General features: G+C 44.9%; 95 protein-coding genes, 3 tRNA genes and 1 rRNA gene (2 of these 99 running past the window's edge). 50 read left to right on the forward strand and 49 right to left on the reverse strand.

Translation table 11 applies throughout. From position 1 onward, the window contains the following. The 4 genes from VC82_RS04205 to VC82_RS04225 form a co-directional block, all read right to left on the reverse strand. Positions 1-42: transfer RNA gene (locus VC82_RS04205), tRNA-Ala, on the reverse strand; it reaches 32 nt to the left of the window's first position. A 301-nt stretch (positions 43-343) separates the two neighbouring features. Beyond that, a tRNA-Ile gene (locus tag VC82_RS04215) sits at positions 344-420 on the reverse strand. Between the two features lie 89 nt (positions 421-509). After that, positions 510-2,035: ribosomal RNA gene (locus tag VC82_RS04220) — 16S ribosomal RNA — on the reverse strand. A gap of 314 nt (positions 2,036-2,349) precedes the next feature. Beyond that, complete coding sequence (locus tag VC82_RS04225; RefSeq protein ID WP_084598157.1) at positions 2,350-4,347, reverse strand: putative porin; 1,998 nt, start codon at positions 4,345-4,347, stop codon at positions 2,350-2,352. A gap of 179 nt (positions 4,348-4,526) precedes the next feature. Here VC82_RS04225 and VC82_RS04230 point away from each other — a divergent pair, with 179 nt between their 5' ends. From VC82_RS04230 to VC82_RS04300, 15 genes are all read left to right on the forward strand, one after another. Next, the gene (locus VC82_RS04230) at positions 4,527-8,831 is read left to right on the forward strand and encodes a thrombospondin type 3 repeat-containing protein (protein ID WP_045801266.1); all 4,305 of its coding nucleotides are present in this window, start codon (positions 4,527-4,529) and stop codon (positions 8,829-8,831) included. After that, positions 8,828-9,574: a hypothetical protein gene (locus VC82_RS04235; protein ID WP_045801267.1), complete on the forward strand. Its 747-nt coding sequence runs from the start codon at positions 8,828-8,830 to the stop codon at positions 9,572-9,574. Before VC82_RS04230 ends, VC82_RS04235 begins: the two co-directional genes overlap by 4 nt. A gap of 5 nt (positions 9,575-9,579) precedes the next feature. After that, positions 9,580-10,182 (forward strand): ribonuclease HII, encoded by a 603-nt coding sequence (locus VC82_RS04240; protein WP_045801268.1) that lies wholly within the window; start codon positions 9,580-9,582, stop codon positions 10,180-10,182. A 25-nt stretch (positions 10,183-10,207) separates the two neighbouring features. Next, a complete protein-coding gene (locus tag VC82_RS04245) occupies positions 10,208-12,673 on the forward strand; it encodes a ribonuclease HII (RefSeq protein ID WP_245615975.1) in 2,466 nt (821 codons plus the stop codon). A 124-nt stretch (positions 12,674-12,797) separates the two neighbouring features. Next, positions 12,798-14,135 (forward strand): OmpA family protein, encoded by a 1,338-nt coding sequence (locus VC82_RS04250; RefSeq protein WP_045801270.1) that lies wholly within the window; start codon positions 12,798-12,800, stop codon positions 14,133-14,135. A 9-nt stretch (positions 14,136-14,144) separates the two neighbouring features. After that, a complete protein-coding gene (locus VC82_RS04255) occupies positions 14,145-14,834 on the forward strand; it encodes a TapB family protein (protein WP_045801271.1) in 690 nt (229 codons plus the stop codon). Between the two features lie 57 nt (positions 14,835-14,891). Then, a complete protein-coding gene (locus tag VC82_RS15205; RefSeq protein ID WP_084598158.1) occupies positions 14,892-17,855 on the forward strand; it encodes a tetratricopeptide repeat protein in 2,964 nt (987 codons plus the stop codon). 310 nt (positions 17,856-18,165) lie between these two features. Continuing rightward, positions 18,166-18,699, forward strand: a complete 534-nt coding sequence (locus VC82_RS04265) for a hypothetical protein (protein ID WP_045801272.1) — start codon at positions 18,166-18,168, stop codon at positions 18,697-18,699. 11 nt (positions 18,700-18,710) lie between these two features. Next, positions 18,711-20,045 (forward strand): OmpA family protein, encoded by a 1,335-nt coding sequence (locus VC82_RS04270; protein ID WP_052698904.1) that lies wholly within the window; start codon positions 18,711-18,713, stop codon positions 20,043-20,045. 22 nt (positions 20,046-20,067) lie between these two features. After that, positions 20,068-21,255, forward strand: coding sequence for a C39 family peptidase (locus VC82_RS04275; protein ID WP_084598159.1), 1,188 nt, complete (start codon positions 20,068-20,070; stop codon positions 21,253-21,255). A 94-nt stretch (positions 21,256-21,349) separates the two neighbouring features. Next, a complete protein-coding gene (locus tag VC82_RS04280) occupies positions 21,350-21,781 on the forward strand; it encodes a hypothetical protein (RefSeq protein WP_052698905.1) in 432 nt (143 codons plus the stop codon). Positions 21,782-21,792: 11 nt separating this feature from the next. Beyond that, the gene (locus VC82_RS04285; protein WP_045801274.1) at positions 21,793-22,455 is read left to right on the forward strand and encodes a hypothetical protein; all 663 of its coding nucleotides are present in this window, start codon (positions 21,793-21,795) and stop codon (positions 22,453-22,455) included. 47 nt (positions 22,456-22,502) lie between these two features. Then, positions 22,503-22,700, forward strand: a complete 198-nt coding sequence (locus VC82_RS04290; RefSeq protein WP_045801275.1) for a hypothetical protein — start codon at positions 22,503-22,505, stop codon at positions 22,698-22,700. A gap of 159 nt (positions 22,701-22,859) precedes the next feature. Next, positions 22,860-23,450, forward strand: coding sequence for a DUF11 domain-containing protein (locus VC82_RS04295; RefSeq protein ID WP_045801276.1), 591 nt, complete (start codon positions 22,860-22,862; stop codon positions 23,448-23,450). Further along, positions 23,419-24,381 (forward strand): hypothetical protein, encoded by a 963-nt coding sequence (locus tag VC82_RS04300; protein ID WP_157517979.1) that lies wholly within the window; start codon positions 23,419-23,421, stop codon positions 24,379-24,381. Before VC82_RS04295 ends, VC82_RS04300 begins: the two co-directional genes overlap by 32 nt. A gap of 145 nt (positions 24,382-24,526) precedes the next feature. On the opposite strand, the gene lipB is transcribed toward VC82_RS04300, so the two are convergent. Genes lipB through VC82_RS15395 form a run of 3 tightly spaced genes read right to left on the reverse strand, consistent with a single transcriptional unit; the run spans position 24,527 to position 26,203 of the window. Next, positions 24,527-25,246: a lipoyl(octanoyl) transferase LipB gene (gene lipB, locus VC82_RS04305; RefSeq protein ID WP_045801278.1), complete on the reverse strand. Its 720-nt coding sequence runs from the start codon at positions 25,244-25,246 to the stop codon at positions 24,527-24,529. 23 nt (positions 25,247-25,269) lie between these two features. Then, positions 25,270-26,019: a hypothetical protein gene (locus VC82_RS04310; RefSeq protein ID WP_045801279.1), complete on the reverse strand. Its 750-nt coding sequence runs from the start codon at positions 26,017-26,019 to the stop codon at positions 25,270-25,272. A 28-nt stretch (positions 26,020-26,047) separates the two neighbouring features. Beyond that, positions 26,048-26,203 carry a YqaE/Pmp3 family membrane protein gene (locus VC82_RS15395; protein WP_084598160.1) on the reverse strand — a complete coding sequence of 52 codons (156 nt, stop codon included), beginning with the start codon at positions 26,201-26,203 and terminating at the stop codon, positions 26,048-26,050. Positions 26,204-26,347: 144 nt separating this feature from the next. Here VC82_RS15395 and lysS point away from each other — a divergent pair, with 144 nt between their 5' ends. The 4 genes from lysS (at position 26,348) to VC82_RS04330 (ending at position 30,627) form a co-directional block, all read left to right on the forward strand. Continuing rightward, positions 26,348-28,042, forward strand: coding sequence for a lysine--tRNA ligase (gene lysS / locus VC82_RS04315; protein WP_045801280.1), 1,695 nt, complete (start codon positions 26,348-26,350; stop codon positions 28,040-28,042). A gap of 36 nt (positions 28,043-28,078) precedes the next feature. After that, on the forward strand, positions 28,079-28,456 hold the full coding sequence (locus VC82_RS04320) for a VOC family protein (RefSeq protein ID WP_045801281.1): 378 nt from the start codon (positions 28,079-28,081) through the stop codon (positions 28,454-28,456). Between the two features lie 121 nt (positions 28,457-28,577). Then, the gene (locus tag VC82_RS04325; protein ID WP_045801282.1) at positions 28,578-29,192 is read left to right on the forward strand and encodes a HEPN domain-containing protein; all 615 of its coding nucleotides are present in this window, start codon (positions 28,578-28,580) and stop codon (positions 29,190-29,192) included. Positions 29,193-29,196: 4 nt separating this feature from the next. Further along, a complete protein-coding gene (locus VC82_RS04330) occupies positions 29,197-30,627 on the forward strand; it encodes an SLC13 family permease (RefSeq protein ID WP_045801283.1) in 1,431 nt (476 codons plus the stop codon). A 66-nt stretch (positions 30,628-30,693) separates the two neighbouring features. Here the strand turns inward: VC82_RS04330 and VC82_RS04335 are convergent, their stop codons facing one another. The 3 genes from VC82_RS04335 to VC82_RS04345 form a co-directional block, all read right to left on the reverse strand. Next, entirely contained in the window at positions 30,694-31,281 is a 588-nt protein-coding gene (locus tag VC82_RS04335) for a leucine-rich repeat domain-containing protein (protein ID WP_170218307.1), read from the reverse strand. Positions 31,282-31,454: 173 nt separating this feature from the next. Beyond that, positions 31,455-31,760 carry a hypothetical protein gene (locus tag VC82_RS04340; RefSeq protein ID WP_045801284.1) on the reverse strand — a complete coding sequence of 102 codons (306 nt, stop codon included), beginning with the start codon at positions 31,758-31,760 and terminating at the stop codon, positions 31,455-31,457. Between the two features lie 315 nt (positions 31,761-32,075). After that, the gene (locus tag VC82_RS04345) at positions 32,076-32,708 is read right to left on the reverse strand and encodes a hypothetical protein (RefSeq protein WP_157517981.1); all 633 of its coding nucleotides are present in this window, start codon (positions 32,706-32,708) and stop codon (positions 32,076-32,078) included. Between the two features lie 268 nt (positions 32,709-32,976). On the opposite strand from VC82_RS04345, the gene VC82_RS04350 reads away from it, so the two are divergent. From VC82_RS04350 to VC82_RS04375, 6 genes are all read left to right on the forward strand, one after another. Then, on the forward strand, positions 32,977-35,484 hold the full coding sequence (locus tag VC82_RS04350; RefSeq protein WP_045801286.1) for a zinc-dependent metalloprotease: 2,508 nt from the start codon (positions 32,977-32,979) through the stop codon (positions 35,482-35,484). Between the two features lie 179 nt (positions 35,485-35,663). Beyond that, on the forward strand, positions 35,664-35,858 hold the full coding sequence (locus tag VC82_RS04355) for a hypothetical protein (protein ID WP_045801287.1): 195 nt from the start codon (positions 35,664-35,666) through the stop codon (positions 35,856-35,858). A gap of 115 nt (positions 35,859-35,973) precedes the next feature. After that, complete coding sequence (locus tag VC82_RS04360; RefSeq protein WP_045801288.1) at positions 35,974-36,417, forward strand: hypothetical protein; 444 nt, start codon at positions 35,974-35,976, stop codon at positions 36,415-36,417. Between the two features lie 367 nt (positions 36,418-36,784). Beyond that, positions 36,785-37,609 (forward strand): SH3 domain-containing protein, encoded by an 825-nt coding sequence (locus VC82_RS15210; protein WP_052698909.1) that lies wholly within the window; start codon positions 36,785-36,787, stop codon positions 37,607-37,609. A 335-nt stretch (positions 37,610-37,944) separates the two neighbouring features. After that, positions 37,945-39,216 carry a DNA cytosine methyltransferase gene (locus tag VC82_RS04370; RefSeq protein ID WP_045801289.1) on the forward strand — a complete coding sequence of 424 codons (1,272 nt, stop codon included), beginning with the start codon at positions 37,945-37,947 and terminating at the stop codon, positions 39,214-39,216. Continuing rightward, the gene (locus VC82_RS04375; protein ID WP_052698911.1) at positions 39,209-39,832 is read left to right on the forward strand and encodes a hypothetical protein; all 624 of its coding nucleotides are present in this window, start codon (positions 39,209-39,211) and stop codon (positions 39,830-39,832) included. The genes VC82_RS04370 and VC82_RS04375 overlap by 8 nt, the downstream gene beginning before the upstream one ends. Positions 39,833-40,242: 410 nt before the next feature. Here the strand turns inward: VC82_RS04375 and VC82_RS04380 are convergent, their stop codons facing one another. Then, positions 40,243-41,169 (reverse strand): DUF6607 family protein, encoded by a 927-nt coding sequence (locus VC82_RS04380; protein WP_417935062.1) that lies wholly within the window; start codon positions 41,167-41,169, stop codon positions 40,243-40,245. A gap of 148 nt (positions 41,170-41,317) precedes the next feature. Here VC82_RS04380 and VC82_RS04385 point away from each other — a divergent pair, with 148 nt between their 5' ends. Genes VC82_RS04385 through VC82_RS04395 form a run of 3 tightly spaced genes read left to right on the forward strand, consistent with a single transcriptional unit; the run spans position 41,318 to position 44,465 of the window. Then, positions 41,318-43,360, forward strand: coding sequence for a TonB-dependent receptor plug domain-containing protein (locus tag VC82_RS04385; protein WP_170218308.1), 2,043 nt, complete (start codon positions 41,318-41,320; stop codon positions 43,358-43,360). A gap of 12 nt (positions 43,361-43,372) precedes the next feature. Continuing rightward, positions 43,373-44,017 (forward strand): HmuY family protein, encoded by a 645-nt coding sequence (locus VC82_RS04390; RefSeq protein ID WP_045801291.1) that lies wholly within the window; start codon positions 43,373-43,375, stop codon positions 44,015-44,017. A 1-nt stretch (position 44,018) separates the two neighbouring features. Then, complete coding sequence (locus tag VC82_RS04395; protein WP_045801292.1) at positions 44,019-44,465, forward strand: DoxX family membrane protein; 447 nt, start codon at positions 44,019-44,021, stop codon at positions 44,463-44,465. Positions 44,466-44,684: 219 nt separating this feature from the next. Here VC82_RS04395 and hemL read toward each other — a convergent pair whose 3' ends face one another. From hemL to VC82_RS04415, 4 genes are all read right to left on the reverse strand, one after another. Then, positions 44,685-45,962, reverse strand: a complete 1,278-nt coding sequence (hemL, locus tag VC82_RS04400) for a glutamate-1-semialdehyde 2,1-aminomutase (protein WP_045801293.1) — start codon at positions 45,960-45,962, stop codon at positions 44,685-44,687. 98 nt (positions 45,963-46,060) lie between these two features. Continuing rightward, complete coding sequence (locus tag VC82_RS04405) at positions 46,061-46,909, reverse strand: glucosaminidase domain-containing protein (RefSeq protein WP_045801294.1); 849 nt, start codon at positions 46,907-46,909, stop codon at positions 46,061-46,063. Further along, positions 46,906-47,811, reverse strand: a complete 906-nt coding sequence (locus VC82_RS04410) for a 1-aminocyclopropane-1-carboxylate deaminase/D-cysteine desulfhydrase (RefSeq protein WP_045801295.1) — start codon at positions 47,809-47,811, stop codon at positions 46,906-46,908. Before VC82_RS04410 ends, VC82_RS04405 begins: the two co-directional genes overlap by 4 nt. Before the next feature lie 12 nt (positions 47,812-47,823). Next, the gene (locus VC82_RS04415) at positions 47,824-48,153 is read right to left on the reverse strand and encodes a hypothetical protein (RefSeq protein ID WP_045801296.1); all 330 of its coding nucleotides are present in this window, start codon (positions 48,151-48,153) and stop codon (positions 47,824-47,826) included. 146 nt (positions 48,154-48,299) lie between these two features. On the opposite strand from VC82_RS04415, the gene VC82_RS15640 reads away from it, so the two are divergent. The 4 genes from VC82_RS15640 to VC82_RS04435 all read left to right on the forward strand — a co-directional run bounded on the left by VC82_RS15640 (position 48,300) and on the right by VC82_RS04435 (position 51,608). Continuing rightward, on the forward strand, positions 48,300-48,464 hold the full coding sequence (locus tag VC82_RS15640; RefSeq protein WP_170218309.1) for a DUF5522 domain-containing protein: 165 nt from the start codon (positions 48,300-48,302) through the stop codon (positions 48,462-48,464). A gap of 68 nt (positions 48,465-48,532) precedes the next feature. Continuing rightward, entirely contained in the window at positions 48,533-49,120 is a 588-nt protein-coding gene (locus tag VC82_RS04425) for a DUF4136 domain-containing protein (RefSeq protein ID WP_045801298.1), read from the forward strand. Between the two features lie 210 nt (positions 49,121-49,330). After that, positions 49,331-49,798: a DUF3291 domain-containing protein gene (locus VC82_RS04430; RefSeq protein ID WP_045801299.1), complete on the forward strand. Its 468-nt coding sequence runs from the start codon at positions 49,331-49,333 to the stop codon at positions 49,796-49,798. 46 nt (positions 49,799-49,844) lie between these two features. Continuing rightward, positions 49,845-51,608, forward strand: a complete 1,764-nt coding sequence (locus VC82_RS04435; RefSeq protein WP_045801300.1) for an aromatic amino acid hydroxylase — start codon at positions 49,845-49,847, stop codon at positions 51,606-51,608. Here the strand turns inward: VC82_RS04435 and VC82_RS04440 are convergent. From VC82_RS04440 to alaS, 3 genes are all read right to left on the reverse strand, one after another. After that, complete coding sequence (locus VC82_RS04440) at positions 51,598-53,265, reverse strand: M1 family aminopeptidase (RefSeq protein ID WP_157517983.1); 1,668 nt, start codon at positions 53,263-53,265, stop codon at positions 51,598-51,600. The two genes, VC82_RS04435 and VC82_RS04440, sit on opposite strands and share 11 nt — an antisense overlap. A gap of 62 nt (positions 53,266-53,327) precedes the next feature. Next, positions 53,328-53,942 carry a DUF4230 domain-containing protein gene (locus VC82_RS04445; RefSeq protein ID WP_045801302.1) on the reverse strand — a complete coding sequence of 205 codons (615 nt, stop codon included), beginning with the start codon at positions 53,940-53,942 and terminating at the stop codon, positions 53,328-53,330. 46 nt (positions 53,943-53,988) lie between these two features. Then, on the reverse strand, positions 53,989-56,604 hold the full coding sequence (alaS, locus tag VC82_RS04450) for an alanine--tRNA ligase (protein ID WP_045801303.1): 2,616 nt from the start codon (positions 56,602-56,604) through the stop codon (positions 53,989-53,991). Positions 56,605-56,709: 105 nt separating this feature from the next. Here alaS and VC82_RS04455 point away from each other — a divergent pair, with 105 nt between their 5' ends. The 5 genes from VC82_RS04455 (at position 56,710) to VC82_RS04475 (ending at position 59,966) form a co-directional block, all read left to right on the forward strand. Then, positions 56,710-57,687 carry a M23 family metallopeptidase gene (locus VC82_RS04455; RefSeq protein ID WP_045803247.1) on the forward strand — a complete coding sequence of 326 codons (978 nt, stop codon included), beginning with the start codon at positions 56,710-56,712 and terminating at the stop codon, positions 57,685-57,687. Continuing rightward, a complete protein-coding gene (locus tag VC82_RS04460) occupies positions 57,687-58,016 on the forward strand; it encodes a MerR family transcriptional regulator (protein ID WP_045801304.1) in 330 nt (109 codons plus the stop codon). Before VC82_RS04455 ends, VC82_RS04460 begins: the two co-directional genes overlap by 1 nt. 69 nt (positions 58,017-58,085) lie before the next feature. Next, on the forward strand, positions 58,086-58,682 hold the full coding sequence (locus VC82_RS04465; protein WP_045801305.1) for a LemA family protein: 597 nt from the start codon (positions 58,086-58,088) through the stop codon (positions 58,680-58,682). A gap of 2 nt (positions 58,683-58,684) precedes the next feature. Further along, entirely contained in the window at positions 58,685-59,122 is a 438-nt protein-coding gene (locus VC82_RS04470) for a TPM domain-containing protein (protein ID WP_045801306.1), read from the forward strand. Positions 59,123-59,207: 85 nt separating this feature from the next. Beyond that, entirely contained in the window at positions 59,208-59,966 is a 759-nt protein-coding gene (locus VC82_RS04475; protein ID WP_045801307.1) for a TPM domain-containing protein, read from the forward strand. Between the two features lie 221 nt (positions 59,967-60,187). Here VC82_RS04475 and VC82_RS04480 read toward each other — a convergent pair whose 3' ends face one another. The 3 genes from VC82_RS04480 to der form a co-directional block, all read right to left on the reverse strand. After that, positions 60,188-60,670, reverse strand: coding sequence for a hypothetical protein (locus tag VC82_RS04480; RefSeq protein WP_045801308.1), 483 nt, complete (start codon positions 60,668-60,670; stop codon positions 60,188-60,190). Positions 60,671-60,751: 81 nt separating this feature from the next. Continuing rightward, positions 60,752-62,326: a hypothetical protein gene (locus tag VC82_RS04485; RefSeq protein WP_045801309.1), complete on the reverse strand. Its 1,575-nt coding sequence runs from the start codon at positions 62,324-62,326 to the stop codon at positions 60,752-60,754. Positions 62,327-62,833: 507 nt separating this feature from the next. After that, positions 62,834-64,135 (reverse strand): ribosome biogenesis GTPase Der, encoded by a 1,302-nt coding sequence (gene der, locus VC82_RS04495; protein ID WP_045801311.1) that lies wholly within the window; start codon positions 64,133-64,135, stop codon positions 62,834-62,836. 179 nt (positions 64,136-64,314) lie between these two features. Between der and VC82_RS04500 the strand changes: the two genes are divergently transcribed. Continuing rightward, positions 64,315-64,827: a hypothetical protein gene (locus VC82_RS04500; RefSeq protein ID WP_045801312.1), complete on the forward strand. Its 513-nt coding sequence runs from the start codon at positions 64,315-64,317 to the stop codon at positions 64,825-64,827. Here the strand turns inward: VC82_RS04500 and era are convergent. Together era and VC82_RS04510 are read right to left on the reverse strand one after the other, a co-directional pair. Then, entirely contained in the window at positions 64,815-65,699 is an 885-nt protein-coding gene (era, locus tag VC82_RS04505) for a GTPase Era (RefSeq protein ID WP_045801313.1), read from the reverse strand. The two genes, VC82_RS04500 and era, sit on opposite strands and share 13 nt — an antisense overlap. Beyond that, complete coding sequence (locus VC82_RS04510; protein WP_045801314.1) at positions 65,686-67,053, reverse strand: alanine/glycine:cation symporter family protein; 1,368 nt, start codon at positions 67,051-67,053, stop codon at positions 65,686-65,688. Before VC82_RS04510 ends, era begins: the two co-directional genes overlap by 14 nt. A gap of 337 nt (positions 67,054-67,390) precedes the next feature. Here VC82_RS04510 and VC82_RS15215 point away from each other — a divergent pair, with 337 nt between their 5' ends. The 7 genes from VC82_RS15215 to VC82_RS04545 all read left to right on the forward strand — a co-directional run bounded on the left by VC82_RS15215 (position 67,391) and on the right by VC82_RS04545 (position 75,388). Next, a complete protein-coding gene (locus VC82_RS15215; RefSeq protein ID WP_052698913.1) occupies positions 67,391-67,873 on the forward strand; it encodes a thioredoxin family protein in 483 nt (160 codons plus the stop codon). 112 nt (positions 67,874-67,985) lie between these two features. After that, positions 67,986-69,530, forward strand: coding sequence for an IS21 family transposase (istA, locus tag VC82_RS04520; protein WP_045801074.1), 1,545 nt, complete (start codon positions 67,986-67,988; stop codon positions 69,528-69,530). A 20-nt stretch (positions 69,531-69,550) separates the two neighbouring features. Further along, entirely contained in the window at positions 69,551-70,282 is a 732-nt protein-coding gene (gene istB, locus VC82_RS04525; protein ID WP_045803220.1) for an IS21-like element helper ATPase IstB, read from the forward strand. A 219-nt stretch (positions 70,283-70,501) separates the two neighbouring features. After that, positions 70,502-70,711, forward strand: coding sequence for a hypothetical protein (locus tag VC82_RS15520; RefSeq protein WP_157517985.1), 210 nt, complete (start codon positions 70,502-70,504; stop codon positions 70,709-70,711). A 115-nt stretch (positions 70,712-70,826) separates the two neighbouring features. Continuing rightward, positions 70,827-71,516 (forward strand): GLPGLI family protein, encoded by a 690-nt coding sequence (locus VC82_RS04530; RefSeq protein ID WP_170218310.1) that lies wholly within the window; start codon positions 70,827-70,829, stop codon positions 71,514-71,516. Positions 71,517-71,543: 27 nt separating this feature from the next. Then, complete coding sequence (locus VC82_RS04535) at positions 71,544-74,192, forward strand: TonB-dependent receptor (protein ID WP_045801316.1); 2,649 nt, start codon at positions 71,544-71,546, stop codon at positions 74,190-74,192. A gap of 102 nt (positions 74,193-74,294) precedes the next feature. Continuing rightward, positions 74,295-75,388, forward strand: a protein-coding gene (locus VC82_RS04545; RefSeq protein WP_157517987.1) for an IS3 family transposase whose coding sequence is annotated in 2 segments (ribosomal slippage) — positions 74,295-74,556 and positions 74,556-75,388 — 1,095 coding nt in all. Because the reading frame shifts where the segments join, the coding sequence is not laid out codon by codon here. 285 nt (positions 75,389-75,673) lie between these two features. On the opposite strand, the gene istB (VC82_RS04550) is transcribed toward VC82_RS04545, so the two are convergent. The 19 genes from istB (VC82_RS04550) to VC82_RS04640 all read right to left on the reverse strand — a co-directional run bounded on the left by istB (VC82_RS04550) (position 75,674) and on the right by VC82_RS04640 (position 95,547). Beyond that, positions 75,674-76,411 (reverse strand): IS21-like element helper ATPase IstB, encoded by a 738-nt coding sequence (gene istB / locus VC82_RS04550; RefSeq protein ID WP_045800686.1) that lies wholly within the window; start codon positions 76,409-76,411, stop codon positions 75,674-75,676. A gap of 24 nt (positions 76,412-76,435) precedes the next feature. Next, a complete protein-coding gene (istA, locus tag VC82_RS04555) occupies positions 76,436-77,980 on the reverse strand; it encodes an IS21 family transposase (RefSeq protein WP_045800687.1) in 1,545 nt (514 codons plus the stop codon). A 136-nt stretch (positions 77,981-78,116) separates the two neighbouring features. Next, complete coding sequence (locus tag VC82_RS04560; RefSeq protein ID WP_052698915.1) at positions 78,117-78,827, reverse strand: hypothetical protein; 711 nt, start codon at positions 78,825-78,827, stop codon at positions 78,117-78,119. A gap of 43 nt (positions 78,828-78,870) precedes the next feature. Beyond that, positions 78,871-78,943: transfer RNA gene (locus VC82_RS04565), tRNA-Met, on the reverse strand. 94 nt (positions 78,944-79,037) lie between these two features. Beyond that, positions 79,038-79,874, reverse strand: coding sequence for a sugar phosphate isomerase/epimerase family protein (locus VC82_RS04570; RefSeq protein ID WP_045801318.1), 837 nt, complete (start codon positions 79,872-79,874; stop codon positions 79,038-79,040). A gap of 42 nt (positions 79,875-79,916) precedes the next feature. Next, the gene (locus VC82_RS04575) at positions 79,917-81,092 is read right to left on the reverse strand and encodes a Gfo/Idh/MocA family protein (RefSeq protein ID WP_045801319.1); all 1,176 of its coding nucleotides are present in this window, start codon (positions 81,090-81,092) and stop codon (positions 79,917-79,919) included. Between the two features lie 3 nt (positions 81,093-81,095). Next, entirely contained in the window at positions 81,096-82,427 is a 1,332-nt protein-coding gene (locus VC82_RS04580; RefSeq protein ID WP_045801320.1) for a Gfo/Idh/MocA family oxidoreductase, read from the reverse strand. 2 nt (positions 82,428-82,429) lie between these two features. Continuing rightward, a complete protein-coding gene (locus VC82_RS04585) occupies positions 82,430-83,812 on the reverse strand; it encodes a 3-keto-disaccharide hydrolase (RefSeq protein ID WP_045801321.1) in 1,383 nt (460 codons plus the stop codon). 22 nt (positions 83,813-83,834) lie between these two features. Beyond that, positions 83,835-85,130 carry a TRAP transporter large permease gene (locus VC82_RS04590; protein ID WP_045801322.1) on the reverse strand — a complete coding sequence of 432 codons (1,296 nt, stop codon included), beginning with the start codon at positions 85,128-85,130 and terminating at the stop codon, positions 83,835-83,837. Between the two features lie 4 nt (positions 85,131-85,134). Continuing rightward, positions 85,135-85,599 carry a TRAP transporter small permease gene (locus tag VC82_RS04595; RefSeq protein ID WP_045801323.1) on the reverse strand — a complete coding sequence of 155 codons (465 nt, stop codon included), beginning with the start codon at positions 85,597-85,599 and terminating at the stop codon, positions 85,135-85,137. Then, complete coding sequence (locus VC82_RS04600) at positions 85,596-86,582, reverse strand: TRAP transporter substrate-binding protein (RefSeq protein ID WP_045801324.1); 987 nt, start codon at positions 86,580-86,582, stop codon at positions 85,596-85,598. Before VC82_RS04600 ends, VC82_RS04595 begins: the two co-directional genes overlap by 4 nt. A gap of 2 nt (positions 86,583-86,584) precedes the next feature. Next, the gene (gene uxaC / locus VC82_RS04605) at positions 86,585-87,982 is read right to left on the reverse strand and encodes a glucuronate isomerase (protein ID WP_045801325.1); all 1,398 of its coding nucleotides are present in this window, start codon (positions 87,980-87,982) and stop codon (positions 86,585-86,587) included. After that, positions 87,979-89,160 carry a mannonate dehydratase gene (gene uxuA / locus VC82_RS04610; RefSeq protein ID WP_218917643.1) on the reverse strand — a complete coding sequence of 394 codons (1,182 nt, stop codon included), beginning with the start codon at positions 89,158-89,160 and terminating at the stop codon, positions 87,979-87,981. The genes uxaC and uxuA overlap by 4 nt, the downstream gene beginning before the upstream one ends. Positions 89,161-89,174: 14 nt before the next feature. Next, positions 89,175-89,993: an SDR family oxidoreductase gene (locus tag VC82_RS04615; protein WP_045801327.1), complete on the reverse strand. Its 819-nt coding sequence runs from the start codon at positions 89,991-89,993 to the stop codon at positions 89,175-89,177. A gap of 125 nt (positions 89,994-90,118) precedes the next feature. Continuing rightward, complete coding sequence (locus VC82_RS04620; protein WP_245615976.1) at positions 90,119-91,111, reverse strand: formylglycine-generating enzyme family protein; 993 nt, start codon at positions 91,109-91,111, stop codon at positions 90,119-90,121. 420 nt (positions 91,112-91,531) lie between these two features. Further along, the gene (locus VC82_RS04625; protein ID WP_045801329.1) at positions 91,532-92,254 is read right to left on the reverse strand and encodes a gluconate 2-dehydrogenase subunit 3 family protein; all 723 of its coding nucleotides are present in this window, start codon (positions 92,252-92,254) and stop codon (positions 91,532-91,534) included. 3 nt (positions 92,255-92,257) lie between these two features. Further along, positions 92,258-93,982: a GMC family oxidoreductase gene (locus VC82_RS04630; protein ID WP_045801330.1), complete on the reverse strand. Its 1,725-nt coding sequence runs from the start codon at positions 93,980-93,982 to the stop codon at positions 92,258-92,260. A 22-nt stretch (positions 93,983-94,004) separates the two neighbouring features. Further along, complete coding sequence (locus VC82_RS04635) at positions 94,005-94,481, reverse strand: hypothetical protein (RefSeq protein ID WP_045801331.1); 477 nt, start codon at positions 94,479-94,481, stop codon at positions 94,005-94,007. A gap of 52 nt (positions 94,482-94,533) precedes the next feature. Then, positions 94,534-95,547, reverse strand: a complete 1,014-nt coding sequence (locus tag VC82_RS04640; protein WP_045803250.1) for a carbohydrate-binding family 9-like protein — start codon at positions 95,545-95,547, stop codon at positions 94,534-94,536. A 209-nt stretch (positions 95,548-95,756) separates the two neighbouring features. Between VC82_RS04640 and VC82_RS04645 the strand changes: the two genes are divergently transcribed. Beyond that, positions 95,757-96,848 carry a sensor histidine kinase gene (locus VC82_RS04645; RefSeq protein ID WP_045801332.1) on the forward strand — a complete coding sequence of 364 codons (1,092 nt, stop codon included), beginning with the start codon at positions 95,757-95,759 and terminating at the stop codon, positions 96,846-96,848. Further along, positions 96,848-97,549, forward strand: coding sequence for a LytR/AlgR family response regulator transcription factor (locus tag VC82_RS04650; RefSeq protein WP_045801333.1), 702 nt, complete (start codon positions 96,848-96,850; stop codon positions 97,547-97,549). Before VC82_RS04645 ends, VC82_RS04650 begins: the two co-directional genes overlap by 1 nt. A gap of 27 nt (positions 97,550-97,576) precedes the next feature. Here the strand turns inward: VC82_RS04650 and VC82_RS04655 are convergent, their stop codons facing one another. Then, positions 97,577-98,386 carry an AraC family transcriptional regulator gene (locus VC82_RS04655; protein WP_084598261.1) on the reverse strand — a complete coding sequence of 270 codons (810 nt, stop codon included), beginning with the start codon at positions 98,384-98,386 and terminating at the stop codon, positions 97,577-97,579. 457 nt (positions 98,387-98,843) lie between these two features. Between VC82_RS04655 and VC82_RS04660 the strand changes: the two genes are divergently transcribed. From VC82_RS04660 to VC82_RS04670, 3 genes are all read left to right on the forward strand, one after another. Then, positions 98,844-102,005 (forward strand): SusC/RagA family TonB-linked outer membrane protein, encoded by a 3,162-nt coding sequence (locus VC82_RS04660; protein WP_084598162.1) that lies wholly within the window; start codon positions 98,844-98,846, stop codon positions 102,003-102,005. 4 nt (positions 102,006-102,009) lie between these two features. Then, the gene (locus VC82_RS04665; RefSeq protein WP_045803252.1) at positions 102,010-103,701 is read left to right on the forward strand and encodes a RagB/SusD family nutrient uptake outer membrane protein; all 1,692 of its coding nucleotides are present in this window, start codon (positions 102,010-102,012) and stop codon (positions 103,699-103,701) included. A gap of 202 nt (positions 103,702-103,903) precedes the next feature. After that, entirely contained in the window at positions 103,904-107,215 is a 3,312-nt protein-coding gene (locus VC82_RS04670) for a VCBS repeat-containing protein (protein ID WP_084598163.1), read from the forward strand. Positions 107,216-107,230: 15 nt separating this feature from the next. On the opposite strand, the gene VC82_RS15400 is transcribed toward VC82_RS04670, so the two are convergent. From VC82_RS15400 to VC82_RS04695, 6 genes are all read right to left on the reverse strand, one after another. Further along, a complete protein-coding gene (locus VC82_RS15400) occupies positions 107,231-107,413 on the reverse strand; it encodes a CPXCG motif-containing cysteine-rich protein (RefSeq protein ID WP_084598164.1) in 183 nt (60 codons plus the stop codon). A gap of 4 nt (positions 107,414-107,417) precedes the next feature. Then, complete coding sequence (locus VC82_RS04675; RefSeq protein WP_045801335.1) at positions 107,418-108,737, reverse strand: TolC family protein; 1,320 nt, start codon at positions 108,735-108,737, stop codon at positions 107,418-107,420. After that, the gene (locus VC82_RS04680; RefSeq protein WP_045801336.1) at positions 108,734-112,024 is read right to left on the reverse strand and encodes an efflux RND transporter permease subunit; all 3,291 of its coding nucleotides are present in this window, start codon (positions 112,022-112,024) and stop codon (positions 108,734-108,736) included. Before VC82_RS04680 ends, VC82_RS04675 begins: the two co-directional genes overlap by 4 nt. Then, positions 112,021-113,154, reverse strand: a complete 1,134-nt coding sequence (locus VC82_RS04685) for an efflux RND transporter periplasmic adaptor subunit (protein ID WP_045801337.1) — start codon at positions 113,152-113,154, stop codon at positions 112,021-112,023. Before VC82_RS04685 ends, VC82_RS04680 begins: the two co-directional genes overlap by 4 nt. 169 nt (positions 113,155-113,323) lie before the next feature. After that, positions 113,324-114,211, reverse strand: a complete 888-nt coding sequence (locus tag VC82_RS04690; RefSeq protein WP_045803254.1) for a leucine-rich repeat domain-containing protein — start codon at positions 114,209-114,211, stop codon at positions 113,324-113,326. Positions 114,212-114,361: 150 nt separating this feature from the next. Next, positions 114,362-115,343, reverse strand: the 3' portion of a protein-coding gene (locus tag VC82_RS04695) for an ABC-F family ATP-binding cassette domain-containing protein (protein WP_045801338.1). Its footprint extends 926 nt past the window's final position; only the last 982 of its 1,908 coding nucleotides appear in the window; its start codon lies beyond the right edge, outside the window — the gene reads right to left on this strand; its stop codon occupies positions 114,362-114,364.

Here is a 115,343-nt window from a genome sequence, read left to right on the forward strand (position 1 = left end):
TGCGTGCAAGGCAGGCGCTCTAGCCAGCTGAGCTAATTCCCCGTTTCCCAGTTGTCAGTTGTCAGTGAACAGTTGACAGTTCCTTAAAAAACGGCGCACCGTTACCGATGACCCAACCTCTAGAATTTCCCTATCCAATATTTCTTTAAGAACTTCAAAAACCATAGGCGGACCTTTGACTTTCCACCTTTAACCTTCAACTCGCAGCCGCGCCGCGCCGTAGTCCCTGACAGGCTCACCTCGACCGCGCTCGGCACAAACTTCTCGCCCTTCCTCGACCTGGTAGTCCCGGGCAGGCTCACTTCGGCTACGCTCAGCATGAACTTCTCGCCCTTCCTCGACCTGGTAGTCTCGGGCAGGCTCGAACTGCCGACCTCTACATTATCAGTGTAGCGCTCTAACCAGCTGAGCTACGAGACTGCTATATCAAAAAAAACATATGGGTGACAGCGCACAGGGAAAGAACCCCGTCGCGGGCAACGGCCCCCGAAAAGGGGACGTCTCTCTAGAAAGGAGGTGTTCCAGCCGCACCTTCCGGTACGGCTACCTTGTTACGACTTAGCCCTAGTTACCGGTCTTGCCCTAGGCCGCTCCTTGCGGCGACGGACTTCAGGCACTCCCGGCTTCCATGGCTTGACGGGCGGTGTGTACAAGGCCCGGGAACGTATTCACCGCGCCATGGCTGATGCGCGATTACTAGCGATTCCAGCTTCACGGGGCCGAGTTGCAGGCCCCGATCCGAACTGTGACCGGTTTTCAAGATCCGCGCCCCCTCACGGGGTGGCTTCCCTCTGTGCCGGCCATTGTAGCACGTGTGTGGCCCAGGACGTAAGGGCCGTGATGATTTGACGTCATCCCCACCTTCCTCGCGGTTTGCACCGGCAGTCCCGTTAGAGTCCCCATCTTTACATGCTGGCAACTAACGGCAGGGGTTGCGCTCGTTATAGGACTTAACCTGACACCTCACGGCACGAGCTGACGACAACCATGCAGCACCTTGCAATCGGTCCGAAGAAAAAGCTATCTCTAGCTTATGCAGACTGCATTTAAGCCCTGGTAAGGTTCCTCGCGTATCATCGAATTAAACCACATGCTCCACCGCTTGTGCGGGCCCCCGTCAATTCCTTTGAGTTTCATTCTTGCGAACGTACTCCCCAGGTGGGACACTTATCACTTTCGCTTGGCCACGGAGCCCTAAGGCCCCACAGCTAGTGTCCATCGTTTACGGCGTGGACTACCGGGGTATCTAATCCCGTTCGCTACCCACGCTTTCGTCCATCAGCGTCAGTACATGGTTGGCCACCTGCCTTCGCGATCGGTGTTCTATGTGATATCTATGCATTTCACCGCTACACCACATGTTCCGGCAACCCCACCATGACTCAAGACCTGCAGTATCAAGGGCAGTCCCACGGTTGAGCCGTGGCCTTTCACCCCTGACTTACAGGCCCGCCTACGGACCCTTTAAACCCAATGATTCCGGATAACGCTCGGACCCTCCGTATTACCGCGGCTGCTGGCACGGAGTTAGCCGGTCCTTATTCGTACGGTACCGTCAGCCACCTACACGTAGGTGGGTTTCTTCCCGTAAAAAAGCAGTTTACAACCCATAGGGCCGTCATCCTGCACGCGGCATGGCTGGATCAACCTTCCGGCCATTGTCCAATATTCCTCACTGCTGCCTCCCGTAGGAGTCTGGTCCGTGTCTCAGTACCAGTGTGGGGGATCCCCCTCTCAGGGCCCCTAACCATCGCTGCCTTGGTGGGCCGTTACCCCACCAACAAGCTAATGGTACGCATGGCCATCCCTGTCCGATAAATCTTTAATCCCGACACCATGCGGTGACGGGATGCCATGGGGCATTAATCCGGGTTTCCCCGGGCTATTCCCCTGACAGGGGCAGGTTCCATACGCGTTCCGCACCCGTGCGCCGGTCGTCAGCGGAAAAGCAAGCTTCTCCCTGTTACCCCTCGACTTGCATGTGTTAGGCCTGCCGCTAGCGTTCATCCTGAGCCAGGATCAAACTCTTCATCGTGGAAATCTTAAACTGATCCCCCAACAAAGGCCGCACCCGGCGATCAAAATGGTTCTCTCTCTGTTTACGCTGTCATTATTCCCAATATGTATATGAACTTCACAAAACAAAAGACCCGGCCCTCTCAAAAAAAAACGCCCGAAAAACGGACAACTGACCGGAAAAAAATGCCCTGCCATCAAGCAAAGCGGGTGCAAATATAATCACGTTATTTTAATCCCACAAATACTTGCGCAATAAAACAGCACAATTTTTTCACCTTTTTTATTAAGGATTTATTTTCCAAACGATTACAAAAATCCTTTGGGAAAAAATTAGGAAAAGAAGTTCCAGACCAACCCAAAACGGATAACGAAATCACGGTATGGATAATCAGGGGCGGCGTAATAATTATACTCACTGCCCCAAACAGTATTCAAGTGCTCTGCCTTTAGATAAATACGGGTCTGGCGCACCTTGGCGTTGATAAAGAAATCGAGCATGGGATAACCGCCAAATTCTTCGCGTTCCTGAACATAGAACTCACCCAATAGAGGATGGTACGCATCCATGGTATATGAAGTGAAATATTTAAACGTAACCCCGGTCTGAAGAAACATGGCCTTTTTGAACACGTCTTTCGAAAAATAAAGCGTATTTCTGGTTACCAACTGGGGCAGGTTCAGCACGTTCATATCTTGAGAGACCTCTTGATACATGACGGTATTCATCAACGCCCAGCGCCTCCATTTAAACTCTTTGGAATACCTAACCTTTAAATAATTAATCGTTTGATTGTTCTGGGCCGGTTTCACCAGTGCCCGTTCAAGGCCGTTCGCAATATCTTCTGCGTTGGCCTCTGACCTGAAATAAGTATAATTGTCAATCGCATCATAACTCGCTGTTAGCGACCCTAAAAATTTCGAGTCCCATCCAAAGGTGACTCCCTTTATTTCTTGCTTCTCGAAACTAGTTGTATTCTGCCAGTTGAAATTTCTATAATTGCTCTGATACAGCAGCAAATTGAAATTGGGCATTCTGGAGGAGGCGTGGATGGCTGCATAGACCCTATTGTTTTCATTTATCTGGTAGGCTGCTCGCCCATTGATCACATTGCCCGACAACTTGCCCGAGACATTCAACGAAAAATCTCCGCTCAACGAAAAACCACCCAACGTGTTCTTGTAGCTTCCACCAAAATTGAGCTCTTCACCATGTAAGCGATTATCAATGCGGCCTTCATCATCAATAAGTATACTTCTGAAAAAGTAGTCATAGTTAAAAAGGCGAACATTCGCCGATATGGTACCCAGCGTTTTGTTTGAAAAGGTGCCGGACACCTGGTTGAACATAGTCTTCAGCGAGGCCTTATCATCTATGGGCACAACAAAGGGCTCTGAACCGAAGACACCGCTCTGCCCGTCTTGCAAGAATTGGTAAAACTTGGTCTCGTAGCTGAACGTATGGCCGAACGAAAGAGAGCTTTTGGGGTTCAACGAATCTTTTTTGGCGCCTAGCAGTTTATATTGATGGTCTAGAAAATATCGCTTGCCCAGCACGCGGTTGTTGGCCAAGGTATTGTTGGCTCTTGAAAACTGCACATCAATTCGGGAGCGATCGGTAAACTCTTCTGCTCCCGATTCAAATTGCTCCCTATCTTCTATACCGCCATTTTCTTCGGTCTCCAAATTCTGTGCTGCAATGTGCCCCCTTGCCCAATATCTTCCATTTTTAGATCTGTAGTTGGCCGTTGCCACAAAATTACTCGATTGGGCTTGTTCGAACTGATATTTTCCAAGCGACCTAAAGCCCCTATGGAATACCGAAAGGTTAAACCGCTCCGATGTGTTCAAAGTCAGCAAGGCATCAAGAAGCTGGCCCTGCTCCAAAGTGGTCTTAAAGAAAAGCTCGGTCATGGGCGTTGGCACATGATAGTACTGCACATCTTCAGCCTCCATATAGTTGAAATGCTTGGCAGTTGCTCCAATTCTAGGGTATATGTACGCACTTCTTGCATTATGGCCCAGTTTGTTGTAGGGTTGCCCCAGGTTTGCAAAGGGCATCAACTCGAAATCATCACTTCTCAGAAAGTTGTACTTATACTCTTTTTGTATGGTAAGGGTGGTATCTACATAGGTAGTATCACTGTCATGCGAAATGATAAGGTAATCTTTTATGGTAATTGCCCTACCCTTTTTCTTCGCCTGCTTCTTTTTTTTGCCAAAAACCGTTGCCGAGTCTTTCCTTTTTTGAAGGGGTGGCAGAGAATCTACCTGCGAATAGAGCGATGGCAATCCGAAGAAAAACAAAAGAATGATGAATGGTCTTATCATGCGCCCAACTTGCAAGGCAAAGTTAGTTTTTTTTGTTGCTAAACAAATGTGAAAGTTTTGGCATCGACAAAAGATGCCGGACGAAATGGCTCCGCTGGCCGAAAAAATGTTAAAAACTGTTAAGCGTACTAAAAAAAATCCATATTTTGAGCCGTTGATAGCTAATGCGATTAATTGTTATGAAAAGAAAATTACCCCTCCTCTTCTTGGTGGCCGTGTCTTGTTCGTACGCCCAGTTCAATAAGAACGCTCCCTGGATGAAAGAACTGAAAAGAACCAACCCAAACACCTCTCTTTCAAAAGGCGCAACTGACAATAGCGGTGACACCTATACCTTCTATGAGATTACGGAGGTCTTTGACACGTATTGGAAAGCTAAAGACAAAAATGCCAAGGGCAGTGGTTACAAACCTTTTATGCGGTGGCGCAATTATTGGCAGCACTTCGTAAAGGCCGACGGTACTTTGCCCACTTCAAAAGAGCTTTGGCAAGCCTACAAAAACAAACAAACCGCAAAGGGCCCTGTGAACCCCACGAGCAACTGGACCCCTCTGGGACCAGTGGTCAGCAATGAGTTGGGGGGCTCACTGCCCGGTATTGGACGAATAAATGCCATCGCGGTAGATCCCAACAACGCCGACATTTGGTATGCCGGTGCCCCAGCAGGCGGCATTTGGAAATCTACGGACGCCGGTGATACGTGGACAAATATTTTTGACCAGTTTCCACAAATAGGGGTTTCCGGTATAGCCATTGACCCGAACGACTCAAACATCATCTACATTGCAACGGGCGATGATGACGCCTCAGACTCATACAGCGCGGGGGTCTTTAAATCTATCGATGGCGGGTTAACTTGGAACGAAACGGGCCTTAGTCCCGATACCCAAGATGAGTTTGACACTATGAACGAAATTGTAATCGACCCAACCGATTCAAACGTTGTTTGGGTAGGCACTACCGATGGTCTTCAAAAATCAGAAGATGCGGGGGCTACTTGGGAAGTGAAGTTGACCGGCAATATCACCGATTTTAAATTGAAACCGGGAGACCCAAATACTATCTACGCGGTTGATTCCAATTCTTATTTTAGGTCTACCGATGGAGGCAACACCTTCGAAGAAATAACAAGTGTTTTGCCCACCAATGGGGGGCGAATGGTTTTGGGAGTTTCACCCGACGACCCTGCCGTGGTGTATGTGTTGGTAGCTGACGTTACGGCAAGAAGCTCAGCTTTCTTGGGACTGTTCAAATCTACCGATAGTGGGGCTACCTTTACCCAAACGGGAAATACAGAAGACATTTTTGAATCGAACCAAGCTTGGTTCGATTTGGCAATAGAGGTCTCACCCACAAATGCAGATGAAGTATACACTGGATGCCTAAATATTTGGAAAAGTACAGACGGGGGCGATTCGTTCTCCAAAGTAAACAATTGGAGCACAAACAACAGTGCCTATACCCATGCCGACATTCACACTTTGAAGTTTTTTGATGGCAAGCTTTTCTGTGGCAGCGATGGGGGCCTCTTCGTATCGGAAGATGGCGGCGGCAGCTTTACCGATAAGTCCGATGGTTTGGCCGTTACCCAATTTTACCGTATTGGTATCGCCAAGAACGATGCCAGCAAAATTGTTGGGGGCACACAAGACAACTCAGGGTTTGTCTACAACAATAACGAATGGAATGTGTATACCGGAGGGGATGGCATGGACTACGAAATAGACCCATCTAATAGTAATATTGCTTACGGATTCCTTCAATTTGGCAACCCCTTGTACATAACTACCGACCTTGGCCAGACGGTTGGCACAATCGCTTCCCCTGACACTGGGTCTGGCCCGATTTCCGGCAATTGGATCACCCCCTTGGCCGTTGATGGCGAGGGCACCGTTTATGCAGCGTACACCGCTGTTTTCAGATTAACGGGAAGTGAATGGGAAAGGGTATCAGATTTTTTCAATGGCAACAATATTGATGACCTTGAAATTGACCCCAATGACCCCAACATCATGTACGCCGCAGAAAATGACGTGCTGTACCGCAGTGGTGACCGTGGTGAAAACTTTGTGGCCATTGACACCTTGGGTACACAGATTTCAGATATAGCCATTAACAACAACAATAGTAACATCGTCTATGTGACCACCTCGGCCAGAGTTGGCCGATCACAAAGTCAACAGCCCCAAAATAGAGCGGTTTACCGTATTACAGTAGATGGCAACACATTGGTCTCTACCGAGAATATTACGTTTGACCTACCAACAGACCAAGCCTATTTTGCCATTGTACATCAGCCAAGAAATGACAACAATCCCATTTTTGTGGGCACAAGTCTTGGCGTTTATCGGCTTGATGATTCCTTGACAGAATGGGAACAATACTCTACCAATCTGCCCAATACGGCCATCAGCGATCTTGAAATCAGCCCAGACGATGAGATGTTGGTGGCGAGCACCTACGGCCGAGGGGCATGGCAAACACCTATACCAGTGCAGCTGCCGGCAGATGATATAAAACTGGTTTCTATAGAGGCCGTTTCGGGCACAGTAACCTGCGCTGAAATAACCCCACAGATTACGGTGGAAAACAAAGGTTTAAATGCCATTTCACAGGTCGATGTCACCTACAGGCTAAACGAGGGAGGTAATCAAACATTCACATTCAATGGCACCATTGATAGTGGAGCTACCGAGACCTTTAGTTTGCCCACCCTCACACCGGCAGTGGGTCAAAGTTCTATTCTAACTGTAACTGTCTCTATTGCCAATGATGCCTTTGATGACAACAACACAAAAAAAACCACATTGTTCATTGCCAATTCGTTTGCAAATGGTGACCAAGTGTTCGACTTTGAGACTGAAGCCACTTCTCTCTTTACGTATGACCTGGTGGGTGGCTCACCCGCCGTTTCTGGAGGTGTTTGGGAAAGAGGGGTGCCCACTGGCACACTATTGAATACCGCTAGTTCCGGCACCCAAGTACTGGGCACTAACCTTGATGGCAACCACCCAGACCAAACAGTAGGTGTAATCTACAGTGGATGCTACGACCTTTCTACCATATTGGCCCCCAAACTGAGTTTTCAAATGGCATTCGACCTAGAACAAGACTGGGACATCGTGTATGTGGTCTACTCTACCGATAATTTTGAGACCTCCGAGGTGCTTGGGGAGTTGGGAAGCCAACCAAATTGGTACAATAGCAACCGAACCAGAGAGTCATCGGGCAATACGGACTGTTTCAATTGTCCAGGCGCTCAATGGACCGGCACCAATGCAACCATGACCAAATACACCTATGATTTCTTGGCAAATGCGGCAAGGGGCGAAACCGATCTCACCGGCGAGACCAACATCCAATTCGCCATTGTTTTTGTTGCCGACCAATCAGTAAACCAAGAAGGAGTCATCATCGACGATTTTGTGGTTGAGGGCTTTCAAGACGACGACGACGATGACAATGACGGGGTGTTGGATGTTGATGACAACTGCCCCTTGGTGGCCAATGCAGATCAGGCCGATGCCGATAACGATGGCATTGGTGATGTTTGTGATGAAGACGATGACAACGATGGGGTGTTGGATGCGTTGGATAATTGTCCATTTGTTGCCAATGCAGACCAAGCTGATGGCGATGGAGACGGCATTGGTGATGTTTGCGACGATGACCTGGACAACGATGGGGTTCCAAACGCCAACGACCTTTGCCCAGACACACCTGATGGCGCCGTGGTCGATGTCGATGGCTGCGAAACGTTCTCGTTGCCGAGTGACTTCTTTACAGTTTTGGTCACGGCCGAATCATGTATTTCGAACAACAACGGTAGTGTAACCCTAACCGCTTCGGAAGAGGGCAGCTATTCTGCCGAACTTTATGATAGCGAGGGGCTTGTTGAAATGATTCCGTTTAACATTGCGCATACCTTTGAAAACCTCGCGGCTGGCGACTATCAAGTTTGCGCTGTTTTGGACAATCCGCAAGGATACCATCGCTGCTTTGACATTTCGGTTTCAGAACCAGAAGCGCTTAATGTAGGTTCCAAGGTCAGTTCGCTAAAGAATGAAGTGACCCTAAATCTATCGGGAGGCAAAGAGTACTTTATCGAGCTCAACAATGAACTGTTCTCCACCTCACAAAGTGAGATTACCTTGCCGCTGAAGAAGGTCGAAAATGTATTGACCGTGAGAACCGACAAAGATTGCCAAGGCACCTATGAAGAGACCATAATTTTAAGCTCGAAAGTGTTTATTTATCCCAATCCGGTTCAAAACGGAACCCTTAATGTCTATCTGGGATCAAACGAATTCAACAACGTGGAGACAGCGCTGTACAACCTCAATGGAAAAAGTGTTTTCAAAAAGAAGATGCAGCCCGACAGTGGCTACATAAACATGAATGTGTCAGGTTTGGCAAAAGGTGTTTATTTATTGAACATCAAAACGGAAAGGTCGTTGTTGAACTTTAAAATTTTAAAGAAATGAGACTAAATAGATTTTCAGTATTGACCCTTTTTTATCTTTTATTTTTAGCAGCCTGCAGCAGTGGCGGCTCTGGCGACGACGCGCCCCCTATTTCGGGCGGCGATGACGACCCGCCTCCGATTCCTGCACCATCATCGGCATCATTGGTATTTCCTGAAGATGATACGGAATGCAATACGGGCGTTATTGACCCGAACGACGATACAAAGAGCACCGTAACTTTTGAGTGGAATGCCGCCCAGAACACTGATAGTTATTCGGTTACCGTAACCAATTTAAATAGCGGCTCTTCGTTCTTCGCCAATTCGACCACTACCGAGACAGATATCAAAATTGACCGTGGCGTACCCTACGAGTGGTTTGTTATTTCCAGGGCACAGGGAACCACCGAGACAGCCACCAGCGCTACCTTCCGGTTTTACAATGAGGGGGCGGGCATTGAAAACTATGCTCCCTTTCCGGCCGAAGCGGTAAATCCTGAAAGGGGTGCCAATATTGACGCCGCAAGTTCGGTAACCTTGGAGTGGAGTGCCAGTGATGTGGACGATGATATTGCCGAGTATGAAATCTTCCTCAACGGAGGTATTGAGCAAGATCCCACCACCTCATTGGGCACAACGGCAGAAACCAATTTGCCCGATGTGCCAGTGACTTCAGGAACCACTTATTATTGGAAGGTAAAGACAACCGATAGCAAGGGCAACTCTTCCACTTCTGAGGTTTTTGAGTTTAAGGTCAATTAACAGAGTTGGGTGGATTAAAGCGTTTTTATCGATTTTTGGAAGAAGCCGGCACCGACGAGGCCGGCCGTGGTTGCTTGGCAGGGCCGGTAACCGCCGCGGCCATTGTATTGCCTCCCGACTTTAAAAATTCTTTCCTTACAGATTCAAAACAGTTGACCGAACACAAACGTGAGTTGTTGCGCCCAATTTTGGAAGAACAGGCCCCGTCTTTTGGGGTAAGCCACGTTTTTCCTGATGAGATTGACGAAATCAACATCTTGAACGCCTCCATCAGGGCCATGCACCGGGCATTGGACCAATTGGATTGCCCCGTCAAGTTTATTATCGTGGATGGCAACCGGTTCAAGCCCTATGGCAATATCCCGTTCGAATGTATCATAAAGGGCGATGGAAAATACCTGAGTATCGCCGGTGCCTCTGTTTTGGCGAAAACCTATCGGGACGCCTACATGCGACAATTGCATGAAGAGTACCCCATGTACAATTGGGCCCAAAACAAAGGCTACCCTACAAAAGAACATCGTGAGGCCATTAAAAAATATGGGTTGACAAAATATCACCGAAAAAGTTTCAAACAGCTACCCACCCAATTGAAACTTGATGTCTAAACCGCTACATTTGTGCTAAACTTTTATGATGAGGCTGAGAGCACTTCTTATCACCATTTTAATCGTAGTAGGATCATGTTCTCCAGAAAAAAAAGCGTCTGATCCATTACTCGGGCATCTACCGCCAAATGCAGCGTTGCTGATTAAAATCAACGACTTTACAGGATTTAAAAGCCAGCTGAAAAACCAAACTTTCCTATCGGCAATCAAATCCACGGGGCTGTACAACGCCATCTCGAATACCTGCGGCGGTCTCGACTACCTCAACATTGGCCCTGAAGCCTTGCTATCTTTTTATGAAGTGGGCAAAGAGCGTTTCGAATTTATTTTGGCTACAAACCAGGGAGCCATCAATTTCAATCTAGATGATATTGGCGATAAAACCATAGAAACCCTGCAATATGAAGGGGCCACAATTAAGCATTACGCTGTAGGCGATAGCAATTTCTTTATGCTGGAACAAGATGGTAAAACCATTGTAAGTTCCTCACAACTTTTAATTGAGAACATCGTCAGGTTAAAGGGCAAAAGCCAGTTGCCCAAGCAGTTGGTAAAGCTTTACACGAATGCCGACAAGAACAAAACAGCCAATTTCTTTTTCAATCTTTCCGAAGTAGCCCCTTTGATCGTTTCGCAGCTCAAGAACAAAGATGTTGAGAACGTACAACGTTTTGCCGATCACGCCTATCTTGACCTGGAGGCCAGCCAAGATTTCTTGGGGCTCAGGGGAGTCACCATGGCCAGCGATAGCCTGCCAAATTGGGTGAATTTGTTTCAGGGCACCACGCCACTGTCAAACCGGACAGCGGCCATTGCACCATTGACTGCAAATGCCATTCTTTCTTTTACCTTCAATGATTATGCCCGGTTTGCCACGAACCAGAATGACTATTTGGACAGAACACATTCGCTCGACACCCTGTTCAATGCTGTTGAAGAGATAGGGGTAGTCTTCATGCCCTCAAAAAAAGCCGTGGTGCTCAATACCTTTGGTACAGAAAACCTTTCTGGCTTTATCAATTCGAACAAGGTAGGAACCGCTGATTACCAAGGAAGGGAAATCATACAGCTTGGCAGTACAAATTGGCTCTCCGAGGCCTTCAATCCCTTGGTCAACAATTTCGAGGCCCAATTTTGCACGGTCATTGAAAACGCCTTCGTTTTCGGACAAGATATTGAAACCATCCAAACCCTTATCAGCAATTATGCCAGTGGCGCGTCTTTTGACAAGAGCACTACGTACAAAACTGCCCTTCAATACCTTGCAAACGAATCGAGTATGCTTTTTGTTTCTACCGGTACGGGCATTGAGGAATTTCTAACCGAAGAATTTGAGGCTGCCTTGGCCAAGGATTTAAAAAATGCCAAACTTGACGAATATAGTTTTGCCGCACAGTTGGTTGCTGATGACGATTTCTTCCATACGAATTTCTTTATCGCAAAAATTGAAAAGGCCAAAACCGCCAATAGTGTATCACCGCTCTTTACCCTTCAGTTAGATACTGATTTGGCCACCGACCCACAGTTCGTAAAAAACCATCGCACCAACAAGCAAGAAATAGTGGTACAAGACCAAGACAACTTCCTTTATCTTATATCGACCGATGGAAAGGTATTGTGGAAAAAACAGCTTGAAGGAAGGGTGCAAGGCCGCATTCACCAGGTAGATCTATACAGGAACGGAAAGCTGCAATTGGCCTTTACCACCAATAACCAGTTTTTGATTTTGGATAGAAACGGTGAAATAGTGGAGCCATTCAACAAAACCTACGAGGGTGGTAATTTGAACGGTCTGGCTGTTTTTGATTATGATGGGCGAAAAGACTATCGCTTTGTGGTGACGCAAGGCACCAAGGTGTATATGTACAATCGAAAGGGTGATATTGTAAACGGGTTCAAGTATACCGAAACCGAGAGTCCTGTAATTGCTCCGCCAAAGCACTTTAGAATTGGCAAAAAAGACTATCTCGTATTCCAGTTGGAAAACGGACAATTGAAGATCCGGCACCGCGCCGGTCAAGACAGAATCAAGGTGTCGCAAAAAATCGACTTTTCAAACAACAAGGTATTTCTATACAAGAATAAGTTTTCGGTAACCGACAAAAAGGGTATCCTGTACCAAGTGGCAAGCAACGGCAAGCTGACCACTACCAACTTTAACTTGAGCGCAGATCACGGCATGTTCGCCACAAGCAAGACATTGGCATTGATGAACGACAACGAATTGAGCATCAAGGGAAAAAAAGTAGCGCTCGAGCTTGGGGTCTACACCGCCCCCAAGATTTTCTATATCTATGACAAAATATACGTCAGCATTACCGACCTTCAGAGCCAGAAAATCTATCTTTTTGATAGTCAGGCAAGGCCAATGGCAAATTTCCCGGTGTTTGGCAGCTCGCCTATTGATTTGGCCGATATCGACAACGACCGGAAGCTCGAATTGGTTGCAAAAAATCAAGAAAATTCGCTTATCGTCTACAATCTGAATTAAGTGCGCTTCACACATCTTTTTAGTCCAACCATACAAGTCTAGGTGTGTTAATACAGCTGTTTGCTTATTTTTCGAAAGATACTTTTTCGTAACTTAAGAAACTCATATCCAAACACTAAAGAAGATGAAATCACTATTTAAGGGCAGTCTTGGGCTGGGGCTGCTCATGCTATTCGTTTTTCCTGCCAATGGCAACGCCCAATTTTTGAAAAAACTTGGCAAACGTGCCGAGAAGGCCGCGGAACGCACCATTGAACGCAGGGTTGAAAAAGAGACCTCTGAAAAGACCGACCAAGCTCTTGACAGCATATTGGAGCCGGGCAAAAAGGGGAAGCAAGCTCCACCGAACACACCCACCCCGCCCAATCAGACAGGTGGGCAACAGGGCAATATGGGAAACAACCCCAGTAACCAAGGTGGCCCTGGCGGAGCAAATACAAGTGGCCCAAAAACAATCCAGGTCTATAGCAAATTTGACTTTGTGCCCGGCGATAAACAAATATTCTTTGATGATTTCGGAAATGACTTTATAGGTGATTTCCCCTCGAAGTGGAATACCAATGCAGGGGGTGAAGTAGTTACCTTGGGTGATTCTCCCCAAAAATGGTTGGAGTTGAAATCGGGTTACAATATTTATTACATACCAGACGTACCCGAACTACCGGAAGAATATACTATAGAATTCGATGTCACGGGCCTAGGTCTTGAAAGAGCTTCTTCAACAGCACACGTAAGGGTGGATTTAAGTGATGACGGCAACTTTAAGGAAGGTGCAAACTTCGTACAGGCCCATATTCCTTTGTGCCAATACACCCCTGTAGGTATTACCATCGAAAATAGAATAAACAATAAAAGACTTGTTAGAAGTACGGTTAAAGCCGATATACGCAATGAAATCCTTGACAAAGCACACATATCGATTGCAGTCAACAAACAACGGTTCAGGCTTTGGGTGAACGAAACTAAATATATTGATGTGCCCAGATTAGTTCCAACCGGTACTGTTTTGCACACATTAAAATTTCATGCCAATAATTTTAGAGATGGAAAAGAAAAAGTCTTTATAACCAATCTGAAAGTAGCCGAAGGTGGGGTTGATCTGCGTCGCAAATTGATTTCTGAAGGTAAGGTGTCGACCAATGCCATCTTATTCGATTCAGGCTCTGCCAACCTACAGCCCCAATCGATGGGGGTCATTCGCCAAATTTCACAGGTACTGCAACAAGAAAGTGGTATGAATCTAAAGATTGTGGGGCACACCGATGCCGATGGCTCCGATGAAAACAATTTGGCCCTTTCCCAAAAACGGGCCGAGGCTGTCAAAAATGCCCTGGTCTCAGTTTATGGTATTTCGGCCGATAGGCTCACAACCGAAGGTAAAGGCGAAAGCGAACCCATTGCCGATAATAACAGCCCCGACGGAAAGGCACAGAACAGAAGAGTTGAATTTATAAAACAATAATTTATACCAATGAAAAAACTGATTACTTCCATTCTGCTTTCACTTCTTATTTCGCCACTTGTAATTGGGCAATCTGTATGTAGTCAATACTACCCAATGGTAGAAGGGGCAACCATGCAATACACCAGTTTTAACAAAAAAGGCAAAGAAGATGGCACATTTACCTACACCGTAAAGGATGTAGAGGGAAATGACAGTGTTGTCTCGGCGACCATGACCATGCAAATGACCGATAAGAAAGGGAATACCTATGATTCGGAATACGGAATTAAATGCGAAGGTGACGTCGTCAAAATCGATTTTAAATCACTGATGAACGAGCAGATGATGAGCCAATTCGGTGATGTAGAGGTCGATATGTCTGGCACTGATATCGTACTGCCCAACAATCTTTCGGTAGGGCAAGAGTTGCCCGATGCCAACATAGAAATGAAGATGAAAATGGGCGGCATGAATATGAACATGAATGTGGAGACCGTAAATAGAAAAGTAGAAAAAGAGGAAACGATAACTACCCCGGCTGGAACGTTTCCATGCGTGGTTATCTATAGTGAAACAAAATCAAAAATGATGATGGCCAACCAAACATTTCCATCCCGAACATGGTTCTCCAAAGGTGTAGGAATGGTAAAACAAGAAACATATAACAAAAAAGGGAAGCTGATAAGTAGAAGTGAGTTGACCGCTTTATCAAATTGAGATAACACTATAGTACCTTAAGGTTTTACGCCTGTCGTACACTTTTTATCAGACGATATGAGGCAGTGCTTAATAGTTGTTTTACTATCTTTCTTGCCCTTTTCAATCTTAGGGCAAGACACTTACAATATAGACTCCTTACAATCCGTATATTCTCAAACGGACAATGATACCGTAAAAATAAAAGTGCTCGAACGTCTTTTTGACAATTATCTTTATAAAGAGCCAGATTCGTCACGAAAATATTATTTACAAATGCTTTCACTATCCCGAGAAAAAAACTTTGATTGGGGTATGTACAAAGGCTTTTTGTACAAATCAACTTTTTATTGGGCCCAATCAAATTTAGATAGTGTCATAGCTTCGATGAACAATGCCCTAAAATTTGCCGAGAAACTAGAAGATGACGGCAAGATCAGCACATGCTATGTAAGATTGGCCATGGCCCAATCAAATTTGGGAAATTACGATGAAGCAAAAAGACTGACCTATAAAGCCCTTGAAATTGCAAAACGCAGTAATGATTGGGAAGGCCTTTACTACTCTTATTATCGATTGGGCAACACCTATTACTACAAAAATGACTTTGACAATGCGCTAGCGAATTACCTAAAAGTCGATTCCATTTTTCAACACCATGAGCGAAAAGAACCAGCCTTGGCCGCCTCGTTGGCTAACATCGGGCAAATCTACATGGAGCTTGAAAATTTCGATAAGGCAAAAACTTACTTTTTAAAGAGTAAAGAATCATATAGGCTTATGGACAGGACTGAAGGAGTGATGTACATAGGCTACAATATGGCCAAACTAGACTTCAACAAAGGCCATTTTCAAAAAAGCATTGATTCATTGATTCCAATATTGGATTATTATTCAAACGCGGGCAATTTAACCGAAGTTAGTGAAATTTCAGGATTGATCGGGGCCTCATATCTCAAGCTTCAAGATTATCGTAACGCCAGAAAATACTACGAAAATTCTCTTGAAACGGCAGAAAGATCAAACAATAAAATTCTTATTGCCAGCGGTTTAATAGGTTTGGCCAAGGTTGAAAAAAATCAAGGCAATCCAGACAAAGCCATTACACACTTAAAAAAGGCTTTAAAAATATATGATGGCATGAACATCACATATAACAAATCGCAAATCTTCAAAGATTTAGCGACTTCATATTCAGAAATAAAAGATTATAAGAGCGCCTATGAGTACCTTCAAGCGTTTCAATCCTTAGAAGATAGTATCATAAAAGTTGAAAATGTAAAAAATATCCATGAGCTTGAAACAAAATATCAAACTGAGAAAAAAGAACAAGAAATTGCACTGTTGAATTCTGAAAAAGAGCTTATTGAGCAACAAAAAAACAATCAACAAAAATTGTTATTGATTGGTATTGGCATTGTTACTTTGGTCGGAATTTTTCTGTTTATTCTTTTTAAAAACCGCCAAAAAACCGCCAAAAAGCTAGAAGAGCTTGACCAATTGAAATCAAGGTTCTTTGCCAATATTTCCCATGAGTTCAGAACACCGTTGACCTTGATTTCAGGACCTATCGAACAAAAACTCCAATCTGGCAAATTGTCAATGGCCGACCGTAAGGATTTTGAAATGATCCAGCGTAATTCCCAACGGCTGCTTAGCCTGGTAGATCAGTTGTTGGACCTTTCAAAACTGGAGACGGGCAAATACCAACTGAGGGTGGCAAAGGGCAATCTGGGCAACCTGATCCATGCCTTGGGCGAATCGTTTCAATTCACCGCAAAACAGCAAGACATCGCTTATAAAATCGATGTCGAAGGCCTTCAAGAGGCTTGGTTCGATAAAGATGTGGTCGAAAAAATTATGGCCAACCTGCTATCCAACGCCATGAAGTATACCGATAAAGGAGGAAGTGTTTCGTTGAAAGCCAAGAGAGAAAATGATAAGGCCGTTATTTTGGTCGAGAACACGGCCAGCTCGATAAATCCAGAAACCCTTGAAAAACTGTTCGACCGCTTTTACCAGGCCAACGCCCATGCCGAAGGAGTGGGCATCGGGCTCTCACTGGTCAAAGAATTGGTGGGTGTTAACCATGGTTCAATCAAAGTTGATCAAACATCAGAGGGCACTCTACAATTTGAGATTGTGCTTCCCATCGCCAAATCGGCTTTCAAAAAAGATGAGTTTGCAGAACAATCTTTTGACGAAGCGTATGTTGCACCCTCCATTCCTACTGCGTTTTCAATACCCATCGAAGCATCGAATGATATCAACGAAGACGACGACAGGGACATACTTCTCTTGGTCGAAGACAATGCCGAGGTACGGCAACTGTTGAGAAACACCTTTACGGGTGCATACCGGATCTTGGAGGCCGCCGATGGCCAAGAAGGCATCGAAAAAGCCCTGGAACATGTGCCCGACCTAATCATCTCCGATATCATGATGCCCAAAGTAAATGGTCTTAGACTGTGTGAAACCCTAAAGACCGATGAGCGCACCAGTCACATCCCCATCATTTTGCTGACGGCAAAAGCGGGCGAAGAAGACCAGTACAAGGGGCTTTCGACCGGCGCCGATGCCTATATCACCAAGCCCTTCAAGACCAGAATGCTCGAGACCCGTGTCAAAAACCTAATAACATCGCGCAAGGCCCTTCGAAATCGTTACAGCCAAGAAGTGATCTTAAAACCCAAAGACATTGCCATCACCAACCTCGATGAGCGTTTTTTGGAGCGGGTTCAAAAAGTACTCCACCAAAAGCTCACTGAGTCGACGTTCAGTATTCAAGAATTTAGCGAGGCCGTGGGCATGAGCCGTATGCAACTGCACCGAAAACTGAAAGCGTTGACAGGTCATTCGGCATCAGAATTTGTGCGCTCGCAACGATTAAAACTTGCGGCGACCCTGTTGCAAAATAGCGATGCCAATGTTTCGGAGATTGGATTTCAGGTAGGTTTCAACGACCCTTCTTACTTCACAAAATGCTTTAGGGAGGCTTATGGTGTCTCCCCAACGGAATACAGCAAAAAGAATGCCTCCTAAACCCTTGTAAACAAACGTTTCAAAGCGATGTTACATATTTTATAGGCTTTGATACATACGTTATATCCAATAACTGGTATTGCCTTTAGCTTTACTTCTGCAATGATGGGCAACTGTCTGTCAAAACCAACTTTTCTATATAAAGCCAATTCCCCAAAATGGATAAAAAAAGATATGAAGGGGTAATTAAAAATGTTTCCGGTTTTGAGATTTATCTAAACATTAACCATTTACAAAAAGGGAATTATGTACTCAAAATCTTGAACAAAAACAAAATAATCAAAAAAACAACCTTTAAAAAACAGTGAACATGAAAACACTTAAAGTTATCGGAATCGCAATTTTATTGTTAGGCTTTGGTATGGGTACCGTCAGATCACAGATTACACAACCCAAGGTAAAACCCAAGGTGAACCTCCCTGTAAAATTGCCTACGGCGTTCGATAAGATCATGTATGACCTTGATCATGGCACCTGCTACGAGATTGCCGTGGTTTCATTACAGTTGAACGCACGAAATCAACAGCGCACCTCTTTTGGCAAGGAAGCCCGATATGGGCTGGGAAGTCTGTTTAAGAGCGGTAACGAATTGAAATCTGTCTTACCGCTTGAAATAGGCATCAAACAGACTCCTCACCAAAGAACTGTACAAACGACGGTAAGGCTGAAAAAAAACGGTAAGACAGTTACACTGGATATACGAAACAGCCAATATTATCATCTAATTTATGATGTAAAAATTATTAAAAAGAAGAACGGATACTGGTTGATGGCCGAAAAAGATCATAACAACGAGACCGTTTCATTCATCTTCGCCATTTACAAAACTGATTGTTTAATCTAAAATTGACAATCATGAAAGATTCAACTATATATACCATTTTACTCGCTGCCTTTTTTGCATCGATTCATCCTGGACATGGCCAATTTTTGAAAAAATTGAAAGAAAGGGCCGAACGGGCTGCCGAGGAGACCATACACAGAAAAGTAGAGGAAAAGACCGCCGAGGAAACCGAAAAAGTCATGGACACCATTCTCGAAGCGCCCGGCAAGAAAGTCCGAAAGAGAAAGAAAAGAAATAATAACAGTTCATCGGAAGATGTTGAAAACGAAGAATATTATGAAGAAGAGGCTTACCCAGAAGATGGAAATTTTGGGCAAACGACCAACAAAGGCGATATTGAGGTCTACAGCAAGTTCGACTTTGTGCCCGGCGATAAACAACTGTTCTTTGATGATTTCGGAAATGACTTTATAGGTGATTTCCCCTCAAAATGGAACACCAACGCCGGGGGCGAAGTGGTTACCCTGGGAGAATCGCCCCAGAAATGGCTCGAACTGAAATCCGGTTTCCACCTCTATTATGTCCCCGATGTGCCGCCCCTGCCCCAAGACCATACCATTGAGTTCGATGTCGCAGCGGTGGGCCTTGACGGGCAAACCTCATCAACGGCACAATTGAGGGTGACCCTGAGCGATGACCCTAAGTTTGGCCAAGGCCACAATTTCGTCTTCGTCGAGATCCCCTTCTGTCAATATGCACCAATAGGCATCACGGTCGAGAACAGGATCAATGACAAAAGGGAAATCCGTAGTACCGTACAGGCCGATATAAGGGATGAGGTCTTGAACAACCCGCACATATCCATCGCTGTGAACAACAACCGATTCAGGTTGTGGGTCAACGAGGTGAAGTACATCGACGTTCCCAGATTGGTGCCCTCAGGGGCCATTTTGAAGACCTTGAAGTTCAGTGCCAACGGCTTTAAGGATGGCAAGGAAAAAGTACTCATAACCAACCTGAAGGTGGCCGAGGGAGGGGTAGACCTAAGAAGAAAGCTCATCTCCGAAGGTAAAATCTCCACCAATGCCATCTTATTCGATTCAGGCTCTGCCAACCTACAGCCCCAATCGATGGGGGTCATTCGCCAAATCTCGCAGGTACTGCAACAAGAAAGCGGCATGAACCTAAAAATTGTGGGGCACACCGATGCCGATGGCTCCGATGAAAACAACTTGGCCCTGTCCCAAAAAAGGGCAGAGGCCGTGAAAAACACCCTGGTCTCTGTCTATGGCATCGATGCCAACCGACTGCGGGCCGAGGGCAAGGGCGAGACCGAGCCTGTGGCCGACAATACTACCACTGATGGCAAGGCCCAGAACCGCCGCGTGGAGTTTATAAAAATATAATAACCGATAAAATTAAGAAATCATGAGAACAACAATTAAAATGGTAGTTCTGGCATTTTTGATCAATTCAATAAATGTAAGTGCCAACTCTACCAATGAAACCACTTTTTCAGGAGATGGCATATTGATCAAGGCCATCCATGTGACCAAATTTCCGAATGGTCGAAACGGAAAAAATTTTGACAAAAACAACGGTCCCGATCTATATGCCCAATTATTTGTGGATTGGAAAAAGGGAGGAAAATCAAATGTAATTAAGGATTGTAAAAGAGGGCGAATTCCCATTTTATCAGGCGGGAAAATGCCTTTTCGCATAGAACAGAACAAGCTCTATCATTTACAGATACTTGACCATGACAGCGACAAAGGGGTAGGAAGCAATCGTGACGAAGAGGTGTCAGGCAAAATTCAGATTACCTGGCGTGGCCTTATTTCTAGGTTTGGCAAAAAAGACACTTACTTGATTGAAGATCCACGCTATAATGATGTGGCTTTCTTATTGATGGTTGAGCATGTCAGTGGCTCAACTGCTGCTGGTGAAAGGGCTTATATCAAATATGTAAAACCCATCGACCAAGAATACGTGCCGCCAAAAAACAAAGTGCTCGAAGGGTGTGGCCCAGTAGCTGCAGCAATGGTCATGGGCTACTGGCAAACCGAACATGGATATAAAATCATGAACCCTTCTGATAGATTTAATGGGACTGCCCACCCTACCCAAACTATTCTTGATTTTCGTGATAAGGCAGATACCAAAGCTTGGGGCGACCAAGAGCAAAGTGCTACGAGAAAAATGAAAATGAAAGATGCCCTTGAACATTTTGTAAAAGAAGCTAATAAATCAGTTTACAACAAACCAAAGTTGAAAGTGGATATGATGTGGAGCATTAGACGATGGAGCGAAAAAAGGCAACGTCTCAAAAAAGAACTAAGGGAGGGCAGCCCTGTAATTCTTTTAGTCAAAGAAATGCCGCCTTGCCTTAAGGGAAAGTGGGTAGATGCCACCAAAGTAGTAGCCGACCACTATATCGTTGCCGTTGGTTTTGACGATGCCAAAAAGGAATATTATGTATTGCCCGGATGGGAAGAAAAACCGAAATCAACCAGTAGTGGACCAGAAGTACATGAAAGAGAGAATCGTGCACATTGCAAATGTTCCTACAGTGAAATTGCTAAATCTGACCCTAGTTTAATCTGGATCAAAAGATAGAAACCAAAATAAAACTATATATCATGAAAACAAATATTTTACAATCAATTACAGAAATTAGACGACTGTTGTTGCTTTCACGGCAACAAGCTCAATGGCACAGATAAACTGCAACTTCGTACAGAGTTACGGCAACGCAAGCAAATCAAAGATTCTAGAGCAAATAAATGGATTAGTTGCAGGAGCCCAATATGATGTCGGTGCCACCAATTTGAAAAAACTGGAAATCAAAGAGGCGAAAAATATCACATTCAACGGATGCAAAGTAACCCTGGAACTTAGGGTCAAATTAAAGAGACTGGAACTTAGGGTCAAATTAAAGAGAAAGGTAAGACGTGATGCAACCGGAACCATAATAGTTACCGGAAATGTTCATAAGGCACAGCTTTATGGCGCAAAGTATATTCTCGTTAAAAATGCCAAAGTTGACAAGGTCAGATTAAGCAAGACTTTGCGGATAGGGGAAAGATTCTATAAATGGGCAGCCAATCGGGCTTTCCCAAACAATCAAAAATTTTACCTATAAAATCAAACATCATGAAAAAAATACTATTCTTTATGACCCTGGTCATGGTATTCCAAGGCCAGTCACAGTACAAAATAAACAATAAGGCTGCAAAAAAGGAATTGGTCAATGCCAACCTTGTTAATAAATCACTGTCTTTAAAAACCATCCAGGAGAAAACTCTGAAAAAAGGTCAGAAAATTTCAGATATCCCATTGGTAAAATTTCCGGAGCAAAAACTAAAAATACGTGCATCCAAAAGCTGGAAAGTTACGCCTCAAAGACCCCGTATTCCAGGTTTGACTTTTGAATTTGATGGTAGTTACAAAACCAGAAACTTTCTCCTTGTTGCAACTCACATTCATACCAGAGCAACGCGTTCTGGTAACCTGTATCGGACCTACCCGGGACGGATCACATTTACTGCGCAAAAAGGTGGAGAGTACCGTATGAAAATTTCTTTAGCAACAAGCCATTTTCCCGTAGATATTTGGGGTAATGAACCGTACATGTTGGTCCAATTAGGCGATAGGGAAATTCGAACGAGTTTAAAAGACATCAGTAATAAAGAGATTAACGTAGTTTTTACCACGCCAAATGCCGGCATGATCAATATTGGGATTTCAGGAGTAAGCCCAGACCGCGAAAAAGCAAGCTCTTTGGCTATTTCGGCCATTCAAATAGACAAGATCTAAAAGGAAAAGCGAGAACAGCCTGCGCCGTTTTGAAAGTAATATTGAAGATGAGTTCCAAGCATGTACCGCAACCCCTGCAGGCCTCTTACGAAAACCATTTTAACGGCACCGCCTATGACCAACATTATATTATGATAAATCAGTTCGTTAATGAAGCCAATTATAATGGTTTTTGGGAAGGATTTTTTGGTCAGCTCTCAAATCACCAAGGAGAAGACAGGCTGGTCAAATATCCTGACAAATAAACCTATAAATCTTTAAAGTGTTCACAATGTGCAGAATAGACATGAAATCTGTAACTTATTCTTCAGTTCCCCTCTTAAATCTTGTACTTATTGCCGTAGGCTACCCAGGCTTGGGCAAAAGAGAACATCCATTTCACAAATAACACAACACCCATAAAAATGAAAAAGTATTGCTTTCTTATATTTTTCGGTTTGCTGTGGGCCTTCCCTGCGTCCTCACAGTCTGCAGATTTAAGTTTAGAGCTTTCTGTGGATGACAACTTGGTCGAAGCTGGCCAAGAGGTCACATTTACCATTAGGGTCGTTAACGATGGCCCCGACACCACTCTTGGTGTCAAGGTGCTGAGTTTATTGCCATCGGGCTATGATTTTGTTGGTTATAAGGCCAATGAAGGCACATACGATGCAACAACTGGTGTTTGGGACATTGTGGGTATGGGCTATGGCATAAATGCAATTCTAAAGGTTACTGCCATAGTAAAAAATTCTGGCGAACACATGGTATTGGCAGAAGTCATGGCCAGTGACCTACTTGACTATGATAGTGTTCCTGGCAATGGGGTCGATACCGATGGTGATGGAATAATTGCAGACGACCCCCAAGATGAAGACGACGGGGATGGGCAAATTGTGGTACTCGCCGGTGAGACATCGGACAGTAATTGTCTGGCGCCAGCTGTCAAAGTAAGCTCAATGTCTTCAAATCCAACAAATATTGATGGGCGTTTTAAGTTTGATTATAAAAATTGAAGCCTTGTTGAATTTCAAGATGGCACACACAGAAGGGTACAGCTTCGAATATGGCAAAGGCAATCCGAATCAGTTTAATATGGAATATTACGTTAATTCGGCTGATGGTTCGATGTTGTTCCCTGGCGGAGAAATGGGCTTCTTCAAGACAAATTTTTCGTACTCCGATAGATTTGGAGACGTTGATGCGGCCATATGGCTTCCCAATGGGCAAATGGTGATGTATGGAATTGATAAAAGGGAAGGCAAGATGCGGGCAGTAACCCGTGAAAGCATCCAAACCTCAGAAGGGCGTTATCAGAACGATTTTATACAAATATTTAAGTTTATGGAATCTTCTGTAGAATGGAGCGAATGGAAAGAACCACTACCTTCACGGGTGGATTGGAGAGGAGAGGCAGTGGGCTACAAGGCAGATTTATCGGAAGCATATACCGGCCTGACCAACACATGGATTATGTACTTCGACAAAGCACCGACGCCCATTGTGACTTCTGTTCCCATGATGGGTTATATGGTCGGAGTTCTCAAAGACATTAAAGAGACATATTGCAACCGTTTGGTGGTCTATAGCAAGGTGCTGATTGGCGGAAAGGACACTGGTGATGTCATTGAAGTAGAACTGAAGTCCATAAGACCTATGGGCATCACTTTTGATGGCACCCCCTATCAGCCTATGGGTATCGGTGGAGATTCAGGAACCTCTGTTACAGAAAAAATTGCCGAGTACGAATCAAAAATGCGTGATCTTGAACTGCGCAAACAATCTTTGGAACGGCAAAAGAAACGCTGTTCGACCGACAGTTGTGTCAAGGCCATAAATAGTAAACTGGATAATCTGCGGCTAGAAAAACAACGGGTCATCTGCGAAGGAATGGTCGCCGCGGGTATGGAAGAATCAGTTGCAGATTGTATGGAAGGTGAAGATTAATTATATAGTATCACCGGAGTAAGGAAGAAAATTATCGTGCTATTTGCACTCTTGATGTCGTTTTCAACGTAGATACAAAACCTTGTACTCGATGTTCACGTGCTCCCAACTTTAATAATCGAAGATACGGCCCAGAACGGGCCTTTTAACTGATCTTGATTTTTTCCTCTATCAACTCAGCTTCAAAAAGTGTTTTGAAATGCTTGAGGAGCTTCTGCTTGACCTCATCCATATCAACTTGCTGTTTACCCAATTCTACATTTAGGGAAGTAACCGCTTTATCTTTGATCCCACAGGGAATCATCAGATCGAAATAGCCCAAATCGGCATTGATGTTGAAGGCGAAACCGTGCATGGTGACCCAGCGGCTGGCACGAACGCCCATGGCGCAGATTTTTCGGGCAAAGGGTGTGCCCACATCCAGCCAGACCCCGGTTTCTCCGTCAGAACGCTCACCCTTAAGTCCGTACTCGGCCAAGGTTAGAATGATCATCTCCTCTAAAAACCTTAGATACTTGTGGATGTCGGTGAAAAAGTTGTCAAGGTCTAGAATGGGGTACCCCACGATCTGCCCCGGCCCGTGATAGGTAATATCGCCCCCCCGATTGATCTTATAGAATTTTGCATTTTTTTGTTCGAGCACTTTTTCATCGACCAGAAGATTGCTGATATCGCCACTCTTGCCCAAGGTGAATACATGGGGGTGCTCAACAAACAGAAAATGATTGGGGGTGGGCAGTTGGGTGCCTTGCCTCCTATTCTCAATCTTCAGGTCTACTATGTTCTTAAAAAGGGCTTCCTGGTAGTCCCAGGTTTCCTTGTAGTCTTTATAGCCCAAATCTTGTAGCCGCACCTTCTTGTTCATTTGGCAAAGATACGAAGTGCCGCTCAGTCTTCCAGTTCAACCTCAAGCACCACCGATTCTGGGTCTTTCATCATTTGTAGAAAATCGACTTGGTAGGTCATGGTCTTTCCATCCAAAGAAAAGGTGGCCCCTTCGACATTGGTCGATTTCACCTTTCTGGGAAAATGGTATTTAAAGGTATAGGTCGACCCAGACAGAAACATTTCGGCACTCTTCAGGCTATCCAACCCCTTTTTGAACAGCTCTTCATCGATTATTTCAATAGATCGTTTAAAGGTGTTTTTCTTAAAATGGTAGGTTACCCGGGTGGTAGCTGGTGCAGCACCGCCCATTGGCCCCTGTTGGGTTGTGTCTGCCTGCTGCGTCGGACCGATTGCGCTAGCGTCTTGAAAAGCGTTGTAGGCATCATTGACCTCTGAGACATCATCGAATTCGCTGAAGAGATCGAATGTCATCTTTTTTTCTTCAGGATCCATGACCATGTGCATCGTAAAGGGCTCCAATCTTCTCAGTTTTTTCTGTTCTTCGGGTGAAAGTTGGGCAATACTGTCTTTCTTTTCCTCAAGAAGTTCTTTGAAAACGATGGTAGAATCGATGGCCTTCTCTTGTCCGGTGCTGTCCATCGCCCCGATCATCGCCATCATTTCACTGCCATCAAAGTGAATGTTCAGCTTACCAGAGCCATCTTCCTCCAGATATAGTTCTTCGGTAAAATTACACGCGGTTACCAGTGCCAATAGAAATATGGGCACCCAAAATCTGATTTGTTTCATTACTATTGCTTTATGGCACCAATTAACGTCAATTGGTATTGTTCAAAATGATGAGCGCCGCAATTACCCCGGGCACCCACCCGCAAAAAGTCAAAAGTAAGACAATAAGAAACGAGCCGCAACCTTTGCCGATAACAGATAAGGGCGGAAAGATAATGGCCAACAAGACACGCCAGAAACTCATGGTTTTTTGATTGATCGATGATTACTTTATTGGTCGCATGAATACCATAAATGTTACAATCGTACCTTTTTCAAGGTCAATTGGGCAAAAAACCGAGGCATTATAAGCTAAAAGTGTAATTTTGCGCATTAATTTTTCACTCCCATGCAGTTATCTGAGCAAGAGATCGTACGAAGAGAGAAATTGGCCAAGTTGAGGGAAATGGGCATCAACCCATATCCTGCCGAGCTGTACCCTGTTGATGCCACTTCTAAAAGTATCAAAGCGGAATTTGAAGAAGGCAAAAAGGTGGTCATTGCAGGGCGCTTGATGTCACGTCGTATTCAGGGCAAGGCATCTTTTGCCGAGTTGCAAGACAGTGAGGGGCGAATACAGGTTTATTTCAACCGTGATGAAATCTGCCCTGACGACGACAAGACCCTCTACAACGAAGTCTATAAAAAATTGCTCGATATTGGGGATATCATTGGCATTGAGGGTGAGCTGTTCAAAACAAAGGTGGGTGAAAAAACGGTAATGGTCAAAAATTTCAAGCTGTTGAGCAAGTCGCTTAGGCCATTGCCGCTGCCAAAGACCGATGCCGAGGGCAAGGTGTACGATGAGTTCAACGACCCTGAACTGCGTTATCGCCAACGTTATGTGGATCTCGTGGTCAACCCATCGGTAAAGGAAACCTTTATCAAGCGTACCAAGATTACCAATAGCATCCGGGAGTTTTTCAACGAACGTGGTTATTTAGAGGTGGAGACGCCCATATTACAGCCCATTCCGGGAGGGGCCGCTGCACGACCCTTCGTAACGCACCACAACGCCCTGAACATACCCTTATTCCTGCGCATTGCCAACGAACTCTATTTGAAGCGGTTGATCGTGGGTGGTTTTGACGGGGTGTACGAATTTTCAAAAGATTTCCGTAACGAGGGCATGGACCGTACCCACAACCCTGAGTTCACGGTAATGGAGCTCTATGTGGCCTACAAAGATTACAACTGGATGATGGAAACCACTGAGCAATTGCTTGAAAAAGTGGCCATCGACTCCAATGGAAGCACAAAGGTGCAGGTCGGTGACAACCTTATTGACTTCAAGGCCCCTTACCCCAGGGTACCGATATTAGAGGCCATAAAAACCCACACGGGTTTCGATGTGGCCGGCATGGACGAAGCGGGACTTAGAGATGTGGCCAAAAAGCTAGAAATCGAGGTAGACGACACCATGGGAGTGGGCAAATTGATCGATGAGATCTTTGGTGAGAAATGTGAGCGCCATTACGTGCAGCCTACCTTTATCATCGACTATCCCAAAGAAATGAGCCCTTTGACCAAAGAACACAGAAAAAATCCGGCATTGACCGAACGCTTCGAGCTTATGGTCAACGGCAAAGAACTGGCAAACGCCTATTCTGAGCTGAACGATCCCATTGACCAGCGTGAGCGTTTCGAAGAACAATTGCGGCTTTCTGAAAAAGGTGATGACGAGGCCATGTTCATCGACCAAGACTTCTTAAGGGCCCTAGAATATGGTATGCCGCCCACTTCGGGCATCGGCATCGGCATTGACCGTTTGGTGATGCTCATGACCAACAACGCCTCTATTCAAGAAGTGCTGTTTTTTCCGCAGATGCGGCCCGAGAAAAAGCAGGTTGACCTGACCGAGGAAGAAAAAACCATCATGGATATCTTGAGACCGAAAGGCGAGATGTCCTTGCTTGAACTAAAAGAACTGGCTGGCTTGAGCAACAAAAAGTGGGACAAAAGCACCAAAAATCTTTCAAAACTGGGGCTGTTTGAAGTGAAAAAGACAGACGATATGCTACTGGCTATTTCAAAGCAATCTTAATTTCATTATCTTTAAAAGGCATCAACCTGCCTGATAATGAACACTCTTGGTTATTTTGAAATACAGTCTTCCAATCCTGAGCGGGAAATCGACTTCTACGCCACGGTCTTCGATTGGAGTTTTGACAGGGACGAATCCGTACCCATCGAATATTACCGCCTTATTGGTGCCGGCGTGCAGGGCGCCCTATTGAAACGGCCCGTAAAGGTACCTCCGAAAGAACATGGCACCAATGCATTTACCTGCTCGTTTCAAGTAAAAAACTTTGATAAAACGGCCCAGACCATACTGGATAAGGGTGGCCAAGTAGCCATGCCAAAATTTGCCATCCCAGGTCGTTGCTGGCAGGGTTATTTTTTGGATGCCGATCAAAATGTCTTTGGTATTTTTGAAATGGATGAAGATGCCTTCTGAATAGCTATCGTATGCCTCTACATAAGTTAGTGAAAATAGTTATTCGGTTCAAAAAAGAACTTTATCTCCATCACTCCCATGAATATCTTTGCTATCTTACTCACAAATATTCAGGTTATTCATGCAAGATGATATTTTCACCAACTATGACCGAAATATTAAAAGAGTAAAAAACTTAGTTAAAGTTTATGATGTTATATCATCAAGTAAATCAGGTAGAAAAAAAGTTGTAGAAAGTGATATATTGAGATCTGCCGCCGTCCTGTTGCACTCATCTTTTGAAGATTTTCTTAGAAGCATATTAATTTGGAAAGCTGGTTCTATAAAGAAAGAAGAGCTCGATAAAATTCCCTTAAAAGGGATTTCTAACAGTGGGCGACCATCAAAATTTTTATTAGGTGCTCTGAAAGACCATGAGGAAATTACGGTAAAAGAACTAATAATTGCTTCGGTTATTGACTATTCTAAATTTAAGAGTTTTAGCAATATCGGAGAGGTAAAACAAGCTATTAATCTTTGTGGTTTCGAAATAACCGAAGGTATTGAAAAATATTCTTCAACTATTCAAAAACTTATCCAAAGAAGGCATAAAATTGTTCATGAAGCCGATAGATATGATAAACCAGGTAGCGGCAATCATAGAATACGCTCTATTAGTAAGAAAAATATAAACAACTGGATGACTGCAATAGATATGATATTAAGAGAGCTGTTAAAGCAAATGAGATCTTCATAAGGATATGGAGCTGAGCAAAAAACTAGGACTTATATTGGGGCCTATTTTCTTTTTGGCCTGTACCTTCTTACCTATTGAACTGGTTTCACAAAAAGGAGATGCCGTAATAGCTGTGGCCCTTTGGATGCTTATTTGGTGGATTACCGAAGCGGTTTCCATATCGGTCACCGCGCTTTTGCCATTGCTACTGTTTCCTATGCTGAAAATATTGCCCATTGCAGAGGTGGGCGCCAACTATGGCAGTCCGATTATTTTCTTGTTCTTCGGCGGATTTGTATTGGCCCTGGCCCTTGAAAAAGTCAACCTACATCGAAGAATTGCCCTAAACATTATCCGATTGACCGGTACCACGCCCAATAAGGTGGTATTGGGCTTTATGATTGCTACGGCTGCTCTCAGTATGTGGATCAGCAATACGGCCAGCACGGTGGTCATGTTGCCGATTGCACTGTCGGTTATAGGCCTTTTGATGGACGATGAGGACGGTTTTACCAAAAATGACCAAAATTTTGCACTGAGCGTCATGCTCGGCATCGCTTTTTCTGCCAATGCCGGGGGCATTGCTACGGTAATCGGAACCCCTCCGAATTCAGTACTCATCGGCTTGTTGGAAAATGAATACAACATCGAGATATCGTTCTTAAAATGGATGACCATTGGCCTGCCCTTTGCCGCACTGATGATCGGCATCATCTATGTTGTGCTGGTCAAGTGGATGTTTCCAAACCGGGACCTAAAGTTCAACGCCTCAAAAGAGGTCATTGACCAAGAACTCAAAAAACTTGGCCCCACCTCGGGCAAAGAGAAAATGGTGCTGGCCATTTTTGGGGTTACCGTATTTCTTTGGATTTTCAGGACGCTCATCAACTCCATATTTCCAGGCTTGGGGCTCTCAGACACCATGATCAGCATATTCGCCGCCATTGCCCTGTTCTCGGTTCCCTATAACATCAAAAAGGGTGATTTTATCATTCATTGGAAAGACACCTCAAGACTGGCCTGGGGCATTCTGATTCTTTTTGGGGGTGGGCTGGCCCTTGCCAAGGGCATGTCGGTAAGCGGTATTGTCGACCTAGTGGCCGGGGGCATTGCCAACAGTGACATCAGTATTCTTTTGACCGCCTCGTTGTTGATATTGTTGATGCTTTTTATGACCGAATTGATGAGCAATGTGGCCTTGGTGGCCGTTTTGGCCCCGGTAGTGGCGGGCATTGCCATTGGCCTTGGGGTGCCGATGCTATATTTGCTCATTCCCGTGACCATGGCAAGCAGTTGCGCCTTTATGTTGCCCATGGCCACACCACCCAACGCCATTGTCTTTGCAAGTGGGTATGTTAAAGTGCCCCAAATGGCCCGTGTGGGGGTCGTGCTGAACCTGATTGCCGTGGTCATGTTGATTCTGATGTTCCAGTTTGTGATTCCGTTACTGTTCTAAAAAACCAAAGACCACAAAAAAAGGCGCCATGGGGCGCCCTTTCACAATATTGTCTGGCTGCGGTTCTTATTCAATATCCTCAAACTCAAGGTTCGCCAACCGCACATTTTGCGACTTTGGGTCTAACAGCTGCAAATGTTTGAATTCGGTATTCATGTCAAAATGCGCCAACTGGTATTTCTTTATTTCCTCTAGACCATCGAAATCATCAAATTGGTTGTTTGACAATTGTAGGGATTTCAGTTTCGTGAGTTTCGAAAAACCACGTGGAATTCTTCCCGATAGGTTGTTGTTCGCAACATTGAGGGTATAGAGTTGGGCCATTCTGCCAATACCGCCAGGTATACGGCCCGTTAACTTATTTCCAGAAAGGTCTAGGTGCTTCAAATGCTTTAAATTGACCAATGTCAGCGGTATTTTGCCGTCCAAATTGTTGTTTGAGAGGTCTAGCCCCACTACATGGCCATCTTTTATGGTCACTCCTTTCCAAGTGGTCATGGGGGCATTCATGTCCCAAGTCTCTGTCCAACTGTGGCCTTTTGTGTTACGGTATACTTCTACGAGTGCCACAAATTCCCTATAGGTCTGGGCGGTTAGCGAACTCGTAAAAACATAGAGAAATACAAGTAGGAAGGCAGTTTTTTTAGGTTTCATAGCCTTTGATTTGGTGGATATTCCCAAAAATGACATATTTAGACCACCCCGGCAATTTTTTGTTGTAAACGTCTCGTTTTGAGTGGTAAAAAAAATTCCGCCCAAAAACCAATTTGGACGAAATTTCACTAAACTAACTAACTCAACTAACCAACTGCCCTGTTGTAGGGAACTTATTTTTTATACGGGTCAAAACCCTCTGGAAGGTATTCTGAGGTATCAAACCCCAGCTCTACTTGCTCGTCTTCGATATAGTTCAAAGATTTTACCGAAACCTTGCCAACATAAGGGTTAAAGTCTTCTGGCAGATACTTGGCCGTTTCAAAGCCCAATTCGATATCGCCTGAAGTTTCGATAAATTCAATGGAATGGATATCAAAATGCATGGCCACACTTTCTGTGGTCGGTGACTTGGCGCCTATTAGCGGCAAGAACATGGCTGCAATGAACAGCGTAGCAAAATATTCTTTGACTTTCATAGCTCATTTTTTGATTATGGTACAAAGGTAAAACCATGAAAAACAACATTTAGTATGTTTTGCACTTGCTTAACAATGGCCCAGAATGCCTGTAAGAATTTAATTGCTAAAATTTTATTTGCAGGGATACCGACTTGGTAGATCTAGTTGCGTGAAATTGCGGATCCCGCAGTTTTTGATGGTTTTTGTTGCCAGGTGCACTTTGTCGATTTTTCTGTTACTTTTTTGTTAACAGCTTCACACAAAGGGAAATCCCGGCGTTTTGCCGGGATTCATCAACTAACTAACTCAAAAAATTGATAAAATGAAAACATCCTACCTAGCTTGACCCTCAAAGGGATCAAAGTTTTCAGGAAGATAGCTCGTGGGATCAAAGCCCAGATCTATTTCTTCCTCTGCTTCGATATACTCGATAGCATTCAAATCGAAGGTTTTCTCATAAGGGTCGAACCCCTCGGGAAGGTATTTTGTGGTGTCAAAACCCAAATCCACTTCCTCGTCCTCTATATAATTTATCGAATTGATGGATACTTCGCCGGCATAGGGGTCAAAACCTTCCGGCAGATAATCTGCAGTGTCGAAACCAAGGTCGGCCGTGTTATCTTCTTCGATATATATGATGGAGTTCAAATCAAAATAGGTCTCGTAGGGGTCAAAACCCTCAGGAAGATAGTCGGTGGTATCAAAACCGAGGTCGACTTCATTCTCATCCTCTACATAGGCTATTTCGTCCAATTTCAAATCGGCGGGCTCCTCAACCGAAAATCTCACGATGTACAACGGAGCATCTTTTTCTACATCGACCTCTTCAAAGGCCATGTAATGGTTCGCAAATGTACGCGTCATCTCCGTGCTTGTGCGTATCACGGGTACCGTACTTTCTTGTGGTGCTGCTTCGGGGCTACTACTTAATAGTGCGCATCCGAAAATTACTAATAACTTGTTCATTTTTTGATTGATTTGATGATTGATATCTATGCTTATAAGACTGGCACGGTTGTGAATTGTTACAGCATTTTGCCTTTTTTAACAAAAGTTCAATTCTCTCTGAACCCAAGTATAGTGGGCGATTCACGCCGAAGCATCAGTAAAACGCAGGAATGCCAGAGGTTGCTATTTGTCGGGAAAGAGTTTCGTATTAATATTTTTTTAACACTTCTTTCGTGCAATTTTTTGGTTCTTTATAGAATTCGTAATATCCAAACCTCATAGTAAAATGCTTCAAAGACAGCTTACGAAAATGCTGTTGCTATTTTTTCTGTTGGCAGCTTTTCATCCCTCAAATGCACAACTCTTCAAAAAAAAGGAAAAGAACACCCAAAAGACCTCCGATTCCAAATCAAAGAAAGACGATAATATAAAGCCCTATGACAAGGTAATCACCAAAGATGCTAAGTCAGATGACGGTCTTTTTACCGTTCATACGGTAGATGACAAACATTATTATGAGATACCCGATTCGCTCTTTAATCGAGAGATGTTGATGGTAAGCCGTATCTCAAAGACCGCCACGGGCATCGGCTTCGGGGGCGGTAAGATCAATACCAAAGTGCTTCGTTGGCAGAAAAAACCGAAAAAGGTGCTGCTTCGCGTGGTTTCATATGGCAATTATGCCGCAGACTCGTTGCCCATTCACGAGGCGGTGGTAAACTCGAATTTCGAGCCGGTTCTTTTTTCGTTCGACATCAAGGCCTTTAACAAAAAAGATTCGTTGAACCCGGCCACGGTAATCGAAGTAGATCCCATGTTCACGAAAGATGTTAATGCACTGGGCATGCCCGATCGGTTCAGGGATCGCTATAAGATTAGCCGATTGGATGGCGACCGCAGCTTTATTGAATCCATCAAAAGCTATCCGCTGAACATCGAGGCCCGCCATGTAAAGACCTATATGGCCAAGAAACCGCCCAGTAACCAAAGTTTGGGTTCTATTTCTGTAGAAATCAACAATTCGATGATCTTGCTTCCCGAAGAACCCATGAAACGTCGTTATTTCGATGAGCGCGTTGGGTGGTTTGCGCGCGGACAGGTAGATTATGGCCTTGAGGCCCAAAAAAGCAAAACGGTCACCTATTTGGATAGATGGCGACTTGAGGTCAAAGATGAGGACATTGCCAAGTTCAAAGCCGGTGAATTGGTAGAACCCAAAAAACCGATTGTTTATTATATAGACCGGGCCACACCAGAAAAATGGAGGCCCTATATAAAACAAGGTATCGAAGATTGGCAGGTGGCCTTTGAGGCCGCCGGGTTCAAAAATGCCATTATCGCCAAAGACCCGCCCTCGCCGGAAGAAGACCCAGAGTGGTCGCCAGAAGATGTGCGTTATTCGGTGGTGCGTTATTTGGCCTCACCCATACCCAATGCCAATGGCCCGCACGTAAGCGACCCTCGCAGTGGTGAAATTCTGGAATCGGATATCAACTGGTATCACAATGTCATGACCCTGCTGCGCAACTGGTTCTTTGTGCAGACGGCTGCCATCAACAAAGAGGCACGGGGCACCGAGTTCAAAGATGAGATCATGGGTCGATTGATACGGTTCGTATCGGCTCATGAAGTGGGGCACACATTGGGGCTTCCGCACAACATGGGCAGCAGCGTGGCCTATCCCGTAGATTCGTTGCGTTCCGTTACTTTTACCAAGAAATACGGTACGGCACCCTCCATTATGGACTATGCCCGTTTTAACTATGTGGCGCAACCAGAAGATGGCGATGTGGCCCTGATGCCCAATATAGGGGTCTACGACAAGTATGCCATTCGTTGGGGGTATCGCCCCATCTTGGATGTCTCGGCCGAAGATGAAAAACCCATATTGAACCAATGGATACTCGAACATGCCGATGACCCCATGTACCGTTTTGGCCACCAACAGGTAGGCGATGTGGTAGACCCCAGCTCACAGACCGAAGATTTGGGAGACGATGCGGTAAAGGCAAGCGAATACGGTATCGCCAATCTGAAAAGAATTATGCCCAACCTGATGGAATGGACCACTGAAGAAGGGAAAAACTATGATGACCTTGAGACCATGTACGGGCAGGTCGTCAATCAGTTTAGAAGGTATATGGGGCATGTGTCGAACAATATCGGCGGGGTCTACGAATACCATAAGACCGCCGACCAAGAAGGTGCCGTCTATACCCATGTGCCCAAGCAGCGCCAACAGAACAGTTTGGCCTTTTTACAAGATCAGTTGTTCGCGACACCCGAATGGCTCATCGACCAGAACATCTTCAACAAGGTACAGTATTCTGGCTCTGTGGAACGCATTAGGGCCCTGCAGGTGCGCACTCTAGACAACCTTTTGCATTTGGGCAAGATGGCCCGTATGATCGAAAACGAGGCGGCCAATGGTGACGAAGCCTACAAATTGGTAGATATGATGCGTGACCTTCGCCGTGGGCTTTGGTCTGAAACCCGTTCGGGCAAAAAGATAGACACCTATCGCAGAAACCTTCAAAAGGCACATATCGATCGGCTGGCCTATCTGATGACCGCTGAGAACCAAAATAAGAAACCGGCTTTCGGGGGCTACCAAAAATCAACGGTGGTCAATACCAGCCAGTCAGACATCCGTTCGGTGGCCAGGGCTGAGCTCAACAATTTGAAACGCGATATCAGGGGCGGTCTTTCCCGTATTTCTGATACCATGAGCCGCTACCACTTGCAAGATGCCTTGGAACGAATCGATGTGATATTGGAGGCCAAAAAATCATAGTAAACCCTACTTGTACAAAAATTCGATGAACTGCACGCTGGTTTTATACAAACCGGCGTGTGTGTTTTTCACACCTCAGCTTTTTAGGTTTTCACATCAATAGAGGGGCGTTTCACAACATATGGCAAAAACGCTTTTTTTGATTGCGTACTTTAGTAATCCCAAATCATTTGAACATTATGAAGACCTACAAAATCAAAAGTCTTATCTATTTCAGCTGTTTTTTAATGGCTTCCTTTCTGTATTATGGCATGGAGCAGTACGATCGATTCAATGAAGAATTGATTGCCTCGCAGACCACCGATGTCGAACTAGAAGAGTTACAACCTTCAGAATCGCTCCACGATTCAAAAGATTTGGCACAGAACCCATAACAGGTTCAAGCGGGTCTCTTTCCTATTTCTGTTAAAAGCGTCACAAACTTTTTTTTCGGTTTAAACCTCTGCCGGCGAATACCGTCATAGTTGCAGAAACAATAAAATTTAAACCATGAGAAAAGTTTTGATTGCCATGGCCCTTTTGGCCGGATTGACAGGATTTGCCCAACGGCATGGGCACCAAAAGCACCCAGGTTTGGTGTTGAAAGACATGACCCCAGAGCAGGTGGCCACCCTACAGACCAAGAAGATGGCCCTTGCGCTCGACCTTACAGAAGAGCAACAGCAACTTGTAATGGAAATACAACTGCAAGAAGCTGCGCAACGAAAGAAGAAAATGGATGAACGCATTTCTAAAAGAGAACAAGGCGAACGCCAAAAACCCAGTGCCGACGAACACTTTGAAATGGCCAACGCCCGATTGGAAAAACAACTGGCACACCAGGTCAAAATGAAGGAAATATTGACGGATGAGCAATACCGACAATGGAAAAGGATAAATCATCGAAGACACCACGACAAAAAGAGAATGGAGATGGGCAGTAGTAGAGGTTAGTGTTTTTTGTTGATTTTGTAAGGGCCCCCACTTCTGATGCCATCAGAATGCTGGGGGTTCTTCTGTTTTAAGACCTACCCGACCATACCACTTATCGAGAAAAGCTATCTTTTTACCGAGTCGTACGACTTATGGCCCTAGCCCCAGCGTACATCTTATAGAGCTATTCAGGTTTGTGTTTTTGCTAGAACAAAAAACCGTCAGTTCGAGTTTTTCACCAAAATGAAAAGTATCGAGAACAAGGTTTTTTGATGAAAAATGCTGATTCTCGATACATCCCAACGTTTACAGTCGGGACACTCGAATTGACGAATTTTTTCAAAACGCACACTGCATAACATTAATTTATAATCTTAATTCTATTATCATGAAAACAAAACAGATGCTTTTAAGCCTTACCACACTAACCATCTGTTTGTTTATGAAGGCCCAAGAAAAGTACCATTGCAATGGTGATGACTGCGGGTTTGCACCCGGCGAGGTGGTCTATCTCTTTGGTGACGATGTAAAGCTGCGCAGTCAGCCCACCACCGAATCTAAGGTCATCAAGATTTTGGAAATCGGCACCGAGTTGACCGTTCTTGAAAAGACCGAAAACTCTTGGCCGTACCGCGGTATCGACTCACCCTTTTATAAGGTTGATTACAAAGGCACCACGGGCTATGTACTTGGTGGGCTCATCTCTTTGGAAAAAAAGGAGCTGAACGGCAGCACCTATCTCTTCGGCTACTCAAGGTCGGGCGATTTAGAGTACCTGAACATTAGAAGTCCCAAGCCTGATGGCAGCTTTACCGAGAATACGCTGCGCTTGGCCCATTCGGGCATTACCATACAGGCCCACGGCAACAAGGGCCTTTCCGGTGTTGACGGCATACTGTACATCAATTACAAAGCTGAGGCCTGCGGCATGCAGGGCGGCGGTATTTACTGCTTTCAAGAGGGTCATCGTTTGATTCCCGTGGCACGGCTGACACAGGTGTCAGAGGCGGGCGTTTTCTATAGATGGGAGACCTTTGTGTTCCCAACGGACCAAGAAGGCGTGGCCGGTAAGATTTTGTTTAAAAAAGAACAGGGCGAAAATCTGGACGATGACAGTAAGTGGCACAAGATTACCACCGAGACCCGTGAACTGGTCTGGGCCAATGGCCGATTGGTACCCGACTATAAAGAACGGCCCACAAATGCAATGTGAGGTTGTATGTGGATTACAAACATGAAAAACTGGGGGTTTGCCCCGGTTTTTTTATGGTTTTTGTGCAATGGTTTATGGCCGTTAACAATTATCCTACCCTTTAATTTTAGACATATTAACTTATGCATATAAAAGATATATAGAGCATAGGGTCTATATTACTATGTTGGGCTTCATTTAAAAGTGCCGACCCACAAGCAAAGAGTGCTAAACGCACACATTGCTTTTTTGCCAACGCGTTGACTGAATAAAATTGTGAGTAATATGATTGACAGAATCAAGGAAAAAGTGGTCATTTTGGTATCTTAGCAAGACTAAATTAGGACAAGTAGATAATGGAATTAAAGGAAAAGATTACGGTAGAAGAAGTGAATGGAAAAGCATTCAAAATTAGAATGGTTGAAGCTTCAGAACACGGTAATGCTGCATTAACCCACTATTTGCTTAATCATAAAAATGACGTTGCTAGCTTCTATAAAGAAGAAGCACTAAACCACCTAAGGAGAGCTCTAGAATACAAGTTTCCAGAAGACAATATCACAAGTAAAGCAGCCGAGGAAGCTTTACAATACATGATTTTTGACTTTCAAAAAGAAATCCCCTTCCCTGCTCCAACAAAACCAAAATTCAAATTCATTGACTTATTCGCAGGAATTGGGGGTTTTCGACTTGCAATGCAAAATCTTGGCGGAAAATGTGTTTACACCAGCGAATGGGATGAACAGGCAAAGAAGACTTATCAAGCCAACTTCGGTGAGGTTCCATTTGGTGACATAACTAAGGAAGAAACTAAAAGATTCATACCCGACAATTTTGATGTTCTATGTGCAGGTTTTCCATGTCAGGCATTTTCAATCGCAGGCAGAAGAGGTGGATTTGAAGACACTAGGGGCACATTGTTCTTTGATGTAGCCGAGATAATTAAAAGAAAACAGCCAAAAGCAATTTTCCTTGAAAATGTCAAAGGGCTTAGAAATCATGACAAGGGCAAAACACTAAAAACGATTCTAAATGTTCTCCGAGAGGACTTAGGCTATTATGTGCCTGAACCTCAAATTCTAAACGCCAAAGACTTTGGTGTTCCTCAAAATCGTGAACGAATATTCATAGTTGGTTTCAGAAGTGACTTAGGAATAGATGAATTTGAGTATCCTGAACCAACCAATCAAACAGTTGCATTTGAAGATGTAAAAGAAGAAGAAACGGTTTCTGTTAAATACTACTTATCGGACACTTACCTAAATACCTTAGTCAAACACAAACAGCGACACGAGAGCAAAGGCAATGGGTTTGGCTACGAAATAATTCCTGACGATGGGATAGCAAATGCCGTTGTATGCGGAGGAATGGGAAGAGAACGAAATCTTGTCTATGATGACCGGCTTGAAGACTTCACTCCTGTGACTCATATCAAAGGTGAGGTGAACAGACAAGGAATCAGGAAAATGACGCCAAGAGAATGGGCAAGACTCCAAGGCTTTCCTGACAACTTTCTGATTCCAGTTTCTGATGCTTCTGCCTATAAGCAATTTGGAAATTCAGTTGCAGTTCCAGCCATTCAGGCAACTGCAAAAGAAATAATTAAACGATTGTTGAAACATGCTTAAAGAACTTGGAATAATAATCGGCAAAGACACCAAAGCAGGAAACATATTTGAAAGTTTGTTTCCAGATTTTATGGACTTTAAGTATGAAAAGCCGTCTGAATATATCAAACACCTTTGGGACAAGTACGAAAGTCAAGATGACCGTAATTCGAACTTGAACGGAAAAATGTTTGAATACATACTTGCTTCATTATGTATTAGAGAAGGTATCTTACCATTATACTTGAGTGCAAAAGTTGCCTTCGTTCCAAATGTCATTTATGACCTCATGTTTTACACGAAAGAAAGAGGACCTATTTGTTGGAGTGTGAAAACAAGCCTAAGAGAAAGGTATAAGCAAGCTGACCTCGAATCAATCGCATTAAAATATGTTCACCGAAAAGCATTGAGTTACCTTATAACTCTAAGTGAAGAAGCAAAGGGTGTGAAGGAAAAAATTAAGAGTGGTGATGTTATTGGACTTGATAATGTAATTATCGCTGCGACTCCTGAATTTGACCAACTCGTTGCAGACTTAAAGACTTTCAAATTTGAGGAACCGCCAACTGTAAAGGTTATCGAATCTACACAAGTTGTAACTATTGAGAAAGTTAAATCTGTATTCCCACGGTCATAGCCACACACAATGTCAAGCCGCTCAAAGCAAATGCTCGATCCAGAGCTTGTCAAAGAGTGTGTCTATTCCAACGCTTGGACGAAAAAGAAAAAACACGAAGGCCCAACAAAAGGATAGTGCATAGCACCCTGCGGGATGCTACGGCACCATACATTGAACGATGGTGTCGAATACGCCTGCGGCGTACTTTTAACCGCGCGGCGATCGTGTCGAATTATTCATTTCTTTTTTATTGATTTTTACAGGAATTCATCGGTCGCTACGCTCGGTCGCCTGCGGCGTACTTTTGTTGCGCAGTTGTAGTGCCATACCAGATTCCCCTTGTAACCAATAGGAATAACCATCTCATTTTATACGAGACAAAAAAAAGCCACCCCAAGGGGTAGCTTTCAACTTAAAACCAACCAAAGCTACTTGGCAATAAAGGCCTCAATGGTCTCGTCAATATGCTGCTCGGTCTTTTTAAATTCGTCATCGAACAAGAGGTCAAATAACCGCTTGTCGTCTACCTTGGCATTGAGTTGTAGGTCTTGCTTGCGTTCAAAAACCTCATTCCATTTATCGCGTACAAGGGCCCAATCGGCTTGGTTGGCGGCCCACCAGTCTTGTGCGGCCTTGCAACGGGCATCGGCCACTTTTTTATAGACGTTCAACCCTTTTTCCTCGGCAAGAACCATATCTTCAGCACCGGCCTTACGAACAATTTTTTTGTTGTCTTGATCATGAATCCAACCTTCGGCGGTGATCTCATGTTTGTTGGTACGTTCGGTAACGTTGTAGTCGCTTCGCTTAGTGTACTCCCTTCTTGGCAATGGGGCATCGGTGGTATTTTCCCAAAAACTTTTGCCATCTACATGCACCCAAGTGGCTGAGCCCTCATAACGCGGACTGTCATCTACTTGGTACACCTTTTGGGTCCACTGCCCCTTAACGGCCTCTGGGGGCAAAGAGGTGTAGGTCCATTTGTTGTCGTGGTCGTACTCGTACAGGTCGGTGTTCTCATACAGCCAATCTTGCCGCCAATGCTTGATGACCTTGGGCTGGTCTGGCCGACCCACGATCAATAGGTGCTGCATGACGATTTTGTCATCATTGTCCTCTACCAATTGCACCCACTCCAACCCCTTGTCGTGTTTGGTTGCCGAGGGTTGGTAGGCATCGCTGTCGGCGTAGTTGAAGGTCTCGGCAAAGTTAAAGCTGACCTCGTAGCAGCCACACATGCTCTTAATGGCCGCTTGGTCTTTTTCTTTCTTGGTCTGGGCCACTGCCACTACTGCAGCGCAGAGGGCAAATAGGGTCAAAAAATGTACGGGTCTCATTTTCAGGTTTGTTTTCATCTGGGTCTTGTTAAAAGTGAAAAAAATAATTATTCTTATTTAGACTGATTTAAAATAAAATATATATTTGCCACAAATCTAATTAAGAATGAGTCTAAATAAAAAATGTTTTGCCATATTTTTTTTAGTACTGTCAGTTTTTCAAGGGATGGCACAGAAAAGAACCTCCCCAGAAAAAGACTCCATTCTTACCGAAAACCTGGATGAGGTGATCGTCACGGCTACCCGAACGGTGCGCCAACTGTCATCGTTGCCCCTGCCCGTAACCCTGATCGCACAAGAGCAATTGCAGCAGACGGGGGTAACACGCCTCAACGAAATCTTGAACGAACAGACGGGGATCGTCATGACCCCCGATGCCACTATCGGTGGTGGCGAAGGTGTGCAGATTCAAGGCATCGCCTCCGATTATATACTGGTGTTGATCGATGGGGTGCCAGTAGTGGGTAGAAGCAGTGGTAATTTAGACCTTAGTCGGTTTGCCATCGGCAATATCAAACAAATAGAGGTGGTCAAAGGGCCTTCTTCAAGCCTTTTTGGCTCCGAGGCCCTGGGCGGTGTAATCAACATCATTACCGAAAAACCAAAAAACAGAAAAATAAACGGGCAGGTAGCGCACCGGGCGGCCACTTTTAACAACCAGAATACGACCATAAACGTGAAACAGCGGAAAGAAAAGGTGGGCTACTCGCTCTTTATAGACCGTTTGAGCACTGATGGCTACAACCTTGCCCCCGGCAACGGAACACAGACCGTAAACCCATTTTTCAATTACACATTCAATGGCAGGGTGTTTTATGACGCTTCTGACAAGCTCCGTTTTTTTCTCTCCGGCCGTTACTTTCTTCAAGATTTTGACATACCCTCTGGCACCAGTGAAGAACGCGATGCAAATGCCCACTTACGGGTTGACCATCGTTTCTCTGAAAAATCCCGGTTGGAATATGAATTGTACTACACCCGGTATAGCACCAACGAGCAGACCTTTGACCCCGTCAATAACGATATCTTATTGGACAATGACTTTGACCAAAGACTGTTTCGGCCAGAGGTACGCTACAACCATTCGTTGAACAGTGGTACCCTTACCGTGGGTGCCGGTTACAATTTTGAAACCCTTGACCGTTCGTTGTTTGCCGACCAGGTCAGTTTTGATTCCCAATATGTTTTTGCACAGTACGATTTTAAACCGTCTGAAAAGCTGAACCTCATTATAGGCGCCCGTTTTGACAACCATAGCGAGTACAATTCACAGCTTAGCCCAAAACTCTCGGCGCGGTACGACCTGAATTCAAATTGGGCATTGAAGGGTTCGGTGGGAAGCGGGTTCAAGGCACCCGATTTTCGTCAGCTGTATTTAGATTTCACCAATGCGGCCGGTGGTGGTTATTCCATTTTTGGTAAGGAGGTGGAGGCCCAGGGTATTCAACGTTTGCAAGAAAACGATGAGATTGCCAACTTAGTAGTGGACCCATCTGAATTGGGAGAGCGGTTGGATGCCGAGCGTTCCATAGGCTACAATTTGGGGGTGGCCTACAAAAAAGGGAAGCTTCGGGCCGATCTAAATCTGTTCAGGAACGATTTTGAGAACCTAATCGACATTCGCATACTCGCCTCAAAGACCAATGGCCAAAACGTATTCGGCTACATCAACCGTGAGGCGGTCTATACCCAAGGCCTAGAGCTTGACGTACAGTACAAGGCCTTGGAAAATCTAAATCTCTCCGCGGGTTATCAACTCTTGTACGCCTATGACAAAGCAAAAGAAACAGCGGTCGAGAACGGTGAGGTTTTTGCACGCGACCCCAACACCCTACAGACCGTTCGCTTGACCAAAGAGGATTATTTCGGTCTCGAAAACCGTTCGCGCCATACCCTAAACCTCAAGGCATTCTATGAAGTGCCCAAGTGGGGTGCCAATGCCAATCTTCGGGTGGTCTATCGCAGTCGTTTTGGGCTTACCGACCGCAATGGCAACGATTTATTGGACGAATTTGACGATGCCTTTATCAAGGGTTACGCCCTTGTAAACCTATCGTTCGGAAAAAGATTTTACAAAAACTACCAAGTGCAAGTGGGGGCCAACAATCTGTTGGACTTCAAGGGCAACAATCCCTTGGCGGCGCAAGACAACAAAGTGTTGGTCAACCCCGGCATACAACTGTTCACACGACTTTCTATTCAATTTTAAACAAAAACCCTTATGAAAACCCTTATGAGATTATCACAGATTTTAGTATTGCTACTGGTATTTGTCGGATGTAGTGAAGACGATGACGACATGCCTCCCCTAAATGCCGTTGAGAGCAAAACGGCCAGTAACATTCACGCCCCCCAGAACGGAAGCCAAGGCGAGCCCGCAAGTGGGCCGTTCACCAAGTTCAGTTTTGAAACGGGCACGGTTACCGAAAGCGAAACCGAGTGGGACATTGCCTTTCGGGGCACCACCATTGCCGTAAATGGCGGCGAACCTACGGGTACGGCTGATGAACCAGCGCGAAACGGCAACGCCGGTGTTGCCATCGTAAACGGCACTTTTGCAGATGTGTCCACAGCAGAAGGGCTTTCTTTTTCGCAAGATGCCGATGGCGCTTTTGCCATTCCACTGGGTAGCGACCAAGGGTGGTACAATTACAACTTTATGACCAATGTTGTGAGTCCCATCCCCGGTAAAATCTTAGTCTTTAGAACCCATGACGATAAGTACGCCAAGGTAGAAATACTCAGCTATTACAAGGATGCCCCTACTGAGATAACCCCAGAAATAGCAGCGAACGACCTAAGGTACTATACGTTTCGCTACGTGTACAATCCGAATGAGGGAGAAACCACATTAACAATCGAATGAGATGAAGGCAATCAAAATTCTTTTTATAGCACTACGGCTGTTTTTGGGCGGATTCATGATCTATGGGGGCATCCAAAAATTTCAAAAACCCATTCCCGCCCCTATTGAAGTGGTCGAAAAGGCCGAGAAGTTCAAAGACCCCGCAAAACAAGAGACGCTGCAGAAAATACTATATATCAGTGGTAGCAAGCAGACCGGTTATTTCTGGCAATTGTTGGGCATTTGCGAGCTGTTGTTCGGACTGTTATTGATTCTGCAATACCCGGCCTTTGTAGGTGCATTGTTGCTACTGCCCATTACCCTGAACATCTTTCTCTTCCATCTTTTTTTGGAAGCGGACGAGGTGGGCGAACTGCTTCAGACCGGGGCAATTTTTGGCATAAATATTGCTTTAGTCTTAAAAGAACACAACAGATGGAAGCATTTGTTGTGGATTAAGCCTTTGTAGCTTATTTTAAGTTTGAGTTAGTTGCGAAAACCCGGGCAATGCCCGGGTTTTTGTTTGGAAACGTTTTCGAGCCCTCAAAGTCTTCCATATGAAAATAGCACAGTGAGCTAATCTAAGTTCTTAATTCCAGTCATTTCGAACGTCCCGATAGCTATCGGGAATGAGAAATCTCAATAACCATCTATTGGATTTCTCAGTCGTTACACTCCTTCGAAATGACTAAAAGATATTATTCACAGTCTCAATGGTCTTGTCCAGATCCCCGTAGCTAAGGGCATCGTTTAAAAAGTAACTTTCAAAGGCCGAGGGGGGCAAATACACCCCTTGATCGAGCATACCATGAAAGTATTTTTTGAACATATCGTTATTGCCCTTCGCAGAAGAGGCAAAATCGACTACGGGTTCGTCGGTAAAATGCACCGAAATCATACTACCAAAGCGGTTGATATGGTGGGCGATTCCCTTTTCGGTCAATACTTGGGCAATACCCTTGTGCAGGTATTCCGTTTTCTTTGCCAACCGTTCAAAAACTTCGGGGTTTTGGTCAATCGCTGTGAGCATGGCCAACCCAGCGGCCATCGCCAAGGGGTTACCACTCAACGTGCCTGCTTGGTAAACGGGCCCTTCGGGTGCCAAATGCGCCATTATCTCTGATCGCGCGGCAAAAGCCCCGACGGGCAATCCACCCCCGATGACCTTTCCAAACATCATAATATCGGCATCGATGCCCAGCGCCTCTTGGGCACCTCCCTTGGCCAATCGAAATCCGGTCATCACCTCATCAAAGAGCAATAGTATACCTTCTTGGGTGCAGAGCTCACGCAAGCCATGTATAAATACATCGGTTGGAATAATACACCCCATATTGCCTGCTACGGGCTCCAAAATAATGGCGGCAATCTCGCCCTGGTTGGCTTTGACAAGCTCTTTTACGCTATCCAAATCGTTGTAATGGGCCAATAGGGTGTCTTTGGCAGTGCCCTGGGTAACCCCGGGACTGTTGGGACTGCCAAAAGTGACCGCTCCACTGCCCGCCTGTATCAAAAAGGCATCGGAATGGCCGTGGTAACAACCCGCAAACTTGATGATCTTTTCTTTGCCGGTGTACCCCCGTGCCAACCGAACGGCGCTCATGCAGGCCTCGGTACCCGAGTTCACGAAACGTATCTTGTCTACGTTCGGCACCATATCAACCGCCAATTTGGCAAGCTCGGTCTCAATCTCGGTAGGAATGCCGAAAGAAGTGCCCTTTTTTGCCTTTTCGATGACCGCCCTGAGAACAGGTTCGTGGGCATGGCCAAACAACAAAGGGCCCCAAGAGGCGATATAGTCGATGTATTTGTTACCATCTTCATCATAGAGGTAGGCACCTTTGGCCTCTTTGATAAAAATGGGTTCGCCACCTACGGCCTTGAACGCCCGAACGGGTGAATTCACCCCACCGGGAATGTATTTTTTTGCCTCTGCAAACAGCGCACTGCTTCGTTGATATCGCATCAATCTTATTTTGGGTATTGTCAAGTTCTAGTGCGGTCGAGAATACTTTGAAAGTTTCGTGCTAAAAAGCATCTCTACTGCGCTCGATATTTTATTGCTTATTTCGTCTTCGGTCTTCGAATATTGAGCACTTGGCCCACAGAAATGGTAGTGCCCTCTAAATTGTTAAGGCGCTTGATCTCATCAATCGAAATGGTATAGCGCTTGGAGATTCCGTAGAGGGTATCGCCTTTTTGAACAATATGGGTAAATACCTCATACTCCTTTGGTTTGCGCACAACTTCCAATCCGCCCTTTACAACTTCCTCATCATATTTGTGCAAATCGTACTGTTCGATCAAAGAAATAAGTTTTTGTGGATACTTTCTATCGGTAGCGTAACCGGCCTTTTTGAGTCCGTGTGCCCATCTTTTGTAATCATCCCTTCGGTAATTGAAGAGAAAGGCATAGCGCGAGCGGGAAGAAAGAAAAATACTGTGATCGCGAAACGAGAACATTGGATGGTTATATTTTCGAAAACACTCACCGCGCTCATCATCATCGTGAAAATCATACTCACCCTGCCAACCAGTATGGCACTTGATACCAAAATGGTTGTTGGTCTTGCGGGTAAGCTCCCCCCTGCCCGAACCGCTTTCCAAAATGCCCTGCGCCAGGGTAATGCTCGCAGGTATGCCAAAGGCACGCATCTCATATTGCGCAATCTCAGCAAAGGTTTCAATGTATTCTCGTGTGGAGGCAATCGGAAATTTTACAAATCTACCGGGATCGGCGGGCATGGGGTACAGTACCGACTCATCGACCTTGGTCTTTTCAATGTTCTTGTTGGGGTTATGTACCACCCTGGGCCGTGGTTCTTTTTCGGCTTTCTGAACCGTGCGCTTTTTTGTACCACAGCCGGTCAGCACCAACAATCCTAAAACGCCATACAATACTTGTGCTCTCATATGTCGAGTAACGGCAACTTTTTCTTTTTTAGTACAAGGTTCATGCCTTTTATGCCTTGAAGGCCTCCCGTATGGATGGCCAGTATACGGCTTTCTCTTGTAATTTGACCCTTTTTAACCTGATCTAGAATACCGTACAACATCTTGCCGGTGTAGATGGGATCTAGGGGAATGCCCGTGCTTTTCTTAAAATCATTGATGAAATCCACCAACTCGCGGGTCACCTTGGCATACCCCCCAAAATGATAATCTGTGATCAATCGCCAATTATCATTCGCGGCAAATTTACAAATATCATCTTTCAAAAAATCGCCTTTTAGGGCCGGATAGCCCCAAACGGTCTGATTGGCACCGGCGGAATTGATAAGCCCGGCGATAGTGCCTCCGGTGCCGACAGCGCAACAAACAGCATCGAATTGGGTGTCGTCTTCAGAAAGAATCTCTAGGCAGCCCTTTACCGCCAGGGCATTCGTACCCCCTTCCGGAAGTGGATAAAAATCGCCAAACTTGTTTTGCAAGGTCTTCAGAAAGAGTGGAGCAGACTTTTGGCGATAGGCTTCCCTTGTCACGAAATGTAAATGCATCCCAAATTCTGAGGCCAATCGCAGTGTGGGGTTGTCTTTCCAACCTGTTTCCAGTTCTTCCCCCCTTATCACGCCGATGGTATTGAGCCCATTTTCCTTACCGGCACAGGCCGTTGCCACGATGTGGTTCGAAAAGGCACCCCCAAAAGTGAGCAGCATAGAATGCCCTTCTTCTTTGGCCCTTTCAAGATTGTATTTCAGTTTACGGTACTTGTTGCCAGATATATAAGGGTGCAGTTCATCTTCGCGCTTTATACACAGCACAATACCCTGTTCGCGAAGTTCGGGCAGGTCAACTTGTTGGGTTCTACTTTTCAAAAATGGTATGACTTATCGGAAAAGATAGTCTAAAAATCCGAAGGTCTTTCGGGTTGCAATATAGTTTGGATCGTGCTCATTGGCATATGCCTCGCGTTCAAAACTGATGTTCTGGTAGGCACGGTAGCTATTTAGGTAAAGTACTGTGCGCAGCATCCATTCGGCCACATATAACATATAAAAAGGAAGCACGAATAGCTCTTGCTGCTGCTTAAGGTGAATGCGCTCGTGGTTAATGAGAACCGCATCTGTTTTGTGATGGCATTCTTTCACAATGATGAAGGGCCAAAGAGAGAGCCCCACATAGTTTTTATAGAAGAAATGTCGAAAGACTACGACCATATTTTTCTCATACGATACCTAACAAATATAACAGGATTCCCTTTTAAATGTTAAAAAACAAGATGTACGGTTTAGATATTGGGTAAAAGGCAGGTTCGAAATGATTGGAATTCGGTAATTTTAGGGGAACAAAAACAGATCCGGTATTGGCAAAAAAGATACTACCGCTTGAAGAAGGCGACTATTACCTTTCAGAAGAGGGCTACAAAGTCTTTACCGAACAGTACCTTTTGAAACGTGGTTATTGTTGTGAGAGTGGGTGTCGGCATTGTCCGTACGGATTCGACAAAAAAACGGGTTTACACCGCTAAAACTGGGCTTTTCGGCACAATATTTGATGTATTTTAAGAGAAATGCGGTTTAACTCAAAAAAATTGATATGAAAACATTCAAAGCTTTTGCACTTCCACTGCTTGCCCTGTTTTTTTTAAGCTCATGCGTTTCAGTACGCGTGGTGGCCGATTACGATAGGGAGGTAGATTTCAAAGATTATAAAACCTATGCCTTTTACAAAACGGGTATTGACAAGGCCCAAATCTCCGATCTTGACAAACGGCGCATTCTAAAGGCTATCGAGGCAGAGATGGGTGCAAAGGGCTTTGTTAAATCGCAAAATCCCGACATTTTGGTCAGTATTTTCACCAAAGAAAGGGAACAAGTGGATGTTTACAACAACAACTTCGGCTGGGGCTGGGGCTGGGGTTGGGGTGGCTGGTACAATCCATGGGTCTGGGGTCCTGGCTGGGGCTGGGGCGGTGCCTGGGGGCCTAATGTATCGACCAGAACCCAAGGCTCACTCTACATAGACCTTATAGATGCGGAAACCAAACAGCTTGTTTGGCAAGGGCGTGGCGTAGGCACGCTGAACAACACCTCAAATGTTGAGAAAAAAGAAGAGCGCATTCGTGAGTTTGTCTCACAAATCCTTGAAAAATATCCGCCTATACAAGAACTTGCCGCAAACTAAAAAAAATTCGAACGAAAGGGCCGCATGATCAAAATGAGTGTTTATTGTAGTAGTTGTTAAGGGTGGTCATTTCGTTTCTGAAAGGCCTTTCCGTTCACAAGAGCGGAAAGGCTTTTTTGTTTTTTCGCGGCACTCGAGCGACATATTTTTTGAATAAGCCTTAATGGCATGGAATATCGATTTTTTGTAATTTTATAAGGATTTTTTTTGATGGAATACCACTTGGCCCAAGCGAACATCGCACTTTTTAAAGCTCCGTTGACAGACCCGGTGATGAAAGAGTTTGTTGACTTTTTAGAACCCGTCAACCGCTTTGCCGAAGAAAGCAAGGGCTTTATATGGAGGCTAAAGGATGAGCAGGGCCGTTCGGCATCCTATATCGAGTCGCCCTTCAAAGATGATATGATGGCCGTCAACATCAGTGTACGGGAAGATTTACCGTCGTTCAAAGATTTTGTCTATGGAAGCGTGCACAGCTATTTTCTGCGAAACAAGAAAAAGTGGTTTGACCTAAAGGGTACTTCGTTGTTCGTGTTATGGTGGTTGCCAAAAGGCGAGCTTCCCACTTTGGAAATGGCCAAGGAGAAATTGGATGCCCTCGAAGCGAACGGCGCATCGCCGTCGGCTTTTACCCTGCGGGAGTTCTTTGACCCAACTGGCAAAAAGATCGATGTTTGAACAACCCAAGCAAAAGCAGTGGGCCATGTGATATAAAAGTAGTACGATGAAAGAGCAGGCATACGAAAGCAATCCGATACTTGACAAACTGCCCAAACACCTACGGCAGTACATCAAACCACAAAACTACGATGAATACTCGCCCATAGACCAGGCCGTATGGCGGTACGTGATGCGCAAGAACGTCGATTACCTAAGCAAAGTGGCGCATGAGTCATATGTTGAGGGCTTGAAAAAGACGGGCATATCGATTGACCATATACCCAATATGTATGGCATGAACCGCATTTTAAAGGAAATCGGTTGGGCGGCCGTAGCGGTAGATGGGTTTATTCCCCCGGCAGCCTTTATGGAGTTTCAGGCCTACAATGTGCTCGTTATTGCCTCTGACATCCGGCAATTGGAAAATATTGAATACACCCCAGCCCCAGACATCATCCATGAGGGGGCAGGCCATGCACCCATTATCGCCAACCCCGAATATGCCGAATACCTACGGCGCTTTGGCGAAATCGGCTCAAAGGCCATTTCGAGTGCCAAAGATCATGAACTGTACGAAGCAGTGCGCCATTTGAGCATTATCAAAGAGGCCGATGGCACTCCACATAAAGAAATTGAGGAAGCCGAAAGGCACATTGAAGAACTGCAACAGAACATGGGTGAACCCAGCGAAATGGCCCTTATTCGAAACCTGCATTGGTGGACGGTGGAATACGGACTAATTGGGTCTATCAACAACCCAAAAATTTACGGAGCAGGTTTATTGTCCTCTATCGGCGAGAGCAGTTGGTGCATGACCGATAAAGTGAAGAAAATACCATACTCACTTGAAGCGGCCCATACCGAGTTCGACATTACCAAACCGCAGCCGCAGCTTTTCGTAACGCCCGATTTTGCGTTCTTGAGCCAAGTATTGGAAGATTTTGCCGACACCATGGCCCTACGCCGTGGCGGACTCGATGGCATACAAAAATTAATTGACTCCAAAGAGTTGGGCACCATTGAACTAAGTACCGGCCTACAGATTTCAGGCAACTTTGAAAAGGTAATCGCCCACAATGGCAAACCCGTTTATGTGCAAACCACCGGGCCAACCGCACTGGCCTATCGCGAAAAAGAACTCATCGGCCACGGCATCGAGAAACACACCGACGGATTTGGCACCCCGATCGGCAAACTTAAGGGCATCAATTTGGCCATTGAAGATATGGGGCCGCGTGACCTGAAGGCTTACAATATCTACGAAGGCGAGACTATTACGCTCGAGTTCGAGGGCGATATCAAAATTTCCGGTAAAATCATTACCGGCACCCGAAACCTGCAGGGCAAGATACTGCTCATCACCTTTGAGAATTGCAAAGTGACCCACGGCGGCAAGGTCATTTTCGAATCAAATACCGGCACCTATAGCATGGCCGTTGGCCAAGAGGTGATCTCGGCCTTTCATGGCCCTGCCGATGTGGGCAGTTTTAATCTGGTGACCCACGAACTTTCAGAAACGACCATCAAAAAACCGAAAACGAAAGAGCGCCTACGTTTAGAGACCCTGTACCAACGTATTCGCGAATGGCGCGAAGGGGTAGACACCACCATTTCTCGGCGCAAGGTATTCCAAGAACTAAAAGAAAAGCATCCGAACGACTGGTTGTTGTCCGTTGAGCTTTATGAGTTGGCATGCAAGGATGGCAATAAAGAGCTTGCCAGAAATATTATCCAGCATCTAGAAACGGTGAAGCAACATAACCCCAAAGTGGGCCACTTGATCGATGATGGCATTGCCTTGGTTGACAATGAATTTGTCAAGGCATGAGTAAGCTTTGGTTCTTCGGCGAGTTTAGCAATGTTGGCACAAGGGCTGTTTTTACAGGATAAAATGAAATATCGATTTCATTGCCATTTCTCAGAACCCCCAACTCAATAGGTTTGGCCACATTACCATAATGAATGCTTCTTGAATATAACCGATCGCCTGCAATTAGGCCCGCTTTTTCAGCGTTGCTTCCCTTGATGACCGAAACAACTTCCTTCCTATCATCAGATAGTTCAAAACCCATTTCGAACAATTGGGTCTCCCTTTCAAAATCTAATCCCAATTCATCAAAAAAATCAGCCAAGGGTAACGGCCTACCCTGTACAATGTGGATCTCGAAAAAAGTGTTGAAATCCTTGCCCAAATATTTTCCCATTACCTGTAAAAAGTAATCGTGGGTCAGCTTTTGGCCCTTTTTAGTAGCATCTTTCAAGATTTGTCGCATGACATCATCGAGGCTTTGTCTATTATCGGTCTGCTTTTGGATTTTCTGGTCTAAAATAAAAGCGAAAAGTGCCCCCCGATAATAGGGCAGCTTGCTATACTCCCTATTGCCCCAAAAATTATCATAATTGATTTCTGAATTGGGCGCTTCGAATACCGGGGAAGAAAACAGGTTTCGAATTGTCTTATTCATTGAATCGATAAAGTAAGAAGCCCCCAAACCGTTGATGTTGTTCTTGGCGATGTTCTTGAAGGCATAATACTCAGTAAAGCCCTCACTGAACCAATACTGTTCTTCTTCATTATCATTTTTAATGGTATGTCCGATCCAATTGTGCATAAGCTCATGGTTGAACAGGTACACCAATTGTTCGATATCTGCAAACTCGTTGTTCGATATAGAAGTTGCGAACGAATTGGTGAGCCCCGTACCTTGAAAACTGCTTCCATTTTCCTGTGGAAAGGGCTGCATGGTCACTGTAAAGTATTCTTGGGAATGGTCGTTCCAAAAATCACGTTGGCACTGCAATGTCTGCTTTAAAACATGCATCACGGAATCTTCTTGAAAGGGAATCCACTCGCCCCTAGTGGCCAAACTGATTGCATTGCCCTTGATTTCATCTTTATGTACCCTAAAGTCGCCTCCCACAAAAATGGCATTGCCAAACTCTTCCCATAAGACATTCTCAAGCAATTGTTCCCTTTGTTGGCTACCAAAACTGTTGTGTATGACATCTTTTTCAGAAAAGCCCCTCCAAGAAATGGAAATATCAACAGTGTCTTTTTCCATTTTGGGCACCATAAAGAGGTTGTGCGAAAACACATGAAAATAAGCAGGCTGTATAATGGGGCGGTAAACTTCGCGTGTCGAAATGGGATGGTCGAAATCTTGTTTGAGCACATACTCAAATCGAATCGAATCCAAATCTTTGGGATGTTTTATTAAAAACCAGCCACTATCCCGATTCTGCTCAATCTCACCTATTGCATTCAGCAACTTGGTGCTTTCGACAACGTCATGAAGGTTTTTCTCTCCCCAAACCTGGTCATTGAACTCCAAAATGGTTTTGCCCGAAGAATCAGCGGCAAAGCGCATCTGCACCAACAGCTTTGGTGCACTGTTTTCAAATAATGGTGAAACCATGTAAGCCACATCTGGTTTGGACTCCTTGGCACAATTCAGCAGTGCGGCCGACAAAAGGAAAACAAGCATTTTTTTATGCATGTTCATTGATTTTTGCAATAAGGACGACAAAGAAGGAACAATGTGACAGATCAATCTTTAAAAATGTCCAAATCGTCTTGATCAGTCACTGGAGTTTGGTCATGGACCAACGTCCACCCCATACTGTTGGTCAGCACCAGCAACTTAGAGAGTTCAGAGACCAGACGGTTCTCAGCGTTTGACATCAGGTTGGATGCCTTTATCTTTTTGAGCAATGAAACATTGACAGTTCGTTTAATGGCATTGTAATCATCGGCCTCAAATGGGTTGAGGTAATCCGCAGAAACATCATAATATTCAAAATCGGGATTGATCTTGATCTCAGGTTCGGGAACATTTTTGATGGTCAACGTTTTGCTTTCCGCATCGACCTCAAAATCTATTTTTGAAAGGTCGTAGACCACCGTTACCTCGGCATTTACGACCACCAATGCCTTTTTGTCGGCGGTGACCAATGGTCCAAACAACTCTTTGGAATCAGCGTAGCTGTAGACCTCGGCAAAGTGCCCCTCGGTCACGATCAGTTTGCTGACATTCTCGATCTGCTGTTGAATGAGCATTGAGTTTTCTCTCAGGATTTTCTTCTGCTCATTGTCATCAGCGCATGATTTGTAGATCAAGACCCCGGCGAGGGCGAGAATGGCTCCAACGAGTATTTTTTTCATAGGCGTCATTTTAGCTCTGCCCCTCCTTGGTCATTGAGGGGAGCTATTATTTGATAAAGTCCTCGGCCTTGCCAAGAGCTTCCTGAATTCCTGCTGGATTCTTGCCACCTGCGGTGGCAAAGAAAGGTTGGCCGCCCCCGCCCCCTTGTATGTGTTTGCCCAACTCACGCACAATTGCGCCTGCGTTTAGGTTGCGCTCAGCAGCCAATTCTTTTGAGATATAGCACGTAAGCAGGGCCTTGCCGTTATTCTCGGCCCCCAGCAACACAAACATATTGTCTTTGGCCTGCCCCATTTCAAATACAAGGTCTTTCATGCCAGCGGCATCCAAATCGACTTTTTTGGCCAGAAAGTTGACGCCGTTCACTTCTTGCATTTCGTTGAGCAAGTCGCCCTTTAGATTTTTGGCCTTGTCCCTTAACAGGGTCTCAACCTGTTTCTTAAGCTGGGCGTTCTCTTCTTGAAGGGCCACGACAGATTTTACAGGGTCTTTGGTATTGTTCAAGAGGTTTTTTATCTCGTTCAGGGCTTTATTGTTGGTAAGATAGAACTCTTTTACAGCATCAGAGGTAATCGCTTCTATTCGCCTTACGCCAGCCGCAACAGCGCTTTCTGACACTATTTTGAAGTGCCAGATGTCTGCCGTATTCTTGACATGCGTACCCCCACAGAGCTCTATCGACTGCCCAAAGCGAACTGTACGCACGGTATCACCGTACTTTTCGCCGAACAGGGCAATGGCACCTTCGGCCATGGCCTCTTGCATGGGTATGCTTCTTTTTTCCTCCAAGGGCAGCTGTGCATCGATTCTGGCATTTACAATACGCTCGACCTCTTGCAGTTGCTCTGGGATGAGTTTTGAAAAATGTGAGAAGTCGAACCGCAAATATTTTGAGTGTACCGCCGACCCCTTCTGCTCAACGTGGTCGCCCAATACTTCCCTCAAGGCCTGGTGCAAGAGATGGGTGGCCGTATGATTGGCCGCGGTGCGTTCGCGTTGCTTCTTGTCAACGACGGCCTTAAAGGTTCCTGAGGTTTCTTTTGGGAGGTTCTCGGCAAAATGCACAATTTCGTTGTTTTCTCTTTTGGTATCGACAATGTAGATGACATCTCCATTGGCAGCCTCGAGATAGCCCTTATCACCCACTTGTCCACCCCCTTCTGCATAGAAGGGCGTCACGTTGAACACCAATTGGTACTGCTCGCCTTCCTTTTTGCTTTTTACCTTGCGGTATTTTACGATCTTGACCTCGGCCTCCAGTTTGTCGTAACCCACAAATTCTTGTGTTACATCTTTATGCAGAACCGTCCAATCCCCTTTGGAAATCTCTGAAGCGGAACGAGAACGATTCTTTTGTTCTTGCAAGGCGGCCTCAAATCCTTCCATATCCAGATCATAGCCTCTCTCTTGAAGGATGAGGGCGGTCAGGTCAATCGGAAAACCATAGGTGTCGTACAGTTCAAAGGCCCTATCACCGGCCACTTTCTTTCCTTTGGTAGATTTGATGATGGAATCCAACAGCACCAGCCCCTGTTCCAAGGTGCCCAAAAAAGAGTGTTCCTCTTCTTTGGTCACATTCTCGATCAACTGTTTCTCTTTTCTGAGCTCAGGGAAAGCATCGCCCATCTGTTCTACCAATACCTTTACCAGACGATGGATGAACGGTTTGTTGGTATCCAAAAAGGTGAACCCATAGCGGATGGCACGCCTCAATATCCTACGGATCACATAGCCCGCCCCCGTGTTGCTGGGCAATTGCCCATCGGCAATGGAGAAGGCCACGGCCCTGATATGATCGGCCACCACGCGAATGGCAATATTGGTCGCTTCGTCTTTTCCGTATGGCTTGCCGGTAATGATTTCAATCTCACGGATAAGCGGTTTGAAGATATCGGTATCGTAATTGGAATGCACCCCCTGCAACACCATGCAAAGCCGTTCGAAGCCCATACCGGTATCGATATGTTTCTCAGGAAGGTCTTCGAGCTTGCCATCGGCCTTACGGTTGTACTGGATAAAAACAAGGTTCCATATCTCGACCACTTGTGGATGGTCTTGGTTTACCAGTGTGGCCCCATCTACCTTTCTTCTTTCGGCATCAGGTCGTATGTCAACATGTATCTCTGAGCAGGGGCCGCAGGGACCTTGGTCGCCCATTTCCCAAAAATTGTCTTTTTTACTGCCCATGATGATGCGGTCTTTGGGCACGATAGCCTTCCAAAGGGCAAAGGCTTCCTTGTCCATCCCAAGATTATCGGCATCATCACTCCCCTCAAAAACTGACACGTACAGACGGTCTTTATCGATTCTGTAGACATCGGTCAGCAGCTCCCATGCCCAGTTGATGGCCTCCTTTTTGAAATAATCCCCAAAACTCCAGTTGCCCAGCATCTCGAACATGGTGTGGTGATAGGTGTCTTTACCGACTTCCTCCAAATCATTGTGCTTACCGCTGACACGCAGACACTTCTGGGTATCGGCCACACGGGGATGCTTCGGCTTTGAATTGCCCAAGAAATATTCTTTGAACTGGTTCATGCCCGCATTGGTGAACATGAGGGTGGGATCATCTTTGATGACCATGGGCGCAGAGGGCACAATGGTATGCCCCTTAGACTTGAAAAAGCTTAAAAACTGATCTCTAACCTGTTGGGATGTCATTATGATAGCAGTGCTTTAAAGAATTTTAACAGACTGAACAAAACAATTTTTATATTTGTTTGTTCTGGAAAAAATGAACGTTCAAAAATAGGACAAAATCCCTTCATGTCTAAAGTAAAGTACTATTACGATCCCGATACGCTATCGTATCGAAAGATAGAGCCCAAGAAGTCTAGAAAGTACCGCAACATGTTCTTCTTTCTGCTCAGTTCTTTTCTTTTTGGTTTTTTGGGATTGATCATTTTGCTCAACACAGACTTTTTGAACACCCCAAAAGAGCTTTCTTTAGAGCGCGAGGTGCGCAATTACGAGCTACAATTTGAGATCTTGAACCGAAAGATGGACCAAATGGAGCAGGTCTTGGCCAACATCGAAGAACGCGACAACAATATCTATCGCCTATATTTTGAGGCCAACCCCATACCTGAAGAGCAGCGTCGGGCTGGTTTCGGGGGTATTAACCGATACAAATCACTCGAAGGCTTCAACAATTCGGAAATCATCATCGATGCCACCCGAAGGTTGGACATCATTCAAAAACAAATGGTCATACAGTCAAAATCGTTGGACGAGATTGCCAAATTGGCCGAAGAGAAAGAAAAACTATTGGCCGCCATACCGGCCATACAGCCTGTCAGCAACGAAAACCTGACACGCATGGCATCTGGTTATGGTTGGCGCTCGGATCCCTTTACCAAGGCCCGAAAAATGCATTGGGGCATGGATTTTACCGCACCCCGGGGAACGCCCGTTTACGCCACGGGAGATGGAAAGGTGACCCGTGCCGACAACCGGTCATCGGGCTATGGCAAACATATTAGAATAGACCATGGCTACGGCTACATGACCCTTTACGCCCATTTGAGCAAGTACAACGTCAGCGTCGGGCAAAAAGTAAAACGGGGCGACCTTATCGGTTTTGTGGGCAACACGGGCCGTTCTGAGGCACCACACCTACATTATGAGGTCTGGAAAGATGGTGACCGCATCAACCCCATCAACTTCTACTATGGCAGTTTGACCGCTGAAGAATTTGAGAACATGTTGAAATTTGCCAACCAAGAAAACCAATCGCTTGACTAATGCACGTAGAACTTCCTGAAAAACGATATTATGCGATAGGCGAGGTGGCCAAGGCCTTTGGGGTCAATACTTCGCTGATTCGGTTCTGGGAAAAGGAATTTGATGTGCTACAGCCCAAAAAGAATGCAAAGGGCAATCGAAAGTTCACCCCTGAAGACATTAAAAACCTGCAGCTTATCCATCACTTGGTCAAAGAACGGGGTTTTACTTTAGAGGGTGCCAAAATACACCTCAAGGAAGAAAAGAGAAAGATTACCTCCAATTTCGAGGTCATCCAAAAACTGCAAAAAGTAAAGGCCGAGCTGCAAAAAATAAAAGAGCAACTTTGATCATGTAACAATATTACTTGCCGGCCTACTAATCAAGAGCATATGCTTAAACACTAAAAACATACGAAAATGAAAAAATGGTTGATTCCCATAATACTCATTGTGCTGGCCGTTATTCTGGGAGGCTGGTACGTAAGAACCAACAACATGCTTGTAGACATGAAGGGGCAGGCCACCAAACAATGGGCCAATGTCGAAAGTTCTTACCAACGGCGAAACGACTTGATAGGCAATTTGGTCAAGACCGTACAAGGGGCCGCAGATTTTGAGCGGGGTACTTTAAAGGATGTTATTGAGGCACGTGCAAAGGCCACCTCGACCACCATCGATGCCGAAAACATCACGGCTGAGCAATTGGCACAATTTCAACAGGCACAAACCGGGCTGTCTTCTGCCCTATCTCGGTTGTTGGTAACCGTTGAGCGATATCCCGAGTTAAAGGCAAACCAAAACTTTTTAGAACTGCAATCACAGTTAGAGGGCACCGAAAACAGAATCAACGTAGAACGAAATCGGTTCAACGAGCTTGCTGGTGAGTACAATATCAAGATCAAGCAGATTCCTACCAACCTGGTTGCCAGTATTGCCAATTTTGACCCCGTTCCGCTTTTCAAATCAGATGCCGGTGCGGAAGACGCACCAGAAGTCGAATTCGATTTTGATTAGACATGTCTGCAGTCGAGGATTTTTTGACCGCTGAGGAAGAGCAAGAGATTGTCAAGGCCATTTTAGAGGCCGAAAAGAATACTTCAGGTGAAATCAGGGTGCATATAGAGCCCACAGCCAAAATAGACCATTTCAGCCGCGCCCAGCAAGTATTCCATATGCTAAAGATGGACAACACCAAGGATGCGAACGGCGTGTTGATCTATGTAGCCGTCAAGGATCGAAAGTTCGTGATTTACGGCGATAAGGGCATCGACCGAGTGGTGCCAAAAGGCTTTTGGGATTCGACACGCGACCTAATGGCCTCATATTTCAAAAAAGGGGACTTCAAGAACGGCATCATTCAGGGTGTTTTGAAGGCAGGCGAAGAATTGCAGGCCCATTTTCCGTGGGACCATAACGACACGAACGAATTGAGCGATGAAGTTTCAAAAGGATAGGCCCCTCTTAACAGCCCCATGGGGAAGGAACGCAACTGTTTTTTCGAAAACGGCCATAGCCTTATGTACCGCTCTCACATTTCTCATGTCCCATTTTAGCTGGGCACAGTTTGCTATTCCGCCCAAACCCGAAAAGGAAACCAGCGTCTACGACTATGTGAACCTTTTGTCTGAAGCTGAAAAAACCTCGCTGGAACAAAAACTCATTCGCTATGCCGATAGTACCTCGACCCAGATCGTGGTGGCCATCATCAGTTCGACCGAAGGAGATAACATCAACTACTTGGGTGCCCAATGGGGGCAAAAATGGGGCATCGGACAGGCCGACAAAGACAATGGCATTCTTATTCTCTTGGCCAAAGACGACCGCCGCATCGCCATCAACACAGGGTATGGTGTCGAAGGCTTGTTGACCGATGCCCTGAGCAAACGCATTATCGAAACTAGAATCATTCCGAAATTCAAGCAAGGGGATTATTACGGTGGACTGGATGCCGGGGCCGATGCCATTTTTCAGGTATTGACCGGTGGGTTCAAAGAAGAACGCGAATTTGGCAACAATAGAGGCTTCCCGTTTCGAGCGCTCTTACCGTTTATAATCTTCATGATCATCTTCATCATTTTGGCCAGCCGTAGAAACCGGGGAGGTGGCAACAACCGGGGAGGCCGCGGGGGCCGTGGACTCGATATTTGGGACATCATCATTCTCAGCAACATGGGCCGTGGCGGTTACCGGGGCTCCTCTGGCGGTGGCTTTGGCAGTGGCAGCTTTGGCGGGGGCGGATTCTCCGGTGGCTTCGGCGGCGGCGGTTTCGGTGGTGGCGGTGCTTCTGGGGGGTGGTGATATTTGCCATGCCCACAGATGTTTGACATTGGGCTCTAGACAGCTGCGCTGTTAGACGTAAGACATTAACTTGCTAAGCTTCTAGCTTCTAGCAAACCTATTTCTTCCTCATAAAAATGGTAATGGGCACGCCTGTAAAATCAAAATGTGGGTGAAGACCATTTTATAAAAACTACTTGTGAAAGTCGAATATGTGCTGCAGATTGAACTAGTTGAAAAAATCAATCTGAACCTATTTCGGTTTGTGAACTTGTACGTGTCCTAAATTCCTTAGAGATAGAAATCAGTGAACCATCAGCACTCATGCCCTCAACATATAGCAGCAGTTCTTCTTGATTTTTAATGGGTACGGTTACTGAAGTTGGAATATCAGCACCCACCGAAATATTGGCCTTCCAATCCAAAGCTCCATACTTTTTAAATACCGAGCTTGTATAATCAGCATAATTAGGCGTAAAGTATTCTTGGGGTTGTGCATAACCTTTTTCAATCAAGAACTTCGCAAACTTATTCCTATTCTCTGGTAATTCATAGTGGTTAGATCGCAGAATTATATTGACATAGACTTTTTTATCTACGTCATAATAAATAGCTTGAACACTTGAGAGGGGCATATTGAGAAGACCTATATTCACAGAAACAGGCACATTGGATTTAGGAGAAAGCAACATCTCAAAAGGAAAACCATCTGCATCCAACCCCATAGACCTTTTATATCCCAAGGTCATCAGATAACTTAGAACACTATTGTATCTTTTGATTTCTTCATCACCGATTATCCTGCCTTAAGATATTGGCAAAAGACTACTTTTAGGTATAAACATATCTGTTTTATTTGTATTAACTGACTTATCCACTACTGTTACCTCCTCCAGAACAATAATTCGTTCCCCAATATTCAAAGATTGGTCGATTATCTCTTCTGTACCCACATCTTCTTGTCTGTTTAAAACTTTCCATGTCAACCAATTTTTGGTATCATCGATAGCCTTTACATTTTCGGACAACTGAACCTCAACCTCTGGTTTTCTTAGTTTTCCTTTCTTACCTATTAAAGTTATTCCCAACGAATCGCCTTCAAAAAGAACCATATTTCCTGCAAAGGATTTATCGTTACCAAGTTCTTCAAATTGCATGGCCGCTGAAAAATCAGTCGTAAAATACACTTGGTTTTCCTCATTCAAATCCGCATCGATTACTTTGCCTTGGAATGAGATTCCGTTTTCCATTTCAAAATCCATTTTTGCTTTTTGCAACTTTTTTGAATCCCAATCGTATCTTCCCCAACCTTCTATGAGCAAACGATTGTCCAGCTCAAAACGCTTTTTTCTGTCTTGGTTTTCAAAAAAATAACGATCCTCAAAATAGGTTTTGATATAGGGTTGGAGAAGAAATGAGGTGATGATGGAATTGTCGGGGGTGTAGGATAAACTTTGACCGGGGAGAGCGGATATACTTACATTGATTTCATTTTGGATAGCCTTTGGCAATATTAAATCGATTTGAATTGAATCACCAAAAGCTGTCAAACAATGATCAATTTTTAAATCCGTCAACCTTGTTTCATTATGTCTATGGTTAAAGAACATTCTATAGGCTATGGGTTTCTGTTCTTGGTCAAAGAGTACTGCAGTGAGGATGCCAAAAGGCAATTGCTCACGCCGCAATGAAATGACCGGTTCATCAGGATTGATTTCAGCATTTTCAAAATGAATGAATTCATCCCTGTATATGGCTATGGAATAACTTTTGTCGTCTTTAGCATTGAAAGTCGCCTTTGATGCCACCAACTTCACTAGTATTTGGTCTTGACCATTATTATCTATACTCAAACCAATTTGATTCTTGACAGCTTCTGGAAGTGCAATCGTAACCATTGAACCGTCTGGCCTCTGCAATTTCAAAAAATAGCGTTTACCATTTTCGATCATCAATCCTGTTTTGCCCATACCCAAGGCATTGGTGGTGATATTGCTCCGTATAAGCTTGCCTGTCTCATCAACCAATGTGATATTATCGACCGATACCTCCTGACCTACATCATCTTTAACTAATATTCCAATATGATTATAAGCCCCTGAAATCAAATGTCCCCCCTCTGGATAGGATGTTATACTTATGCCGCCATTTGAATCATCTTCATGTGTAATATCATCTTTTAGAACGGTTATATTTTGCCGAAAGGGCTCTAAGTTTTTAAAGTTTCGCATGTAGTTAGTCCACGCCAGCAGCGTATACTCCGTATCGGCCAAAGTGGAATCAATGGCAAAATCGCCTCTGGCCATACCATTCTCAACATAGAACAAGTTGTGCTTGATAACTTTACCTTCTTTATTGTAGATAGCTACGTGATGTGGCACAATACCTTCGGTCGCTCAGGCCGTTTGCCTACGGCAAAACTCCCTCCTGAGCTATTGTGCCACATCGGCCAGGCAGTACGACTGCATATTCGCTATATTTAACATTGAAACCATAATCGGGCCATTCGCTCCTCACTGAAGGCACTGTGCACATCAAGGGGCTATAGCGAATATGCGTCTAATGGCGACCCCTAGCTAATGCAAGCTACGCTTGCAACGCTACTCGCCATAGCCGCCTGGCCGGAGATTCGTAGTCGAAAAAGACGGTATCTTTGCTTTTTGATTCTGTACGTATGCTGCAAACCATAACCGTTCACCCTTTGTAAAAGTGGTTTTGTTAATATGCAGGTGGATGTTCTCCCAAACTTCAGAAATGGAATCTTGCCGTACATTTTTTTGCCCTAAAACAGCATATAAACATGACGTTACAAGAAAAAACGAGAGAAGGAGTCTTTTCATATAGGTGGTCATTTATTGTCAAAAAATGCCACAAATATTGTTCCACACCTACTTTTTCCTCATAAAAATGGTAATCGGCACGCCTGTAAAATCAAAATGTTCGCGGAGCTGGTTTTCTAAAAATCTTTTGTAGGGGTCCCGAACATATTGGGGCAGGTTGCAGAAAAAAGCAAATTGCGGGTAAGGGGTTGGCAATTGTGTGCAGAACTTGATCTTTACATATTTGCCCTTATACGCAGGTGGAGGGGTTTTTTCGATAATGGTCAGCATCACATCATTCAATTTTCGGGTGGGCACGCGCTTTGAGCGATTTTTGTACACCTCGACCGCCGTCTCGATTGCCTTGAAGATTCGCTGCTTGTTCAACACAGAGATGAAGACAATGGGCACATCGGTAAAGGGCTCGATCTGCTTTTTAATGGCCTTGGTATAATCGCGCACCGAATTGGTCTCTTTCTCTACCAAATCCCACTTATTGACCAATATAACAATGCCCTTGTTGTTTCGTTGTGCCAACCAAAAGATGTTCTGCACTTGGCCGTCGAATCCACGGGTGGCATCGAAGACCAAAAGGCACACATCGCAATGCTCGATTGAGCGAACCGAGCGCATCACGGAGTAGAACTCCAAGTCTTCCTTTACCTTTGCTTTTCTTCGGATACCTGCCGTGTCGACCAAATTGAACTCAAATCCGAAACGGTTGTATTTGGTATCGATACTATCGCGTGTAGTGCCGGCGATATCGGTAACAATATATCGCTCTTCACCTATCAAGGCATTGATAAAAGACGATTTACCTGCATTGGGCCGCCCCACCACGGCAAAACGTGGCAGCTCGCTTTCTTCTTCAGCACTTTCAGGGAGCACTTCCACCAGGGCATCCAACAATTCGCCAGTGCCGCTGCCATTGATACTTGAAACGGTATAATACTCCCCAAGACCCAAAGAATAGAATTCCACTGCATCGGCCACCCGCTGGGTGTTGTCAACTTTATTGACTGTCAAAAAAACCGGCTTATCGACCTTTCTGAGCAGTTTGGCAACGTCTTCGTCCATACCGGTGACCCCCGATTCGACATCGACCATGAAAATGATCGCATCGGCCTCGTCGATGGCAAGCTCTACCTGTTTATCGATTTCCTTCTCAAAAATATCGTCGCTACCCACTACATAGCCACCGGTGTCAATGACCGAAAACTCTTTTCCGTTCCAGTCACTTTTTCCATAATGGCGATCGCGTGTAACCCCACTGACCTCATCGACAATGGCTTCACGGCGTTTTATCAACCGATTGAAAAAAGTTGATTTGCCCACATTGGGCCTTCCCACAATGGCAACTATGGCTCCCATACGCTACAAATTGGGCACAAAGGTACTATTATCAGCACATAGTTCGAAACGAAATGAAACATGGCGGTATCTTTTACGCCAATAGTACCCCGACCTCCACAAACTATGGCGAATCTTTCTCTTGGTTTTTAAAATGTTTTATAGGGAATTCTTAAATTGAAACGGCGAAATCGCGCAGCATGAAGGCATTGCCCAACGATATTGTATTACGGCCAAGGTTCAACGTTCAAACCAGGCAACCCAAATCAACCGTACAGCGCATATTTGACACCGCCCAAAAAAGTCCGTTTTTAATGAAGCGGTTAGATGACCATATTTTTATTCGGTTCAGCAAAGAGCACACCACGTTCTGGTCGCCACAGCTGCATCTCGAGCTGACTGACTTCGAAGAGGGCAAGACCAAGATTCACGGGGTATACGGACCCAATCCTGTGCTGTGGACCTTCTTTATGTTCTTGCACTTTGGGGTGGCCACTTGTTTTGTCATTTTGGGCATTTGGGCCTACTCGAAACATTCTTTGGGGCACGATATTACCTTGTTGATCGTGGGTATGGTGCTCTTGGTGGTAGTGTGGATTGCCCTATATCTTTTCGGCAGATTGGGCAAGGCAAAGGGCAAAGGGCAAATGGAACAATTGCACCAATTCTTCAATGAGTGCCTACGTTCGGTCAATAAAGGTCAAGAATTATAACCGAACCTTCGAAGCTGGTTGGGGTCGCTCCGCCAATTTTTGTTGACCTTCACAAACAGCTCAATATGTACCTGTTTGCCAAAAAACTTTTCCAAATCTTTTCGGGCCTGAATGCCAACACGTTTAATGGCCTCCCCCTTATGACCGATGATAATGCCTTTTTGGGTGCTGCGTTCGACCACGATTACCGATCGTATTCTTATGATGTCATCGTCTTCAAGAAATTCTTCGGTCAGCACCTCAACCGCATATGGAATTTCCTTTTTATAGTTCAAAAGGATTTTCTCACGAATGGTTTCGTTAACAAAAAAACGTTCGGGTTTATCGGTCAACTGGTCTTTGGGGTAATAGGCCGGCCCTTCGGGAAGCAATTCCAGTATTCTATGAAAAACCTCTTTAACATTGAAGTTCTGCAGGGCTGAGATAGGATGGATCTCTGCTTTAGGAAGCAATTCTTGCCAATATTGCACCTGCTCTTCCAATAGTTTCTGGTCGGCCATGTCGATTTTGTTCAATAGAAGCAGTACGGGAATCTCGCTGTTCTTGATTTTATTAAAATAGGCCTCATCTTTCAGCCCCTTTTCCCCAATTTCAACCATGTAGAGCAATATATCGGCATCTTCAAGGGCAGATTTCACGAAACCCATCATCGATTCTTGAAGTTCGTAGGCCGGTTTGATGATTCCCGGGGTGTCAGAGAAAATGACCTGAAAATCATCGCCGTTGACAATACCAAAAATTCGGTGACGGGTGGTCTGCGCCTTTGAGGTGATAATGGAAAGTTTCTCCCCTACAAAAGCGTTCATCAAGGTAGATTTACCCACATTGGGGTTGCCGATTATGTTGACAAAGCCCGATTTATGTTCTTTCATGTCTTCGTTTTACAAAATACTCCTTGGCTGCTTTGTTGACCTTAGGGGCCAGCCAAAGCACGGCTATCATGTTCGGGATCACCATCAGGGCGTAGGCCAAATCAATCAGGTTGATGACCAGATCGACCGAGGCCACCGCAGCAAAAACAATGGTGCCCACAAAGTACCAGTTAAAAAACCTGCCTATTTTGGCATTGGTCAAAAACGACAGGCATTTGACGCCATAATACGAATATGTGAACAGGGTAGACAATGCAAAAGCAGCCACAATTACCATCAAAAGTACATGACCCATACCGAACAGTGATTTCTCAAAGGCAATCAGCGTCATGATGATGCCGTTGCTCTCGGCCTCTAAATAAGCCCCGCTCAAGATAATGACCACGGCGGTCAAGGTACAAACAACAATAGTATCTATGAACGGCCCCAACATAGCGACCAAACCTTCTCGAATGGGTTCGTCGTTCTTTGATTGCCCATGGTACATCGGGGCACTCCCCAGTCCAGCCTCATTTGAGAACATGGCGCGACGCACCCCCAATATAACAAGGCCCCAGAAACCACCGGTCACCGCGGTCTTAAAGTTGAAGGCCTCTACAAATATCAGTTTCAGTGATGGAATTATTTCGGAAGCGTTCATGACCATCACCACGGCAACGGCCAAGAAATAAATCAAAACCATAAAGGGTACTATGGCGGTGGCTACCTTGGCAATTTTTTTCAGTCCGCCAAAAATCACAAAAGAGGTTATGAGTGCCAAGACGATACCGATTATCAGCTTCCAGTTGAATTTACCTAACTGAACCAAGTTCTCATCGGGTTTGACCACGTTCACAAAGGTCTGCGTAAACTGGTTGGCCGTAAAGACGCCTAAGAACCCGAACAGGCCCGCCAAGCAAAAGAAAACCGCCAAGGGCTTTGCCTTTTCTCCAATTCCGTGGGTAATATAGAACATCGGCCCTCCTTGAATTTTTCCTTCCGAATCTTCACCCCTGTACATAATGGCCAAGCTACAGGAGTAGAATTTTATGACCATCCCTAAAAGGGCAGTTATCCAAATCCAAAAAATAACCCCTGGCCCACCCATATAAATGGCAATGGCCACCCCAGAGATATTGCCAAGGCCCACGGTTGCCGCCACGGCCGAAGACAACGCCTGTAACGAGCTTACATCTCCCTTGGCGTTCTTGTCGTCGTATTTGCCCGTGGTAATCGCAATGGCATGGCCAAAGTACCTGTAGGGCATGAATTTAGAGTAAAAGGCTAGAAATATTCCGCCCCCGATCAAAAGAATGAGCATGGCCCATTCGGTGTAGGGCAGCATGGCAGAGAGAAAGTCATTGATTGCATCCATGCTTCGAATGTAGGCATTTCAAATAAAAAGCCCCATCATAATTTGATGAGGCTTCCTTTGTAGCGGGGACTGGACTCGAACCAGCCTCCTTTGGGTTAAACAATTATTCCCCCGAAAATACTCTAGTTTTAAACTGTTAGGTTTAATAGGAAGAAATCAAAACTAATCTACCTTTCTAAGATTTATTGATAAGCATATCTCTGAAAGTTATACACTTAGTGTTTTGTTGCCCTTTCTAAGGCAATATTAGCAAGTAAATCCAAAAATAAACAAATTTTTCATCTTACAAATATTTAATATATTTACTGTCTAAAAAGTAGTAATAATCTTACATAAAATGAGATTAATACTAATATTTTTATGTGTTATTTCTTATGATATTGTTATTGCACAATCCAATGCTAATGAGAAATTAGGTTTATTATCAATTTCAATGTTTCATGATTCCAAAGAATATCCGTGGTATCAAATACAATACGACAATTATTCATTGGATACTGATGTGTTAGATTCCATTTTAAATGAGTTCCCGGATATAAGTTTCAAGTTATTTGTCGGGCTTTGGTGCTCAGATAGCAAATCTTTTTTACCCAAATTTGGTGCGATAGTTGACTACATTGAAGATGTGAGCAATGTCGATTTAGAAATATATGGGATTAATCGCGGAAAAAATTTGCCTGAAGATATTGTTAATCTCTATGACATAAAGTTTGTTCCAACATTAATTGTTCTGAAAAATGGTTCCGAAATCAATAGAATTGAAGAGTTTGTTGTTGAATCTGCAAAAAACGGGCATAGTATACCACCTTGGGCGGACTAAAATGAGCATAGCGCGGCGGGGCAAAGTGAGCCACCTCGGGCGGACGAAAGTGAACCACTAAAAAATCGATTCTATTTGTGAGTTCCCATGGGTTCTTTTGTAAAAAAGGACAATGGCAAACAAACAGATAGATATGCGCAAGGCAAAAAGGATTTTCAAACTGTACGGCGAGGGCGTAAGCAAACGTCAGATCAGCAAGCAACTGGGCCTCTCCCGGAACACGGTCAGCAAGTACATCGACTTCTTCAAGCGTTACCGACTGACCCCTTACGAGGTATCGGCAATGACCCTGGAGGAGATCCACAGGCTCTTCAGATCGGACCAAAAGCCCAAGAGCGATCAGCTCAAGACCTTGGAGAAGTACTTCCCCTATTTTGACAAAGAACTACGCAAGACGGGCGTTACCAAGCAACTGTTATGGGAGGAATACTACGCAAGGCATCCTGACGGGTTCAAGCTCTCACAGTTCAGGTACTGGTACCGGGAATGGGCCAAGGAGGTCTCGCCCGTGATGCACTTCACCCACAAAGCGGGCGATAAGCTCTTCATCGATTTTACGGGCAAAAAACTCAGCGTTGTGGATAAACATACCGGGGAGCTACAAGAACTGGAGGTCTTCGTATGTGTTCTGGGCAGCAGCCAGTATACCTATGTCGAGGCCTGTGCCAGCCAAAAACTTGAAGATTTTATGCGCTGTACCGAGAACGCCCTCTGGTTCTACGGGGGCGTGCCCCGTGCCCTTGTAACGGACAACCTAAAATCGGCCGTTACCAAGAGCAGCCGCTACGAACCCAAGGTAAACGACACCTTCGCCGACTTTGCCGAACATTATGAAACGGCCGTACTGCCCACAAGGGCGTACAGACCGAGGGACAAGGCCATCGTCGAGAATGCCGTCAGGATAATCTATACCCGGGTGTTCGCACCGTTGCGCAACAGCACCTTCCACAGCAAGGCAGATATCAACAAGGCCATATCGGGGCTCCTGAAAACGCACAACGACAGGTCGTTCAGGGGAAGGGAATACTCCCGACGTTCGATGTTCGAAGAGGTGGAACGACAGGAACTGGGACCCCTACCGCTGAAGCGGTACGAGATAAGGTCATATGCCAAGGGCACCGTCCACAAGAACAGTCACACCTACCTTGGCAAGGACAAGCATTATTACAGCGTACCCTACCGGCACATCGGCAAGCAGGTCAAGATCATATATACCGATAGCTTCGTCGAGATATACCATAAACACGAGCGGCTGGCCGCCCATACAAGGAAAAGACAGAAGTACGGGTACACCACCGTGGCGGAGCATATGCCCTCGCACCACAGGTTCGTCAGCGAATGGAGCAGCGAGAAGTTCATCGCCTGGGCGGGCCATATCGGGGATTCCTGCAAGGGGTACATCATAGGGATACTCGACAAGAAACAACATCCCGAACAGTCCTATAAATCGTGCCTTGGCATACTCCATCTGGCCAAGAAAGTGGGGGACCGGCGACTGGACAACGCCTGTAGGCGTGCATCGGACTACGGGGCGTACAGCTACAACATGGTGGAGCGTATCCTGAAAAAGGGATGGGACGCACTGGAGGAGGATCCGCAGGAAAACATCGAAGTACCGGACCACAAGAACATCAGGGGAGGAAACTATTACAAATGATAACCATAAAAACAGATCATATGAACGAACAGACATTGGAACAGATGAAACAATTAAGGCTCCACGGAATGATAAGGGCCTTCAACACCAGTCTCTCGTCGCAGAGCATCGATTACACCAACGATGAACTGGTGGCATACCTTATGCAGTCGGAATGGGACGATAGGCAGAACCGCAGGATAGAACGCCTGACCAGGGCCGCAAGGTTCAGGTACAGTGCCGTTATGGAGGCCATCGACTACGCCCCCGAAAGGAACATCGACAAGAACCAGGTGCAACGTTTTGCGTCCTGCGGATTTATCGATAAGAAGGAGAACATCCTTATTACGGGAAGCACGGGAGTGGGCAAAAGCTATATGGCCTCCGCCATAGGCCACCAGGCCTGCTCGACGGGGCGCAAGGTCATGTACTTCAACACCGCAAAACTCTTTACCATGCTCAAGGCCTCGAAAGCCGACGGTTCGTATCTAAAGCAGGTCAACAAACTTGAAAAACAGGACCTGCTGATACTCGACGACTTCGGCCTAAAGCCCTTGGACAATATCAACAGGCACTCCTTTATGGAAATAATAGAGGACAGGCACGGAAAACGTTCGACGATAATAGCGTCCCAGCTACCCGTAGAGGCATGGCACGAGATCATCGGGGAAAAGACCATCGCCGATGCAATCCTCGACCGCTTGGTGCATACTGCACATAGGATCGACATAAAAGGGGAATCGATGAGAAAAAAACTAAGGAATAATCATTAATTTTAACACACGAATGAATCGATTTTAAGCACTTCGTTTACACTGCTCACTTTCATCCGCTGTGGGTGGTATACTTTGGCCGCCCTGTCCATTGAATCACTGGAAATAGATTTAGCCAAAATAATTTTGACCAGAGACTATATTCCTTTTCATTCTAATGATTGGTTTCAAAACTAAAATTTAATCAAATGATTTATTAATTCTTAAACCTTAAATACTATGAAAAAAAGTAAGTTTAAATTTGTTTTCGCACTATTGATTGCTCTTTGTGCATTTCAACCAGCTTTTTCATTTGATTATACTGATTGCCACACCGTTGCTTGCAACGAGGTCGCGTTTTATGAATCGGTTTATCCTGATGCCACAGCTAGAGAACTTGAACTGGTTTACACCCTTGCATATGGTGATTGCCAACGAGCGAATCAATAAATAAATTAAATCATCTAACTATTAGAAAAAATTTATAATAGTTAGATGGTTTTTTCATTTTGATTTTGTTATTTAATTTAAGTGAAGGAATGAAATGCAGACAAACAAAATTATTATGGCAAAATTGATTCTATTTTTTCTTTTCTTATTTTCTACAATCTTGTATGGGCAAGAAGGGGAGATTATATACAAAACATATACAACAGATACACATAAAAGAGATTCTGAATACGCTAAGCGATTAGCAAATGAAATTGATCAGATGAAATTTTCTTTGAGATATACATCAGAAAACTCAATATTTGAATATATCCCCTATGTTACTCAAGATGAAAGAACAGCTAAATTAGCTCGGGTCGCTACAAATGCCTTGATGGAATGGTATCAAGACTCTAAAAAAAGAACCGCCTTTTATTATTATAAGATTCGAGGAAAAAAGTATACTATAGTCAATGATTCTCATATGAAAGACTGGGAGCTATCTAATGAGTCTAAAACAATAGATGAATTTAAAGCCTATAAAGCTACTTTAAAGGTCTTCAATGAAAGAACTTCAACGTACAGCATTGTGGAAGCGTGGTATACTCCAAAATTATCTTTACCTTATGGCCCGGCAGGTTATGGTGGGCTACCTGGACTTATTCTAGAATTGAAAAAAGGTTCAATAGTCTACGTAATGGAGGAGGCTACTATGAATCCAAGAGAAGGAATAAAGAAATTCGAAGTACCCAATATAACCAATCCTATAAGCGAAAGTGATTTTGTCAAGCTACTAAGGGCGAGTAGAAAAGTAACACCTGACTAATACAATCTGAATTATTAATTGGAGTTGTTGAAATCATTTATTCTACCAATTGCTTTTATCACTCTTTTTAATTTAAATGTTTCTTCACAGGAGCAAGTTTTTTTTATTGGAAAGGTAACAGATTCGTTAAACATAGGCCTTGAGGGCGCAAATATATTGCTTCTAAACAAAGAAGGTAAGTTTCCCCCGTCTTTTGGAATTTCTGGTGTTGATGGCCGTTTTAGAGTTCCCATACGTTCCAACAATACCTATGAACTAAAAATATCTTTTATAGGATACCAAAGCATTGAAAAAAATTTGCAGGTCAAAGATAAGGACTTGGCAATGGATTTTGTAATGTATGAATCCCCTAACATTCTTGAAGAAGTAGTAATTAAATATAAGCCCGCCTTACAGATTAAGAAAGATACTTTGTTATATCAAGTAGACTCCTTTGCGTCGGGAAAGGAGCGCAAATTAGCTGAGCTATTAAAAAAGTTACCTGGAATAGATGTGACTAAAGACGGTGAGGTAATTGTTAACAATAAGAAGGTGACTAAAGTATTGGTTGAGGGTAAAACTTTTTTTGATGGTAGAACAAAAATGGCTGTTGAAAATATTCCTGCGGACGCCATTAATGAAGTGCAGATAATCGATGGTTTTAATGAAACTTCTTTTTTGAAGGAATTTATAGATTCTGAAGATATGGCTATGAATCTGGTGTTAAAGGAAGATAAAAAAAAGTTTGTTTTTGGAGATATAGAAGCGGGTTTAGGTGTAGAAGAAAAGTATCGCTTTCATCCAAGCTTGTTTAAATACGGACCAAAATTTATTTCAAACTTAATTGCCGATTATAATAATACTCCCGAAAGGTCTTTCACAATAAGAGACTATATTTCATTCGAAGGGGAACTTACCCCAGAAAAATTTAGGGAAATTCTAAAATCTCCAGTAGCCCGATTTATATCACAAAGTGATTTTAATAAAAATGATCATTTTTTTGCAGGATTAAACAACCAATGGAATCCTGATGAAAAAAATGAGCTCCGCCTTTTTGCAATTGGACTCAAAGATGACTATGAATCAAATATGTTCAGCAGCCGAATATATCTAGCAAATCAAAACCCAGAAAGAAGGGTAAATTCTGCCAATAGTTCAAGTCGCCTCAACCTTCTTAAATTAAATTATAAGTTTACACCCCAAGAGAATTTTAAATTGTCATTTTTGGCAGAATATAGCGGAGCAAAGAACACCTCAAAGGAAACCAATATTACTATGTCAGATGTTGAAAGTGATTATACCTCTTCAAATAATCTACGGGATGAGAATCTAGAGATTAGTCTTGATGTGGCAAAAAAGTTCACTGAAAATAACTCTGCGGTTGCTAATTTAGCCTATTATTGGTATGACTCGAATAAAATTCAGCAATGGGATAGCAACATAAATTTTTATCCGAATTCACTAAACCTTATGACTGCCAATCGGTATTTGTTGCAAAGCCCAGAAGTAAGTAAGCGGAATGAATTTAAATATGATATAAAGGACTATTATAAACCTTCTCGTACGAACCTGCTTACATCAAAAATCAAAGGTGAAATAAATAACATCAAAATAAATACAGGTTTAGGACAATTACTAGATTCTGATTCGTTATTTGAAATATCCAACTTCAATAATTTTTTTTCGAGTACATATGCTAACATTTTACTTGGACTGGGATATAAACAAATTTTTGGTGATTTTAATTTAAACTTTGATTTGGATTATCAATACTTATATTGGATTGATAAATTTGATGATAGAAGACAGTCAGTTGTCAATCAAAATTTATTGCCAGAATTTAGTCTGGAGTGGCAAAGAAGTGATAATTTTAATATCTCTTTTTCTTATAGTAAAGAAAGGTACGCACCCTTTTCGTTTCAAAGATTTCCAGGCCTAAGGCTCCAAGATTTTAATATAATTTATGGAGGCCAAGCTAATCTTCAACAATCCATTTCGGAAACATTTGTTTTAAAGGCAAGCAATTATAGGCCTTACGGTCTTAGCATCTATACATCATTAAGTTATAGTAAATATCGAAATCAGATAATTAATTCGTTTAATTTTTCAGGGATAAGTGGCTCAATTACTCCAATTAATGTACAAGACGATGGAGATAGATATAACATTAATTTGCGTTTAACTTATGGTCGACCATATTGGAAGATGTCCGTAAATAATATATGGAGCGAAAACTCTTTTCCTACTTTTTACAATAGCATTTTAGCTACCAATAAGGCAAAGACATTAATTAGTGATTTTAATATGAAGACTTTATTTGAAGACTATCCAAATATTGCAATAGGTCTCCAGAATAATTTTTCAATAAATGAAAGCTTGAACTTCTCTAATAAAACGAATCTACTAGATGCTGAGATACAATTCAATTATGATATAAAAGATTGGAAGATTGAAGGGTCCTACAAACAGACCCTTTATAATAACCTAACAGAGAGCAATAAGTTCGACTACAATAATATTGGTGCCTCTATTTTTTATAACAAAGAGGACTCTCCATGGGAATTTGGTGTAAATGGTTTTAATCTTGGCAATTCAAAAAGGATAATATCAAACAGTACTTCATCACAACTTTTTCAAGAGTCTACAACATTACTTTTTCCAAGGACTATAATGCTCAACATTTTTTATAAATTTTAAATTCTTTTACTCTCAAGTATTTGTTAGGAAACTCTTTAAACAAGCTGCTTATGAAGGCTTCCCTGTTTTTCGTACAGTTTAAAAATCAATTATTTTTAGCTTATGAAGAAAAGCAGATTCACGGAAGCACAGATTGTGTCCATGCTCCACCAGTACGATTCGGGAATGAAGGTCACCGACATCTGTCGTGACAAGGGTATCACCACGGCCACCTTTTACAGTTGGAAGCGCAAGTACGGTGGTATGGACGCCCAACAGCTCAAGGAGCTCAAGTCTTTGCAGGAAGAAAACAGGAGACTCAAGGCGATGTACGCAGACCTGAGCCTTGACCATAGGATTTTAAAGGACATCATCGAAAAAAAGCTTTGAGGCCTTGCGGGCGCAGGGAACTGGCGGAAGGCATCGTAAAGGAAGAGGGGCTGAGCATTTCACGTGCTTGTACGATAGTATGCCTTTGCCGTTCGATGTGGTACTATCGGAGCCGTCGTGACGATACGCAGGTCATCGACAAGTTGACGGAACTTGCAGAGGCCAAGCCGAACCGGGGCTTCGACTGGCTCTATAACCGCATGCGCAAGCAAGGCCATAAATGGAACCGTAAACGTGTACTGAGGGTCTACCGGTTCTTGGGCATACAACTAAGGAGAAAGACCAAGAAGCGATTGCCCAAGCGGATAAAGGAGCCGCTGGAGGTACCCGATGCCCCAAGGGAGGTATGGAGCGCGGACTTCATGTCCGACAGCCTGATAACGGGAAGGAACTTCAGGGTGTTCAACCTGATGGACGATTTCAACCGTGAGGCACTTTGTATGAAAGGAAACTTCTCCATGCCCGGAATAAGGGTGGTGGAGTACCTAAGGGAGGCCATAGAGATCCATGGCAAGCCCTTGGCCATAAGAGTGGACAACGGCCCCGAATTCCTATCCAGAGTCTTTGTCAACTATTGCGAAGTGGAGGATATCGAGATAAAATACATACAACCGGGCAAGCCGAGCCAGAACGGTTTTATCGAAAGGTTCAACCGGACATATCGCGAAGATGTACTCGATGCCCATTTGTTCAGGGACATCGAGGAAGTAAATATGGAAACGGAACGCTTCAGGGAGGAATACAATCGGTTCCATCCCCATAAGTCTCTGGGAAGAAGCAGCCCGAAAGAATTTTTAGAGGTTTTTCAAAGGGGCATGCCCCTTTGAAAAAACATTTTGTTTAATTTAACCGCTGTACGAAAAAGGGTAAGTCTTCACTTATAATTATATTTTAATTTTTTCCAATTGTTCAATAATAAATAACCTCATTTATTTTGATGAAAAAAGAGCAACAACATACTTTCATAAGTATTGATGGTATTATTACTAAATCGTTTTTGTACCATCCATTTTGTAAAGATTGGATAAGCCGGGTAAAGTGACCCACCTTCGCCGGATGAAAGTGACCAGTGTAAACGAACTGCTCAGATTTGATCTATCCGTGGGTTAAACTTAGTTTTTATTTTTCAATTTTCTTCTCATTGATTCTCCTTTTATATCTATTCTGTGTGCCGTGTGCACCAAACGGTCCAGGATGGCATCGGCCAGTGTTTTTTCACCTATAATGTCGTGCCATACTTCGACAGGTAGCTGTGATGCTATTATGGTGGATCTTTTGCCGTGCCTGTCCTCGATGATCTCCATCAGGGAGTGGCGGTTTATGTTGTCCAGGGGCTTCAGCCCAAAATCATCCAATATGAGCAAGTCCTGTCTTTCCAATCGGTTTATCTGTTTCAGGTAGGAACCGTCGGCCTTGGAGGTCTTTAGCAGGGTGAATAGTTTGGCGGTGTTGAAGTACATTGTTCTATACCCCATCGAGCAGGCCTGGTGGCCAATGGCGGAGGCCAGATAACTTTTGCCCACGCCCGTACTGCCCGTGACAAGTATGTTCTCCCTTTTTCGGATAAAGCCGCAGGAGCCGAGCCGCTGTACAAGATTTTTGTCCAGTTGGCGCGATGGACGGTAGTCCAAGGCCTCCATAACGGCCGTGTACCTGAACCTTGCGGACTTGGTCAATCGCTCTATCCTGCGGTTGCGGCGGTCGTCCCATTCGCTCTGGATGAGATAGGCGATGAGCTCGTCATTGGTGTAGGTGGTATCGGCACCTCCGGTTTCCATTGTTGTGGCGAAGGCCCTGTGCATTCCAAAGAACCTCATTTGTTTCATCAGTTCCATTGTTTTTTCGTTCATATGTTCTGTTTTTAAGTGTTGTTTTTATTCATAGTATTTTCCGCCCCTTATGTTCTTGTGCTCGGGCATTTCCAGATCCCCGTCGATACCTTCATCAATTTGGTCCCATCCCTTCTTTAAGATGCGCTCGACCATATTGTAATTGTACGCTCCATATTCCGAGGCACGTTTGCAGGCGTTCTCAAGACGTTCCCTTCCATACTTTTTGGCAAGGTGCAATATGCCAAGACAGGATTTATAGGATTGTTCCGGGTGCTGTTTCTTTTCCAATATGGCGATGATGTACCCTTTGCAGTGTTCGCCGATATTGCCTGCCCAACCAATGAACCTCTCACTGCTCCATTCGCTCACAAAGCGGTGGTGCGATGGCATATGGTCGGCCAGGGTGGTATAGCCATATTTCTTTTTGTTCCTTTTATGTACCGCGAACCTTTCGTGTTTATGGTAAATCTCGACGATGCTGTCGGTATAGACCAGCTTGACCTGTTTGCCGATATGGCGATAGGGAACACTGTAATAGTGCTTGTCCTTCCCAAAATAGATATGGCTGTTCTTGTGCACGGTACCTCGGGCATACCTTTTTATCTCATAGCGTTTTTCGGGCAAGGGCATCAGTTCTTGCCTCTCTATCTCAAGGAACAATGAACAACGGGAGTATTCCCTCCCCCTAAATGACATTCCATTGTGCTTCTCTAACAGCTCCCATATCGCTTTGTTGATATCTGTGATGTTATGGAAGGTCCGGTTCCGTAAAGGGGCGAACACCCTAGTGTAGATTATCTTCACGGCGTTCTCCACTATGGCCTTGTCCCTTGGCCTGTAGGTACGTGTGGGCAGTACGGCTGTTTCGTAATGTTCGGCAAAGTCCGCGAATACCTTGTTCAAACTAGGTTCGTAACGACTGCTCTTTGTCACGGCCGATTTGAGGTTATCGGGCACCAAGGCCTTTGGCACGCCGCCATAGAACCATAGGGCGTTCTCGGTACAACGTATAAAATCTTCCAGTTTTTGGCTTGCGCAGGCCTCCACATAGGTATACTGGCTGCTGCCCAGTATGCACACGAACACTTCCAGTTCCTGAAGTTCGCCGGTGTCCCTGTCGACGATATGGAGTTTCTTTCCCGTGAAGTCGATAAAGAGCTTGTCGCCGGCCTTATGCTCCATGTGCATCACGGGCGAGGTCTCCTTGCGCCATTCGGCGTACCAATACTTGAACTGTGAGAGCCTGAACCCATCGGGGTGCTTCGCATAATATTCCTCCCACAGCAATCGTCGCGTAACGCCCGTCTTGCGGAGTTCCTTGTCAAAGTGGGGAAAGTACTGCCTTAGGGTCAGCAGGCGTTGGCTCTTCGGCCTTTGCCCGTCCTTAAAAAGATTGTGGAGTTCCTCCAGGGTCATCTTCTCCACTTCGTACCCCGTGAAACGGTACCGCTTGAAGAATTCGATGTACTTTCTAATGGTAACGCGGGATATGCCCAATTGCTGGCTTATCCGTCGCTTGCTTACACCAGAGGTGTAGAGCTTATAAATCAGTTTTATTTTTCGCATATCTATCTGCTTGTTCGCCATGGTGCTTTTTTAGCAAAAAAAGCACTTCGCCATTTAGAGATAGATCTAATCTAAAGGTGGTACACTTTGGCCCGGCGCGGGGGGGTCAGTTTCGTCCGGCCAGCTATGGTCACTTTAACCCGGCGAGGGTGGTATACTATGTCCGGCGTTTCCAATCTACCACATCCAATGCATAGGTTTTGTTTCGCTTTGGGTTTGTTTTCAGTACCTTGATACTTTCCACAAAGTTTCTTGGTATGATATCATTGGTTTCCAGTTCTCCAAAGATTGCACTGAGTACCGTTCTTGTATTGTTCCGGTTTCGTGCGCTACTTGAAACCAATATTCCATTGAGATAGGAATTCACGAGTTTCTTGTCCAATTCCAGGATGTTCCGTTGCAGAAAAGACTTTTTCTCCAAGTGTTTTTTAAATTGTCCCAACCTGCTGCGATAGTCCCTTTCCGAAGATTCACTTAACGACTTTTTCTTTAGCTTGTAGGCAAAATCCAGCGCCTCTTCCACCGAGTATTTATTCTCTGCCTTAAAGTTGGAGTTGTAAGGGGAATAACCGTGCTTCAGCGCCTCATGGAGTGCTTCCCTGACCAGTTCGAAGTGCATTAAGCGCTCCTTCTTCGTTTTGTACTTTCGGTTGAACTTCATGGTGATGTTCGGTTGCCTTACCATGAGTGGATTCCCGTGTCTATCCTTTTGTACGGGATGCTCATAGGAATAATAAATGTACCAGCGTTTGGAGGTGTCGAAGGACTTTCCGCCATGGTAGAGTTTAGGCTCGGTATATTTCTTGCTGATGCCCATTTTTTGTGCGGTCGCGTGTACGCTTTGCAAGATACCAAAAAAATAATCCATTGAATTCAGTTTTATTTTTCTGATTTTCAATGGATTAAGGTAGTAGCGGGGACTGGACTCGAACCAGCGACCTTCGGGTTATGAGCCCGACGAGCTACCTACTGCTCTACCCCGCGATGTGGATGGCAAATATACAACGGTTTCTTTTATTGGCAAAACCTTTAAAGAATAACGCCCATTAAACTTAGGGCTTGGGCCAACTTGCTACTATTATTTTTGCATTCGCTTCAAATACGAAAGGCTTTTAGGTATTTGTCCCATTGACCGTGAAGATTCATCTTCAATAAACATATACTCCACTCCTATTTTCTTTGCTTCGGCCACTATAGCGGCTATATCGATTTGCCCCGTGCCCAATACCACATTGGTTTCCACATCTGAGGTACCATTCTGATTTCCTTTCACTCCCTTTCTACAATCCTTCAGGTGCATCAATTTGAACTTATCGGGATATCTTCGTAACCATTCCAAAGGATCCTCTCCTGGATAGGCAAACCAATACACATCCATTTCAAAATCGAAGAACTTTGCATTTTCAATCATGTAATCCATCAAAAGTGCTTCTCCATAAGGTCTGAACTCATAACCATGTGGGTGATAGGCCAACGTGATGCCTTCCTTATTCATTTTTTTGCCGGCCTCATTGAATACCTTTAAGGCGCGCTTGGTCTCTTCGATGGTAAAGATGGTATCCTTATGGGGTATCCAAAAGCAAACAGCGTATTTGGCCCCGTAGGCCTTGGCCCTTGCGATTACAGTTTCTGGCGAATCGGCCAATTCTTCGAAAGGGGCGCTTACACTCACCATTTTTAAACCATTTTTTTCAAGAAGGCCCTTGTAGGCTTCCATGGTATAGCCATAGGTTCCTCCATTGCCGTCCTCTAAATTGGTTATGCCCCATGAACTAATTTTCTCAAAGGTGCCCGGCACATCTTTTTCAAACTGGTGCCGCAAACTGTAAAGCTGCAATCCTATTTCCTGTGCCAAGACCGGTGAATAAAGAATACATGAACCAAACAGCAAAAGAAGAATAGGTTTACATTTCATAACATCAACAAATTATGCAAGAACCATGTTTTAAGATCGGTGTCACTGCCCTTGCCAATTAACAATCTTTTGTTCGTACATCGCATCAAGACCCATTTGCACGCAAAGGGCGGCTTTGGCCCCGCTATGTACATCAGAAATAGGTTGCCAATTGTTGACAACACTGTCCCTGAAATCAATCAAGGCTTGTTTACTGGGGTCTGCATGATCGACCTCAACGGGTATGCCCTTGCCTTGGTCCCAGTTCAGCGTGGCCCCTGACACACCATCGACCTCACCGAGTTCTTTCTTGTATCCGCCTTCAGGGTGGTACCATGCCTTCACATAGTCAAGAATATAGCTGCCCTTGTCGCCCAATACTTTGATTTTGTAATCGCCCATCGAATTGCTTGTCAGACATGTAAAGGTAGCCTTCACCCCTTGCGGGTAGCTGTATATAAGATGTATGTTGTCGTAGGTCTCACGACCATCTTTCCAGTAATCGATGCCACCGATGCCCATCACCTTTTCTGGCGTGGCCTCAAGTACCCAATTGGTAAAATCAAGCTGGTGCGAGCAGAGCTCGGCCAACAATCCGCCCGAATATTCACGGTACATTCGCCAGTTGATGAGTTTTTTCCATTTCGGGTCGGGCACGGGGCGTCGCCAGTTACCGTTTCGGTTCCACTGGCATTCAAAGGCGGTTATCTTACCTATTTTACCCTGCTTGATCTGGTCAACAATATGGGTGTACAATCGTGAGCTATGGTATTGGTGACCGGTTTGAAAAATCTTATTGGAGGCGGAAGCTTTTTTGACCAATTCTTCAATTCCTGAATAGCCTTTGGCCATGGTCTTTTCACAATACACATGTTTGCCTGCATCGAGGGCATCAATGGCTATTTGGGCATGGGTGCTGAAAGGTGTGGCCACCAGTACCGCATCTACAGTAGGGTCATCCAGCAACTTTCTATAATCTTCGTAGCCCTGTGCTTTGCCATCGACCTTGGCCAAGCCCTCTTCCAACCTGAAAGGAATGATATCGCAACAGGCCACCACTCGCAGGTTCGGAATCTCGTTGATGATCGGAATCAGTCCACCACCACGGTCGCCCGTACCGATAATGCCGATATTGACGGTATCATTGGCACCACCGATATTTTCAAGACCAAACATCGATGTGGCATATAAGGCCGCTGAGGTTGCCAAACTTCCCTTTACAAATTCTCTTCGCTTCATTCGTTATAATTTAGGTTCCCATCCCTTTTCATATTCCCGTTTCCAACTTTGCATGGCCTTTTCACTGTTCAGCACCTTGCCCGTTTCGGTATCAACGTTCAAGGTGTGGCCTGCATCCTGCGCCATATTGCCCAAATGGCAGAGCATGGTCGAAATACTGGCATCGTTGATATCTGAGTTGAGCGACTCGTCTTTTCTGATCGCATTGAAGAAGTTGCCCACATGGTCAACATCCAAATCGCCCATACCAATGGTGTTGGTCGTGCCGCTCTGTTGTCCCTTTTCAAATTCGAACTTAACGGGATTGCCCCCAAGGTCATACAGTTTATAATACTCCCTACTCAATTCAATGCTTCCTTTGCTGCCATAAATGGTTACCCCACGGCCAGGGCGTTCAGGTTTCATCATGCCGCGGCTATGGCCCGTCCACGTGATGAATTTGTTTCCGGGGAAGGTGTAGGTCACCTGTTGGTTATCGATGAACTCCCAGTCGTCGTCATAGGTATATTTTCCCCCAAACGAGGTCACCGTTTCAGGAAGATCCACGCCAAGGGCCCAACGGCAGATATCGATTTCATGTGTGCCATTGTTATGAATCTCGCCCGTGCCCCAGTTTCTGAACCAGTGCCAATTGTAGGGATGGATGTTGTCGCGATAGTCTTCACGAGGGGCCGGGCCTTGCCACAGCTCCCAATCCAAGGTTTTGGGCACTTCGATTTTGTTTCCGTTTCCGATGGAACCACGGTTGTTCGAATAATAGGCCTCCCCCTTGTAAACCTCCCCGATGATACCATTTCTTATATCGTTGACAGCCATGGCCGTTGTTCTTGAGGATCTTTGTTGGTTGCCCATCTGCACCTTTTTGCCATACTTGTTCTGGGCTGCCACCAAAAGGTCATTTTCATGTGGATTGTGACTACAGGGTTTTTCCACATACACATGTTTGCCGGCCTGTAGGGCCATAATGGCCATAGGGGCATGCCAGTGCTCTGGGGTGGCGATAAATACGGCATCGACATCGTTGTCCTCCAAAATCTTTCTAAAATCCTTTTCGACCTTGGGCAGATAGCCAATGTTCTTTTGGCACCAAGCGTTGTGTTGTTCAATGATAACATCGTCTACATCGCAATTGTAGAGCACCTTGGCATTGGGGTCTTGGTGAATGGCCATCGCATGTGCCTTGGCCCGGCTGCGCACCCCAATGACCGCGCAGTTTATGGTATCATTTGCCCCTAAGATATGGGCATGTGCCATTTCTGGCAGTACCAATCCGCCGAGGGTTACGGCGGCTGTGCCCGCCGTGGTCTTTTTGATAAAGTCTCTTCTTGAGGTCATGTCTATTCTTCTTTTGTTATCGGTCGTATTTTGATGTTCTTAAAGCTCACGCGATCACCATGATCTTGCAGCAGAATATGCCCTTTTTCGGCCTCGCCAAAATTGGGCCATTTTGCGTACTTGCTCTCAGAGACCAGTTTTCGAAAATCATCGCTACCTCGCTCGTATTCCAAGACCTTCATGCCATTGAGCCAATGTTCTACATGGCCATCTTTTGATGTAATGTAAGCGGAATTCCACTCGCCTATCGGATTCACGGGCTTGTTCGGGTCTGCCTGAATCAGATCATACAGTGAGGCGAGCGTGCGGCTACCCTCGTGATTGCCCAACTTGGCATCGGGATGCCGTTCATCGTCCAAAATTTGGTATTCCAATCCGATTGAGGATCCCGGACCTTTGTTCAAATTAGTATCCACATAATATTTGATGCCACTGTTGGCACCCTCGGTCAATTTGAAATCGACCCTTAATTCAAAATCACCATACGTGTCAACCGTTACGATATCACCCCCGGCAGCAGACTCTTCGCCCCCGGTTGCCAAAACCGTCAGTTCGCCGTTTTCGATAACCCACCCCTTGTCAGGGAAACTATCGAGCCGTGCCCCCCGCCAGCCTTCGGTGGTTTTTCCATCCCAGAGCAATTTCCAGCCGTTCTTTTGCTCATCGATGGTGAGTTGGTTTTTTGTGATGATAGGTTTTATCGGTGATTCTTTGGAGTATTTCCATAGGCTATCGGTCAATATCTTGATGTTGCGCCACATGATCTTGGCGCCCGCTTTCTGGTCGTCACCAATGCTGTGTACCTGCAGGGCGATAAAGCCGCTAGAGGTCTTGTCATCAATCAAGTGTGCTGCAGGCACTCCGTTGACCCATGTTTTGATCGTATCGCCAATGGCTTCGATGCGATAGTGGTTCCATTCGTTCTGTTTAAAGGCTTTCTGTGCTTCCGGATTGCCATCCATTGGGTTCAGCCACCCACGACGGGCCTCGTCGTAGATGCCTCCGCTCCATGCACGGTCAGAGGGGTCGATTTCAACTTGATAGCCGTGAACTCTTCCATCCATATAATGCGGAAAACTGTTGCTGCGAATCTGTATGCCCGAGTTCATCGACGGGTCCACCTTGTATTCCAACTCAAGAATAAAATCATCATATATTTTGTCCGTGGTCAAAAAGGAATTTGGGGTACCATGTACCGTGGTGCCGACAATGGCGCCATCCCTCACTTCGTATTCGGCCTCGCCTCCTTTCTGGGTCCATCCGTCCAAGGTTTCACCATCAAAAAGGGTTACCCAGGGCGTATCATCCTTATTGGTTTCGCCACAGGCCCAAGCCAACAAAATCAACAAAACGGCATATTTTATTTTTCGTTTCAAAAAGCTCATTGTATAGTGTATTTATCGGTTATTATAAGTCAAACAGACCTGGCAGCCACAAGGTCAATTGGGGTATATAAGTTATCAAAAACAATGCGGCTATCATAGCCACGAACAAAGGCAGTAAAGGCCGCACTACTTTTTCGATGGATGTCTTTGCAATACCGACCCCCACAAACAGCACAGAACCTACGGGCGGGGTGCAAAGCCCAATACAAAGGTTCAATATCATGATGACACCAAAATGTACCGGATCAATGCCCAATTTGGTCACGACAGGTAAGAATATCGGGGTGAAAATCAGTACGGCCGGAGTAATGTCCATAAAAATGCCCACCAACAGTAAAATCAAATTGATGATCAACAAAATCATGATCTTGTTATCTGAAATGCCCAAAAGTCCTGTGCTGATTTCCTGCGGAATATGCTCATACGAAAGCACCCACGACATGCTCATCGAAGCCCCAATCAAGAGCATGACAATGGCCGTAGTGGCCGAGGAATCCAAAAATATCTTTGGAAGCTTTTCAAGGGTGATTTCCTTATAAATGAATCCGAGTATCAGACTGTACAGCACCGCAATGGCCGAGGCCTCGGTAGCGGTAAAAATACCCGCTACAATGCCCCCAATGACCAGCACCAACAAAAACAGAGCGGGCACGGCATCGACGAAAGTTCTGAACACCTCTTTGAAAGAGCTTCGTTTCCCTACATTATATCCTTTCTTTTTTGCCCAGAAAGAGGCGACCACCATCAAAAAGAGTCCCGTTAAAATACCCGGTATGTAACCCGCCAGAAACAGTGCGGCAATCGAGGCCCCACCACTGGCCAGGGAGTACACGATCAAAATATTGCTGGGCGGAATGACTAAGCCAGTTGTGGCCGAGGTAATGTTCACGGCAGCTCCAAATTCTTTGTCATATCCTTCTTTTTCCATCTCAGGGCCAAGAATGCTTCCCATGGCCGAGGCCGAGGCCATGGCCGAACCCGCGATGGCACCCATCAACATGGCCGAAATTACGTTGATCAAGGCCAAGCCCCCCGGCAGGGCACCTACCAAGGTCTTTGCAAAAGCGATCAAACGGTGGGCAATGCCCCCATTGTTCATCAATTCGCCAGAAAGGATAAAAAACGGAATGGCCAAGAGGGCGAAACTGTCCAATCCCGTGGCCATACGCTGCGATATGGTCGTGAAGGCCGGCAGAGCGGGTATGCTCACCAACATGGTCAACAACGATGAAATGGCAATGCTCCAAGCCACTGGAGTGCCGATGGACAACAAGCCGACAAAACTGATAATCAAGACAAGTATGGGAATGTATTCCATAGTTTTAGCTGTTCGGCATATCAGAGATTTTATAGTAGATGATGAGCAATCCGCTTAAGGGAATCACCAAATACACTACGGCCAATGGCAGGCCCAGGGCAGGTGAATATTGCTCGAGCACATAGGTCACGTAGACCAACCGAAGCCCCCCTATGACCATCGCAAACAGACAAAACAGTACGATGGCAATGCGAACCAACTGCTTCAATTTTTTTTGGTTATTGCCACTGGTACGCCGGGCCAATACATCGATGGCCACGTGCCCGTTACGGCCTGCCACATAGGCCGCCCCCAAAACGCCAATCCATATCATGAGAAACCGGGCCAGTTCATCGGTAAAAGAGCTTGGAGTGCCCAAAACATAGCGACTGAACACCTGCCAGAGCACGTTTACCACCATAACGGCCATGATCAAGACCAGTGCATGGCCCAAAATGTTGTCCAGTTTTTTTCTAAATCCCGTGGTCATTGCATTGTCTGGATTTGTTGGATGATAGGGTACAATTCCTTTTCACTTTTATACTGTTCGTATACTTTTTCAGCCCTTTTCATAAAGGGCTCCTTGTCGGGCCTAATAATTTTCACACCCGATTTTTTAACCTCGTGCAAGGCCTCGGCTTCCACCTCGGCCCATAATTTTCGCTGATAGGCAATGGAATTGTCGACCACTTCTTTCAACCAAGCTTGCTCTTGCGTGGAAAGCTTATCCCAAAAATGGGTGCCGGCAACCAACACATCAGGTGAAAAGGTGTGCTCGTTCAACGAATAATATTGGCAGACCTCATAATGTCTTGAAAGGTAAAAACTCGGCGGATTGTTCTCTGCGCCATCGACCACGCCCTGCTGCAACGACGTATAGAGCTCGCCCCAAGAAATGGGCGTTGGTGACCCTCCGAAACTGTTGACCATCTCGATGGCGGTAACGCTTTCCATCACGCGTATTTTCAATCCCTCCAAATCATCAGGATGTTCAATCGGCCGTTCTTTGGAATAAAAACTGCGGCTGCCAGCATCATAGTAGCCCAGACCCTTCAACCAGTATTTTTGGCCGTCGTCCAAAAGTTGCTGTCCAATAGGGCCATCGAGCACCGCAAAGGCGTGTTGCCTGTTTTTAAACAGATAGGGCAGCCCCAAAATGCGTGTTTTGGGCGCAAAATTTTCTAAGGTGGCCACCGATACCTTGGTCATGTCGAGGCTTCCTATTTGTATCAATTCCAAGATTTCGCGCTCGGTGCCCAGTTGTTGGTTGGGATATATCTCAATTTTTATGGTGCCCCCCGAAAGCTCGGCCAAATCCTCCCCCATTTTTACCATGGCCTTGTGGACGGAGTGGTTGATGTCCAACCCATGTGCCAAGCGTATATATTTGACCCCGTCAGTGTTTTTGCAACCGAACAAAAGAAGTACGGCCAGAACCAACAGAGCATGTATTTTCAGCGAACCTCTATCCATTTTCAAAAATCAAAGTATTGTTTGGCGTTGTTGTAGCAGATGTCCTGTACGATACTTCCTATGTGTTCGATATCGGTGGGCAGCAAGCCTTTTTCAATATCATTGCCGAAGATATTGCAGAGCAATCGCCTAAAATATTCATGTCGGGGAAAGGACAACAGACTTCGCGAATCGGTCAACATCCCCACAAAACAACTCAATACCCCCATGTTCGAGAGGGTGTTCAGCTGTTTTTCCATGCCATCCAATTGGTCTAAATACCACCAGCCCGACCCGTATTGCATCTTTCCTCTCACACTGCCGTCATTGAAGTTGCCGACCATGGTGGCGAAGACCTCGTTCTGGGCGGGATTCAAGTTGTACAAAATTGTCTTCGCAAGTTGGTCGGTACTATCCAACAGGTTCAGAAATTTACTTAAAGGATACCCCTGTTGGAAATCGCCAATGGAGTCAAAACCAGTGTCAGGCCCCAGTTGCCGTAACATTCGCTCATTGGTATTGCGCAAAGCGCCCAGGTGAAACTGCTGCACCCAGCCATGTTTGTGATATTCACGACATACATGCACCAAGGTCTCGAACTTGAAATACCGGATTTCTTCAATTTCCAAGGATTTTCCCGAAAGGATTTTCTTGAAAACCTTTTCGATATCAAAGGAGTTGAATTCAAAATAATAGAGCTGTTCAGGCCCATGGTCGGCCAATCGACAGCCATTTTCATGAAAATGGGCAATCCTCTTTTTAAGTGCGGAAAGCAAATCGGCATAGGATGCTATCGTTACCCCGGAAGCCTGCATCAACACCGCTACGTAGTTGCAGTAGGATATAGGGTCTTCGACCGCATAGGCTTTATCGGGCCTGAAAGTGGGCAATATTGTGGGCCGTACATTATCTTTTCGGGCCTTTTGGTGGTGCCTAAAATCATCAACGGGGTCATCGGTGGTACAGACCACTTCGACCTTCATCTGGTTTAAAAGTCCCAGTGCACTATGGGTCTTTTGTTGCAATTGAGCGGATGTTTCCCGATACATCATTTTTGCATTGTCGGCGGACAAAAGTTCGGTGATGCCAAAGTGGCGTTGCAGCTCAAGGTGCGTCCAGTGATAGAGTGGATTGCGAACCAAATAGGGAACGGCTTCGGCCCACTTCTGGAACTTTTCCTTATCGTTCGCATCACCCGTAATATACTTTTCATCGATGCCCAAGGTTCGCATGGCCCGCCATTTGTAGTGGTCGCCAGCCAGCCATGCCTGTGCAATGTTTTCAAATTGATGGTCGCTTGCCAACTGCTGGGGATCTAAATGGTTGTGGTAGTCGATGATGGGCATCTGCTTGGCATAATCGTGGTATAACGCTTGCGCGTATTTATTATGCAACAGAAAATTGTCGGTGATAAAACTCATGATGCCAGCGATTTTTCGATTCCCAACATCAAGCCGCGTAGTTCGGCCAGGCCCCGCAGCCGGCCAATGGCCGAATAGCCCGGATTCGTTTTTTTCTTGAGGTCGTCCAACATTTGGTGGCCGTGGTCGGGGCGCATGGGCATGCGTTGGTTTTTTGCACCAGATTCCATTCTACGCCCCTGCTCTTGCAACAGTTCTTTCATGACCCCGTACATATCCACATCGCCATCGAGGTGGTCGGCCTCGTAAAAGTTTCCGAAATCATCTCGTTTGGTGCTTCGCAGATGTACAAAATTGATGCGTTGCCCCATCCGCCTTGCCATGCCCACCAGATCATTGTCAGGGCGCACCCCAAAAGAACCCGTGCAAAAACAGAGTCCATTATGAGGGCTGTCAAAAGCATTCAACAATGCTTCGGCATCTTTTTCTGTGCTTACCACCCGTGGCAAGCCAAAAATCGGGTACGGTGGATCATCGGGATGGATAGCCAAAAATACCTCTGCTTTCTCGGCTACGGGAGTAATTTCCTTGATGAAAGCGTAGAGGTTACTTCTCAACCTATCCTCATCAATGTCCTTATATCCGTCGAGGGCTTTTTGAGATTGTTCCAAGGTATAACCCTCTTCGGCACCCGGAAGGCCTGCGATAATGGTGTCGGCCAATTTTTTTTTGGACTGATGATCCATCGTATCGAAAACCTTCTTTGCACGGGCAATTTCTTCAAGCCCATACCCGTTTTCGGCCCCTGGCCGTTGCAGTATAAAAAGTTCAAAGGCCGCAAATTCCGTTTTATCAAATCGCAGTGCCAACGAACCATCGGGCATGGTGAAGGCCAAGTCGGTGCGTGTCCAATCCAACACCGGCATAAAATTATAGCAGACAGTGTCGATGCCGCATTCTCCTAAGTTTTTGATGCTCTGCTTGTAGTTCTCAATGTACTTCTCATGGTCGCCGCTATGCTTTTTGATATCCTCATGAACGGGAATGCTCTCTACTACGGACCATGTCAGACCTGCATCTTCGACTTGCTTTTTTCGTTTATTGATCTCGCTGATGGGCCAAACCTCTCCATTGGCAATGTGATGCAGGGCCGTGACCACGCCCGTGGCCCCTGCCATTTTTATATCTGCCAGTGAGACCGGGTCGTCGGGGCCGTACCATCGCCATGTCTGTTCCAATCCCATAGTAAAAATTATACGCCACTAAAGGCACTAAATCCGCCGTCGATGGGGATGATTGCCCCAGTCACAAAGCTCGCTGCATCGCTGATGAGCCAATGTACCGTCCCGTTCAGCTCATCGGCATGGCCAAAACGTTTCATCGGTGTCTTGGCGATAATCGTTTTTCCACGTTCGGTATAGCTGCCATCTTCGTTCAACAACAACGCCCTGTTCTGCTGGCCGATGAAAAAACCCGGGGCAATGGCATTGACCCGCAGTCCATCCCCAAATTTCAGTGCCAGTTCAGTGGCCATCCATCGGGTGAAATTGTCTATTGCGGCTTTGGAAGCCGAATAGCCCACCACCCTTGTAACGGCCTGTGTCGCGGTCATTGATGATACATTGATGATGCAACCGCTGCCTTGGTCGGCCATCTGTTCGCCAAAAACCAAAGAGGGCCGTACTGAGCCATCCAAGTTCAGCTCTGAAACTTTTCTAAAATCCTCCATTTTCAAATCAAAGATGGTTTGGTCTTTGGCAATGGTCGCCCCGGGCATATTGCCTCCGGCCGCATTGATGAGTACGTCTATTTTTCCCCATTTGTTAAGCACTTCCTCCCTGACTTTTCGAAGAAATTCTTGGTCGAGCACATCACCTGAAAACCCCATAGCATCAGAGCCCACTTTTTTGAGTATTACCATTTTAGCCTCCACTTTCTTCGGAGTATGGCCTACAATGGCCACCTTCGTACCCTGTGAAAGCAGATATTCGGCCATATTACCGCCCAAAACGCCAGACCCCCCTGTGATGATGATCACTTTCTCGGAAATATCGAATAGTTTATCGCCCATTTTCAATTATATCTTTTTAATCGGCCCAGGATAGTTTTCGAATTGTTCGTTACCCATTCTAAATGTATGGTTTTTATTAGAGGGGCCAAAAGTTACCAAACTATGCTCGTACAAGAATCTAAACATCACTTCACGGGCAACACCGTTCTAAAACCCAAATGTTCTTGGGCCGAATCGAGCGAATTGGCCATACGTGCCGACACCCGATAGCTCGCACAATAATTGGCATTGCATAGAAACGACCCACCCTTTATTACCTTTTCTTTGGCATACGGATTGTACCGATTCAAGGCCGATGCAGGACCTGTTGGATTCATCAAGGTATCGTTTGCAGCGGCACGCTCTTCATAATAATTGGCATTGTACCAATCTTGCGTCCACTCCCACACATTGCCGACCATATCATATAGACCATATTCGTTCGCTGGATAGGAACCTACCGGTGCCTTGTTCTCGAAACCATCAGCTGCATCATTGTTCATGGGAAAAGTACCACTCCACGTGTTGGCCCGTTTGTTCAGTATTTCTTTTTCGTTTCCACAAGGGAAAATGGCCTCTTGCAGACCGCCTTTTGCGGCCCATTCCCATTCGGCCTCGGTGGGCAATCTTCTTCCGGCCCATTCGCAATAGGCCACGGCGTCTTCATAGGCTATATGCACAACAGGATGGTTCTCTTTTCCTTCTATATCGCTTTCGGGGCCTTGGGGATGCCTCCAATTGGCACCCACTTTCCACTCCCACCATTGCGAATAATCGTTCAAATTGGTAACCGGTCGTTCGGGCATCTTAAAAAGCAATGATCCCGGTTGCAGCACCGAATCGTGGGGCTTTGGGGTGCCTGGGGGCAGTTGTTTTTTCATTTTCTCCCAATCTATGGGTCGTTCGGCAACGGTTACGTAGCCGGTTTCCTCCACAAAACGCGCATACTCGGCGTTGGTGACCTCTGTGGCATCCAAAAAAAAGCCGTCAACAGCCACCGTATGGGGCGGACGTTCATGGTCCATAGCAAAGGGATCCGAAGCCAAGGCCCCCTGCTTGAATATTCCACCGGGAATCCAGACCATCCCATCAGGCGCTTCAATGCTGTCAGGTTTTTTGACCAATACGGAAATTGGCATGGGTTTACTTTCTTGTGCTGAATCTTCTTTGGGTTTATCCCCGCAGGAAAAAAGAGGGCACAACGAAAACAACAAAATGAATAAAAAGGGCCTCTTGCTCAACTTTGAATATATTTTGGACATTAAGATTCTAAAGATAACCGTCTTATTCGGTTTCCAAGATTTTACTTTAAAACCATCTTACCCTGAGCAAACTAGTGCTACGCTTAAGCCGAATTCTAGTAAGGGAAGGCAGATAAATCCATGTCACACAGAAATGAACGTTTTTTTAAGGCTCTAGGGATTGAAAAATCATAATCCGGGGAGAGAAAAATCCTCTATTTCTTATGTTCCTAATAGTGGCATACCAAGCGATTCATTCGACTGCCGATACCCTTCGGATCATTTCCCGGTGTATGCCGAGCTTATGTTTGTAGGCAATTAAGTAATTAAATTGCCCTCATCATCCCATTCGGCCACCACGTTACGTTTACTCTGGTCTACACATTTGGCGATCCATTCAGGGTCGTAAGAAACACCGTGCTGTTCGAGCACATCATCGGGCACCCCGTTCCATACATTGGGCATATTGCCTTTGTAGCCCAGTTCTTCAATACCGATTTTGGTCGTGTAAAAACCCGTCATGGTCAGGTTTCTGACCATCGAAAAGAAATTGACCTCAAAAGGCCGCTTACTTTCAGGAACCTCGGGGTCGTAATAGGCAATCTGATCCAATATGGCCTTTTGTTGCGCTTCGGTGGCCGATTTAAAGGCAACTCCGTTCTCGGTATTGCACTTATGGTCTAACCACATCAATCCGCCCTTTAGGTCGGTCTGCATGGCCTCAGATTCTGAATCTTTGGCCATAAAGGCAATAAAAGACACCACATCGGCATCAGAGGCACCCTTGAACTGTTCGCTCGGGGGCAAGATCAAATCGCAAAGCACGGTCATGGTCTCGCGCTGGTGCTCGTTGAAAAAATCTTCATCTTCCTTTATTTCCTGTATAATTTCGTTCTCATAAGGTGTGCGCCATGCTACGGGGTCATAGGTCTTGGCCCCTGCTTCTTTGGCAGCCTCCTCCTTTGGTTTGCACCCATGGGCCACCAAACCTGTGGCAACAGAACCCAATAGAATAGACTTTAAGCTCTTTCGTCTGTCCATAACTTAAATGTTTTGTTTTTTTAATTGGTCGACTATATAATCCGAAGTTCGCCAAGAAAGGGCCAAAATGGTCCACGTACAGTTTTTGTCTGCCTGTGAAACAAAAGGGCCTGCATCAACTATAAATACGTTGTCGACATCATGCAATTGCTGAAATTTGTTGGTAACAGAGGTCTTGGGGTCGTCACCCATGCGCGTGGTTCCGACCTCATGTATGATCCTGCCCGGAGTGTGCAGACCGTAATCCCGCTCTTTACCTGGTTTTTCTCCCAAGAGCTCACCCCCCATGTTGGTCAAGATTTCCTCGAACGTATCGTGTGCATGTCTTGCCTGGTTGCGCTCAAGATCCGACCACTTGTAGTGGAACCGCAATACCGGTATGCCCCATTCGTCGACCACACTTGGGTCTATCTCACAATAATTGTCTTTGCGGGCAATTGATTCGCCACGGGCCGAAACACCCACCACGGCGCCATAATACTTCTTGGCATCGCTTCTGAGTATATCGCCATATCCGCCGACCTTGGTGCCAAAAAACTTGTTGAAATCGTTGACATTAAACCCAAAACCATAGTTGGGCATACCCATACCGCCCCAAATTTCGAGGTGATACCCCCGAGGGAAATCAAGTTTTGAATTGTCGCCCCACCATGGTGAATATACATGCATACCGCCAACCCCGTCTTCATTGTAAGAAACCTTTCTGTTCATCAAATCAGGAATAAAGGCGGCCCTATCCGCACCTGTTGAATCGTGAAGGTACTTTCCAACATGGTCACTGCTATTGCCCAGACCATTGGGGTGCTGCGAGCTTTTTGAGTTCATAAGGATTCGCGCAGTGCTACATGCCGAAGCCCCCAATACCACAACTTTGCCCTTAAGCTTGTATTCTTTTCTATCTTCTTTGTTTATATAAGAGACGCCGGTAGCCCGACCTTCTTGGTCGGTAGTGACCTCACGCACCACACAATTGACAAAAAGGTCTACTTGGCCGCGACTTTTCTGTGCCGGGAATATCAAACAAGTGCCCGATGAGAAGTCTGCGTAGACCTGACAGGCACGTGCACATTGCCCGCAATAAAAACAGACACCCCGTTCTTGGTTAATACGCTTGGTCAACATTGACATTCGGGAAGGATATACCGGTATGCCCGTTTTGCGGGCACCTTTTATGTAAAAAAGTTCGTGCAACCGTGGTTTGGGCGGGGGCAGAAAGAAACCATCGGGATCGTTCGGAAGCCCTTCGTTGGTACCAAAAACCCCGATCAATTTATCTACTTGGTCATAATAGGGCTTGACATCGTCATAGCCGATGGGCCAGTTATCTCCGTAACCATCGACATCTTTATGCTTGAAATCGACGGGGCCGAAGCGAAGCGAAATACGCCCCCAATGGTTGGTACGCCCCCCCAACATATGTGACCTGAACCAATCGAACTTAGTGCCATCTTTATGGGTATAGGGTTCTCCTTCTATATCCCATCCCCCATAGGCCGCATCAAAATCGCCAAAGGGCCTATATCGTGTACTGGCACCCCGCCGTTCAGATTCCCAAGGCCATCGAAGCTGTGTACGCTGCTCTTGGTCGGCAGGGTCAAAGAACGGGCCAGCCTCTACAACGGCCACCTTAAGGCCTGCGTCGGCCAGTACTTTGGTGGCCATGCCCCCACCGGCACCTGATCCGACAATGATGGCATCATATACGGTTGAATTTTCAATTATCTGCATTTTCTGAACTTATATTGATTGGTTATTTGTTTTTTCTGCTCAATACTGCTATTACCTCGAGATGTTCGCCGGTAAGGTAATCGCCATCAAAAACCGATACGCCTTCAGCTCCATTTGCCATGGCCAACTCAATCTGGTCTTTGAATTGTTTTGGACTAAGTTCGGTAACTTCTAGATCGGCATACGATGTACTCCCGTGCTCTCTTGAGCCACGTTCATCACCAAACATCTTATGGTCAAGATCGAGTCCAACTTGTTCTGCAATGGGTGCCAGCCGCCGCAGAATTTCTTGACGTCCTTCATCTATCCAAACGACATCAAACCCACTTTCACGGTATTTTTCAAACTGTTTAGTATAAATACTATCGGTCTTTTGGTTCTCATATTCCATGCACACACGAAACTTAAAATGGCCTTCCAAGGTTTTTTCTTCAGTGGCACCAAACCTTCCATTATTTCCCCTTTGGGTCATCATTTGGTTATCGAGACATGACTGCATCAGTGATATTGCCAAAAATGTCAATAGGAAGAGAGGTTTATGTAGGTTTCGACTATTCACCATAATATTTTCCTTCGTGGTCGATTACCATTTTTTTGCCCGAAAATGGACTGGTTACCCAAATATTCCAGCCGGTTTCATGTTCATCTCTATACAACGGCACATTTTTGTCCATTACCGTGATTGCATCTGTCATGGGGGCGTTTGGTTTGGCCAATATATTTCGGTAAACCTCATACATGGCCCATTTCACGTGTTCGTCTTTTGGAATGGCAAAGCCAATATCGGCACCGACCTGTTGCGATGCAAAAAAGACATAGCCCCAACGTTCGGGCTCGTGCATATTGATTACCTGTTGCGGCGACCAAACCCAATTATACTCTGGTAAATACATGCCGTTTGCATCTTTTTTTCGTGAATACCGCCCATTGTTAAGGTCAAAATCCCAATTGACCCTTGAAAAATTAATTCTCCAAAATCGGTTTTCAGGAGGGTCAGTTACACCAGAAGCCTCTACCAGAACTGCCCAAGGGATGGCCAATTCTACCATCCAGAAATCATCGGTATCTGTTGAATTGTTGAGGGTTCCCTTGATTGAAATCGCTGATTTGAGTCCTTGTACATCCCAACTATCGAGCACCGTGGCCCCATTTCGATAGGGTTTTGTCAAAAAGAGGTCCCAGACGGTATTCAGAGCATTGAGTTCAAGCTCATAATAATTGTGGGTGTCCCCATTTGGGTCGATGAATACCTCAAAATCGTTGTTGTAGAAAATGACCGTATCGCGCTGCTTAAGGTTGCCCCAAACATGAGGTTCTTCGAGTTTGGCCAAGACATAGAAATAGTCATCATCCCAAAGCATTTTGGCCTGGGTTTTGTATTTGGGCGTTTTGGCCCCCTCTATGTCTATGAACGGGTCGGTATAAGATGCCTGCTGCCATGAGGCCTCATCGTCTTTTCCATCTATCTCAATAGGACCAACGGTTCTGTACGCAACATATGACTCGGGCACCCTCTGGGCGTTAAGGTCAATGGAAGCACCCGCAAAGAGACCTAACGTTAACATATACATTGACCAACCGAAGCCTTTCATGCCATGGCATTGATTAAATGTAATCGTCGCAGATTGCATTGCCAAACTTACCTTATGACAAATGCCACCCATGATTTTTTATCTAATATTGAAAAAATTATGTTTGTTTTATCATAAAATTAGACCAATGGCCACTGACTTGGGCTAAACAACCTAACAATATGGACTAATCTTCTTTAAACATGTACAGTAACAAAAAGCTTCATGACATAATAAGGTCAAAGCAAGTATCGAACTATAAAATCAGCTATAAACACCATATTGTCTTTTGGCTCATCTACTTTGTTTTCAATACCCTGCGGTGGGGCAGCTATCATGGCGACTACGACTATTCGTTAAAGACCAACTTAATCGGTTTTCCGATCCACATGGCCCTGTCATATTTCAACATCTATTACCTGATGCCCAAGTATGTGTTCAGGCGTAAATATGCCATGTACACCTTGCTTTTGATAGGTTCGTTATTCTTTATGCTTTTTGCAAAGTATTACCTGACTTACTATTTGGTGAGCACAGACGTGTGGCCCGAAGGCCCTGCCGACCACATTACAGGCATCACCATTGATTACGCGATACAGACAATGCTGGGTGAGTTATATGTAATCTCGTTTGTGACGGCCATAAAAATAACCATAGATTGGCTTCAAGAACATAGCAAGTTGCATGAGCTGGAAAGAAGACAAATGACCACCGAACTGCGCTTTCTGAGGTCACAGGTATCGCCACACTTCTTTTTCAACACCCTGAACAATATCTATTCGCTCACCCTTGAAAAATCGAACCAAGCGCCAGAAGTGGTGCTAAAACTATCAGAGCTGATGCGGTATCTCTTGTATGCGACAAAAAAAAGAAAGCAAAGCCTCAAAAAGGAAATAGAGTGCATTCAAAACTATATTGATCTAGAGCGCATTCGTTTTGACGATAACTTGAAAGTCAATGTAAGCATTACCGGTAATCTTGAAGACAAGGAAATTGCCCCTATGCTGTTGATTCCCTTGGTTGAAAATTCTTTTAAACATGGTGCCAGCAAAAATATTGGCAAAATGAATATCTGCATCAGCACGAAGGTGGTCGACGGGTTTTTGTATTTTGAGGTGACAAATACCAAGCCCCAAGAAGAAGGCAAAAAGGACAAGATAGCCTCAAGACCGGGAGGAATAGGGCTATCAAATGTGCGCAAACGACTGCAATTGGGCTATGCCCCAGATGAATATGAATTCAAGGTCGATGAAGACAAAACAAACTTTACAGTATCACTAAAACTAAAAGTATAATGGGCTTAAAAGTTATGATTGTGGATGATGAGCCGTTGGCCATCAATGTGCTGAAAAACTACGTAGAACAGGTTTCGGAACTTGAGCTGGCAAAGACCTTTTCCAATGCAGTGGATGCCAGTACATATCTACAGGGCAACGAAGTTGACATTATTTTTTTGGACATCAACATGCCTGTACTGGATGGCTTTGATTTTTTGGAAACAATTGAGCACCGGCCAATGGTCGTCATTACCTCGGCACATGAAGAATATGCCTTGAAGAGCTATGAGGCCCAGGCCATTGATTATTTGGTCAAGCCTATTTCGTTTCCACGCTTTCTCAAGACTGTAAACCGCATTGTAGGCCTATTATCGACTTCGGGCGAAAACCCACATTCAAACAGTAGATTGAGCATATTTGTCAAGGTAGACAACAAGCGACTGCAAAAAATCTACTTGGATGAAATTTTGGTGGTTGAAAGCCTTAAGGATTACATCAGAATCAAGACCACTTCTGAAAAGTATATAGTACACAGTACTCTAAGCGGCTTCACCGAAGAACTCCCTTCAGAAAAGTTCATAAGAATACATCGGTCTTTCACCGTTTCTGTTGACAAAATCGAGTCTGTAGAGGGCAATAGCATTGAAATAGATGGCATTCGTTATACCGTTGGCCGGAGCTACCTTGAAGACTTCAAAAGAAGGGTATTGAAAAAATAAAGGCCTCACGGTTAGGTGACCTGTTTTTTACAGAACGTTGGTGATGCCCGCAAACTCTTTTCTATACTTCGAAGGCGTAAGACCCTTTATTTTTTTGAAAACCCTATTGAAATTCGCCATGTTGTTGAAACCACAGCTAAAGGCAATTTCTGAAATGGTAAAATCTTGTTCAACCAATAATCGTGAGGCGTTTTCAATTCGCACTTCGTTAAGATACTCGATAAACGTCAGGTTGGTTGTCTTTTTGATAAACCTATTGAAAGAAACCTTGCTCATATTGAGCAGACGGGAAACATCGTCAAGGGTAATTCGGTTGGCGAAATTTTGCTGTATATGGTTGTAGAACAAACGGATCTTATCGCTGTTCTCAAAATCGTACGAAGGCCGTTGCGATGAGGAGAGCATTCGCTGCCCAGGTGTGTTTGAAAGGTCAAAGAGAATGGAAAAAAGCTCCATAAAATAGTCGATGCCCTGCATTTCAGATACTTCGATAAGGCGTGGGGCCATTTTTTGCACCTCTTTCTTGTTGAAAAGTATTCCGTGAACAGACCGTTCGAACATATGCTTTAAGGGTCGCATCAATTTTCTTCTGAGCAAGCTTTCACTGAATAGGTCGTTGTGAAACTGAATGGTCACCTCGTGCACACTTTGATTGCAGTTGTGCATTTCCCAGCCATGGTAAACATTGGGGCCCAAAAGCACCAATTCGAAGTTATCGATTTCTTCTGTGGCAAAGCCCACGGTTCTTCTCATGCCCTTACCGTTGACTATGAGGTTCAATTCCATTTCGGGATGAAAATGAACAGGATAATCAAAGGTGTCCCTAATTCTGTTCATCACCAAAAAACTATCTTGTGATGAAAGAGAAGTAATTTCTCGCTGATATTTTTTACGGGCCTCCAATCGACTTTTCGTTTTTACGTCTTGCTTAAAATAATACTATTTTGTCAATATAATTATTTCATTTTTAACTGTTCTCATTTGCGCCAATCTTATTTTACCATGTTCTTTTCAGTTTGAGCACCGAAAAAATGGAAGGCCACAGGGTTCTAATCGCAATTTTCAGGGCTTCACCAACCATTTTCAGTGGTTTTCAAAAGATTTCCAACCGAACCGACTTGCCACAAAATACGCACCCCTTCTATTTTACATTTTAATAATAATATAAGAATATGACAATATAGTACACAATTAATGAATGTTGTTTGTATAATTTTATCAAAATATTAACCAAAACCTTATTGACTAAAAAATTAACAGATTTTATTTCTAACTCAATTAACAACTAATGATTATGAAAAAACCTTACGAACAGTACGGGTCGCAGAAAAAAAAGCGAACCCGTCTATGGCTCGGTTCGCTTGCTAGGTATGTGCTTGCGGCCTTAGTGTGCCTGAGCTTTCAAATGGTCGATGCGAAAGCGCCTCCAGCTGATTTGACCATCGACGCTTACCAAGTTACCATCTCAGGTACGGTCACCGATGATACCGGAGCACCCTTACCGGGAGCGAATGTGGTAGTCAAAGGTACCACCAATGGTACACAGACCGACTTTGATGGTAATTATACGATTACCGCTGACGAAAATGCCACTTTGGTATTCAGCTATATCGGCTTTGCAACCCAAGAGATTCCCATCAATGGCCAAACCACCATTGATATTACCTTATCAGAAGATACCAACCAATTGTCTGAGGTTGTGGTTTTGGGATATGCTTCCCAGACCCGGGGCGATTTAACGGGTTCCGTTGCTTCAGTAGATGTTTCTGAAGCGACCAAACAGCCTTTGGTCAACGCCGCGGAAGCCTTGGAAGGAAGGGTAACTGGGGTAACCGTCGTAAACACGGGTACTCCTGGAGACGCACCAAAAATTGTGATACGTGGTTTCGGTACGAGCAACAACACCAATCCTCTCTATATCATTGATGGGGTGCAGACCGATAATGCAAATGTGTTGAACAGTATCAACCCACAAGACATTGAGCAGATCAACGTGCTAAAAGATGGTGCAGCAGCCATCTACGGTGCCAGGGCTTCTAATGGTGTAGTAATTATCACTACCAAGAGTGGTAGCTATAATCAAGGGGAGCCAGTGGTTTCTTTAGATGTTTATTCAGGTATTGCAAGAGCCACAAACAAACCTGGCCTGTTGAACGTTGAACAACATGCCAATATGATATTTGAGAGTCTCAGCAATGATGGGGCAACGGTAACACATCCACAATATGGTGATGGGCCTACCCCAACCATACCTTCGCAGTTGATAGGTTATACCCGCGTAGTATCGTACGACCCCATTACCAGGGCACCTAGAAGCGCCACGGTACGGCCCGGGGGAACCGATTGGCTTGACGCCATAACCCAAAATGCCCAAGTGCAAAATGTCTCGATGTCCATTCAAAACGGCAACGAAACAGGAAAGTACTTTATGTCGGCCAACTTCTTGAACAGAGAAGGTATTTTCTTGGAAACCGGATTTAAACAAGGAACGACCCGTTTGAACTCAGAATTCAAAATAGGTGACAAAATTATCATCGGCGAGCACTTAAATGCCTCTTTTTCCAATCGAGGCAACAACACAAGTGAGGTAAACAATGCCTTTAGAATGAGCCCATTGATTCCCGTATACGACGATGAAGGCGATTTTGCAGGTACTGGCGCACCCGGCCTTAGCAATACCAGGAGCCCCGTTGCCCAGTTGGTACGTAGAAAGGATGACTATAACAAAATATTCCGGGTTTTTGGCGATGTGTACCTACAGGCCCAACTTTATGAAGGTTTGACCTTTAAGACCACCATTAGCGGAAACATTGAGAATTTTAACCAACGAAGATTTCAGGCATTGGATCCCGAGCATATCGAGCCCTTGAGCACCAATACGCTGTTCGAGCAAGACATCAATAGTTTTACCTGGACATGGAACAACACCTTGAACTACAATAAGACTTTTGGTGACCACACCCTAAATGCCTTGGTCGGTATTGAGGCTGTGGAAGATGGTAGTAAGGGCAAGCAAATAAGCCGTAACGGTTTTCTATTCGAAACACCTGATTTTTACTTGTTGAGCAACGGTAGTGGTACCCCCAATGTTGATTTTGCCTTTGACGGTGAAACCTCGTTGTTCTCCATTTTCGGCACTGCTAATTATTCATATGCAGGTAAATATTTTGCGACCGTTACGGTGCGTAACGATAAATCATCGCGATTCTTGGGTGATAACCAAAGCCAGACCTTCCCGTCTTTTAGTGCAGGCTGGTTGATCAGTGAAGAAGATTTCTTCCCCAAAGATGGTTTTGTGAGCCGCTTGAAATTGAAGGGGTCATGGGGGCAATTGGGTAACCAAACATTACCTGTAAACAACCCAACGATCAATATCTCGTCATTGAATGAACAGTTGGCCAACTATGCCCTTAACGGTAGCAGTATTTCAACCGGTGCTATTCTCAATTCTGTAGGAAATCCCGATTTAAAATGGGAAACAAGCGAAACGGCCAACTTTGGTATTGAAGCAGGTTTCTTTGATGATGAGCTCTTCTTGACCTTTGAGGTATTTGATATTCAAACAAAAGACCTTATCAATAGAGACAATAGCTTGATCAGCACCACGGCAATTGATGCACAGGCGCCATTTGTAAACTTGGGAGATGTGCAAAACCGTGGCTTTGATTTGGCCATCGGTTACAATCATACTACCAGCTACGGATTGAACTACAACGTGCAAGCAAATATTTCTAGGTATAAGAACGAAGTAAAAGAATGGATCAGTGACTTTACAGTTGGTAGAACTAACTTGAGGGGTGGTGCGGTAACCAGAACCGAGGTAGGCCAGCCCATTTCATACTATTATGGACGCGAGGTTACCGGTTTCGATAGCAATGGTCGCTTCACCTATCGTGATGTCAATGGTGATGGTCAGATAGACGATGAGAACGACAGAACCTTCATTGGTTCGCCACACCCAGATTTTACCTATGGTATCAATCTGAGCATGGATTATAAAGGGTTTGACCTATCGGCCTTTTTCTCCGGATCTAAAGGCAACGATGCGTACAACTACGAGAAGATCTTTACCGATTTTCCAACGTTCTTTAACGGTAACCGGAGCACCAGGGTCTTGGATTCTTGGACGCCAAACAATACCGATGCAACCTTGCCGGCTTTGAGCCAGACCATTCAAAATGCTGAAACCCAACCCAACTCTTATTTTGTGGAAGACGCATCCTTTATGCGATTGAAGAATCTACAAATTGGGTACACATTCCCAAGCAACATTACCGAATCTTTGGGCATGAATTCATTACGACTTTATGTACAGGGCACCAATCTGTTCACCATAACAGATTATTCAGGATTTGATCCAGAAGTAATTTCCAACGATAACCTTTCGCTGGCAATTGATTTTGGGAACTTCCCCCTTTCCCAGATATTCACCGTTGGCATTAACACAAAATTCTAAAAAAATGAAGAAGAGATTAATTTTTTATTTCGCATCACTGTTCGTGCTCTTTGCATGTAGTGATAGCTTTACCGAAAAACCGGCCGTAGGGGCACTGAGCGATGAGGCCCTGGCAAACGAGCAAGGGGTCAACCTATTGCTGGTCGGAGCTTACTCTGCACTTGATGGCATTCGAAACAACCAAGGTGCGGCCGATTGGACCGTGAGTGGTGACAACTGGTGGTTTGATGTATTGGCTGACGATGCCCACAAAGGCAGTACCGACGGTGACCAAGCAGACCTATTTTTGTTGGAAACCTATGATTGGACCAGTGCCAACCCCTATGTGTTTGGCAAATGGAACGGTCTTTTTGCCGGTGTGAACCGGGCCAACGCTGTAATATCGTTGATCAACTCTCTTGAAGAGGGAGATTTTAGCTCACAGTTGGCCGAAGCACGTTTTCTAAGGGGACACTTCAATTTCGAGCTACAAAAAATATACGGCAACGTGCCCTATATCTCGGAAGAGAATTTTGCCAACACAGAATTCAACCAGCCCAACCCGGGCCCAATTTGGGATCAGATCGAGGCGGATTTTCAGTATGCTGTAGATAACCTTCCTGCTTCACAGGCAGATGTTGGTAGGCCTACTTCATGGGCGGCAAAAGCCTTTTTGGGCAAAGTACACTTGTTTCAATCTGAATGGGGCCAAGCTTTGGCGCTACTGCAAGACGTAATCAATAACGGGCCATATTCATTATTGCCAGAATTTGCGGATAACTTCCGATTGGCAGGTGACAATAGCAGTGAGAATATCTTCTCTATACAGTTTACCACCGACTCTGGGCAATCGTTCAACGGTAACAGAGGGGGAACATTGAACTTTCCGAATCCCGGACCATTTGGTTCTTGTTGTGGCTTTTATCAGCCCACGCAAGACCTGACCAATGCGTATCAGACAGATGGAACTGGGCTTCCGTTATTGGACACGTTCAACCAGACCGATGTGGCGAATGACTACGGAATAAACAGTGACGAAGCCTTTACGCCCCATACCGGACCACTCGACCCAAGGCTCGACTATACTGTAGGCCGTAGGGGAATCGATTACAATGGTTATGGGCCACATGTTGGAAAAGACTGGATTCGTGCCAGTTTTGCCGATATTTCGGGGCCATACCTCCCTAAGAAAAATGTTTACACGGCAGGCGAAGATGCAAACCAAGGTACTGGTGCATGGGGCCAACAACATTCGGGCATCAACTATCATATCATGAGATATGCCGATGTGTTGTTGATGGCGGCCGAGGCAGCCCTAGAGGCAAATGGCGATGTTGCCACCGCACTTAACTATGTAAACCAAGTACGTGACCGAGCCAAAAATTCAACACCTGTGATGAACGAGGCCGGAGATGCCCCCGCGGCAAATTACCAGATTGAACCCTATGCCTCATTCCCAGATGTAGACTTTGCCAGAAAAGCTGTCCGATTTGAGCGAAGGCTGGAATTGGCCATGGAAGGCCACAGACTGTTCGATTTGAGAAGATGGGGCAATTCTGTCGATGTAATCAACGAATACATCCAGAACGAGGCCAGAACCATTGGAAACTTTGGCACCAAAGCCAATGCTTATCAAGCCAATATGGATTTACTGCCGATACCGATTGCTGCCATTGATTTAAGTGGTGGTGTATTGACACAAAACCCAGGGTTTTAAGTTTAGTTGAGTTTTATTAGTTTTAAGTTTAGCTGAGAACAGGGCATGTTAAAGTGCCCTGTTTTTTGCTTTCAACCAAAATTACCGGCTATTTTAGAGTAAAATAAATGTCTATGTAGCCAAGCTGCAAGACATTCAAAGCAATTAGGCTATAAATTCGAAGCAATTTAAATCTCGATTATCGAGTAAAGAATACCATTACATGTTGAAGTTGATTACCAGGTTATGCACCCTATTGACCCTCTTAACCATCATCGGTTGCAGTGAACAAAAAAATGATGCCACAGTACAAGAACCTTTGTTTGAACGGTTACAGGATACCCGTACCGGAATAACCTTTGCAAACAACCTTACCGAAAACGACTCGTTGAATTATTTTACCTACGCCTACATTTATATGGGCGGGGGTGTTTCGGCAGGTGATATCAATAACGATGGCCTAATTGATCTTTTCTTCACGGGCAATATGGTGCCCAACAAACTGTATCTGAACAAGGGCAACCTTCGCTTTGAGGATATTTCAGAAAAAGCAGGGATTTCAGGTGATAATCGTTGGTATACCGGTACGACCATGGCCGATGTCAACAACGACGGTTTTTTAGACATTTATTGCTCTGTGGGGGGCAAATTTGGCCCTAAAGAGAACCAACTTTTTATCAACAATGGAGACAATACGTTTTCTGAGCGAGGCGCAGCGTATGGCCTTGATGACCCAAGCAATAGTGTGCAAGGCACTTTTTTCGATTACGACCTGGATGGTGACCTTGACCTGTATGTGGCCAATTACCCCCCTACACCCTTCAATGCCCCTAACTCCTTTTACGCTTTCAAGCAAGAATATCCGAAAACTCTGGAGACCGATCGTCTCTTCAGAAATGACGGCGACCATTTCACCGACGTCACGGAGGTAGCCGGTTTGAAAACTTTTGGACTTTCCCTAAGTGCTACTGCAGGGGATTTAAATGGTGATGGCTGGTCCGACCTTTATGTATCCAACGATTTTAGCACACCAGACTATCTTTTTATCAACAATCAAGATGGTACATTTACGGAGCAGGTGAAAAACCTGACCAAGAACACTTCTTTCTATGGTATGGGAGTCGATATTGCCGACTTCAACAACGATCAATTGCTCGATATTCTACAAGTTGATATGACCGCCCAAAACAATCGTCGTTCAAAGGCCAATATGGCCAGTATGAACCCAGATTTATTTTGGAGTACGGTGAATGCGGGGTTTCACTACCAATACATGCAAAACAGCCTTCAGGTAAACAATGGAAATCTAGTTGATAGCCTACCCGATTTTAGCAACATATCTAGAATTGCGGGCGTTTCTTCCACAGATTGGAGCTGGGGCCCCTTGTTTGCCGATTTGGACAATGATGGATGGAAAGATATTTTCGTTTCCAATGGCACCAGACGCGAAATCAATAATCGTGACTTCTTTTTGGCGATTGAAAAAAATGGCGTTCATCCTGACAGCACCTTGGAAAAAAGTCTGGCCATTCCCTCTGAAAAAATCGACAATTTTGTTTTCAAGAACAATGGCGACCTTACCTTTAAGAGGGTCAACAAAGAATGGGGAATAGAGCATAAGGGGTTTGCCAACGGTTCTGTATATGCCGATCTTGACAACGACGGTGACCTTGACATTGTTACCAACAACATTGACGAAGCAGCCACTGTTTTCGAGAGCAAAAGTTCGAACACGGGCAACCACATTGCCATAAAATTCCGTGGGCCAAAAATAAATACCCAGGGCATAGGGGTAAAGGCACTTTTGTTTACCCAAAGTGGACAACAGTTTCAAGAAATGACCCTTACCCGTGGGTTTCAGTCATCGGTGGCGCCGAGGCTACATTTCGGTTTGGGCCAGACGAACGCAATTGATTCAATCAAGGTTGTTTGGCCAGACGGTAGGCACCAAGTGGTCAACAAGCCAAAAATAAATACCTTGTTGCAGGTAGATTATACGCACTCAACCAACAAGGGTGGAATGGCAAAGAAACAAACGAATCCTCCCTTTGAGACCTTGAAAGGAGGCAATCAAATAGCTGATTATCTGCACATTGAAAATTATTATGATGATTTTGAGAAAGAAATTCTTTTGCCCCATCGAACATCAATGTTTGGGCCCAATGTGGCTACCGGTGATGTCAACAACGACGGACTGGAAGATTTTGTCATAGGGGGTGCCAAAGGGCAACCGACAACCCTTTTTCTGCAACAACTGGGCGAGACTTTCACAAAAGCTGCCATCAAGGTGTTTGCCGCCGATCAAGAACATGAAGATTTGGGCATACACCTTTTTGATGCCGACAATGACGGTGACCTTGACCTATACGCGGTCAGTGGCGGAAACGAATTTGAGCCGGGTAGTGTCATGTTGCAAGATAGATTGTATATAAACGATGGAAAAGGAGGTTATACCCGTTCAAAAACAGCGCTGCCAGAGTTCTTTGTAAGTGGTTCACGCGTCAAAAGTCATGATTTCGACAAAGATGGCGACCTAGACCTCTTTGTGGGTGGGCGCCTGGTTCCGGGGCAGTACCCTACCCCGACCGATAGCTATATTTTGCTCAATGAAAGCGAAAAAGACAATCCAAAATTTGTGGATGCGACACAAAAAATAGTGCCAGGGCTATCGGGTATAGGCATGGTCACCGATGCAAACTGGGTTGACTTCGACAATGACTCTTGGACAGATTTGTTGGTCGTGGGCGAGTGGATGAACATTCGGGCCTTTAAAAATGATGGGGGCTATTTTAAAGAAGTAACGCACACACTGGGTCTCGATGATACAAGAGGTTGGTGGTTCAGTATAAATTCAGCAGATTTTGACAATGACGGGGATATGGACTTTATCGCAGGAAATTTGGGCCTCAACTACAAATACAAGGCAAATGAGAACGAAACTTTCGATATCTATTTCAGTGATTTTGACGGTAACCAAACCAAAGACATCGTTCTGAGCTATTACAACGAAGGCGAAAAATTTCCGGTCAGGGGCCGTGAGTGCTCATCGCAACAAATGCCCGTCATCAAAGAAAAATTCAAGAATTATGAAGCTTTCTCTCAGGCTACCCTTGAAGATGTTTACTCAAAAAACAACTTGGAAAGTGCATTGCACTACCAAATAAAGTCATTTGCAAGTGTCTATTTTGAAAACAGAAACGGCACGTTTGTCCCACATGAGCTTCCCAACCTAGCTCAGTTGAGCGCCATCAACCAGATACTTGTGGATGATTTTGACAAGGATGGGCACTTGGATGCCCTCATCGCAGGCAACCTGTATAGCTCTGAAGTCGAGACACCACGAAACGATGCAGGTATAGGTCTTTTTCTGAAAGGAAATGGTAAGGGCGGCTTTACCCCGGTCAGAAGTCTCGAAAGTGGTTTTTATGCACCAGGTGATGTAAAGGACATGTCAAAAATTACGATCGGGAAGATTGAATATATTATTGTGGCCAAGAACAATGATACACTGCAGTTTGTTCGGGTAACATCATGATTTAGCACTTATTTGTTACTGCCCCAGACTTTGGGCTTCGAAGGAAGACATTTCATCATTACTAAAACTGCACCTAACCTCTATTGGGTTGCAGCAAACCTCACAATCTTCGATGTATACCTGTTCTACAACACTGGTATCTAAAAGCATTGAGATTTCTTCCCAACAGTAAGGGCACTGAAAAAAGTGTTCGTACATACCCTCAAATCTGTACGTTCAATAGCTGTCCGGTCAGTTGCAGCAGTTGTAGTTCGGCAAGCTTGGCATTGTATTTAGCTTGATTTTTACTGGTCTTGGAATTCAATAGATTCAACTGGGCCTGTCTAAGTTCTACTGATGATATCTGGCCCAATTTGTAGCGCTCACTAGACCGCAAGAAATTGTCGGTGGCGGTTTTTACGTTCTGCTCTTGTAATCGGTACACTTCAAGTCGGTTCAAATAATTGCCCCTGGCATTGGCGATATCACGTTTAACCTCTTGCCGTATCTGGTCTTTCATTAATTCTTGCGACTCTAAGAGTATTTTGGCGTTCTTGACCTGGGTAATGCCCCTACCCCCATCAAAAAGGTTCCAAGTAAGGTTGACGCCCCCTGAAATTCCTGTGGAATTGTTAGAGGCCAAAAAGTTGGTTGCCGGAAAATTTCCTTCATTCCATCCATAAGATCCGGTAAGCCCAATAGTCGGCAAAAAAACCGATTTGCTCGCCTTTAAGGTATAATCATTGATGGCTATATTTTTTTCTGCCTGCAAAAGCCGCACGTTGTTCTCTTCGGCCGTCTTTAGAAAATCTTCCAAGACCAGTACATCTGTAAAGGCAACGGTTGTGTCAACGGTATATGTGTTCTCAAGTTCTTGGTTGAGCACAATGTTGAGGTCGCGAATGGTGTTTTTGAGCAATTGCCTTTCGTTCATAAGGTTGATGCTGTCGTTAACCAGGTCTACCTCTGCATTGAGTACATCCAACTTATTGCTCTGCCCAAATTCAAAACTGTACTGTGCCCGCTTGAGCCTTTTTTCAGTGCTTTGATACGTTTCTTCAAGTACGCGTATGTTCTCCGTAATACGGGCCACTTCATAATAGACCGAGAACAATTGTATGATGCTGTTTTCGATGGTCTCCCTGGCCTGCAGTTCGGTCAGGTTGTACTCTTCTTTGAGCCTCTTATAATCGTACCAACGCCCCAGACCGTCAAACAACGTATAATTTAGGTTCAGTGAAGCATTGTAACGGGTTGTTTCGGCCCCATCAATTGACCTGACGTTGCCGTCTTGAAAAGTGGCCTCTTGATTGCTCTTGTCATAGGTTGCACCACCGTTTCCTGTAAGACTCGGCAGAAATCCCGAGTTCAACAAACTTTGGTTGTTCTCTGAAATTTCCAAACTGTTCTTGGCAATCTTTACACCAAAATTGTTCTCTAAGACCAACTGCACCGCTTCCTGTTTTTCCAACATTTGTTGGGCGCTCAAAGGGGCAATAAAAATAAATAACAGGAAGGGTAGAATTCGATACACTTGCTTCATTTCAAGGTGTCTTCTAATTCGGTTGAATGTTCTTTTTTATCTTGATCGGATTTTTCTTCGCCATTTATGGAATGAATGCCCTGCGCAGTCAGGTGCTTCTCTTCAATTTGTTCCTTAATGGCCCGCTCCACTTCTTCCTTTGAGACCTTTCTACCGGTTTTCAGCCACTTGCCGAATACTTTTACATTATTGTTGAATGATAGCAGCAGAGGCAACATTATCAACGTCAGTACGGTCGCAAAACCAATACCGTAGGCAATAGAAATGGCCATGGGCTTCAAAAACTGGGCTTGACGGCTTTTTTCGACCAACAAAGGGGCCAAACCGGCAATGGTGGTGACCGAGGTCAAGAATATGGCCCTAAAGCGTGAACGACCCGCTTCAAAAATTGCCTCATCAAAGGTCATTCCCCTTCTAAGGTTGCCATTGAACTTGCCTATCAGTACCAGCCCATCGTTGACCATGATACCAATAAGGGCTATGATGCCCAGCATTGACAAAATATTGATGGGGAAACCATGCAGCCAATGCCCCCAAGCGACCGCTGGCAAACTGAAGGGCACAAGAATCAACAATAAAAGGGGCTGGCTAAAGCTTCTAAAGGTAAACGCGATGGTTATGTATATCAAGAACAGGACCGTCAAACCCACAAAGTTCAATGAGTTCATCAACTTATTGCGTTCTCGGTTCTGCCCTTCATACGATGCCGTAATCGAAGGGTATTTTGACTGTATTTCGGGCATTACCTCATTTTTGATCCATGCCATGATATCGGGGGCACTGGTCTCATCAGGATTTTTGAGGTCAGCAGAAATTCTTATTTCACGTTGTCCATCGAGGTGATTGATAGCTACCTCACCCCTTTCAATACTATAGTTGGCAATCTCTTTTAGGGGAACGCGACTGCCCGAAGGGGTTAAAATACGCATCTCGTCCAAATCGACAATAGAGGCACGGTTGTCGCGGTCGTACCGCACCCATACGCGAATCTCATCTTGACCCCTTTGAAATCTTTGCGCCTGCACCCCAAAAAAGCCTGCCCGTACTTGATTCATGACCGAGCGTAGGTCTAACCCCAACAAATAGGCATTCTCCTTAAGTTTAAGCCTTACTTCCTTGATGCCTGCAGGGTCATTGTCGGCAACATCCTTCAACAGGGCATTGTCCTCAAGGGCCACTTTCAATTCTTGCTTTGCCGCTTTCAATTCATCAATATTATTGCCCAGAAGTGATACCGAGACAGGATCACCTCCAAAATTGCCGCCCGAACCATAGATCAAGCTTTCGACCCCAACTACAGGGCCAACCAATTCACGTAGCCTACCGGTGACCATATCGGCCCTAATTTCATCTGGCCGTTCTTCTCCAGGAAGCAGGTTTATGACCAGTGTCGCGGCAGATGAGCCGGGCCCAATGTTCTTTATCACGTTCTCGAAAAGCTGCTTGTCTGTATCCTTAAGGTATTGATCTGTCAGTTCTTGGTTGACAATTTTGGCTTTTTCTTCAATGAAACTTATGATAGAGTCTGTCACCGTTACCGGCGTTCCATTTGGCATTTGCAGCTCAATGGCCACCCGGTCACTTGCAATGCGCGGAAAAAATGCCGTTCTGATGATGCCTCCCCCAATGGAGCCAAAGGTCAACAACAACACCATAACAAAAAGCGCAAAGGTCAACAACTTATAGTCAAGTGCAAAGCGCAAGGCAGGGCTGTACCAGTTATCGCGCATATACACCATGGCCCTATCGCCCATTCTGTTGATGATCCGCAATTTGGCAAAGACCTTTGCAATGCCCTTTTTGGGTTTGTTGCTCTGAGGCTGTAGTGCCTTTGAATGCGCCAAGTGAGCCGGTAATATAATGAGCGCCTCGACCAACGACACCACAAGGGTCAAAATGACGATGACCGAAACCTCGCCGAAGAAATCACCTATACGCCCATCTAAAAAGAGGAAGATTGAAAATGCCAAAATAGTGGTGATAATGGCCGATACTATGGGCGGTATTACTTCCATGGTGCCGTCTATGGCAGCCTGAATGGGGTTTTTACCTTTCTCGTAATGCTGGTATATATTTTCTGCTATGACGATTCCATCATCCACCAAAATACCAATAACGATGATCATACCGAACAGCGACAGCACATTGATGGTTACATTGAGCATGGGGGCAAACACAAACATTCCCAAGAAGGCTATGGGCAATCCGAAAGCAACCCAAAATGCCAATCTTGTGTTCAAGAACAGAGACAGAAACACCAACACCAAAATCATACCCATAATGGCGTTCTCCGTCAAAAGTTGGGTCCGCTGTGTAAGTACTTTAGACAGGTCGCTGATTACATTCAGTTGAACATTCTCATACTTCTGGTTAAAGTCTTCTATATACTCCTTGACCTTTTCTGCAGCACCTATCAGATCCTCGCTGTTGGTACTGGTAATGGTGACATTGACCGCAAGATTTCCGTTGAAATAGGTTGCGTTGGGGGTTTCTGAAAAACGGTCACGAATGGTTGCCACATCTTTCAGTCGGATAGTTTTGCCAGAGGCATCGGCCCTAACAATAAGGTTTGAAAGCTCGTCACCGTAGTACGAACGATTGTTCGCACGAATCAAATACTCTTCAGCCTCGGTCTTGATATTGCCCCCGGTCACCAAAATATTGGCGTTGCCAACGGCCTGCGCCACTTCACTGAAAGAAATGTTATAGGCAAGAAGGCTGTTCTCGTCAACCGCAATCTCTATTTCTTCGTCAGGATACCCCGACAACTCAATTTGAGAGATTCCTTCAATGGCCCTTAAATCGTTTTCAATCTGTCGCCCAATCTGTTTTAAGGTAGCCAATGGCACATTTTCACCGCTTATCGCAAAACTGATGGTCTGCCTGACCGCTTCTAATTTGGATACCACCAAGGGCTCCATGCCCGATGGAAAAGTAGGAACCCTATCAACGGCATTCTTTACCTCGAGCAACATGAAATCTATATCTCTTCCCTTTTCGATTTCAACATTTATGGATCCAGAGTTTTCACGGGATGCGGAAGTGACCCTATCAACGCCTTGCAACCCCTTTAGGTTGTCTTCTATCTTAAGCACGATACCCTCTTCCACCTCTTGGGGAGAGGCCCCCGGGTACGTAATGCTGATGAGAATGTTCTTCGATTCCGTTAGCGGAAAAAATGAGGATTTTAATGATAAGGCCCCAACAATACCAAAGATGAAAAATGCCACGATAATGGCATTCACCGCCACATGGTACTTTATAAAATATTCAATGACCTTTCTCATTGCAAAGCGGTTTGATCTTTTTCTTCAAACACCTTGACCAACATACCGGGATAGGCCCCTGTCACGGGTTTGGCAACGATTGGAGTATTATCGGGAATATTCTTGACCACCACCGTCTTTTCGCCAAAATAGACCGGCTTTACATCGATCACATCCAAAACGGAGTCCCGAACCACAAAAACCTGATTGTTCTCAAGCAGTAACGATCGGTCAATTTCTATGGCATTCTCTTCTTGCTTGGCGTTCAAATTTGCCTCGAGGTATTGGCCTTCTCTCAATTGATCATCCCTTACCTCAATAAACACTGTTATGGTCTGGGAGGCTTGGTCGACCCTACCGTTGATCCGCACTACCTTACCCTCATACTTTTGGGTTTTATCCAAGTTATGGAGCGTAACCTTCTCGTTCACTTTTAAAAAATCACCATACGTCTTACTAACGGCAACCTGTAGCTCGTACACACCCGTGTTTATAAACTCACCCAACTTCTGCCCTGCCCTTACCAAGGTCCCCTCAGTAACCAAGGCTTCTGTCAAAACACCATCAAAAGGAGCATAAATGGTATATTTCGAAAGGCGTTGCTCAAGGTTTTTAACGTTGTAATAGCTGCTTAATACTCCACGTCCGGTGATGAAATACTTTTCTTTTTCAGATGTTATTTCAGGCAGTTCGGGTGTAGGTTTTGACAAGTCAAAGTTGGCAAGGTAATCTTGCCACTTTCCAAAGTGCTCAGGGTAGTCTAATTGCAGGTCGGGCATTATGGAAGTAATCAGATTGTATAGGTTGCTCTTGGCCGATTGTACGCTGGCATAGTGTTCAGAAGCGTCAATTTTAATGAGCACTTCGCCTTTTCTGTATTGCTGGCCCGTTCTAAACAATCTACTGCCATTTCTAAAGACGCCCTGCACCTCAGCGAACAACTCGACCCTTCGTTTGGCCATCAAATTGCCGTTCGCCGGAATTATAATCGGAACCAGGCCATTCTTTACCGTATCGACAAAAACCGTCTTCACCACTTTCTGTGGCTTTGGTCTGTTATCTTTTTTACTGTTTGCTATCAAACGTGCCCCTAGTATCGAGGCAACGATTATTACGATTCCGGCGAGAACCGATAGAATTACTTTCCGCATGAACGTGGTCGATTAGCTTTTTGCAAAGCTATTGTCAAACCCAAGTGCAAACGGTTAAATATTTCATAAAATGTCTGCACAAACTGGTGAACGACAACAAGGTTCGGGCAAACAACAAAAAAGGGGATGCAAAAGCACCCCCTAACCAAACAAACTAAAGTATAACTAACTACTCATTATTGTCAATATCGTCTTCAAATTTGGTATCGGCCATTCTGGTCTTGTCAAAATCGATGGTCTTGAAGTTAGGGTTGTACTTGCTCTCATCGGTATCGAATACCAAGAACTGGTTTTTGTCCATCGACTGGAGACCTTTGAACGAATTGAAACGATTATTCTGTATCTGAAGGATCTTTAGGCTTGCCAATTGGCCAAATTCTTCAGGAATCTCGCCTCCCAAGTGGTTGTTGGCAAGAACGAGTTCTTTAAGCTTCGCCAATCTGCCCATTTCTTGCGGTATGCCTCCTTCAAGGCTGTTTTCAAACAAGCCCAAAATTTCCAACTGTGATAGGTTTCCAATCGAGTTGGGAATGATTCCCTTTAAATTATTGCTCGAAAGGTTCAACACCTTCAATTTCTTCAGCTCACCGAACCCTTCTGGAATTGGTCCGCTCAAGAAATTGTTGAACATTGAAAACTCCTCTAAGTTCTTTAGGTTTCCTATTTCATCGGGTATTGCACCCTTTATTCTGTTCATTTCAAGTTTGAGCACCCTTAATTTCTCTAACCTGACAATATCTTTCGGCAGTACGCCCGTGATACTGTTGAAGGCTAGGTTAAGGTGCTCGAGGTGCTTGAGTTCGCCAATCGTCTCTGGTAACGAACCATTTAAATTATTGGCAAACAGATTGATGCCCACCACATGTTGGTCTCGGATCTCAACACCCTTCCAAGTAGATACAGGTTCCGATAAATTCCATGGATGGGTCCATTCGGCACCGTTGGTGCTCTCGTAGATATCCATCAATACGGCACGTTCGTTCGAAACCACATCATCTGCTAAAACCGGCTCGCCTATACATATAAATAGCGCGATTAAAAGTATAGATCTTCTCATGGCTCTCAAATTCATATATAAGAATTTACTTACAAAGTAAAAGAAATGTACGACAAATCCCAAATAATCTGGGTGTAAGTACCCGATTTTGTTGTGAAAGTGATAAAAGTTGTGGTGTACGGCCTCTTTTACCGCACAAAACTTATGTTTTTAGGTGTCAAGAGCCAATTGAAGTGCTTCCCAGTGCTGCATAAGCGCTTCGAGTTGTTTCTTTTTATTGTGATAATCATCAAAGAATTTTGGCTCTGCCGAAACGGTGTCATAATCCATAAGCAGTGAATGGTCCATATCGGCAATGTCTTTTTCAAGTGCCGTTATCTGTTTTTCAACTTTTGAGATTTTGTTCTGAAGAGACTTTCTTTTCTTTCGGGCCTCATAATCTTCCCTTCCTGAAGTAGTAGCGCTTTTGTCCGTGGATAAAGAATCCCGTTTTTCAATTTCACGAAAACTGTCGACCTCACGCTGATCCAAATAGTAGTCAATATCACCTAGGTATTCTTTGACCCTTCCGTCTTTGAACTCGTACACCTTGTTGGTGAGCCCTTGCAGGAAATCACGATCGTGCGACACCAAGATCAAGGTGCCCTCGAAGTTCTTCAACGCCTCTTTCAGTACGTTCTTCGATTTGATGTCAAGGTGGTTGGTCGGCTCGTCCATGACCAGCACATTGAACGGCTGCAAGAGCAGTTTGGCAAGTGCCAATCGGTTTCGCTCACCACCAGACAGCACCTTAACGTATTTTTCCACCTCATCGCCCCCAAAAAGAAAAGAGCCCAAAATATCTCGAACCTTGCTCCGGTTGTTTTCGTTGGCGGCATCGATCATGGTGTCAAGCACCATTTTCTCGCCATCAAGATATTCAGCTTGGTTCTGCGCAAAATAGCCGATTTGTACGTTGTGGCCGATTTTTAGATGGCCACTATGGTCCAACTCGCCCACCAATATTTTGGCCAATGTGGTCTTGCCCTGCCCATTTTGCCCCACAAAGGCAATCTTGCTATCACGCTCGATCAGCAAATCAACATTTCGCAGCACCTCTTTTTCTCCATAGCTCTTGCCTACTTGCTTTAGCTCAGCGATAATTTTACCCGGTGTAACAGAAACAGGGAATCGTACATTCATGACACTTTGG

This window comes from Flagellimonas lutaonensis (assembly GCF_000963865.1).
GTDB lineage: Bacteria > Bacteroidota > Bacteroidia > Flavobacteriales > Flavobacteriaceae > Flagellimonas_A > Flagellimonas_A lutaonensis.

Bases quoted from the DNA above. Each gene is read 5' to 3' on its own strand.
- VC82_RS04225 (WP_084598157.1), bottom strand. From the start codon at position 4,347: ATGATAAGACCATTCATCATTCTTTTGTTTTTCTTCGGATTGCCATCG.
- VC82_RS04230 (WP_045801266.1), top strand. From the start codon at position 4,527: ATGAAAAGAAAATTACCCCTCCTCTTCTTGGTGGCCGTGTCTTGTTCG.
- VC82_RS04235 (WP_045801267.1), top strand. From the start codon at position 8,828: ATGAGACTAAATAGATTTTCAGTATTGACCCTTTTTTATCTTTTATTT.
- VC82_RS04245 (WP_245615975.1), top strand. From the start codon at position 10,208: ATGATGAGGCTGAGAGCACTTCTTATCACCATTTTAATCGTAGTAGGA.
- VC82_RS04250 (WP_045801270.1), top strand. From the start codon at position 12,798: ATGAAATCACTATTTAAGGGCAGTCTTGGGCTGGGGCTGCTCATGCTA.
- VC82_RS04255 (WP_045801271.1), top strand. From the start codon at position 14,145: ATGAAAAAACTGATTACTTCCATTCTGCTTTCACTTCTTATTTCGCCA.
- VC82_RS15205 (WP_084598158.1), top strand. From the start codon at position 14,892: ATGAGGCAGTGCTTAATAGTTGTTTTACTATCTTTCTTGCCCTTTTCA.
- VC82_RS04265 (WP_045801272.1), top strand. From the start codon at position 18,166: ATGAAAACACTTAAAGTTATCGGAATCGCAATTTTATTGTTAGGCTTT.
- VC82_RS04270 (WP_052698904.1), top strand. From the start codon at position 18,711: ATGAAAGATTCAACTATATATACCATTTTACTCGCTGCCTTTTTTGCA.
- VC82_RS04275 (WP_084598159.1), top strand. From the start codon at position 20,068: ATGAGAACAACAATTAAAATGGTAGTTCTGGCATTTTTGATCAATTCA.
- VC82_RS04280 (WP_052698905.1), top strand. From the start codon at position 21,350: ATGGCACAGATAAACTGCAACTTCGTACAGAGTTACGGCAACGCAAGC.
- VC82_RS04285 (WP_045801274.1), top strand. From the start codon at position 21,793: ATGAAAAAAATACTATTCTTTATGACCCTGGTCATGGTATTCCAAGGC.
- VC82_RS04290 (WP_045801275.1), top strand. From the start codon at position 22,503: ATGAGTTCCAAGCATGTACCGCAACCCCTGCAGGCCTCTTACGAAAAC.
- VC82_RS04295 (WP_045801276.1), top strand. From the start codon at position 22,860: ATGAAAAAGTATTGCTTTCTTATATTTTTCGGTTTGCTGTGGGCCTTC.
- VC82_RS04300 (WP_157517979.1), top strand. From the start codon at position 23,419: ATGGGCGTTTTAAGTTTGATTATAAAAATTGAAGCCTTGTTGAATTTC.
- lipB (WP_045801278.1), bottom strand. From the start codon at position 25,246: ATGAACAAGAAGGTGCGGCTACAAGATTTGGGCTATAAAGACTACAAG.
- VC82_RS04310 (WP_045801279.1), bottom strand. From the start codon at position 26,019: ATGAAACAAATCAGATTTTGGGTGCCCATATTTCTATTGGCACTGGTA.
- VC82_RS15395 (WP_084598160.1), bottom strand. From the start codon at position 26,203: ATGAGTTTCTGGCGTGTCTTGTTGGCCATTATCTTTCCGCCCTTATCT.
- lysS (WP_045801280.1), top strand. From the start codon at position 26,348: ATGCAGTTATCTGAGCAAGAGATCGTACGAAGAGAGAAATTGGCCAAG.
- VC82_RS04320 (WP_045801281.1), top strand. From the start codon at position 28,079: ATGAACACTCTTGGTTATTTTGAAATACAGTCTTCCAATCCTGAGCGG.
- VC82_RS04325 (WP_045801282.1), top strand. From the start codon at position 28,578: ATGCAAGATGATATTTTCACCAACTATGACCGAAATATTAAAAGAGTA.
- VC82_RS04330 (WP_045801283.1), top strand. From the start codon at position 29,197: ATGGAGCTGAGCAAAAAACTAGGACTTATATTGGGGCCTATTTTCTTT.
- VC82_RS04335 (WP_170218307.1), bottom strand. From the start codon at position 31,281: ATGAAACCTAAAAAAACTGCCTTCCTACTTGTATTTCTCTATGTTTTT.
- VC82_RS04340 (WP_045801284.1), bottom strand. From the start codon at position 31,760: ATGAAAGTCAAAGAATATTTTGCTACGCTGTTCATTGCAGCCATGTTC.
- VC82_RS04345 (WP_157517981.1), bottom strand. From the start codon at position 32,708: ATGAACAAGTTATTAGTAATTTTCGGATGCGCACTATTAAGTAGTAGC.
- VC82_RS04350 (WP_045801286.1), top strand. From the start codon at position 32,977: ATGCTTCAAAGACAGCTTACGAAAATGCTGTTGCTATTTTTTCTGTTG.
- VC82_RS04355 (WP_045801287.1), top strand. From the start codon at position 35,664: ATGAAGACCTACAAAATCAAAAGTCTTATCTATTTCAGCTGTTTTTTA.
- VC82_RS04360 (WP_045801288.1), top strand. From the start codon at position 35,974: ATGAGAAAAGTTTTGATTGCCATGGCCCTTTTGGCCGGATTGACAGGA.
- VC82_RS15210 (WP_052698909.1), top strand. From the start codon at position 36,785: ATGAAAACAAAACAGATGCTTTTAAGCCTTACCACACTAACCATCTGT.
- VC82_RS04370 (WP_045801289.1), top strand. From the start codon at position 37,945: ATGGAATTAAAGGAAAAGATTACGGTAGAAGAAGTGAATGGAAAAGCA.
- VC82_RS04375 (WP_052698911.1), top strand. From the start codon at position 39,209: ATGCTTAAAGAACTTGGAATAATAATCGGCAAAGACACCAAAGCAGGA.
- VC82_RS04380 (WP_417935062.1), bottom strand. From the start codon at position 41,169: ATGAAAACAAACCTGAAAATGAGACCCGTACATTTTTTGACCCTATTT.
- VC82_RS04385 (WP_170218308.1), top strand. From the start codon at position 41,318: ATGGCACAGAAAAGAACCTCCCCAGAAAAAGACTCCATTCTTACCGAA.
- VC82_RS04390 (WP_045801291.1), top strand. From the start codon at position 43,373: ATGAAAACCCTTATGAGATTATCACAGATTTTAGTATTGCTACTGGTA.
- VC82_RS04395 (WP_045801292.1), top strand. From the start codon at position 44,019: ATGAAGGCAATCAAAATTCTTTTTATAGCACTACGGCTGTTTTTGGGC.
- hemL (WP_045801293.1), bottom strand. From the start codon at position 45,962: ATGCGATATCAACGAAGCAGTGCGCTGTTTGCAGAGGCAAAAAAATAC.
- VC82_RS04405 (WP_045801294.1), bottom strand. From the start codon at position 46,909: ATGAGAGCACAAGTATTGTATGGCGTTTTAGGATTGTTGGTGCTGACC.
- VC82_RS04415 (WP_045801296.1), bottom strand. From the start codon at position 48,153: ATGGTCGTAGTCTTTCGACATTTCTTCTATAAAAACTATGTGGGGCTC.
- VC82_RS04425 (WP_045801298.1), top strand. From the start codon at position 48,533: ATGAAAACATTCAAAGCTTTTGCACTTCCACTGCTTGCCCTGTTTTTT.
- VC82_RS04430 (WP_045801299.1), top strand. From the start codon at position 49,331: ATGGAATACCACTTGGCCCAAGCGAACATCGCACTTTTTAAAGCTCCG.
- VC82_RS04435 (WP_045801300.1), top strand. From the start codon at position 49,845: ATGAAAGAGCAGGCATACGAAAGCAATCCGATACTTGACAAACTGCCC.
- VC82_RS04440 (WP_157517983.1), bottom strand. From the start codon at position 53,265: ATGCTTGTTTTCCTTTTGTCGGCCGCACTGCTGAATTGTGCCAAGGAG.
- VC82_RS04445 (WP_045801302.1), bottom strand. From the start codon at position 53,942: ATGAAAAAAATACTCGTTGGAGCCATTCTCGCCCTCGCCGGGGTCTTG.
- alaS (WP_045801303.1), bottom strand. From the start codon at position 56,604: ATGACATCCCAACAGGTTAGAGATCAGTTTTTAAGCTTTTTCAAGTCT.
- VC82_RS04455 (WP_045803247.1), top strand. From the start codon at position 56,710: ATGTCTAAAGTAAAGTACTATTACGATCCCGATACGCTATCGTATCGA.
- VC82_RS04460 (WP_045801304.1), top strand. From the start codon at position 57,687: ATGCACGTAGAACTTCCTGAAAAACGATATTATGCGATAGGCGAGGTG.
- VC82_RS04465 (WP_045801305.1), top strand. From the start codon at position 58,086: ATGAAAAAATGGTTGATTCCCATAATACTCATTGTGCTGGCCGTTATT.
- VC82_RS04470 (WP_045801306.1), top strand. From the start codon at position 58,685: ATGTCTGCAGTCGAGGATTTTTTGACCGCTGAGGAAGAGCAAGAGATT.
- VC82_RS04475 (WP_045801307.1), top strand. From the start codon at position 59,208: ATGTCCCATTTTAGCTGGGCACAGTTTGCTATTCCGCCCAAACCCGAA.
- VC82_RS04480 (WP_045801308.1), bottom strand. From the start codon at position 60,670: ATGGGGTTGGATGCAGATGGTTTTCCTTTTGAGATGTTGCTTTCTCCT.
- der (WP_045801311.1), bottom strand. From the start codon at position 64,135: ATGGGAGCCATAGTTGCCATTGTGGGAAGGCCCAATGTGGGCAAATCA.
- VC82_RS04500 (WP_045801312.1), top strand. From the start codon at position 64,315: ATGAAGGCATTGCCCAACGATATTGTATTACGGCCAAGGTTCAACGTT.
- era (WP_045801313.1), bottom strand. From the start codon at position 65,699: ATGAAAGAACATAAATCGGGCTTTGTCAACATAATCGGCAACCCCAAT.
- VC82_RS04510 (WP_045801314.1), bottom strand. From the start codon at position 67,053: ATGGATGCAATCAATGACTTTCTCTCTGCCATGCTGCCCTACACCGAA.
- VC82_RS15215 (WP_052698913.1), top strand. From the start codon at position 67,391: ATGAGATTAATACTAATATTTTTATGTGTTATTTCTTATGATATTGTT.
- istA (WP_045801074.1), top strand. From the start codon at position 67,986: ATGGCAAACAAACAGATAGATATGCGCAAGGCAAAAAGGATTTTCAAA.
- istB (WP_045803220.1), top strand. From the start codon at position 69,551: ATGAACGAACAGACATTGGAACAGATGAAACAATTAAGGCTCCACGGA.
- VC82_RS15520 (WP_157517985.1), top strand. From the start codon at position 70,502: ATGAAAAAAAGTAAGTTTAAATTTGTTTTCGCACTATTGATTGCTCTT.
- VC82_RS04530 (WP_170218310.1), top strand. From the start codon at position 70,827: ATGGCAAAATTGATTCTATTTTTTCTTTTCTTATTTTCTACAATCTTG.
- istB (WP_045800686.1), bottom strand. From the start codon at position 76,411: ATGAACGAAAAAACAATGGAACTGATGAAACAAATGAGGTTCTTTGGA.
- istA (WP_045800687.1), bottom strand. From the start codon at position 77,980: ATGGCGAACAAGCAGATAGATATGCGAAAAATAAAACTGATTTATAAG.
- VC82_RS04560 (WP_052698915.1), bottom strand. From the start codon at position 78,827: ATGGATTATTTTTTTGGTATCTTGCAAAGCGTACACGCGACCGCACAA.
- VC82_RS04570 (WP_045801318.1), bottom strand. From the start codon at position 79,874: ATGAAATGTAAACCTATTCTTCTTTTGCTGTTTGGTTCATGTATTCTT.
- VC82_RS04575 (WP_045801319.1), bottom strand. From the start codon at position 81,092: ATGAAGCGAAGAGAATTTGTAAAGGGAAGTTTGGCAACCTCAGCGGCC.
- VC82_RS04580 (WP_045801320.1), bottom strand. From the start codon at position 82,427: ATGACCTCAAGAAGAGACTTTATCAAAAAGACCACGGCGGGCACAGCC.
- VC82_RS04585 (WP_045801321.1), bottom strand. From the start codon at position 83,812: ATGAGCTTTTTGAAACGAAAAATAAAATATGCCGTTTTGTTGATTTTG.
- VC82_RS04590 (WP_045801322.1), bottom strand. From the start codon at position 85,130: ATGGAATACATTCCCATACTTGTCTTGATTATCAGTTTTGTCGGCTTG.
- VC82_RS04595 (WP_045801323.1), bottom strand. From the start codon at position 85,599: ATGACCACGGGATTTAGAAAAAAACTGGACAACATTTTGGGCCATGCA.
- VC82_RS04600 (WP_045801324.1), bottom strand. From the start codon at position 86,582: ATGGATAGAGGTTCGCTGAAAATACATGCTCTGTTGGTTCTGGCCGTA.
- uxaC (WP_045801325.1), bottom strand. From the start codon at position 87,982: ATGAGTTTTATCACCGACAATTTTCTGTTGCATAATAAATACGCGCAA.
- VC82_RS04615 (WP_045801327.1), bottom strand. From the start codon at position 89,993: ATGGGCGATAAACTATTCGATATTTCCGAGAAAGTGATCATCATCACA.
- VC82_RS04620 (WP_245615976.1), bottom strand. From the start codon at position 91,111: ATGCCAATTTCCGTATTGGTCAAAAAACCTGACAGCATTGAAGCGCCT.
- VC82_RS04625 (WP_045801329.1), bottom strand. From the start codon at position 92,254: ATGGACAGACGAAAGAGCTTAAAGTCTATTCTATTGGGTTCTGTTGCC.
- VC82_RS04630 (WP_045801330.1), bottom strand. From the start codon at position 93,982: ATGCAGATAATTGAAAATTCAACCGTATATGATGCCATCATTGTCGGA.
- VC82_RS04635 (WP_045801331.1), bottom strand. From the start codon at position 94,481: ATGCAGTCATGTCTCGATAACCAAATGATGACCCAAAGGGGAAATAAT.
- VC82_RS04640 (WP_045803250.1), bottom strand. From the start codon at position 95,547: ATGTTAACGTTAGGTCTCTTTGCGGGTGCTTCCATTGACCTTAACGCC.
- VC82_RS04645 (WP_045801332.1), top strand. From the start codon at position 95,757: ATGTACAGTAACAAAAAGCTTCATGACATAATAAGGTCAAAGCAAGTA.
- VC82_RS04650 (WP_045801333.1), top strand. From the start codon at position 96,848: ATGGGCTTAAAAGTTATGATTGTGGATGATGAGCCGTTGGCCATCAAT.
- VC82_RS04655 (WP_084598261.1), bottom strand. From the start codon at position 98,386: ATGAACAGAATTAGGGACACCTTTGATTATCCTGTTCATTTTCATCCC.
- VC82_RS04660 (WP_084598162.1), top strand. From the start codon at position 98,844: ATGAAAAAACCTTACGAACAGTACGGGTCGCAGAAAAAAAAGCGAACC.
- VC82_RS04665 (WP_045803252.1), top strand. From the start codon at position 102,010: ATGAAGAAGAGATTAATTTTTTATTTCGCATCACTGTTCGTGCTCTTT.
- VC82_RS04670 (WP_084598163.1), top strand. From the start codon at position 103,904: ATGTTGAAGTTGATTACCAGGTTATGCACCCTATTGACCCTCTTAACC.
- VC82_RS15400 (WP_084598164.1), bottom strand. From the start codon at position 107,413: ATGTACGAACACTTTTTTCAGTGCCCTTACTGTTGGGAAGAAATCTCA.
- VC82_RS04675 (WP_045801335.1), bottom strand. From the start codon at position 108,737: ATGAAGCAAGTGTATCGAATTCTACCCTTCCTGTTATTTATTTTTATT.
- VC82_RS04680 (WP_045801336.1), bottom strand. From the start codon at position 112,024: ATGAGAAAGGTCATTGAATATTTTATAAAGTACCATGTGGCGGTGAAT.
- VC82_RS04685 (WP_045801337.1), bottom strand. From the start codon at position 113,154: ATGCGGAAAGTAATTCTATCGGTTCTCGCCGGAATCGTAATAATCGTT.
- VC82_RS04690 (WP_045803254.1), bottom strand. From the start codon at position 114,211: ATGAGAAGATCTATACTTTTAATCGCGCTATTTATATGTATAGGCGAG.